The following is a 113,706-nucleotide window of genomic DNA, read 5'->3' on the forward strand; positions in this document are numbered from 1 at the left end:
TCCCCGGCCGGGCAGCGCGGCAACTTCGGCCAGACCAACTACGCCGCCGCCAAGGCCGGCATCGCCGCGATGACCCGCACCTGGGCCATGGAACTGGCCCGGTCCGGCATCACCGCCAACGCCCTGGTCCCGGTCGCCGCCACCGGCATGACCCGCACCATCCCCGCCTTCGCCCCGTACATCGAGGCGTGGGAGGAACGCGGCGAGCCGCTGCCGGAGTGGCTGCGCAAGGCCGAGGGCTTCGGCACCCCGGAGGACGTCGCCGGTCTCGTCGTCTACCTCGCCTCCGACGCCGCGGCCTCGGTGACCGGCCAGTGCGTCGGCATCGGCGGCGACAAGCTGGCCCTGTGGTCGCACCCGCAGGAGATCGCCACCGCCTACCGGGACGGCGGCTGGAACGCCGACGACATCGCCGCGGCCTGGCCCGTCTCGGTCGGCCGCGAGCCCCAGACGTACGGCATCCCCGCCCCCCAGGCCCCCGGCGCCTGAACCTCCCACCGACCCACGGAAGGGAGCCGACGATGACATCCCCGAACCCCGGCCGGCTCGTCGCCATCGACGTCCACACGCACGCCGAGATCTCCAAGGACGGCCACGGCGCGCTCAGCCCCGAGCTGTTCGGCGCCTCCGCGGAGTACTTCAAGGCCCACGGGCACCGCACGCCCACCATCGACGAGATGGCCGCGTACTACCGCGAACGCCGCATGGCCGCGGTCGTCTTCACCGTCGACGCCGAGCACGCCACCGGCCACCCGCGCATCTCCAACGAAGAGGTCGCCGAGAGCTGCGCCGCCCACGCCGACGTCCTCATCCCGTTCGCCTCCGTCGACCCCCACAAAGGCCGGGCGGGGGTCCGCGAGGCCCGCCGGCTGGTCGAGGAGTACGGCGTACGGGGCTTCAAGTTCCACCCGAGCATCCAGGCGTTCGCCCCCGACGACCGCCTCGCCTACCCGCTGTACGAGGCCATCGAGGAACTCGGTGTGCCCGCGCTGTTCCACACCGGTCAGACCGGCATCGGCGCGGGCGTCCCCGGCGGAGGCGGCATCCGGCTGAGGTACTCCGACCCCATGCTGGTGGACGACGTCGCCGTGGACTTCCCCGAGCTGCGGATCATCCTCGCCCACCCGTCCTTCCCCTGGCAGGACGAGGCGCTGGCGGTGGCCACCCACAAGCCGTACGTGTACATCGACCTGTCCGGCTGGTCCCCGAAGTACTTCCCGCCGCAACTGGTGCGCTACGCCAACACCCTGCTCAAGGACAAGGTCCTCTTCGGCTCCGACTACCCGGTCATCACCCCCGACCGGTGGCTCGCCGACTTCGCGAAGCTCGACATCAAACCCGAAGTCCGGCCCAAGATCCTGAAGGACAACGCCGCCCGCCTGCTCGGCCTGACCACAGACTGAAACGGAGGCCGCCGTGCGCAACCAAGGCATCGGCTCCTGGCCCGCACGCCGAGCCCGCAAGACCCCCGGCCGGATCGCCGTGGTCCACGAGGACCGCGAGATCACCTACCGGCACCTGCACGAGCGGGTGCTGAGCCTGGCCCACGCCCTGCGCGCCCTGGGCGTGGCCCGCGGCGACCGGGTCGCCTACCTGGGCCCCAACCACCCGGCCTTCCTCGAGACCCTGTTCGCCGCCGGCGCCCTCGGCGCGGTGTTCGTCCCGCTCAACACCCGCCTGACCGCACCCGAACTGGCCTACCACCTCGCCGACTCCGGCGCCGCCGTCCTCGTGAACGCCCCCGAACAGACGGAGGCCGCCGCCCGGGCCGCCGCCGACGCCGGCGTCCCCCACCGCATCGCCCTCGCGGGACCCGGCCCCGGTGCCCTCGGCTACGACGACCTGCTCGCCCTCGGCGGCACCGCGCCGCTGGACGAGCCGGTGGCCCCCGACGACCCGTGCATGATCATGTACACCTCGGGGACCACCGGCCACCCCAAGGGCGCCGTCCTCTCCCACGCCAACATCGTCTGGAACAGCGTCAACGTCCTGGTCGACCTCGACCTGGCCGCCGACGAGGTCACCCTGGTGACCGCCCCGCTGTTCCACACCGCCGCGCTGAACATGACCTGTCTGCCCACCCTGCTCAAGGGCGGCCGGGTCGTCCTGCTCGGCGCCTTCGACCCCGACCGCGTCCTGCACCTGATCGAGAGCCACCGGGTGACCTGCATGTTCGGCGTGCCGACCATGTACGACGCGCTCGCCGCCCGGCCGCGCTGGCCCGAGGCCGACCTGACCAGCCTGCGCAGCCTCAACTGCGGCGGCGCACCGGTCCCCGAACGCACCATCGCCACCTACCTCGCCCGCGGGCTGGCCTTCGCCCAGGGCTACGGCATGACCGAGGCGTCCCCCGGCGTCCTCTTCCTGGACCGGGAGCAGACCTCCGCCAAGGCGGGCTCGGCGGGGGTTCCGCATTTCTTCACCGACACCCGCGTGGTCCTGCCCGACGGCCGTGACGCCGCGCCGGGGGAGCGGGGGGAGATCCTGGTGTCCGGGCCCAACGTCATGGCGGGCTACTGGAACCGGCCCGCCGAGACCGCCGCCGCGGTCACCGACGACGGCTGGCTGCGCACCGGCGACGTCGCCCGCACCGACGAGGACGGCTACGCCTACATCGTCGACCGGGTCAAGGACATGTTCATCTCCGGCGGGGAGAACGTCTACCCGGCGGAGGTCGAGAACGCCGTCCTCGGCCACCCCGCCGTCGCGGAGTGCGCCGTCATCGGCGTCCCCGACGCGCGCTGGGGCGAGGTCGGCCGCGCCGTCGTCGTCCTCAGGCCCGGAGCCCGCGCGAACGAGGCGGACATCCTCGACCACCTGCGCGGCCGCCTGGCCAAGTACAAGATCCCCAAGTCCGTCGTCTTCACCGAGGCCCTGCCCCGCACCGCCTCCGGCAAGCTCGTCAAACCCGCGGTGCGCGCGGCCCACGCCCCGGCCACCGCCGGCACCGACGACGGCCGCCCGCCCGCACCCCGCTGACACACACATACACACCCGCGCACAGGCACACACCCGCGCCGCAAGGACCGGAAGGACCCCCATGCCCACCACCGCGCACGGTCTCGACGAGCTGAAGTCCCTGGCCGGCACCGACCTCGGCCGCACCGACTGGCGGGAGATCACCCAGGACAGGGTGAACACCTTCGCCGACGCCACCGACGACCACCAGTGGATCCACACCGACCCGGAGCGCGCCAAGGCCGGCCCCTTCGGCGGACCCATCGCGCACGGCTACCTCACCCTGTCCCTGATCATCCCGCTCTTCAACGAGCTGCTGGAGATCGACGGCGTCTCCATGAGCGTGAACTACGGCCTGGACAAGGTCCGTTTCCCCAGCCCGGTGCCCGTCGGCGCCAGGATCCGCCTGCACGGCGTCGTCGACTCCGTGGAGGACGTCAAGGGCGACGGCGTGCAGATGCGGCTCACCTTCACCGTCGAGACCGAGGGCGGCACCAAGCCCGCGTGCGTCGCCCAGGCCGTCTACCGGCACTACGCCTGAGCCCCGGACAAGCCCGCCCGCCGGCACCCCGTTCCGGGGGCCGGCGGGCGGGCTTCGCTCACCTGGGTCATCCGGTGGTCAGTGTGGTCCACTTCTGGTTGGAGCCGCCGGTGCAGTCCCACAGCTGGAGCTGCGTGCCGTCGGCCGTGGAGAAGCCCGGGTCGTCGAGGCAGCGGCCGGAGGCGGGGTTGCGGTAGCCGCCGTTGTAGGGCTGCCAGACCTGGTTGGCGCCGCCGTGGCAGGACCAGATCTGCACCTTCGTGCCGTTGGCCGTGCTCCCGCCGGCCGCGTCGAGGCACTTGCCCAGGGAGCGCAGCGTGCCGTCGGTGTAGGCGGACCAGATCTGGTTGGCGCCGTTGCCGCAGCTCCAGATCTGGACGGCGGTCCCGTCGGCGCTGTTGGCGCCGTTGACGTCCAGGCATTTGCCGGCGATGCCGGACTGCACGCGGGCCGGGGCGGGCGCCGGGTTCTTCAGCCACCCGGCGCTGTCCGCGGCCTGGATGCCGCGGTGGAAGGCGTCGGCCATCTTCTGGTAGCCGGCGTCGTTGGGGTGGAGGGGATCGGCCAGGTCGGCCGTGGTCAGGCCGCTCATGTCCACGTACCCGACGTGCTTGCCCGCCGCCCGCGCGTCACTGACGATGCGTGAGGCGGCCTGGTTGTACGCGCCCCGGAACCGTTCCTCCGAGGCGCTGGTGGACACGACCAGGGAGGCGACGAGGACGGTCGCGTCGGGGGCGTCGGCGGTGACCTGGCCGACGAGCGAGCGCAGCCGGGCGACGGCGGTGTCGACCTCGGAGGCCCCCTGGAGGTCGTTGGTTCCGATGTGCAGGGTCACGACGTTGGGCCGGTAGCGGGTCAGCGAGGCGTCGGCGAGTGCGGCGATCTGGTCGATGCGGTATCCGGAGTGGCCTTCGTTGTCGGGGTCGGACATCGGACCGTTGCGCACCGTGCCCACGAAGTCCAGCGGATGCCCGTCCGCCGCGAGCCTGTTCCACAACGGTCCCCGGTAGCCGTTGCCCGTGCTGCTCCCCACGCCCCAGGTTATGGAGTCGCCCAACGGCATGAGGCGTAAGGGGGTGTTGGAGGCGGCGGAGGCAGGGGCCGCACCGGCCGTCGTGACCCCGAGCGCGGCGGCGACCAGCGTGACCAGGGTGAGGATCCAGGACTTTCTCATGCACACGTCCTCTTCTGAGAGTGTTGGCCGAGGCGAGGGAACTGCTCGCCGTCCATGGATTGACGGGGTAAGTTCGTGATATCGAACATTGATTGGCCTATCGAGCAACCTGGATGATAGGCGGTCAGCGGGACGCGTCAATCCTCCTCGCATGATTCGTCATGTCCTTCGAAACGTTCGCAAGTGCGGATGGCGACGCTTCCCTAGGCGCATTGGTCAAACACCGCTGTTCCGCGCTCATGTGCTGCCCGTATCGGCCGGGTTGGCGGAGCTCGGAGGTCGGCGGTGTTGACATGTCCGGAGGTCTCTCTAGTATCCGGGGGGCCCAACTTTCCGAATGCTGTTCGAAATTGCGAACTGCTTGGAATTCAAGGAGCCCTTGGTGCTCAGACGATCCGGCGGACGACTGTTCCGCCTCCTCACGACCGCCGTGCTGACGGTCACCGCGTCCCTGACGGCCGCCTCTCACTCCACCGCCTCCGCCGCGCCGGGCAGCCCGGCGCTCACCCCGCCGCTGGGGTGGAACAGCTGGAACAGCTTCGGGTGCGGGATCACCGAGGCCCAGGTCCGCCAGGCCGCCGACGCGATGGTGTCCTCGGGCATGCGGGACGCCGGCTACCGGTACGTGGTGGTCGACGACTGCTGGTTCGACCCGCAGCGTGACGCGCAGGGCAACCTGCGGGCGAACCCCACCAAGTTCCCGAGCGGAATGAAGGCGCTCGGTGACTACATCCACGGCAAGGGCCTGAAGTTCGGCATCTACCAGGTGCCGAACGAGCGCACCTGCGCGCAGGCCACGGGCGGCTACCCGGGGTCGACCGGCAGCAAGGGCCACGAGGCCCAGGACGCCGCCGCGTTCGCCTCCTGGGGCGTCGACTACCTCAAGTACGACTGGTGCTCCTCCAGCGGTACCCGTGACGAGCAGGTCGCGCGGTTCACGCTCATGCGCGACGCGCTGCGCGCCACCGGCCGTCCGATCGTCTACAGCATCAACCCCAACAGCCTGCACGCCATCACCGGCTCCACGTACAACTGGGGCGAGGTCGCCGACCTGTGGCGGACGACCGAGGACCTGCTCGACATCTGGCAGAACGGCAACACCAACAGCTACCCGATGGGCGTCGGCAACGTGCTCGACGTCACCGCGCCGCTGGCCGCCCAGTCGGGCCCGGGACACTTCAACGACCCCGACATGCTGGTCGTCGGCCGCCCCGGCCTGACGCTCACCGAGTCCCGCTCCCACTTCGCCCTGTGGGCCCTGCTGGGCGCCCCGCTGATGGCCGGCAACGACATCCGCACCATGTCCGCCGACGTGAGCGCCATCCTGCGCAATCCGCGTCTGCTGGCGGTGAACCAGGATCCGCTGGGCGCGGGAGGGCGCAGGGTGCGCGACGACGGCGCCACCGAGGTGTTCGCCAAGCCGCTGTCGGACGGTTCGGTCGCGGTGGGCCTGTTCAACCGGGGATCGGGTGCCGCGACGGTCACCACTTCGCCCGCGCAAGTCGGCCTGTCCGGCGGGCCGTTCACCCTCACCGACCTGTGGACCGGCGGCACGTCGAGCACGTCCGGGCAGATCTCCGCGAACGTCCCCGCGCACGGCGTGGCCGTGTACCGGGTGAGCGGCGGCAGCCCGCTGGCCGCCACCACCTCCCGCCTGCGCGGCGGGGCGTCCGGCCGCTGCGCGGACGTGGACAACGCCTCCACCGCCGCCGGGGCCACGGTCCTGCTCTGGGACTGCCACACGGCCGCGAACCAGCTGTGGACCACGTGGGCGGGCGGCGAGATCCGGGTCTACGGCGACAAGTGCCTGGACGCCTACGACCAGGGCACCGCCAACGGCACCCGTGTCATCACCTGGTCCTGCAACGGCCAGGACAACCAGAAGTGGACCCTCGGCCCGGACGGGACGGTCCGCAACGTCCACGCCGGACTGTGCCTCGACACCGACCGCTCCGGCACCGCCAACGGAACCCCGCTGGTCCTGTGGACCTGTGACGGCCGGGCCGCCCAGAAGTGGTCCCGCGCATGAGGGACATCGCGCGGCAGCCGTCCGGCAACTCCCCGAGGAGGCCACGATGACGATGAGGATCCCGGTCCGGCGGCCGTCCGGCGGCGGTACGAGGCTCGGCCGGGCACTCGCCTGGACCCTGGGTCTGCTGCTGGCGTTCGCCGTCGTCCCCGCCGCGGTGGGGCCCACGCCGGCCAGGGCCGACAACCCGATCGTGCAGCACGTCTACACCGCGGATCCGGCCCCGCTGGTCCACAACGGACGGGTCTACCTCTACACCGGGCACGACGAGGACGGCTCCACGTACTTCACCATGAAGGACTGGCGGGTGTGGTCCTCCGCCGACATGGTCAACTGGACCGACCACGGCTCCCCGCTCGGCCTGGCCACCTTCAGCTGGGCGTCCGCCGACGCCTGGGCCGGCCAAGCCGTGCAGCGCGACGGCCGGTTCTACTGGTACGTGCCGGTGAAGAACCGGGCCACCGGCCGGATGGCCATCGGCGTGGCGGTGTCGGACAGCCCCACCGGCCCCTTCCGGGACGCCCTCGGCCATCCGCTGGTGGAGAACGGCGAGATCGACCCGACCGTCTTCATCGACGACGGCGGCCAGGCCTATCTGTACTGGGGCAACCCGAACCTCTGGTACGTCAAGCTGAACCCCGACATGACCTCCTACTCGGGCGCCCCCACCAAAATCCCGCTCACCACCGCGGGATTCGGCACCCGCACCGGCGACCCCAACCGTCCCACGCTGTACGAGGAAGGACCCTGGGTCTACAAGCGCAACGGCCTGTACTACCTGGTGTTCGCGGCCAAGTGCTGCTCGGAGTTCATCGCCTACTCCACGGCACCCGGTCCGACCGGACCCTGGACCTACCGCGGGACGGTCATGCCCACACAGGGCGGCAGCTTCACCAACCACCCCGGGATCGTGGACTTCAAGGGCAACTCGTACTTCTTCTACCACAACGGCGCGCTGCCGGGCGGCGGCGGCTTCACCCGCTCGGTCGCGGTGGAGAGGTTCTCCTACAACGCCGACGGCTCGATCCCGACGATCAACATGACGAACGCCGGCGCACCGCAGACCGGCACGCTCGACCCGTACGTGCGCCAGGAGGCCGAGACGATCGCCTGGGGATCCGGGATCGAGACCGAACCGGCCAGTGACGGCGGAATGGACGTCGGCTACATCGACAACGGCGACTACATCAAGGTCAAGGGCGTGGCCTTCGGGCCGGGCGCTTCCTCCTTCACCGCGCGCGTCTCCTCGGGCAGCGGCGGCGGCACCCTCGAACTGCGGCTCGGCTCCCCGAACGGGACCGTCGTGGGCCGGTGCGCGGTGCCCCCCACCGGTGGCTGGCAGACCTGGACCTCGGTGACCTGCCCGGTCAGCGGTGCCACGGGAACCCAGGACCTCTACCTGCGCTTCACCGGCGGCAGCGGCTACCTGTTCAACGTCGACTGGTGGCGATTCGCCCCTGCCGCGTCCTGACCCGGCACAAGGCGATGCCCGAACAGAACGGAAGGTGCGTGATGACAAGGACGAGATCCCTCTTATGGCCCGGCCTGCTCGCGGTGTCGCTGGTCCTCGGCATGGGCGGCACGGCACTGGACCGCGCCGCCGCCGCACCCGTCAAAACCGCCGCCGCATCCGTCGACGCGGCTGCCGCGAGTCCCGGATGCGGCAAGGCACCGACGCTGACGAGCGGAACGTACACGATCCAGAGCGGCGGCAAGAACCGGAGCTTCATCCTGCGGGTCCCCGACGGCTACGACCGTACCCGCCCGTACCGGCTGGTCTTCGGCTTCCACTGGCTGGGCGGCACCTCCACCGACGTCGCCACCGGCCGCACCGTGGACCCGGGCACCTGGGCGTACTACGGGCTCCAGCGACTGGCGGACAACAGCGCCGTCTTCGTCGCGCCCCAGGGCCTCGACAACGGCTGGGCCAACACCGGCGGGCAGGACGTCACCTTCGTCGACGACATGATCCAGCGGATCGAGGCGGACCTGTGTGTCGACCAGACACAGCGCTTCGCCCTGGGGTTCAGCTACGGCGCCGCCATGTCGTACTCGCTCGCGTGTTCCCGTGCGACGGTCTTCCGCGCGGTCGCGGTCCAGAGCGGCGGGGTGCTCAGCGGCTGCGCCGACGGCACCCGGCCCATCGCCTACCTCGGAGTGCACGGGCTCAGGGACAACGTCCTCGGCATCTCCGGCGGCCGGGCGATGCGGGACAGGTTCGTCAGGAACAACGGCTGCACCGCCCAGAACCCGCCCGAGCCGGCCCAGGGCAGCCTGACGCACCGGGTCACCGCCTACTCGGGCTGCTCGGCCGGCCATCCGGTCGTCTGGGCCGCGTTCGACGAAGGACACATCGCCGCTCCGCAGGACGGCGCCCCGGGTGACAGCGGCTCCAGGACCTGGCTGCCGCAGGAGATCTGGAAGTTCTTCACGCAGTTCCAGACCTCCACCCCGTCCCCGGGGACGGCGACCTGCCAGGTCACCAGCACCGTCAACGCGTGGAACACCGGCCTGACCGCGAACCTCACCCTCACCAACACCGGCACGACCGCGATCGACGGCTGGTCCCTCGCCTTCACCCTGCCCGAGGGCCAGACCATCACCTCCGGCTGGAACGCCGACTACTCGCCCGCCTCCGGCCGGGTGACGGCCAGGAACGTCTCCCACAACGCCACCCTCGCTCCCGGCGCGTCGGTCGGCATCGGCTTCCAGGCCACCCACGCCGGCAACACCGCGGCGCCGGGCTCCTACGCCCTCAACGGCACAGCCTGCGGCTGACCGAGAGGCCACCGAGCGCCGACCGGCGAACACCGGCCACCGCGACGCCGTCACCCCCGGCCCGCTCCCTTGGGGCCGCGGGTGACGACGTACGCGAGGGAGCACATCGACGGCGGCCGGGCCGGGTGGTCTCCGGTGAACCCCGCGTGATTGTGTGGATGCCGTGGTGACCGAATGGCGACCTGTCGCCGCGTGCCCGGCCTCTCTACCCTCCCGTATCCATGACAGCAGGACACCAGGGAACGACCCGCAGACGGTTCCTCGCGGGTGCCGGGGGCACGGCGGGCGCCCTCGCCTTGTCGCCGGTCGCCGCTCACGCCGCCCCCATCGGCAAGCACGTAGCCGTCCTCGGCGGCGGCGTCGCCGGACTCAGCGCCGCCCACGAACTCGCCGAACGCGGCTACACCGTCACCGTCTACGAGTACTACGACGTGCTCGGCGGCAAGGCGCGCTCGATGGACGTACCGGGAACCGGCACGGACGGCCGCAGACCCCTCCCCGGGGAACACGGCTTCCGCTTCTTCCCGGGCTTCTACCGGAACCTGCCGGACACCATGCGCCGCATCCCCTTCCCCGGCAACCCGGGCGGCGTCCACGACAACCTCCGCAACGGCACCGAGGCACTCTTCGCCCGCGCAGCCGGCCGCCCCGACCTCCACTTCCCGTTGCGGCGGGTCACCACCCCGCCCGCACCCGGTGACATCACCCCCTCGTGGATCCGCGACCAGATCCTCTCCGTCCTCGACCTGGGCAGCCGGCTGCCCGCGCACGAGGCCGCCTACTTCGCCGGCCGTGTCCTCGTCCACCTCACCAGCTGCGACGCGCGCCGCGAGGACCAGTGGGAGAAGACCCCCTGGTGGCACTTCATCCGCGCCGAGCGGATGAGCGAGGAGTACCGCACGCTGCTCGGCATCGGACAGACCCGCAACCTCGTCGCCACCCGCGCCGAGGTCGCCTCCACCCGCACCGTCGGCCGTGTCATCATCGAGGCGCTGCTGCTGTGGGGCCTGCTGGGCCGCGGCATGGACGGCGACGCGGACATCGACCGGGTGCTCAACGCCCCGACCAGCGAGGCGTGGATCGACCCCTGGACCGCTCACCTGCGCTCCCTGGGCGTCCGGTTCGTCCTCGGCACGGAGGTGCGGGAGGTCCTGTACGACGGCGGGCGCGTCACCGGCGTACGGGTCTCGGCCCGTGACGGGAGCGGCGAACGCACCGTCACCGCCGACCACTACGTCTGCGCCATGCCCGTCGAGCACGCCCGGCGGACCTGGGGTGCCGCGCTGCGCGCGGCCGACCCGCAGCTCGCCCGGTGCGACGCGCTGCAGACGGACTGGATGACCGGTGTGCAGTTCTATCTGCGCACGCCGGCACCCGTCGTCCACGGGCACGTCAACTGCCTCGACTCCCCGTGGTCGGTGACCGCGATCGGGCAGGCGCAGTTCTGGGACGTACGGGACTTCCCGGCGGACTACGGCGACGGACGCGCCCACGACTGCCTGTCGGCGATCGTCTCGGAGTGGGACAAACCCGGGATCCTGTACGGCAGGACGGCCCGCGAGTGCACGCGCGAGGAGATCGTCGAGGAGTGCTGGGCGCAACTGAAGGACGCCCTGAACGACTCCGGTAAGACGACCCTCAGGGACGCCGACCGGATCGCCTGGTTCATGGATCCGGCCGTCACGGGACTCGGCGGCCCCGATCCGCAGAACCGGGAACCGCTCCTGATCCATCCCGCGGGCACGCTGTACAACCGCCCGTCGGCGCGGACCGCCGTGCCGAACTTCTTCCTCGCCGGGGACTACGTCCGCACCGACGTGGACCTGGCGACGATGGAAGGCGCCAACGAGTCGGCGCGGCGGGCCGTCAACGCGCTGCTCGACCGGGACGGCTCGGACGCCGAACGCTGCCGGATCTGGGAGCTGTACCGCCCCCAGGAGCTGGAGCCCCTCAAACGCGTCGACGAGGTGCGCTACCGGCTCGGCCTGCCCAACACCTTCGACCTGGGCTGACGTGCGCGCAGCCACCCGGGCGGACAGGGCGGTCGCCGCGGCGGTCAGGGTTCGGCCATCTGTCACCCCATCAGGCCGACTATGCGCGACATCCGCCACGTCCGCCCCAAACGCTCGTAGAGTCGGGCCAGTTGACGGGAAGGATGCACGATGTCCCATGATCTGACCGAACTGGCGCGTGTCGGCCGTGCGCTGGAGGAGGCACATTCCCTGCTGGAGACCGAACGCGAACGCCTGGAACAACAGCACGGTCGGACACCCTACGACGCCGTCGCGGGCAGTCCCGCGCAGACACTGCACGGCATCACGGACCTCTCCCGGTCCATGTCCACGGCACTCGAACAACTCGCCCTGGCCGCCGGCTACCTCGCCCTCGGCATGGACGAGCGAGGTACCCGGGCGCTCGCCATGGCACGGAGGGAACCGCTGTCCTTCCCGTCCGGCGCGGACCGCATGGCACGCCCGCTCGGCGAAGCCACCGTGCAGGCGATGGAGCTGATCCGAGACCTCGGCTTCTTCCCCGAGGAGACCGCGATCGCGATCGACGTGGCCCTCGCCGCTCCCCAGGCGACCTACCCGCCGGCCGACTGGAGCACCTACCACCGCCAGGAACGCACCTGGTCCGAAGGAGACTGACCCGCCGCCCCGGGCGTCCGTGTGCGTTCGGGCCAGGTGGGACTTGACCGTGCCTTCGGTCAGGTGGAGACGGTCTCCGACGGCCTGGTCGGACAGGCCGTCGGAGACCAGGGCGAGGACCTCGGTCTCGCGCCGGGTCAGGGCGGTGCCGGGGGCGCGCAGCCGGTGCATCAGCCGGTCGGCGACGGTGGGCGCCAGGGTGGTGCGTCCGGCGGCCGCGGTACGTACGGCGGCGGCCAGGTCCTCGGGCGGGGCGTCCTTGAGGAGGTAGCCGGTGGCACCGGCCTCGATGGCGGGCAGGGTGTCGGCGTCGGAGTCGTAGGTGGTGACGATCAGGACCCGGGGGGCTCCGGGCCGGGCGGTGATCCGGGCGGTGGCTTCGGCGCCGCCCATGCCCTTGCCGAATCGCAGCTCCATCAGCACCACGTCGATGTCGCCTTCGGCGGCGCGGGTGACGGCGTCCTCGGCGGTGGCGGCCTCGGCCATGACCACGAGGCCGGGCTCGGTCTCCAGTACGGCACGCAGCCAGGCCCATACCACGGGGTGGTCGTCGGCCATGAGCACCCCGTACCGCCCGCGCCCGCGCGCTGGAACTCCTCGACGCCGTCGGCCTGGCGGACCGAGCCGCGCGGCGACCCCATCAGCTCTCCGGCGGCCAGCGCCAGCGCGTCGACATCGCCCGCGCGCTGATGAACGACCCCACCGTCCTCCTGGTCGACGAACCACCGGCCGGCCGCCGACCATTTGAACCACGCAGGGACACGCGGCACCAGGCATCCGCTGCTCGCCCAGCGTGGCCACACCACACAGGCTGAGCCAGAACCCGAGTTGCGACAGCGGTCGTACACGACTTTGAGCGGCGTCCTGTCGCGGCCGTGTTCGATGTTCATGAGGGACGACAGCGCCTCTGGGGCTCCGAGACGTTCTGCGGGGTGGTGGGCCTGGGGTGCTCGGCGTTGGGGCCGGGCCGGCGAGATCCGTCGCCTGGATGTTCAGCCCTCGTCCGCCGCCGATCCGGCTGCCCTGGGCAGGGTCTCGTTGATGAGGCCGGCCAGGCGGTGCAGCTGCGCGGCGAGTACGTGCTGTTCCTGCGGAGTGAACTGCGACAGGGCCGCGTACTGGCGTGCGCGCAACCGGGCCCGCATGACCGCGAGGTGTTCGGCGCCTTCCTGGGTGAGGCGGATGAGGACCTGGCGCTCGTCGTGCGGTGAGCGGCGTCGGGTGACCACGCTCTTGCCCTCCAGCTGTTTGAGCATGCGGGTGGCGGTGGGCACGCTCACCTCGGCGTGAGCGGCCAGGCGGCCGAGGGCAAACCCTCGCCGTCGGCGTCCTCGGCCAAGGGGGTGAGCAGGGCCAGCTGGGCCATGGACAGGCCGGCGGCGGACTGGCCGACGGTCGCGGACCGCGAGCGCCGCATCGCGTAGAAGAGCCGGTCGGCGGCCTGGGCCAGCTCTTCGACGCCTGGATCGAGTCAGGGGCGCTGCCGGTCTCGGGATTGCCTGCTTCTCGCATGACACTGTTAGCCCGCTGCCCGACGTCGACGCCGCCGTGGCGGAGGCCGTCCACGCGCTGGACACCCTGCACGCCGACGGCGTCGTACTGATGTCCAACGCCCGCGGCCGCTACCTCGGCGACCCCGACTTCGAACCGCTGTGGGCGGAGCTCGACTACCGCGGCGCAAACGTCTTCATCCACCCCGCCCAGCCCCCGATGGACCTGCTTCCGGGCACCCCCGCCCCGCTCGCCGACTATGTCTTCGACACCACTCGCAGCGCCTTGAACCTGGTCCTGAACGGCGTCATGCACCGCTACCCGAACGTACGGGTGATCCTCTCCCACGGCGGCGGCTTCCTCCCTTACGCCGCGTACCGCTTCACCGGCCTGACCTCCACCGTCGTCGACCGGGAGCGCACGGCCGAGGACATCCTGCGAGACCTGAAGCGGTTCTACTTCGACACCGCCCTGTCCGCCAGCCCCAGCGCCCTGCCCGCCCTGCTCGCCTTCGCCGAACCCGGCCACGTCCTCTACGGCAGCGACTGGCCCTTCGCCCCGCAGGAGACCGGCAGCTACTACAACCACTACCTGGAGACCTACCCCGACTACGCCCCGGGCCAGGCCGACGCCATCGATCGCAGGAACGCCGAGATCCTCTTCCCTCCCCGCGCCCGCTGACCCCGCGGACACACCGCGAAACCGCCTCGGGCCCAACTCCCTCACCGCCCACACCGGATCCCGCCCCGCCGTGGACTGCGAACTGCCGGTGATCCGCGGCGCCGCGGAAGCGGACGCTTCGGCTGGACGGCTCCGCAGGACCGGCTGGCCAAGGGCGGGCCGTGTCCTGGAGGGCGCGAGCGACTACTGCTCGGTCTACGCCCCTTTCCGTACCGGAGTCACCAGCCAGAAGCTGTTCTCCTGCCTCCACCGAGGCCGTCGGCGGGCGTCCGAGGGCTGTGGCGGGCCCGCTGAACCGCCCCCGTTTCCGGCCGCCCGCATTCCGCCTCCGGAGGAGCCCGGCTGTCGCTACTGTGGATTTCACGCCGCCCGGACCGGGCGGGCATAGGCGGGGGGATCGTATGTCACGTCCTGGGGAGATCGGCCTGGCGGACGCGGTGGCGGCGATACGCGAGGAACTGCTGGCGGCGGCCGAGAGCGGGAACGGCCAGGACCTGCAGTTCACCGTGGGGCCCGTGGACCTGGAGTTCACCGTGGTACTGCGTGCCGACGCCACCGTGAAAACCGGCTTCCGCGCCTGGGTGCTGTCCGCCGACGCCGAGGTGGGAGTGGGCGGGGAACGCACCCAGCGCATCGCCTTCACCCTCACTCCCCGCCATGCCGACGGCCGGGACTTCTCCGTGCGTGGCGGCTGGAGCCGGCCCGCGGGCCCCGGCACCCGCTGACCCCGCGTGGAAGGCTCTCGTCTGGTCGGAGTGGGCGGCCTCGACGGCCCCGGCACGGGCTGTCTCGTAGGACCGCGCTTGGTGCTCACCTCCGCTCACCTCGTCCGCGAAGTAGGCGCCGAGGTGGAGCTGTTCCGGCCCGGCCACGCCGGTGACCATGCCGGAGAGGTGGTGTGGTGCGGTACCCCCCACGGCCGCGACGACGCGGCCCTGGTCCGCATCACGGGCTCCGGATGGCCTGCACCGGCGGGCCGGCCCTTGCGCTGGGGCCGCTTCGTCACCCACCGCACGGGGCGGAAAGCCGCGATCTGGGGCCTGCCCAATGTGGTCCAGCGCCCCGGCCGGGACATCGACGCCTACCAGATGTCGTGCGAGATCAACCCGGGCAGCGGTTTTGTGCATGACCGCCACTACTGCACCCTGGACCAGCATCCGCCCACCTGGCCCGACCCCGAGAGTTCCCCATGGGGCGGCCTCTCCGGTGCACCCCTGTACTGCGGGGACCTGCTCGTCGGGGTCGTCGCCGTCGACCCCGCCCACTTCGCGCACGGCATGTTGACGGCGGTGCCCGTACCCGTCCTGGACTCCGACCCGGGCTTCCGCGCCGCGCTCGCGGCGGCCGGGGCGTACACCCCGCCGGAAGGCGTCGAGCTGAGCGCACTGGCCGACCTCGGCCGACGGCCGCCGACCACACCGCCGGCCTCTCCGGCGGGATTGCTGCGGGCCGAACGGAACGTCGTCCCGTTCTACGGCCGTACCGAGACGCTCGCCGACCTCGGAGACTGGTGCGCCGCGGACGGCTTCGGCGCGCTGTTGCTGCACGGCGTCGGCGGCCAGGGGAAGACCCGGCTCGCCGGCCACCTGGCCGCAGGTCTGACCGCTGCCCCGGCCGACCGGTCCGGGAACCGCCCGCCGTGGCAGGTGCTGTGGCCGGCCCCCGAGGCACGGCCCGACCACCTGGAGGTCGTCCGGGACGTCGCCGCCCCGCTGCTGGTCGTACTGGACTACGCCGAGACCCGCCCCGAACAGGCCGCGGCCCTGCTGCGCGCCGCCGCGGCGCACTCCGGCGAACACCCCCTGAAACTGCTGTTCCTGGCACGGTCCGACGGCGACTGGTGGACGGCACTGCGCACCCGGGAGGCGCACGCCAGGGACCTGCTCGCCGGGGCGCGCAAGCTGGCCCTCACCGGGCTCCAGCCCGACCCGGACGACCGGCGGACCGCCTACCGACGCGCCCTGACCGCGTTCGCCGCCGCCCTGCCCACCCTGCCTGTGCTGCTCGCGCCGGACGGTCCGGAGCGGCCGGACTGGGCTGCCCTCGCCGCCGCTCTGCCCCCGCCCGCACTGGACACGAGCGGCCACGGAAACGCCCTCACCCTGCACATGACGGCGCTCGTCGACCTGCTGGACGCGGCCGCCCCGAGCGGTCCGGGCGCATCGCGCGGACCCCTGCGCGATGACGCGGAACAGGTGGAGGACCGGCTGCTGGAACACGAGGGCGGTTACTGGCGGAACAGCGCCGAGGCACGGCCCGACCTGTACGGACACCTGAGCCAGGACACGCTCGAGGATGCCCTCGCCGCCGCGCTGCTGGTCGGGGGAGTGGACCGGGAGGAGGCCGACGCCGTGCTCCGGCGGCTGCCCTCCTTCGAAGGCATCACCCGCAGCCGCCGCAACAGCGTGCGCGCCTGGATCGCCGGGCTCTACCCGCCCACCGGGAACACCACCTGGGGCAGCCTCGAACCCGACCGGCTCGCGGAACGGTTCGTCGGCCGGCGACTGCGCGATGACCCCGCCCTCGCCCACCACCTCGCCCCGGGCGCCGCTCCCGCACAGGCCGCACACTTGCTGGACCTCTACACCCGAGCCGCCGCCCACCCCGTCTTCCACGGCGAGCTCGACGCCCCGCTGCGCTATCTGTGCCTCGCCCACCAAGAGGTTCTCGCCCCGCATGCCGTCGGCCTGGCCACCCGCACCACCGCACCCGAACCGCTGCTGGCGGCCCTGGACGCCATTCTCACGGATCCCGGCCTCACCCCGGACACGCTGGGCCGTCTCGCCGGCAGCCTGCCGCACTACAGCGAGCGCCTGGCCCCCTGGGCCGCCCGCCTCACCGAGCGCGTCGTCGCCCACCACCGCGCCCGCCCGCCGGACGACCCCGCCCGCAGCCCACGCCTGGCCACGAGCCTGGGCAACCTGGCCCAGCGGGTCGACGACCTCGGCGACCGGGAGCGGGCCCTGGCGGCCGCCACCGAAGCCGTCACACTCTGGGAGAGTCTGGCCGCCACCCAACCCGGCCGATGGCAGCCCGAGTTGGCCGCCGGACTCGCCACCCTCAGCGGTCGGCTCGCCGACTTCGGCCGGGGCGAGGAGTCCCTGGAGGCGATCCGCGCATCCCTTGTCATCCGGCGCCGGCTGGCGGACCACGACCGCGACGCGCACCTGGGCAAACTCGCCGGCGGACTGCTCAATCTCGCCATACGGCTGGACGAGCTCGGCCGACTGCCGGAGTCGCTGGTGGCGAGCCACGAAGCGGCCGCACTCTACGGCGAGTTGTACGACGAACGACCCACCCGGAACCGTGGCCCGTACGCCCACGCCCTGCACACCCACGCCATCGCGCTGCGCCGCACCGGGCACCTGACGAGGGCCTACGAACAGGTCCGTGAGGCGGTACGGCTGCGGCGTGAACTCGCCGCGCAACTGCCCGACGCCCACCTGCGGGACCTGGGCATGAGCCTGACCACCCTGGGCAATGTGCAGGAGCAACTCGGACACCTGGAAGCCGCGTTGACCACGGCGCGCGAGGCCGTCGAGGTCGCTCGGGCACTCATGCGCCAGCGGCCCGAAAGCCACCTCCGCCTCTTCGTGACCGCGCTGGTCGGTCTCGCCAACCGGCTGCACGGTCTCGGCCGCCACGACGAGGCATCGGCGGTGAGCGAAGAGGCCGTGACCGGTGCCCGCACCTGTGTGGCCGAGCGCCCCGAGACGGACCGGGTCCTGTTCGCCCTCACACTGAAGAACCTCAGCGCCGACCTGGCCACGGTGGGACGGCAGGACAGCGCACTGGGCGCCGCCCTGGAAGCCGTCAGCGCCGTACGCGAGGCGGCCCGCACCAATCCTGGGGAGGCGCGAGCCGAGCTGCCGGGCATGCTGCGGCAGTCGGCGAGTTGCCTGACGAGGCTCGGCCGCACCGCCGAGGCACTGGAACCCACCGCCGAGGCCATCACCCTGTTGACCGCCCTGGCCGACGAGGACCCGCCCCGCCACCGGCCCGAGCTGGCCGCCGCCCACCTGGCGCACAGCGAGCTGCTCCAACTGCTGGGGCGGGCCGAGGAGTCGCTGGACGCGATCGAGTCGGCGGTGCGGCTGCTGCGGCGCATGGACGGTCTGCCCGCCGGATGCGCCCCGCTCGCCACGGCACTCGTGATCGACCGGTACGCCATGCTGCGCCACGCCCAGCGGCGATGGGGCCCCGCGCTGCGGGGCGTGGACACGGCGCTGCGGATCCACCGGATGGAAGACCAGCCGGAGGCCGCCGCGGTCGCGATGTCCTTGCACCACCGAGCCGTCATCCTGCTCCAGTTGGAGCGGCACGACGAGGCCGACCGAGACCTCGCCGAGGCGATCGGTCTGCGGCGCGCCCTCGTCGCGACAGATCCTCCTGCGCACGTCCCGGACCTGCTGGACGCGCTGGGAACGAGGGTGTGGTGCCTGGGCGAAAGCGGCCGCCTCCCCGAGGCCGCGTCGGTCCTCGCCGAAGCCTTGGAGGTGGTGCGCACTGCGCTGCGCGCCCTGCCCGGCATTCCCCCTGCCTCCTGGGCGCTGCCGCTCTACCGCATCGCCGTGGCCGGCGCACGGCTGGGCTCCACCCGACAGGACCGCGAGCGGGCCGCCCAGGCCGCGACACTGCTGGAGCCGCGCCCCCGACAGCAGGTGCCGGCTCCCGGCATATTCCGCGCGATCCGCCTACTGGCCCGACTCCGACCACCCGGCGCACCCCACCACCCAGCGAACTGACACCGGACCACGGCACAGGCACTCCGGCTGGTCGGGGCCGAAGAGGGACTCGTTCCGGTCGGCCGGCCGGTTCCAGGGGAAACGGAGAGCGGATCGGCCGTCAAGTCACCGAGCGCAGCCGGTCCAGCTCGCCGCTGATCGCATTCCGTAGAACGTCATGCTGCGGACCGAGCCTGAACCGCTCGTCACTCCACCGTTCACGCGGATAGAGCCACACCGGCTTGCCGACCACATCGGCCGGCTCCCACTCGTACCGCGGCCAGACATGCGCTCGCAAGAACGGGTCCGTGTTCCCCAGGATCTCCAGATTGACCCGGCGGAAAGCGGGGTCCAGTCGCCGACAGGCACGTTCGACCGCTTCACCGAGCTGGTCCATGTCGGACAGGAACGACAGCCGCTTCGCCCTCGGCAGGTCCGACAGCCGTTGCGCATCCGGCTCGTCCACGAGGAGGACCGAGTAGCCAGGCAGGAACTGAACGTCCCCGATCACCGCGAACCCCGAGGTCAGCCGTCGCAGCACGGTCGGGTTCTCGCCGCGCAGCGCAGTCCCGATCCGGTCCCTCCGCCAGTCACCAGTCATGACCGGAACCTACATACTGATGATCAAGGACCGCCCTTCGAAAGCCCGTGGCGGTGGGGTGGTGGGTCCGGCATCATCCCCGTGTGATGGTGACGCACCCCGTTCCTCGGATCCACGCTCCCGACGGCTTCGCGCTCCGGTCGGTTGAGGAGCACGGGTCATTCGGCTGCCTCGTGCCGGACGGGGAGCCGACTTCGGCGGAGGTCGGCAGGGAGGCTGTGCGGAGTGCCGACTGTGTCATCTCCGAGCCGCAGGAGGAGCGGGGGCCGTGTCCGGCCGGCGGCGCGCTCGTCACCGGCACTCGGCAGGACGCGTGGAACTTCCTCAGCCCCGCCGGAAACCGGTCCGAAGGACACTTGCTCGCACCCGCCGACACCGTCACCGCAGCTCTGGCCCGGGCAGCGCACCTGGAGCTCGCACCATGCCCAGCTTCCTGACCCACCGGGCGCGCGTGCACGATACGCGGCTCTCCCTCCATCGGCGGCACAGCGCGCTGCGCACCTGCCTCACCCTCTTCGCGCCCTACGGCCTGCGGGCGACGTACCACCACCTCACGCTCAGCGCCGCGATCCCCCGGAGGCTGGAGGCGGATCCCGGCGCGCTGGTGCGGGCGGTGGAGGAAGTGCACGAGGCGCGGGTGCTGTGGCTGGCGCGGGCGGAGGAGTACGCCGTACAGCGCCGGGCCGAGAAGCGGACCGGGCGGCGGGCGGTACCCGAACCTCGGCCGTGGTGGCTGAGGAGTTGGTGGGAGGGATCGGACCGCGCCTGGTACGACGACCCGTCGCGCCATCCGTCGCTGCGGCTGTCCGACTACGTCCGGCGGCAGAACGCGCTTCTGGACGGCGCTGAACTGCCCGGCTGCCCCGCTTGCGGGGAGGAGGAGGGGCCGCTGGAGCGGCACTCGACCGGGCACGGACGGGTCGAGCTGTGCGGTGGGTGCGCGTGGGCGCGAACACCGTGTCCGTGCGGGCGGCGGCACCGGCTCGTGCCGCAGACCCCGTACCGGTGGGACGCGATCTGGCACCGCGCGCACATGAACGACGACGGCATGCCCAATCCGCACTGGCCTGGGCAACCCGCACTGGCCTGCGGACCAGTCTCCATGCCGTGACGTGGGTCATATGACCGTACGTACCTCCGCGCCGAAGTCGGGCTTCGGCAAAAGGGTGTCGGCGTTCCGGAAGGACGGCTCCCAAAGAAGTGCTTTGAGAGTCTCAAAGTACAAGTGTTAACGTGTTCGATGTGAAGACATCTGTGCGCCCCCGTGAAGCCACGAGCCCCCTACTCGTGGCGCGCCTGCATGTCGACCTGTGCCGCTGTATGTCCGCGGTCTGTTGCCGCGCGGTGTGACCGGCATCAAGCAGCGGCACCGCGCCCCGGCGCGGGTGCGCCGCACCCACCCCCTCCTTCCGTAGTCCCCGATACGCCCTACTGGAGTGTGTCCGTGTCCGCGTCCGCGAGCACCGAAACCCCCGTCAAGCCCGCCCGGCGCATACCCGCGGTCCCCTTCTGGGCCCAGATCGTCGCCGGTCTCGTCCTCGGCGTCGTCCTCGGCTGGATCACCCGCAGCTATGACGTGCAGTGGCTGCACACCACGCTCGACAAGATCGGCCACATCTTCGTCCAGCTGCTGAAGCTGGCCGTCGCCCCGCTGGTCTTCTTCGCGATCCTGGTGTCGATCACCAACCTGCGCAAGGTGAACAACGCCGCCCGGCTGGCCTCCCGCACCCTGCTCTGGTTCATGATCACGTCGCTGATCGCGGTGGCCATCGGCCTCGTGATCGGCCTGGTCACCAACCCGGGCGCGGGCACCGGCCTCACCCCGAAGGACGGCCAGAAGCCCGAGCACGCCGGTTCCTGGCTGGACTTCCTCACCGGCATCGTCCCGACGGACGTCATCACGCCCTTCACCGAGCTGAACGTCCTGCAGATCGTCTTCATGGCCGCCGTCGCCGGCATCGCCGCCCTGAAGCTCGGTGAGAAGGCGCAGCCGATCCTCACCCTCAGCGAGTCGGTCCTGGAACTGCTGCAGAAGGCCCTGTGGTGGGTCATCCGCCTCGCCCCGCTCGGCACCGTCGGCCTCATCGGCTACGCCATCGCCGACTACGGCTGGGACCTCATCGGCAAGTACGCCACCTTCACCGCCGACGTCTACATCGGCTGCGCCCTGGTCCTCTTCGGTGTCTACCCGCTGCTGCTGGCGACCGTCGCCAAGGTCAACCCGGTCCAGTTCTTCAAGGGCGCCTGGCCCGCCATCCAGCTGGCCTTCGTCTCCCGCTCGTCCGTCGGCACCATGCCGGTCACGGTCAAGGTCACCGAGCGCCTCGGCGTGCCGAAGGAGTACACCTCCTTCGCCGTCCCGTTCGGCGCCACGACGAAGATGGACGGCTGCGCCGCGATCTACCCGGCCCTCGCCGCGATCTTCATCGCCCAGATCTTCGACGTGCAGCTGAGCGTCGGCGACTACCTGCTGATCGCCTTCGTCTCGGTGGTCGGCTCCGCGGCGACCGCCGGCCTGACGGGTGCCACGGTCATGCTGACGCTGACCCTGTCCACGCTGGGCCTGCCGCTGGAGGGCGTCGGCCTGCTGATGGCGATCGACCCGGTGCTGGACATGATGCGTACGGCCACCAACGTCGCCGGTCAGGCACTGGTCCCGGTCGTCGTCGCCGCCCGCGAGAAGATCCTGGACGTCGACGCGTACAACTCCGCCTCGGCGTCTCCGGTGGACGACGAGTACGGCGTGCGTGACGCCGAGCAGAAGGTGACCCTGCCGGTCACCGCCTGACGCTCCTTCCCACGAAGCGCCCCCATCGGCCGGCAGGCCGGCGGGGGCGCTTCGCGCGTGCGGCCGGCAGGCCGCCGCTCCGGAGCGGTTGGTTGGGTTCACCAGCTCCCCGGGAATCCGCGGCCGGCCACACTGGCTCGACACGTTCAGGCAGGATGGCAGGGAAACGCGGGGGCGAGGAGGCGATGGTGTTCGGTAGACGCACGCGGATGTGGGCGGGCGCCTTGGTCGTGGCATGCGTGGTGCTCATGGGCCCCAGCGCACCGACCGGTGCCCTCTTCGCCAGACCACTGCCCGCCGGAGCCGTCAAGGGCGTCGTACCGGACCGGGTCATGACGTGGAACATCTGCAACCCGTGCGGCACGAGCAACCTCGACCGGGCACGGGAGATCGCCACGTACGCGCCCCAGGTCATCGGCCTGCAGGAAGCCTGCGTGCGCGATGTCGAGAAGATACGCATCCATCTGAGACGGTTCTACGGGCTGGTGTACCACGTCCGGTACGGGACGGTTCTCCAGGACTGGGGCCGCTGCGGGGGAGTGCCGTGGAATCCCGGGGGCTACGGCCAGGCGATCCTCTCGGCGGCCCCGTTGACGGATCCCGTCAGCGTGGAATACCCCGACGGCGGGTCCGAGGACCGCGGGTACATGGCCGTCACCGCCACGGTGGACGGCCAGTCCGTCCGCGTCTTCAACACGCACCTTGCACAACGACGCCAGGAAGCGGTCCGGGCAGCCCAGACCAAGGTGCTCGCCGCAGCCGTCGCCCGGTACGACCGCGTGATCGTCCTCGGCGACTTCAACGCCGTGCCGGACGCCCCCGAACTCGCCCCCATGTGGGAACTGGCCACGGACGCGGACCCCCGGTGCCGTCCCCTGTCCGCCGGCGGCTGCGCCCCGACCACCGACTGGCAGAGCAAGTTCGACTACGTGTTCCTACGAGGCATCGTCCCGCTCGGACACCGCGTGCACCCGACCTCGTACTCGGACCACGACCTGCTGCACACCGACCTGGACATCGACCAGGGAACCACGGCACTGAAGGCCGATCGCTGACCGAACGCCCCACGGCCCGTCGGACCCCGCCCCCTTCGTCGGCAGCCCCCGAGGGAAGCCGGTCGCCGGCCGCTGGGCGGGGCCGGGCGGTGTCTCGTACCGAAGGCCGCCGACGGCCCCTTCGGCAGCGCGACCACCGGTGCCGTCCCCTGTTCGGCACCGGAAGGCGTCCGCGCCGTGGGGCGTGTGGCTGTGGGACGCTCGTGTTCGCCCTGTTGCTACGAGTTGGTCACCGGCTGCCGGGACACCGCCCGGCAGCCGGTGGGTTACTCGCCCCGGGACACCTCGCGACTCACCGGCCCTCCCGTCGTCGGTGAGTGTGCCCGCTGCCCGAGTGCCACGCGCCTGGACAGCACGCGCGCGGCCGGCCCGAGGCCCCGGCCGGCCGGGTCAGGACCACTTCTCCGCGCGGACGAAAGAGCCCTGGCGGCCGTCGATACGTACCTTGAGCCAGTGGCGGGTGTTGCTGACGTTCCCCTTGGCGATCATGCCTCCGTTGGGGTTGCACCGCTTGTAGCCGCTGCTCGCGATCTGCTTCCAGTGGCCGCCCTTGTACTCGAAGAGGCGCACCCTCATGGAGGCGCGGGAGTTGTAGCACCGCAGCACGGCACGGGTCGGCTTGCTCGGCGAGCGGTACTTCCCCGACGTCCACCGGCCGCTGCGCTGCGCGGGGACCCAGGTGTTGCCCCAGATCGTGTGCCATCCGGCCCGGGCCGCGACCTCCTTGGCGGGGGCGGCCGGCGCGGTGTCCGCCACGGCCACGCCGGAGGCGAGCGCCAAGCCGGAGCCGAGCGTCAAGGTGGCCGTCGAGAGTGCGAGGGTCTTGCGGAATTCCATGGTCGTGGTTCCTTCCCCTATGGATGGGACGACGTGCGTCCGGTTCCGTGGATGTTTCTGTGGATCTCCGGACGGGCGGCGGCTCCGGGTGTTCCGCCCGGTCCGCCGTGCTTCCCTCCACAGGGTTGCCGCCCGGTCCGCACGGCCGCCACCGGCATCGGCCCTGATGGGACACCATGGGACGCCTGCCGCCGTGACCTGCTGGGACGCCGGACGGGACGGCGAATCGATGGGATGCCGCCCGCGTGGAACATGGCCGAAACCACCGGCGCCAGGGCCTGGCCCGTGCGAGCGCCGCTCGGTATATCAAGCGAGGGGCGGCCGGGCCGGGGGGCCTTGCGGGAGCCCGATGCCTTCGGGGGTGTCACATGGCGCGTTGGAAAGAACTGCCGGACATGCACGATCAGCGGGTCCGGCAGCTTTTCGTGCAGTTGCGCAGACTGAAAGACCGCAGCGGCATGAGCCTGACCTCGCTCGCGGCCAAGACCGGCTACAGCCGCTCGTCATGGGAGCGTTACCTCAACGGCAAGGCCCTGCCGCCCCGTCAGGCCGTGGAGGAGCTGGCGCGGGCCACCGGGGCCGACCCGGCCCGGCTGCTCGCCCTGCACGAAGTGGCCGAGGAGGTCTGGCAGCAACGCGTCCCGGCGCCGCCCGGCACCGGGCAGGACGGGCAGGAGGCGACGGCCGACGGCCGGGCCGGTGAGCCGGACCAGCGGCCGGACCCCGAGCAGGAAGCGACGGCGACGGCGGCCGAACGGCCTCCGGGCGTACGCAAACCGGTCGTCCTCGCCGCCGTCGTCCTCGCCGCGCTCCTCGGGACGGGCGCCGGCATCCTGATCGGCCTGCCCCTGGGCGGCGGCGGAGCCGACCGCCCGCCCGCGGCCCAGAGCACGCCCAGCGCCCGGCCGAGCGGCAGCACCACCGCGAGCACGGGGCCGGGCCGGTACGTCTTCAAGCCGGGGCGGACCTACCCGTGCAAGGTCCGCCGGGGCGGCGGGTCCGGCGGCGGACTGAGCGCCGGATACAGCACGACACGCACCGCCGTCCTCGCCGGTCCCGGCTGGGACGTGGTGGAGGCCCAGTGCCTGCTGCGCCACCGCAGGCTGGACCCCGGTGTCGTCGACGGTGTCTATGGGCAGCAGACGATCGCCGCCGTGATGCGTCTGCAGAAACAGGCCGGGCTGCCGGCGGACGGCGTGGTGGGCCCGCACACGTGGCAGGCGCTGCGCGGATGACCGGCCTGGTTCCGAAACGCCAGGCGCTGACCGAGGATTCCGCGACGTGAGAGCGCGCATGGGCTGAGCCCGGCGGTGCCGGCGCGCACCCCGTAGAGGAGGCCCGTGCGGCCGCCCGTACCGACGCGGCCGCCCTTGTGACGAGCATCTGCTGCAACAACAGCGCACCGGACGAGGGTTGAGCGAGAGCAGCGCATCCACACGACGGCCCTCCGGCGCTCAAGGCGGCCCGAACCGGTGACGCACGGGCCGCTCGACCAGCCGGATCTCTGCCTGCCGTTGAGCGGCTGACCCGATGCACCGTCTCCCACCACCGCGACGCAGCCCGGCTCTGCCCCGCTCCGACGAACCGCACGCCCCCGCCGCCGGCGAGTCCCCCGTGGAGCGCGGGCCGCGAGTCAGCGGTAGTCGGGAAGCGTGAGAGCGCTGTACTCGGCGTGCGCCCGGTCGGCGGGGAGGGCGGAGAGGGTGCGCAGGGCGGTGTTGCGCCGCTGGAGGGCTTGTTCGGTGGCGGGGAAAAGCTCCGTGTCGCCGTCGCCCGCGAGCGCCTGGTTGAGGGTGACGAACGGCCTCATCACCCTCTCGTAGGCGTCGAACGCTTCGGCGTGGTCGGCGCGGGCGGCCAGTTCGCCGGCCAGTACGTAGGCACCGACCAGGGCGAGGCTGGTGCCCTGTCCCGTCAGGAAGGACGGTGCGTAGGCGGCGTCGCCGACCAGCACCACCCGGCCCGCGGACCAGCGCGTCATCCGGATCTGGCTGACGACGTCGAAGAACAGGTCGTCCGTGGCGTGCATCTCGGCGACGATCCGCGGGATCTCCCAGCGGTCGTCCGGGAAGGTGGCGGCGAGCAGCTCACGCTGCGCGCCGGGGTTGCGGAAGGCGTCGAAAGGCGGGTCGGAGCGCCTGAAGGTGAGCAGCCCGAACACGTCCTGGCCGGAGCCGACGGCGTACAGGGCGGCGGACCGGCCGGGGACGTTCCACAGCACGCCCTCGGAGGTGAGGCCGAGGTGGTTGGGAAGGGTGAAACCGGCGAAACAGGCCCCGAGGTAGTGGTGGAAGCCCTCCTCGGGGCCCAGGGCCAGCCCACGGGTGTGGGAATGGAGCCCGTCGGCCCCGATGACGACGTCGAAGGTGCGCCGGGCGCCGCTGCGGAAGGTGACCTCGATGCCGTCGGGGCGGTCGTTGAGGGCGGCTATGGAGTCGTTGAACTCGAACGCGACGGAGTGCCGGACAGCGTCGTACAGGATCTGCGTGAGTTCGCCACGCCGTACTTCGAGGTCGCCGTCGGCGCCGATGGCCATGCTCTCAGGACGCAGAGCGGCGACGGTGCCGCCGTCGGCGTCCAGGAAGGTGATGCGGTGGGTGTTGACATGAACCTTCCGTAACTCGGGCAGGAGGCCCATGCGCCGCACCGCCTCGACGGCGGTGCCACGAATGTCGATGGGGTAACCGCCGCCGCGCACGGCGCCCGCCTTCTCCACGACAGTCACGTCGAAGCCGTAGCGGTGCAGCCAGTAGGCCACTGCGGGGCCGGCGATGCTCGCGCCGGAGACGAGCGCGGAGCGCTTGGAGTGGGTCCCGGTCATGATCAATCCTTCCTGGCCGCGCCGCGCCGATACGGCGACCGGCCGGATGGTGAACGTGCGGGTTTTCTCGGAAGTGCCCAACGGCAGGACCGGGGAGCCGTACAGCCGCCCTGAACCGGGTCCCTCGCCGTGCCCGGCTCCCACGCGTTCCGGCGAGCACTGCACCGGGACGACTCAACTGCGGCCCCGCCATGAATGCCGAGCCGACTGCGCCTGCATGCCGGCGGACCGGACCGCGCCAGAGGAGCCGGCCTATCGGATCACGCACCAGGGACTGCCGACCGACTTCCTCCAGGCGGTCGGTCAACCGGTCGGCCGGCAGCCCAGGCACAACAAGCCGCCAAGTCCACCGCCGCGATCGTCAGCTCCCGGCGGATCGGCACACGCCCTTCTTCTCTCCTTCTGCCGGTTCTCCTAGTCGGTGCTCACGGCTTCGACGACCGACAGCACGGTTGACGTCGGCACGATGCGTCGCAGGTGCAGTCCCGCTTCCTTGAGGAGTTGGACGAAGTCCTCTTCGGTGCGTTCCCGTCCCACCAGGGAGCTCATCATCATCAGGTCCAGGGTTTTGGACTGGTGGGGCTGGTTGCCGGGTGGTACGACGGCGTCGATGACGAGGATGCGGCCTCCGGGTGCCATGGCCTGCCGGCAGTTGCGCAGGATGGTGGCGGACTGCTCGTCGTTCCAGTCGTGGAGGATGCGCTTGATGAGGTAGATGTCCCCGGGCGGGACCGCGGAGAAGAAGTCTCCGTCGGCTGTGGACCATCGGCCGGTGATGTCGTCGTGGTCACCCAGCCGGTGCTCGGCGAGGACGTGCGTCTGGTCGTGAAGGATTCCGTGCAGGCCGGGCTGCCGGCGGAGGACTTCGAGGAGCAGGCCGCCGTGGCCGCCGCCGACGTCGACGACGGTGCCCGTGGACGGAAAGTCGTATGCCTCGGCGATCGGTTCGTTCTCGTGGTCCGACATGGCGGCCATGCCGTCGTGGAAGACGGCGGCCGTTTCCGCGTCGCGTGCGAAGTAGTCGAAGAACGTCGTGCCGAAGATGTCGGTGAAGGCGGAGCCGCCGTCGGTCAGACAGCGGTGCATCTCCCCGGCGGGGCGCCACATCGTGGCGTCGGTGAGCATCAGGACCGCGGCGCGGGCGGAATGAGGGGCGTCCGAGCGCAAGGCCTGACCGGTGGTGGTCAACCGGAAGCGTCCCGGGGTCGTTTCCTCGACCACGCCGCGCGTGGCGAGCAGCCGCAGGACCCGCCCGAGGTTGCGGGCGTCGGTCCCTGTCGCCTCGGCGAGCCGCTCGACGCTCTCGTCGTCGTCCGTCATGTGGTCGGCCACCCGCACGGCGGCGGCAGCGCGCAGCGCCGCGGGAAACAGGAAGCCCAGGCTCTCGTCGATCAGCCGGGCCGCGGATTGCCGTGCCGTGTTCATTGCTGCGTCACCTCTTTTGGGCGGGCCCCGGTTCGGGCGCGGCGGTGGGGCCGCGGGTCGGGGGCGGGAGGGCGGGGGTCCAGGATGGCGGGGGACGGCGGTTGCCGGCCGGGGTTCAACGGTCGGGGCGGCCGGTGTTGACGGTGGATGGGTCCGGTGAGGCTGCTGGTCCCAGTGCATCCCTTCGGGCACGGTGCGGACAGAGGGCTTCCGGCCGTCTTCACCCGGACGTGGGCAGGCTGTTGCGGTGCACCCGTCGGTACTCGTCCCCGATCCGCAGCGGCTCCGCCCCGGCCGCCGGCTCAGGCTCGGTGTCCGGGAGGAGCCGGGCACGGTGTACGGCAGGGCGGCAGGGTGATGGCGCCCGGTCCGGCCGCCCGTACCTCGTCGCGCATCGCGCAGGGCCGCCGCGCACAAGCGTTTCGAGGTCACGGCTGCCGCGCGCCCAGATCCTCCCGGGGCCGCCCGGCCGGGTGTGCGGGGGCGGGAAAAAAGAGAGGCGGATCGCCGTCGGGACGGTTACGATGCCCGCGATGATGAACTTCTCCTCGTACGGATTGGGGGAATCGTCCGCGCAAGGTGATGGCTGATGGCTCATCACTTCGCGAACGACCTCCCGTCCCGCCTGTCGATGTGGCAACGCGTGCGTGAGTACGCCGTGCCACCGTCCATGATCGAGACCGCGACCGCACGGCGTGCTGCCGGTGACTGGGCGGGGGCCTGTGCCGCTGCCCGGATCGACGTCGATCTCGATCTGCGCGCCGTGCGCGACCGCCACGGCACCGACCTCGTCCACCGCCTCCGTGCGGATCTGCGGCGGCTGTCGCCGGATCTGCTCCGCTGGCACATGCCCCGGATCGCCCCCGACGGGCGGCTCAGACCCGGCCTCACCCTGTCGCTGGCCCGTTACGGGGCGCCCGGCGCCCCGCCGCTGGAGCTGGTGGTGCGCACCCCGCCGGCCTGGGCGGACGCCGGACAGCGGATGTCCCTGGCCCTGTGGGACGGGTCCGCGCACGGCACACCACGGCACCACCCGCATCCGCACCCCGACCGGCGTTTCCGGCTCGACCTGCACCGGCACCTCTGGGACGCCGGACGGAGCGGGGAACTGGCGCGGCGGTGCGGGGCGTACGGAACACCCTCCACGGCGCCCCCGGGCCTGCCCGACCCGCTCGGCGTGCGCGGCCGGTCCGCGCCGCCCGGCTCGCCCCCTGTGCCCGACGCCCCCTGGGCGGTGGGCCGTTGGGCCGCCGAGGCGGAACTGCTGCTGCGGGCCGAGGGGCGTCCTCGCGGGGCGTTCACCGTACGACTCGACGCCCGCAGCCGTGCCGTCCTCGAGCTCGTCGCCCCGGACGACAGCCACGCCCCGGTGTGCCGACCGCTGCGGGAGACGCTGCCGCCACGGGAGGCCGCGGCGCTTCCGCTGCTGCCCGAGGCGGCGGCCAGGGTCCTGCCGGACCTGGAACTGCTCCGGGCCGGGCTGATCACACCCGAGCGGCTGCATCCGCTCGTCGCCGCGGCACTGCCGGTGTCCGGTCGCGCGGCGGTGACCGGCCCCGCCGCCGAGCCCGGTGATCCGCACCGGGTGGCATGCCGGGGCGAGATCCACCGGATCGCGCTGCGGGACGGGGTGCTGACGGCGGTCGATCACGACCCGGCCGAACTGCGCCGGGAGGAGCTGCTGGTGGCGCTCGGCGGCCCGGCACTGCCCTGCCTGCGGGCGATCGACGCGGTCCACCGCACCCCGGAAGCGCTGCCCGCGGTCCGGGAGCGGCTGCGCCACGGTGATGTCGCCGGGGCGCTGGCCGTGGTCGAGGGCCTGCTCGGCCCCGCCGCGGTCCTGCGCGACGGGCCGCTCCGGCAGGAACTGGAGTCGGCCGCGGAACGCCGTGTCGAGCACGGGCTCTTCCGCTCGGGACTGATCGCCGTCCACCCCGCCGCCGCGGCGGCGGACGGCGGGACCGCCGAGGGTGGCGGCCACGCGCAGGCGGACCACCGTCCCCGGCTCGACCGCCGCACGCCTTACGACATGCGCCGCAAGCGCACCGGCCGGAGCCGTCCCCGCACCGGCCTGACCCGCTGACCACCGGCACACCGGCAGAAGTCCCTGATCCGCACCGCCCGTTCGGTGCCGTACGCCTCCCATGACCTGCGGAACGGGCTTTCCCGTTCCCCCCATCCCACCCAGGTGATGCACATGACCCGCAGCATCCCGCTGCCCGCGTCCGCCCCCACTGCCGCCGACGCGTCCGCGACCGGCGCCCGACTCGCCCTCGCCGACGACCTCCTCGCCCTCCTGCGGACGACCACCACCGAGCCGCGCCCCGACGAACAACTCGACGCGCTCGCCCTGGCCGTCGCCGCCGACCTGCCCGTGCTGCTCTGGGGCGAGCCGGGCATCGGCAAGACCGCGGCCCTGACCCAGCTCGCCGCCTCCCTCGACCTGCCGCTGACGACCGTGATCGCCAGTGTCCACGAGCCGTCCGACTTCTCCGGGCTGCCCGTCATAGGCGACGACCCGGGGGTGCGGGGGGTGCCGATGGCACCGCCGCGGTGGGCGGTGGAACTGGTGCGGGCCGGGCGGGGGCTGCTCTTCCTGGACGAGTTGTCCACCGCCACCCCGGCCGTCCAGGCCGCCCTGCTCCGGGTGGTCCTGGAACGGAGGGTCGGGGAATTGCGACTGCCGCCCGGCGTACGGATCGTGGCCGCCGCCAATCCGCGGGCGTCGGCGGCGGACGGATGGGAACTGAGCCCGCCGCTGGCCAACCGGTTCGTCCACCTCCACTGGGTGCACGACCGGGACGTGGTGGTGCGCGGGCTGGGCGGAGTCTGGCCCCGCGCGGAGCTGCCACGGCTGGTGCCCGAGCGGCTGCCCGACGCGGTGGCCTTCGCCCGGCGCGCGGTCTGCGGCTTCCTCCGGGTCAGGCCGACGCTGATCCACCGGCTGCCGAGCACCGAGACACGGCGCGGCGGCGCCTGGCCCTCGCCCCGCAGCTGGGAGGCCGCGCTGACCCTGCTGGCCTTCGGCACGGCGGCCGCCGCCTCCCGCGAGGTGATGGCGCTGCTGGTGCGGGGTGCGGTGGGAGACGGCCCCGGGCTGGAACTCCTCGCCCACCTGGACCGTATGGACCTGCCGGACCCGGAGACACTGCTCGCCGAACCGTCCTCCGCCACACTCCCCGAACGGGGTGATCTGCGCCAGGCGGCGCTGGAGGCAGTGGTCGCCGCCGTCGGGGCACGCCCGGAGCGGCAGCGGTGGGAGGCGGCCTGGGCGGTGCTCGTCCGGGCCATGGAGACCGGCGCCCCGGACCTGCTCGTCGCCCCGGCCAGGGCGCTGGCCGCCCTGCGCCGCGACGACTGGGAGGTGCCGCGGGCAGTGGAGCGGCTGGCCGCGGTCGTCGGACTCGCCCGGCGCGCGGACCGGTCGGTGGCGAAGGCCACGGCGGCCGAGACCGGAGACACGACGGGGGCGCGCCGATGACGCGCCCCACGGGACCCACAGGCCCCACGTCTACAGGGCCCATGGGACCCACGGGCCACTCCGTGCCCGCGCGCCCGGTGTCCCGCCCGGTGCCGCGCCCCATGGCCCCGCCCCCGGCGCCGCGCCCGGTGCGGGCCACTGTGGGGGAGACGCCGGGCGTACCCGGCGGACCGCCGGGCTCCGCAGGGCCGGACGGCCGGCCCGGGCTCCCGCTGGACATGGAGAAACTGCTGGCCGCGAGGCTGCACGCGGTGAAGGTCCGCCCCTACCTGGCCGACGCGCTCTTCGCGCTGCACATCGTGGCGGACCGGTCGGTCCCGACGATGGCGGTGGACGCACACTGGCGCTGCTATGTCTCGCCCGGCTTCGTGGCGCGCACCCCGGTGGAGGAACTGGCGGGCGTCTGGGTGCACGAGGTGTCCCATCTGCTGCGCGACCACCACGAGCGGGGCGAGCGGTACGCACGCGAGCACGAGCGGCACGGGCCGGGCGAGCGGCTGCGGCGGAACATCGCCGCGGACTTCGAGATCAACGACGACATCTACGGCGACGGCCTGCCCCTGCCCACCGGAGTGGTGCTGCCGTCGCTGCTGCGGCTGCCCACCGGGCTGCTGATGGAGGAGTACCTGCGGACGGCGTCGATGTCCTCCCTCGCCGCGGAATCGGCCTGGCTGGACTGCGGCAGCGGTGCCGACGGGCAGCGGCGGCCATGGGAGCTGGGGCCCGACGGGGCCCACGGGCTGACCAGACAGCAGCGCGACGCGGTCCGCTTCCGGGTGGCCGAGGGAATCAAGGGCGCACCGGGCAACGCGCCGGACGGCTGGCGCCGGTGGGCCGACGAGGCGTTCCATCCGCCGCAGCCGTGGCGGCAGTTGCTCGGAGCGGCGGTCCGCTCGGCAGCGAGCGCGCCGGGGACGGGCGAGAACCACACCTACCGGCGTCCGTCCCGGCGCTCGGCATCCGTCCCCGGGGTGGTGCTGCCGAGCCTGCGCCGTACGCCGCCCCGGGTCTGCGTGGTCATCGACACCTCAGGGTCGGTGAGCGACGCCGAACTGGGCAGCGCGCTCCTGGAAGTCGCGGCGATCTCGCGGGCCGTGGGAGGGCGGCGCGACCTGGTTTCGGTGATCTCCTGTGACGCGGCGGCCGGGATCGCCGTACCGCTCTGCCGTGCCGAGAACATGGAACTGGTCGGCGGCGGGGGCACCGACCTGCGCTCCGGCTTCACCCGGGCGCTCCGTTCCCGGCCGCGCCCGGACGTCATCGTCGCCCTGACGGACGGTCAGACACCGTGGCCCTCCGAGCAGCCGGCCTGCCGGACCGTCGTCGGACTGTTCCCCCGTCCCGCCCGCGCCGTCGACGAGACGGACCCCGACCACGTTCCGGACACCCCACCGCCCTGGGCCCGGGTCGTCACCATCGGCTGATGCCCGCCCCCGCCCGGTCCGCGTCCGCACGGCCGGGCGGAGAAACGGCGGGCGGATCCCGGCGGGGAGGCGCTGCGTGACCTGACGCCGACGGGCCTGAAGGCGGCTCGCTACGAGCTGGGGCGGCCGGTCCCGGCCGTCGCGCCCGGCGAGCCACCGTTCGCGGCCCGGCTCACCGCCGCCGGCGCGCCGACCTCTCCGCGCTCCTCACCCGTGCCGCAGGACCGGCCGACCCTGCGGGGAGTCCTGCGTAAGCGACGATCAAGAGCCGGCAGCCGTCGCCGTCCGGCACACCGACAACACCGCCGGCCGGCACGACCACGCTGACCGGCTGTCGCGGCCGGCCGAGCCCCGGCGCCCGCCGGAGCCGTGCGGTGCCCAGGTCAGGAGGTCAGCGCGCGGGCACGGGCGCGGTCTTCTTCCGGGCGCGGTAGGCGGCGGCCTTGATCTTGTTGCCGCAGGACTCCATGCCGCACCACTGGCGCCGCATGCCCCGGGAGCGGTCGATGTAGACCCGCGTGCACTCGGGGTTGCCGCACTCCTTCATCAGCGGGACGTCCGGGCCGCTGAGCAGCTCGACGGCCTGCCGCGCGACGGTCGCCAGGGCCTGCGCCGGGGTCGCCTCGCTGTGCCGGCCCGCCATGGTGAGCTGCGGCGTCACCGGCGTCTTGCGCGCCGCGCCGTTGACCACGGCGAGTGCCTCGCGGTCGAAGTCCTCACCGAGCCGGCGGTTGGTGACGAGGCGGTAGACGGCCTCGCGCACGGTGATCGCCTCCCGGACGTCCGACTCGTCGGCGGGCGTGATCGTGTCCACGAGTCCGGACTCCAGGTACCAGGCGTTGAGCCGGTCCGGCGTCACGAACATCTCGAACCGGGTCGAGCGCCGGGCACGCAGGGTGGCCGCGAAGTCGAGAGCCGGGTGTCCGCATACGAAAACGTGGTCAAGGTTCACATCACCATCTTGACAGGTGACTGATGGGCAGCGCAAGAACCCGTCACCGCTCTGGGTGGTACCGCGCAAGGGGGCCGCCACCCGCGGCGCTTGCCGGCTCAGGCCCCCGACCGGACCGTGGCCGGGTTCTCTCGCCGTCGGCCTCCCGCGTCCGGCCGGCCTCCCGGCTCCAGCCGGAGTTCCCGGCCCTGCCACCGCCGCCGCAGCCAGCGGTCGTGACTGGCGACGGCGATGGCGCCGGGGCCCGGGCCCAGGGCCTCCTCCAGTTCGTCGCACAGCCGCGGGGAGAGATGGTTGGTCGGCTCGTCGAGCAGCAGCAGCTGGGGCGGACGGGCCACCAGCAGCGCCAGCGCCAGCCGCCGCCGCTGCCCGACGGACAGCAGCCCGACGGGCTTGTCCAGGTCCGCCTCGTGCAGCAGCCCGAGCGAGAGCAGCGGCACCCGCTCGGCGCGTGCCGGGCCCAGCGACAGCTCGTAGGTGTCGCGGACCGTGCGTCCGGGCCGGTCGAACACGGTGTCCTGGGTGAGCAGCCCCACCGTCAGCCGGGGCCGCCTGCGCACCTCGCCCTCGGCGGCCAGCCGTCCGGCGAGTACGGCGAGCAGCGTGGACTTGCCGGCCCCGTTGCCGCCGGTGATCAGCAGCCGGTCGGTCGCCGAGATCTCCTGCGTGACCTGCGCCAGCCGGCCGGGCACCCGGACGTTCCGCAGGGCCACCAGCGGCTGCGGGTCCTCCTCGGCCCGTGCGGCCAGGTCACCGGCCGCGAACCGCAGCGGGCGCGGCGGCTCGGCGACCTGGGCGCGCTCCAGTTCCTCCAGCCGCCGGGTGGCGTTGCGCACCCGGCGGGAGATCTGGTTCTGCACCCGGCCGGCCCGGTGGCCGTATCCCATTTTCTCGTTGTCGGTGCGCCCCCGGTCCGGGGCGACCCGGTGCGCGGTCACCCCGGCCGCCTGCCGCAGCTCCGCCAGTTCCCGCTGCTCCTCGGCGTACCGCCGCTCCCAGCGCTCCCGTTCGGCGCGCTTCTCGCCGAGGTAGGCGGTGTAGTCGCCGCCGTAGCGGACCGGCCCGTCCACCGCCGGGTCGAGATCGACGAGGTCCGTGCAGACGGCGTCGAGGAACGCCCGGTCGTGGCTGGCGGCCACGACCGTTCCGGGAAGGGTGCGGAGCTGCTCCTCCAGGAAGGCGGCGGCGCCGTCGTCGAGGTGGTTGGTCGGCTCGTCGAGCAGCAGCGCGGAGGGGCGTCGTACGAGCAGCGCGGCCAGGGCCAGCCGGCCGCGCTGCCCGCCGGACAGCGAGCCCAGCGTGCGGTCGTGGCCGACCGTGCCGAGGCCCAGGCCGTCCAGTACCAGGGCCGCGCGGCGGTCGGCGTCCCAGGACTCCCGGTCCTGCGCCTGCTCCAGCCGCCTGCCGTAGGCGTCGAGGAGTTCCTGGTGGCCGGGGTCGTCCTGCGGGACGCGGGCGAGTGCCTCGCCGAGCCGTTCCAGTTCGGCGAGGTCCTCGCGGGCCTCGCACAGCGCCTCGTCCAGCACCGCGGCGACGGTGGCGTCGGCGTCGTAGGGCATCTCCTGGTGGAGGAAGCCCAGTCCGGCGGGGCGTGTGACGCTTCCGGAGTCGGGTTCGTCGACGCCGGCGAGCACCCGCAGCAGGGTCGACTTGCCGGCACCGTTCTCCCCGATCAGGCCGATGCGGTGGCCGGGGGAGGCGGTCAGGGAGATGCCGTCGAGGACGCGCCGGCCGCCCAGGGTGCGGACGACGTCGCGGGCGAGCAGAGCGGGCTGGGACATGGGGAACCTTCCTACGTGTTCGGTGGTCGGCCCGCCGGGCGCGGAGCCTCGGACGCGGGCCACGTCACACGCCGGGGTTCACCCCACGGGGGCTCCCGTCTCCCTCAGCGCGCCGTCGGCCAGCCGCAGCCAGCGGTTCACGCCGATCTCCGCGAGGAACCGCTCGTCGTGGCTGACCACCAGGAAGGCACCCTGGTAGGAGTTGAGCGCGCTCTCCAGCTGGCCGACGCTGACCAGGTCCAGGTTGTTGGTCGGCTCGTCGAGCAGGAGCAGCTGGGGGGCCGGGTCGGCGCACAGGACGCAGGCCAGGGTGGCGCGCAGCCGTTCGCCACCGGAGAGGACGCCGACGGGCAGGTGGGCGCGGGCCCCGCGGAAGAGGAAGCGGGCGAGCAGGTTCATCCGCTCCGCCTCGGGCCGCTCGGGGGCGAACGCGGCGAAGTTCTCCGCCACGGTGCGGTCCGGGTCGAGCAGGTCCAGGCGCTGCGAGAGATAGGCGATCCGGCCGTCGTTGCGCCTGATCTCCCCGCTGTCCGGGGCGAGGTCCCCGGTGATCAGCCGCAGCAGGGTGGTCTTGCCGGAGCCGTTGGGCCCGGTGAGCGCGATGCGCTCGGGACCCCGGACGGTCAGGTCGACGCCGCCGTCGGCGAAGACGGCGCGGCCGGCGTGGTGGACCTGCAAGTCCTCGCCGAGGAAGAGGTTGCGGCCGGCGGGCACGTTGGTGTCGGGCAGTTCCAGGGTGAGCCGCTGTTCGTCGCGCAGCGCGCGTCCGGCCTCGTCGAGGCGGGCCCTGGCCTCGCTGACGCGGGAGGCGTGCAACTGGCCGGACCTGCCGGCTGCCTCCTGCGCGCCGCGCTTCATGGTGCCGGCGAAGATCTTGGGCAGGCCGGCGTTCTTGAGGTTCTTGGAGGCGTTGCTCATCCGGCGCTCGGCGCGTTCGCGGGCCTGCTGCATCTCCCGCTTCTCGCGCTTGAGTTCCTGCTCGGCATTGCGGACGTTCTTCTCGGCGACCTCCTGCTCGGCGCGGACGGCCTCTTCGTACTCGGTGAAGTTGCCGCCGTAGAAGCGGAGTTCGCCGCTGCCGAGTTCGGCGATGCGTTCCATGCGGTCGAGCAGGGCGCGGTCGTGGCTGACCAGCAGCAGGCAGCCGGTGAAGTCGGAGAGGACGTCGTAGAGCTTGTGGCGGGCCTCGGTGTCGAGGTTGTTGGTCGGCTCGTCGAGCAGGAGGACGTCCGGGCGCTTGAGGAGCTGGGCGGCCAGGCCGAGGGAGACGACCTGTCCGCCGCTGAGGGTGCTCAGGCTGCGGTCCAGGTCGAGGCCGGCGAGGCCCAGCCGGTCCAGCTGGGCGCGGGTGCGCTCCTCGATGTCCCAGTCGTCGCCGATGGTGGTGAAGTGCTCCTCGCTGACGTCGCCGGACTCGACGGCGTCCAGGGCGCGGATCACCGCGGCGACGCCGAGCACCTCGGCGACGGTGAGGTCGCCGGTCAGAGGGAGGCTCTGCGGGAGGTAGCCCAGCGTGCCGCCGACGGACACCGAGCCGGTGGCCGGCCGGAGTTCACCGGCGATCAGCTTGAGCAGGGTGCTCTTGCCGGAGCCGTTGGGGGCGACCAGTCCGGTACGGCCGGTGGTCACGGTGAAGGACAGGTCACGGAAGACGGGGGTGTCGTCAGGCCAGGCGAAGGAGAGGCCGGAGCAGACGATGGCGGCGTGAGACATGAAAGGACCTCGAAGGCACGGAGGGCAGAAAAGAGACCTCTGCCCTGGGCAGACATGGGGAAAGGGGTACGACGAGACGGGCCACGTCGGCGACGGCGCTCCTGTGCGCCGGCCGGTGGCCGTCAGATCCGGATCTCACCCGGAGATGTCGTCTTCACCCACCACGTCTGCGACTCCTCGATCACACGGTCCAGGTCACCGGCAGCGTAGCAGGTCCCGCTCCCGCGTTCGACCGGCCGGTGTCCGCCGCTCACACGTGCACGGGCGTTCGGTGTCCTGTTCGTCAGGTTGTTGACACGTCGAGCAACCCATGCCATCGTCGTCACCGATTCAACAGGTGACGGCGCTCGATCCGGGCACTGTTCACACGTGTGAGCGAAGGAGCGCACTGACGATGGCAGGAAAGCCGAACCGGAGGGCCGAGGGCGCGCCGGTCGGGCGGCGGGCGATGCTCGGCATGCTCGGCGCGGGCGCCGCGGGGCTCGCCGCCGCGCCGTATCTCCAGCGCGGCTGGGAGGGATTCCTGGCCTCCGCCTCCCAGGCGGACGTCACGGGTCTGACCGGCCTGCTGCCCAACCCGGGCGGCTTCCGGTACTACAGCGTCGTCGGCTCGGTGCCGCACAAGGACGCGACGAACTACGAACTGCGGGTCGACGGCCTGGTGGACCGGCCGAAGGCCTACACCCTCGGCGATCTTCGCGCGATGCCGCAGACCCGGATCGTCCACGACGTGTTGTGCACGGACGGCTGGCGGGTGGACCGGACGCCCTTCGCGGGGGTCAGGCTCGCGGACCTCCTCGACGCCGCGGGCGTTCGCTCCCCGGGCGCCGCGGTCCGCTTCACCTGCTTCGACGGCGCCTATACCGAGAGCCTCACCTTGGAGCAGGCCCGCCGTCCGGACGTCCTGGTCGCGCTGGACATGCAGGACAAGCCCATCACCCACGCCCACGGCGGACCGGTGCGCCTCTACGTGGCACCCATGTACTTCTACAAGTCGGCCAAGTGGCTGTCCGGCGTCTCGGTCACCGACAAGGTCGTTCCCGGCTACTGGGAGGAGCGCGGCTATGCCGTCGACGGCTGGCTCGACGGCGAGGACCGGCACGCCGACGCGGCCTGACGCCGCGGGCCGGGTCCGCCGGTTCGGGGCCGCGCAGCGCCTCGTCCACCGGGCCACCGGCTACCTGATGCTGCTGTGCCTGGTCTCCGCCGCCTGCCTGTACATCGGCCCGCTGGCCCTGCTCGTCGGCCGCCGCCCACTGATGGTCACCGTCCACGAATGGTCCGGCATCTTCCTGCCGCTGCCCTTCCTGCTCGGACTGCTGTCCGCCGAGTTCCGCGCGGACCTGCGCAGGCTGAACCGCTTCGCGGTCTACGACCGTCAGTGGCTGCGGGCCGTCCGCAGGCGCCGCACGGCACCCGGGGCGCGCCCGGCCGGGAAGTTCAACGCGGGCCAGAAGCTCTACGCGGGCTGGCTCGCCGGCGCCGTGCTGACGATGACGTCCACCGGCCTGCTGATGTGGTGCACCGGACTGCTCCCCCTGATCTCGCGCACCAGCGCCATCTTCGTCCACGACCTCCTGGCCTGGGCGATCACGTTCGTCCTGATCGGGCACGCGCGCCGGGCCCTCGGGGATCCCGAGGCGAGGCTCGGCATGCGCACCGGCTACGTCAGCCGCTCCTGGGCGGAGACCCACCACCCCCGGTGGCTGGAGGAGGACGGCATGGATGTCGTGACCGACGAGTCGGACACCCGTCCGTCACCGCCTTGACCGGTGATAGCGTCGCGCTCGAACCTCCCGCTCATGTGCCGCGCACATGTGTGTGCCGCCACCGCCTGGCGCACACCTCTTTCTCGGATGGGAAACCCATGAGACGACTTCTGACCGTTCTCGCGGCCGGTGTGCCGCTGGCCGCGGCGGTGTATCTGCCGACCGCGTCCGCCGAGCCCCGGACCCCCGCGTCCGCTCCGCTCGACTGCGTGACGACCTCGGTGACGGCCCCGCCCGGCACCCGCGTCGAGTCCGTGACCGCGGTGCGCCAGGAGGGCGGCACCGTCCACGGCGGCGGCATTCTGGGCGGCACCGTCACCGGCGTGCCCGCGTACTGCGAGGTGACGGTCACCCTCACCCACCCGGGCGACGGCGACCACGCCGGAATCCGGACCTGGCTGCCCGTCACCGGCTGGAACGGCCGTCTCCAAGCGCTCGGCGGGACCGCCTTCGCGGCCGGGGACAACGGCACCGGCCTGGCCACCGCCGTCAAGAACGGCTACGCCGCGACCACCACCGACGCGGGCGTCGGCGATGTCCTCGACGTCGGCTGGGCCCTGAACGGCCAGGGCCGGGTCAACACCGCGCTGCTGAAGAACTTCGCCTCCCGCTCCCAGCACGAGGCGGCGGTCGTCGGCAAGGAGGTCGTCGACGCCGTCTATGGCAGGGCCGCCGCGTACTCCTACTTCACCGGCTGCTCCACCGGCGGACGCCAGGGCTACATGGAGGCCCAGCGCCACCCCGACGACTACGACGGCATTCTCGCCGACGCGCCCGCCGTCAACTGGGACCGCTACATACTCGCCACCCTGTGGCCGCAGGTCGTCATGAACAACGAGAAGACCTATGTGTCCGGCTGCGAGCTGAATGCCTTCACCGCGGCCGCCGTCAAGGCATGTGACACGCTCGACGGCGCGAGGGACGGCCTCGTCAACGACGCCTCCCGCTGTGACTTCGACCCGCGCCGGCTGATCGGCACGAAGGTGCTGTGCGAAGGCAGGGAGCTGACCGTCACCGCCGCCGACGCGGCCGTCGTCCGCAAGATCTGGGACGGCCCGCGGACCGCCTCCGGCAGGAAACTGTGGTCCGGCGTCCCGGTCGGGGCCGACCTGAAGGGTCTCGCGGGCACCGCGCCCGACGCCGACGGCAACCTCAAGGGCGTACCGTTCCAGGTGCCCGCCCACTGGACGGCGAGCTGGGTGGAGAAGGATCCGTCCTTCGACGTCTCGACCCTCACCTACAGCCGGTTCACCGAGCTGTTCCACCGGGCCGTGGCCGAGTACGGCCCCGTCATGGACACCGACGACCCGGACCTCTCCGCCTTCCGCGAGTCCGGCGGCAAGCTCCTGACCTGGCAGGGCCAGGCCGACCAGTACATCCCGCCGCAGGGCACCGTGGACTACCTCCGGCGCGTGGTGCGGGACATGGGCAGCGCCAAGAAGGTCGACGACTTCTACCGTCTCTTCCTCGCCCCGAACACCGACCACTGCGGCCTCGACGGCCAGGACGGCTCGGCCGACGGCCTCGCCGCCCTGACCGCCTGGGTCGAGCACGGCAAGGCACCCAGGACCCTGCCCGCCACGCTCGTCAACGCCGAGGGCAAGCGGCTCGAACGCGACCTGTGCGCCTACCCCGCGGTGTCCCGCTACCAGGGCCACGGCGACCCGGACCTGGCCACCAGCTTCCGCTGCGTCCTCCCCTCCCGGCACTGACGGCTCGGCGACCTGACGCCGTACCGCCCGGCACCGTCCCGGTCCGCGCCCCTCGACGCGGACCGGGACGTCGTCGTACGGCGGCCACCGTCAGGCCACGCGGTAGCGCACCGGGAGGGACAGCACGCCGCGGACGATCCCGGAGCCGATCCACCGCAACGAGTCCGCCGGGACGGCGAGTTCCAGTTCCGGGATCCGGGTGAGCAGGGTGCGCAGGGCGATCGTCGCCTCCAGGCGGGCGAGCGGGGCACCGAGGCAGTGGTGGATGCCGTGCCCGAAGGCCAGATGGCGGGCGCCCGGCCGGGTCACGTCCAGCACGGCCGGGTCGCCGCCGCCCGGCTGCGGGGCGTCGTGCCCGGCGGAGCCGAGAGCCACGGCGACCATGGAGCCCCGGGGGATCGCCACTCCGCCCAGTAGGAGGTCGCGCGCGGCGTAGCGGCTCGTGGAGCGTTCGACGGAGGGGTCGTAGCGCAGGAACTCCTCCACCGCGTCCGGCATCAGCTCGGGCCGCGCGCGCAACAGCTCCGGCTGGCCGGGGTGTCGCAGCAGGGCGAGCACCGCGTTGCCCAGCAGGTTCACCGTGGTCTCGTGACCCGCGACGACCAGCATCAGGGCCGTGCCCACCAGTTCCTCCTCGGAGAGCCGGCCGTCCTCCTCGTCGCGCACGGCGACCAGGGCGGACAGCAGGTCGTCCTGGGGGCGGCGGCGTTTGTCCGCGATCAGTTCGGTCAGCAGCGCGTGCAGCGCGGCCAGGGCCGGGCGGTGCTCGGGTGAGGCCACCTGGAGTGCCTGTCCCGCCCAGCGGCGGAAGTCGTGGTGGTGGCGGTGCGGGATGCCGAGGAGTCCGGCGATGACCGTGGCGGGCAGCGGAGCGTTGAAGGCCTCGACGAGGTCGAGTTCGCCCGACGGCGGCATCGCGTCGATCAGGCTGTGGGCGGTCTGCTCGACGCGCGGCGCCATTTCCGCCGTACGACGCGGGGTGAAGACGGCGGAGACGAGCCGGCGCAGCCGGGTGTGCTCGGGCGGATCCGCCTCCATCATCTGCGCGCCGAGGCCGACCGAGGGCCGGTGGAGGACGTACCCGGCGGCGGCCAGGGCCTCGGCGGCGGGGGTGGCGTCCTTGAGCAGGGCGGGGTGGGTCAGCGCCTCGCGGGCCAGGTCGTAGCCGACGATCACCCAGCCCTTCAGACCCAGGTGGAACTCGGCCGGGTGGATGGGGCCGAGCTCCCGCAGCCGGGAGAAGCGGGCGGGGGAGTCCGCCTTGAAGGCGTGGTCGATGACCACCCTGCCGTCCTGGTACGGACACCGCTCGTCGGAACTCATGGGGCCTCCCGTTCTCCGTTCTGACGGTCCGGCGGGTCAGGTCGTCATGGGGAGAACGAGCCGGAGCGCGCGCGGGTTCGGCGCGGGCCCGCGCACGGACATGCCGCAGGGGCACGCGCGGCCCGGCGCGTGCCCCTCGGGCGCGGTGGGACTCAGTTGTCGCTGTTGAAAAGGGTCAGTACCTGGAGCACTTCCAGGTAGATCCACACCAGGGTGGTGGTCAGCCCGAAGGCGGCCAGCCACGCCTCCTCACGAGGGGCGCCGTAGGCGACGGCGTCCTCGACCCGCCGGAAGTCGAGAGCGAGGAAGGCCGCGCCGAGCAGGACGCCGCCCACACCGAAGAGGATCCCGAGTCCGCCGCTGTGGAAGCCCAGGCCGTTGCCCGCACCGAAGGCGGAGAACAGCAGATCGGCGGCCAGCAGCAGGAGGAAACCGGTCGCGGCCGCGGCGACGAACCCGGCGAACCGCCGCGTGACGCGGATCCAGCGCATCCGGTAGGCGATCAGGACGCCCGCGGACACCGCGAAGGTGCCGAGCACGCCCTGCACGACCACACCCGGCGCGATGTACGTCGAGGTCGCGCTGGAGATGACGCCGAGGAAGACCCCCTCGAACGCCGCGTAGCCGAGGATCAGCGCCGGGGACGGCGTACGCCGCAGGCTCTGGACCAGCGACAGGACGAAGGCGACGACCGCGGCCCCCACGGCGAGACCGTAGGAGCGGCCGATGTCCGCCGCGTCGACGGGCAGCAGGATCCACGACAGCACCGCGGTGAGCACCACGGTGCCGAGCGTCGTCGCGGTGCGGACGACGACGTCGTCCATCGTGAGCGCGGTCGGGGCCGCGGCCGTCCGCGCGTCCGCGTCGGCCGCGGGGGCATAGGGGTTGGCCGGGTGGTCGTCGGCCGGCGGGCCGCCGACGGTGGCGCCCACCGGATGACGCGGGTGCGCGCCGGCGGGGGTGTCGTCACGGCCCGCGCCCCAGCGGGAGAAGACCGGGTTGCTGCTCTTCACGTCGTTCCTCCTCGTGTGCCGCGGACGCGGCCTGGGCAGAGCGTCGCCATCGGGTGCCCAGGGCACACGTGTGCCGGAGACCCCCCACCGGGCGGGCGAGGCAACCCTCTCGCGTCACCACTTTGACAGGTGACGCGAGTGGGGGCAAGCCATCCTCGGCCCGGATACGGTCGCGTTCATTCGCCCGGCACCCCCGGGCCGCCCGTCAGCCCCAGCAGGAACCCGTCCCAGTCCAGACCGTCCATCTCCGTCTCGGCCGAGGTGATCTGGTAGGTGGCGTCGAGCCACTCCGTCAGCTCCGCGGTGGGCAGCTCGAACAGTGCCTCCACCTCCCGCGATTCCAGCAGCAGCCAGGACGACGGCCGCTCACCGGGCAGGGTCGGCCACATCCGCACGTCGCCGCAGCCGCTCATCTCCGTCAGCCCGCGGTGCAAGAGCTCGCGGCCGATCCGCCAGCTCACACTGGGTCCGCGCTCCGCCAGGAACTCGACGGTGATCACCGCGGGCATGTCCGGGTCGAACCGGAACTCCGCCTGAACGGACTCACGGGAGAACTCGTCCAGCATCTGGTCGACGCCCAGCAGCAGCGACGGAACGTGCCGGGGCGCCGACCGGGCCCGCGGCGGTGACTGATCACGGTGCATGACAGGATTTCCCCTCAGTGGTACGAAGTCCGCGCCTCCCACTGTCCGCCGCGCGGCCGGGCCGCACATCGGTCACTTGACGGTCGAGCGGCGCGACTTCGCGCGGCAGTCGACGGGCCCTCCTCGGACGTGCCCCGGGGCCTGACGTAAGTCAACGCCGTACCAGGCGAATGGGACGACAGCTGTCAGGTCACGGGCGGCAGGTCGGGGCCCGTGGTGCCCAGTTGCTCGGCCGCCACCACGGGGGGCACCGGCCAGGTCACGCCCTTCGGCGGCCAGCTCTGCCCGGTCGCCCTGAGGAACTCGGCCGGCGGCTCGTACAGCGGCGGCTGGCTCCCGTCGGGGATCATCGAGGCCCAGCCGACGCCTTCGGTACGCTCGGCGAACTCCTGCTTCATCGCCTCCAGCCGCTCCGGCTGTTCGATCAGGTCGATGGCGCCGGCCGCGAGATAGCGGGCGGCGGACAGCAGCGCCTGGTGCCCGATGTTGGTGGCCGCCGTCGCGGTGGCGCCCCAGTTGTGGTTCGGGATGCCGGGCGGGTAGGCCGCGGACAGCAGTACGGCGGTCGGCGCCTGCCAGCTGACGTCGGCGGTGTCGGTGGCCAGTCCGCCGGTGTAGGCGGCGGCCGGGGGAGCGAGCGGCGTCAGCGAGGTCGGCATACCGGTCTCCGGCCGGCCCAGTGACTTCTGGATGCTCCTGGCCAGGGCGTGGTCGGCGTCGGTGAACCGAGGCGCGCCGATCTGCCGCATGTTGTCGTTGAGCAGCTCCGCTCCGGCCTTGCTGGCCAGCAGGTTCCACGTCGCCGAGTGGAACTTGTGCACCAGGCGGGTCTGGCTGGCCTGCGCGGCCGCCTTGGCGCACTCCACGATCTTGTCGTACAGCACCCTGGCGCGTGCCGGGCTGCCCTCGCGGACGAAGAACCAGATGGAGCACATGTCCGGAGTCACATTCGGGGCACCGCCGCCGTTGATGACGGCGTAGTGGAACCGTCCGGACGGGGCGACGTTCTTCTCCCGCAGGTACTCCGACATCGTCGCCATCAGCAGGGCGCCGTCCAGGCCGCTCTTGTTGCCGAGCGGGGTGCCGCCGTGACCGGAGGCGCCGAGAAAGGTGAACGTGGCCGAAATCAGCGCGCTGGTGGTGTTCCAGAACGGCACCGTGATGTTGAACGGGTGCCAGTCCAGGAAGGCGTCGAGACCGTCGTAGACGCCCTCCTTGACCGCGTAGGCCTTGCCGACGAGCTGTTCCTCGCCGGCGCTGCCGAACAGCTTGACCGTGGCCTTCAGGCCGTGGGCGCGGATCGCCCGCGCCACGGCTATGGCGGCCGCGGTGCCGCCCGCGCCGAGGCAGTTGTGGGCGTCGCCGTGGCCGGCGCCGTACGTGGGGCCGTAGGCGTCGTAGTGGTGCACCAGCGGGTCGTGGGTGCCCACGCCCTTCTTCTGCGACAGGCCGGGCAGGGCGTCGTACTCGGCGTTGAAACCGAGGACGGGCCCCTCGGTGCCGTACGTGGCGACGAAGGCGGTCGGGAAGCCGGCCGGGCCCCAGGTGACGGTGAAGCCGTTGTCCTGGAGCAGCCTGGCGTGGGCGAGGGAGGACTTCCACTCGCGCAGCGACAGCTCCGCGTACTGCCACACGCGGTCGCTCAGCCCGGTGACGGCGCCCTCGTTGGCGGTGATCCACTCGAGCGCGGTCTGCTTGGCCGCGGTGTTCTTCGCCAGCCCCGTGGGGGCGCGGTAGGTGGCGGGGTCGACCCCGGTCCGCTCGTCGTGGCCGAGGGTCGCGGCGAGCACCGGGTCGGCTTGGAGGACGGCCGCGGTGGTCGCGGTGGCGCTCAGTCCGAACATCTTCAGCAGGCGTCGACGGCCGGGGTGGAAGTCGTTCACGTCGGTTCGTCCTCGAGGTCGTGAGGGAAGGGCCGGACGGCCGGCTCCATGACATGTGTTCCTGGTGTGTCACCGAGGAGCATAGGTGTCTCCGCGGGAAGCCGGCGTCCTGTGGCCGGAAATGCTTCGCTCTCTCCCGGGTGACTCGCCTCGAAACGTACGGGCAGACGGTCACATGTGTTTTCGATCGCCCGTCCGGACCGTCCTCGGACCGGACGCGGCGCACAGGCTGCCGGTGCCTGTGCAGGTGTGCGGGAGCACCGTCCCGACCACCTGATTACAGCGATCTCTACGCGTCGGCGGAGCGGTGAGTCGGCCCCTCCGCCGGTCCGGCCGCGGTGCCCAGGGCGGTGGTGAAGAAGTCGGTGAGCTTCTCGACGGCGGGGTCGATGTACTCCCTCTTGTCGTAGAGGTCGACGTGGCCGGCGCCCGGGATCCGGTACAACTCCTTCGGGCCGGTGGCGCGTTGGTGTGCCTCCACGGCCATCCAGGCGGTGACGGCGCGCTCGCCGACGATCTGGAGCATCGGGCGGGGGCCGATCAGCGGGACCGCGAAGAAGGCGTCGTAGAAGGCCAGCCTGTCGATGCTCTCCCAGGCCAGGAACTTCGCGGACCTCTCGTGCCCGCCGCGCGCGGTGCAGTAGTACTCGAAGCCCTCGGCGCCGTGCTCACCGCCGAGCGCGCGCGCCTGCTCCGCCGTCTCCGGGAACATCGTCATCACGCCGGGGTCCTCGCCGCGGGCGGCGGCGGTACGGGCCCGGGCGGCGGCGTCCAGCAGGGACTGGAAGACGGCCGGGTCCTGGTCGCCCCCGGCGCCGAGGCGGAACTGGCGGGAGGGGTCGGCGGTGCACACGGTCGCCACGGCCGCGACCCGGTGGTCGCCGCCGGTCGCGGCCAGCGAGTAGCCGCCGGAGGCGCAGATGCCGAGCAGACCGATCCGCTCCGCGTCGACCTCCTCACGGGTGATCAGGTAGGACACCGCGGCCTTGAAGTCCTCCACGCGCTGCGCCGGGTCCTCCAGCCCGCGCGGCAGACCGCCCGACTCGCCCTGGTGGGCGGCGTCGAAGGCCAGGGTGACGAAGCCGCGTTCGGCCATCAGCCGCGCGTACGTGCCGGACGTCTGCTCCTTCACGCCCGTACCGGGGTGGCCGACGACCAGCGCCGGGCGCGGGCCCGCCGCCGGGGTGTCGGGGGTGTAGAGGTGGGCGGCTATGCGGATGCCGGCGCTGTCGTAGGCGACGGTGGTCCTGGCCATGGGAGCACTCCTGCGAAGAGGTGGACGGGGTGGTCGTGACAGTGCCGGGCGGCGCGCTCTCAGGGGGCGGCTGTCCGCCGGGCACGCATCCACCGTCCGTCAGCTCCCGCACGGGCGGAAGAGACAGGTTTCTGCCTGGGAAAGAACCTTCCCCCTTCAGGGCCGGGTGTGGCGCTCGTCATGCCGGGGCTCCACGACTCGACAAGAGGCCAGTGGACTCTTACGGTCGACCACATAAAGGTCCACTGGCCTCTTAGGCGCTGGTGCGGCAGACGCCCTCGACAGAAACCGAGGCACACCATGAGCAAGACCTGGCTGATCACCGGAAGCTCCCGCGGACTGGGCCGTACCCTCGCCGAGTCCGTCCTGGAGGCCGGCCACAACGTGGTCGCCACCGCCCGGCGCACCGAATCCCTCCACGTCCTCGCCGAGACGTACGGCGAGCGCGTGCGCCTGGTCACCCTGGACGTGACCGACGCCGCGGCGGCCCGGGACGCGGTGCGGGTCGCCGTCGAGGCGTTCGGCCGCCTGGACGTGGTCGTGAACAACGCGGGCTACGCCGACATGGCCGCCATCGAGGACATGTCCGAGCAGGCGTTCCGCGACCAGATCGAGGCCAACCTCTTCGGCGTCGTCAACGTCACCCGCGCCGCCCTGCCGGTCCTGCGCGAGCAGGGCTCGGGGCACGTCATCCAGATCTCCTCCGTCGGCGGACGCGTCGGCGTCCCGGGCCTGGGCGCCTACCAGGCGGCCAAGTGGGCGGTCGGCGGCTTCTCCGAGGTCCTCGCCCAGGAAGTCGCCCCGCTCGGCATCAAGGTCACCGTCGCCGAACCCGGCGGCATGCGCACCGACTGGGCAGGCTCCTCCATGAAGACCCCGCCGGTCAGCGCTCCCTACGAGGCTGTCGTCGGCGGAGCCATGGCCGCCATCCGCGGCGCCCACGGCAAGCAGCCCGGCGACCCCGAGCGCATCTCCCGGATCCTGCTGGACATCGCCGAGGCCGAGGAGCCGCCGCTGCGCCTGCTGCTGGGCAAGGACGCCGTCGCCGTCGCCCAGGCCATGGCCGAGCGGCTCGCCACCCAGGACGCCCGGTGGCGCGAGGTCAGCGAATCCGCCGCCGCCTGACCCGCCCTCCGGGGTCGTGCCGGTGCCCGCACCGGCGGGGCTTAGGGTTGCCGCGGGCGGCGCCGGGCGCGGGCCGCCGGCACGTTCCCCGAGGAAGCGACGATGACAGACCACCGGCCTACGGAATTCCAGCGCGCGCGCAGTGCCGAGCAGCGCGAGGTCCGCAAGCGGGCCATCCTGGACGCCGCCACCCAGCTCCTGGCGGAGATGCCCGTCAGCGACATCAGCCTGCGGGAGCTCAGCCGGCGGGTCGGCCTGTCGAAGACCAACGTGGTGCGCTACTTCGAGACGAGGGAAGCGGTCTTCTTCGAACTGCTCAACCGCAACCTCGCGCAGTGGATCGAGGAACTGCCCGCCGAACTGGCGCCCGCCGTGGCGTCCGGCGCGTCGGGGGGACCGGTGCCGTCCCAGGCGCTGATGGACGCCCTGGCCCGCTCCCTGACCCGGCGGACCCTGTTGTGCGAGCTGTTCAGCTCGCTGGGCCCCGAACTGGAGCGGAACATCTCCGCCGAGTCGGTGCGCGACTTCAAACTCGCCCACATCCGGCTGCTGGGCGACCTGGCGGACCTGCTACGGCATCACCTCCCCGAGCTGACCCCCGCGGGCGCCGTCGAACTGGTCTCGCTGACGGTGGTCTGCACGGCGGGGCTGTGGCCCTTCGCCCACCCGTCACCGGCCGTCGCCGAGGCCCAGCGGGACCCCGGACTCGCCCACACCCGGGTCGACTTCGCCGAGCGACTGGGCCGTACTCTGCATGTCGCCGTCACCGGCCTGCTGACCCTCGGGTGACGCGCACCGCACACCGCACCAGGTGACGGTCGCGACGCGCGGCGGCGCGGGACACTTGGTGTGCACGTGTTTGCGCCCTGCACTTCACACGTGTTTTTTCGGTGCCGGATGAACCTTTCCCGCCCCCGGTCTCGTTCCCTCCATGAGACGTGCCCGCACCATGGAGGCGAAGGTGAAGAAGGAAGACCTGTTCTCCCCGCAGGGGCATACGGCCCGTCACGAACCGCCGGAGCGTCCGCGACGCGGCCCCGTGCGGGACGCGGGCTCCCTGTTACGTTCCCCGCTCGGGCCCTATGTGCTGAACCGGCTGCCGGCCGGCCTGGCCGCCGTCGCCCAGGGCCGCAGCACGTATGAACAGCTCGCGGCGGAGCAGTGCCGCGTGCTGCGCGCGGCCGGCGCGGAGGACGGACCGCTCGCCACCGATCCGCCCTCCGCGCGCCTGGTCCAGCTCGACCTGCTGTTCATGCTCAACGGATACCTCCCGGCGGGCCCGACGGCCTTCCCGCGTCCGCTGCTGGCAGCCCTGGCGGCGCAGTGCGACCGGTATCCCTCGCTCGACCCGCACATGAGCTATGAACTCCTCATCGACGTCAACTGCGCCGAGTGGGAGAGCACCGGGCACATCAGGGTCTTCTCCGACGGCGACCTCGGCCTCCTGGAACGCGACTTCTACCTCGGGCACCATCTGGCGGAACCGGCGGCGCGCGGCGCCTTCGACCGCCTGGCCTCACTGGTGCTGGAGCCGGACGCCGTGGATCAGGCCGCCGCGCTGGAGGAGGCGCTGCGGGGCCTCGACGACTTCCGGCGGTACATGGCGCAGTACGGCAGGCTGCCCAGGGAGGCGTTCCAGGCGTTCCGCCGCTATCACATGAGCCATCCCAGCGGTGCCCGCGGCGCGAGCGGCGCGTTCATGCCGAGCGTGCAGCTGCTGGAACTGGCACTGCTGGCACCGACCCCGCTGTACGAGCTGTACCTCGACCAGTCCCTGGCGTACTTCCCGGCGTGGTCGCGGCCCGTCGTCTCCGAGTGGCGCGAGCGGTCCCGCGCCGGCGACAACGTCGTACAGGCGGTGCTCGACGGCCGTCTGAAACCCGACCGCCGCGCCGCCGTCGCGCTGCTCGGCGTGATCGACACGTTCGTGGACTTCCGCATGGTGCACCTGGGCGTCACCAGGAAGGCGATACCGGAGGCGTTCGAACCCTCCGCGAGGCCCACCCGGCGCGGCATCCTCGCCCAGGACGGCGAACGGGACTTCCTCGGGGGCGCCGGGCCGGGTGACGGCCGGGGCGACGAGCTGGGCACATCCGGCTTCAGCGTGCACAACGTCCTGACGAACGCCGTGCACCGGCTGCTGCGGGCACGCCGCCGCGTCGCCGAGACCCTCGGCCCCGTCACGGACTGACCGGCGAAAGGAACGAACACCGTATGCCCGACTTCCAGGTGGCCGTCGTGGACGCCTTCGGCACATCGCACCGCTATGTGGACGCCTTCGCCGCGGTCGGCGGCGCGGTGATCCACGTCCGCAGTACGCCGGACCTTCTGCCGGGAGCAGCTCCCGTGGACCCGGCAAGGTTCAGCCACACGCTGTTCGACGTGGGGGACCTCGACGACCTGACCGGGAGGCTGGAGAGGCTGCGGCCGCTCGCCGTGCTGCCCGGCCGGGAGTCGGGCGTGGAACTGGCCGACGCCCTGGCGGAGCGGCTGGGGCTGCCGTCCAACGGCACGGCGCTCAGTGCCACCCGGCGCGACAAGTACCTCCAGATCGAGCGCGTCCGGGCGGCGGGCGTGCCCGCGATGCGGCAGCTGCGCACCGGCGACGAGGCGGAGCTGCGCGCCTGGCACGCGGACCTGGGCCGGACCGCCGTGGTGAAGCCGCTGCGCGGCGCCTTGGGCCACGGCGTGCGGTTCTGCGACTCGCCCGACGAGTCGGCCGCCGCGCTCGCGGCTCTCCGTGACGAGACCTCGGCGCTCGGCGAGCGGATCACCGAGGTGGTCGCCCAGGAGTACCTCGTCGGCGCCGAGTACATCGTCAACACGGTGAGCTGCGAGGGCGTGCACACCGTCACCGACGTCTGGAGCACGGACCGCGTCACGGCCAACGGCGTCCGGGACCTGGTCGTCGCGCAGATCCTGCTCGACGGCGACGACCCGTGCACCGGCGAACTGGTGCCCTACGCCTTCCGGGTGCTGGACGCCCTCGGCATCCGCCACGGCCCCGCCCACCTGGAGATCAAGCTGACGCCGGCCGGGCCCCGGCTGGTGGAGGCCGGTGCGCGGCCGTCCGGGTTGCCGTACCACGTCGCGGACGCCATCGGCGAGGGCCAGTTGGAGTGGGCCGTCGACGCCTACGTCAGGCCGCGCAGATTCCTCGCCCGGGCCGGCACCCCGTACCGGCGCAGGACCGCCGCCGCATGGGCGGCCCTGGTGTCACCCGCGTCCGGCCGTCTGATGCGCTACCGCGCCCTCGACGAGGTACGGAAGCTGGAGAGCGTACGCGAACTGACGCTGCTGGTCCGGCCGGGCGAGGAGATCACGGCCACCACGTGGGACCTCGCGTATCCCGTCGTCCTGAGCCTGCGGCACCCCGTGGAGGCGGTACTGCGACGCGACCTGAACACCGTGCGGTACCTGGACGGTGCCGCCATGTACGAGATCGACACCCCCTAGCGGGCGGCATACGTCCGCCCTACACGAGTGAGGACACACATATGATGTTCGACCGACGCCATCTGCTCCGTGCGAGCGGCGCCGCCGCGGCCGGGGCCCTCGGCGCCGCGGCCCTGTCGACCCCCGCCACCGCGGCCGGGCCGGCCCGTCTCCCCGCGGACTCCGATCCGACCGCGGGTGTGACCCGCACCCTGCTCCAGGAGCACCCCTCGCCCGCCGACGGCTGGGAAGCCGTGCAGACGCTCGTGCGGATCCCCCGGCACAAGGAGTCGGGCCGGCACAGCCACCCGGGCATCGAGGTGGGCTACATCATCCGGGGCGACGTCCTGATGGAGTTCGACGACCGGCCGCCGCTGCGGCTGCGCACCGGCGACCCGTTCTTCATCCCCGACGGCGCGATCCACAACGCCCGCAACGTCGGCACGGTCACGACGATGATGCTCTCCACATACGTCGTCGACGCGACCAAGCCCCTCGTGACGACGTACTAGAGCGGTCCGGAAGGGCCCCGCCGAAGCGAAAATGCCCCATGGCACACACGTCCGCGCCGAGCCGCCCACCAGCGGCTCGGCGCGGACGCACGCGGTGAAAGCCGTCAGCAGGAGCCGGGCCGCACGGAACTGATCTTGTCGTTCCAGTAGGGGTTCGGGACCCTCATGTCGACGATCGAGGTGTGCGCGTCCACCGTGAACCGGTCGCCCGAGTAGTTGTTGTCGACGTACAGGCAGAAGGCCGAGTCGGTGAAGTTCTGCACCGACGAGGTCTTGTCCTGCATGCTCCCGCTGGGAAGCGCCGAGACCTTGCCGAGGTCGCTCTCCGATTCCCAGGAGCCGAAGCAGATGTGGGTGCCGTTGTAGTTGATGTTGTCCCAGAGCACGAGGGCGCCGTCGCAGCTCGCGGCCGGCGCCGCGGAGGCGGGGGAGACGCCGAGAGCCAGGGTCGCGACGGCGCCGCAGGCGAGAGCCGCGAGGGAACGAACGAGCATGGTTGTCCTTCCGGTCGGAGGTGTGACACGACGGCCCGCCGGAACGAGGAGGGCCTTACGTGCCACCGGGTCAGTCAGTACACGGCTGAGGCGGGGCCCCGGGTTCACGTGGATATGTCACACGGGCCGGCCACGGCCGACACGGCATCCCTCAGGCCGCCTCGGGCCGTACGACGGCACGCAGCTTGCGCAGGGCGTTGTGCTGACGGCTCTTGACGGTGCCGACCGGTACTCCGAGGATGCCGGCGGTCTCCTGGAGGGTGCGGTCGCACAGGTAGATGTGCACCAGCACCGCACGGTGTTCGGCCGACAGCTTGCGCAGCAGCGGCCGGACCACGAGACGGTCGTGCACCGCCCCGGTGCCGTCGGCACCCGGCATCGGGTCGTTGCAGGCGTCCCCGACGACCTCTCTCCGGGCGTGGGGCTTGCGCACCCAGTCGATGACCAGGTGCCGGGTCACGGTGAAGAGCCAGCCCCGCACGGATCCCTCCATCCCGAGCAGGCGGTCCATGCTCCGCCAGGCGCGGATGACGGCCTCCTGCGCGATGTCCTCGGCGAGTCCGCGGTCACCCAGCATCTTCTCGGCGTACGTAACGAGGCCCTCGCGGTGCTCCCTCATGATGACGCCGAGCAGTTCGGACCGGGACACATCGGTGCGGGGGGTAGCCATGGCGTGATGAACCATCCTGATCCAGTGGAGTGACACGTGTGCGTAAATGGCCTGCGATCCGAGGGAGCGACATGTCGACGTGAGTGGGTACCATGCGCAACGTCGTCCATATCGAGGGAGTGAACGGTTGTGACGAGCCAGTCAGCCGCCACGCTCCGGTCGCGGTACGTGGCACAGGCCGCATCGGACCTGGAGGAGAACCGCCGCCTGCAGCAGGAGCTGACAGAGCGGATCAAGGTGTTGCAACAGCAGGAGGCCCTCCTGAAGGACATCCTGAGCCTCGCCGAGCGGTACGAAGGGTTCGCGGACGCGTCCCGTCTGCCCGAGCAGATGCAGGACGAGCCCGCCGTCGCGAAGTCGAGGCCCGCCTCGCGGCGCCCGGCGCCGGCGCGGACCGCTCGCGCGGGCAGGGCGGCGAAGGCCGGCGCGAAGGGGAAGTCGCGTCAGCCTCTGCTCGGTGACCTGCTCGCCGAGCTGCTCGGCCAGTACAAGGAGCCGCGCCGGGCAAAGGATTTGCGGGACGAGCTCATGGAGAAGTACCCCGACCGCCACCCGACGCCTCAAGTCGTGCGGAACACCCTCGAGTCCCTCGTCGCCAAGGGCCGCATCCGGCGTCACAAGCAGCAGCGTTCCGTCATGTACACCCTGGTGCGGCCGGGGGAGGCCGCGACGGGCGACGCCCACTGACACTCATCCGTTCGTCCCGTCGGCGTGCCGTGCGGACGGGTGTCGTGGCCGGACGGGGAGGGGCCCCTCGTCGCGGTGCGTCGCAGGGGCGGTGCTCCCCGGGCCCGGTATCACAGGAAGTCCGAGGCCGTCGGTCCGTACCCCGACAGGGCCACGCCCGCCGACCAGCTCCACACCTGTATGGCGTCCGGCCCTGCGGGTACCTGTGGGACTCCGGCAGTAACAGGCGCAGCTCCGCGATCGATGCTCTCAGTCACCCCTTCAGGGAGTGATGGCGATGGTGCGGGGACGGAACGGCGATGTCCGGTCTTCCGGGCGAATGAGTGCGTCATGGAAGCCATGTCCTGCCCTCGCTCTTCGGTGGGCGGTGCGGGAGGAGAGGGGGCGGGTCCCGTGCCGGGGGAAGTGGCACGGGACCCGCCGTCAGGGGGTCAGGCGGCAGCCGTGGCGTCGAGAACGACGGGGATGTTGTCGCGCGTGGCCTTGGAGTAGGGGCATATCTCGTGGGCGGCCCGCGTCAGTTCCTCGGCCGTGGTCTGGTCGACGCCGCCGAGTACCGGGCTGAGGACCGCGGAGAGCGTGAATTCACCGTCGTCGCCGTGGGTGAGAGTGATTTCGGCCGTGATGCTGGTGCTGGTCAGCCGTATCCCGCGGGTCGTGGCGGCCCGGCGCAGGGCGCCGAGGAAGCAGCCGGCCCAGCCGGCGGCCAGGAGTTGCTCGGGGTTGGTGGCGGTGCCGGCGCCACCCAGTTCCTTGGGGAGGGCGAGGCCCGTCTCCAAAAGACCGTCGGAGGAGTGAACGCGACCGCCGTTGCGGCCTTCTCCGTCGACGTCGACGACGGCGGTGTAGCTGACTGCCATGACCGGGCTCCCCATCTGATGCGAACAGGTCTTCACCCACCTCCCGATCCAGGACACTTTGTTGTGTCACCGGTTGAGGTGGTGACGTCATCATGGCAACTCCATGCGTCACCAGTCAAGATGGTGACGCATGGAGTGGGTCGCGGATCTCCGCCGTGGTCATTCCGGGGTTGCCGGACCGTGCAGCAGGTCCGCGGTGGTGACGTCCCAGTCGACTCCGGCGAGCTCCTGGCCCGCGGGCACGAGGGAGTACGTGTGCTCCAGCCATGCCGCCAGCGGCGGTATGGGCAGTTCGAACAGCGCCGCCATGTCCCCGGAGGCCAGTTGAAGCCGTGCCGTGGCCCCCTCCTCCAGGCTCGACGGCCACATCTGGACGTCACCGAGGCCACTCATCGCGTACAGCCCCTGTTGCAGGAGGTCCCGCCCGATCCGCCACAGCACCCGCGGGCCGCCCTCGGCGAGGAGTTCCACCGAGACGGTCAGGGGCAGTGCCGGGTCGTACCGGAACTCGGCCCTGATCGCCTGCCGGGCCGAGACGTCCAGCACGCGCTCGATGTCCAAGGACAGCCGCCGACAACCGTGCGGTGCTGTCCGGCGGTTCTGTACACCTGGCTGGTCGCCGCTCATGACGGGTGGGTCCTTCCCTGCTGCGGAAGCTGGCCCGGCCCACTCTCGTCCGCGTGGAAGCGCCGTACATAAGTAACTTGACCGTCGGACACGACCTGCCGTGTCGGTTCCCGCGCCGACCGGCGCCCGCCGGCCGGACCGCCGTCCGCCTCGGCACGTCCCTTCCGGGACACCCCTTGGGGTCGACTCGGCCTGCGCGCGCCGAGGGCCGCCGACATTAAGTCATTCGACTGTCGTCCCCGGCCCCTGTCTGAACGATGCTGAGACAGCCGCCGGTGCCCCGGTGCCCATGGTCGTCGTGCTCGGAGGTGCCAGCCGTGAAACGTACTCCCGTCGTCTTCATCCATGGCGTGTGGCTGCACGCGCTCTGCTGGGAGTCGTGGGTCGAGCTCTTCACCGGCAGCGGCTTCCTCGCCCTCGCACCCGGCTGGCCGGGGGAGGCCGGGACCGCCCCGGACGTGCGCACGTCACCGGAGCCGCTCGGCCGGGTCGGTCTGGACGCGCTGACCGAGCACTACGCCGCGATCGTGCGGTCGTTCGACGTCGCGCCGGTGATCGTCGGACACTCTGTCGGCGGGCTCATCGCACAGCACCTCGTCACCGCCGACGTAGGCCAAGCCGCCGTCGCCATCGCCCCGGCCCCGGTCAACGACATACCGCTGCCCGCGTCGCCCGGCCGACTGCCGCCGCCCGGCCGGTGCGACCCCGCCGGCGAACTGGTGACCCTGTCGCCGGAACAGTTCCACCACCTCTTCGCCAGCACACTCGGAGCGGAGGAGTCCGACCGGCTCCATGACCGCTACGCCGTCCCGGCACCGCGCCGCCTGCTCGCCGACCTCGGGTGCGCGGGTGCTCCCCGCAGCCCGCGCGCCGTGGCGGACGTCGGGAACGCGGGACGCGGCCCGCTCCTGCTGATCTCCGGACAGGAGGACCGACTCGTACCGGACGAGGCCACCCGCGCGGTGTACAAGCAGTACGGCGACACCACGGCCGTCACCGACCTGAAGCAGTTCGCGGACCGGGGGCACTGCTTGGTCATCGACAGCGGATGGCGCTTCGTCGCCGACTACGTGCTCGGCTGGCTGGACGAGCACGGCATCCGGGCCCACCCCCCGCAGGGCTGACGCGCGGCCGGCGAAGGGAACCCCGGGCCGCCGCCGGGCACCGCCACCACCCGCAGCTCTCAGGCGTCCTGGCCGTCGGGCAGCTTGGCCAGGGCGTCGCGCAGCGCGGCGCGGGAGGTGATGCCCAGCTTGGGGAACACCCGGTACAGGTGTGAGCTGACCGTGCGGGGTGACAGGTGCATACGAGCGCCGATCTCCTTGTTGGTCAGACCACTGGCGGCCAGGTCCGCTATCCGGCGTTCCTGCCAGGTCAGGGTCGCCAGGTGTGCCGAGGAGGCGAGCGGGGACGCGCCGGCGGCCCGTAGTTCGGCACGGCTGCGTTCGGCCCAGGCGGGCGCGCCGAGGCGTTCGAAGGTTTCGGTGGCGAGGGTCAGGGTGAGGCGGGCGGCTTTGCGGCCTTGGGTGTGGCGCAGGTGGATGCCGTGGGCGAGGCGGATGCGGGCGAGTTCGTAGGGGAAGGTGGCGGCGGGGTGGGTTTCGGCTTGGTGGTAGTGGTGGCCGGCTTCGGCGGGGTCGGTGGCGGTCATGGCGAGCGCGCCGTGGGTGACGACGGCGAGGCGGGGGGAGATCTCGGGGAGCCGGGCCTGCCGGGCGGCGAGCGCGTGGGCGCGGGCTTGTTCGTGGCGACCGGTGTGGAGGGCTGCTTCGACGAGGTCGAGGAGGGTACGGGGGGCTTGGTGGGCGTAGGGGGTGAAGGTGCCGGGGGGTGTGATGCCGATGGCGTGGAGGTAGGCGGCTTCGTAGTCGCCCTCGGTGAGGGCGGCGGTGGTGCCGGTGGCGTCCGCGATCTGGGTGAGGAAGCCGACGCCGCGCGGCCGGGCCCAGGCGTCGACGGCCGCCTGGTGCCGGCGGGCGACGTCGCTTCGGCCGCGCATCGCCGCCAGCAGACCCAGATACCCCCGGGCATGATGCGCGAACAGCATGTGGCTATGAGAGGTCGCCAGGTCCAGGCACTGCTGCCCGGTCCGCTCGGCCTCGTCCCACTCGCCGACCGCCATCTGGTCCAGCATGATCTGGTGCAGCATCGTCATGCTGGTCGCCATGGCGCCCGACCCGGACTCACGGTCCAGGGCGCGCTGGAGCAGGGGCCGGTACTGGCCGAGGACGTCCACGTGATAGGCGGCGACGCCCAGCCGCGTGATATCCCACGGCTCCGGATCGCGCAGGGCGGCGAAGGCGTTCTCCACCCGCTCGCGCACACCGGCGCCGCGCCGCACCACATCCCCCCAGGCGTCCTGGTAGATGCGGGAATGGGCGGGCACCAGCTCGCCCAGGGTGTCGAGCAGCGCGTGCGTCCGCTCCCACGCGGCCTCGTCGCTCGCGTACTGGTTGATGGCCAGCAGCAGGTTGATCAGCCGCGTGAGCACCTCGTGCGAGTCCTTGACGCCGTTGTCCCGCAGGTCCTCGATCGCCGCGACGACATGGCGCCGCGAGGACCGTACGTCCCCGTCCTCGTACAGCGCCGCGTAGGCGGCCGCGACCACCGAGGCGGGGGAGTGGCCGCCGCCGGGCACGGGCCCCGGGACCAGGTGCCGGGCCCGGCCGAGCAGACCGGCGTGACCGGCGACGAACGCCGCGTCCCCCAGCCGCCTGGACCGCTCCTCCGGCCGCTCGCTCAGCTCCGCCGCGCGGGTCAGCCAGGACACGGCGACCATCGCCCCGCCGCGCCGGATCACCGACTCGGCCGCCGCCTCCAGCGCCGCCGCGACCTCCTCGTCCGGGTCGACCGTCGCGGCCGCCAGATGCGTGGCACGCCGCTCCACGTCCTCACGGTGCACCCGGGCGAGGGCCGCGTGCGCCGCGCGCCGCTCGTTGGGGGTCGCCAGCTGGACGACGGTCGAGCGCACCAAGGGGTGCCGGAAGACGAAGTCGCCGCTGAGCGGATCGATGTCCAGCAGACCGCAGGCCGCGGCCTCGTCCGCGTCCAGCATGCGGTAGCGCGTGCCACGCGGGTGCCGGGCCGCCGTTCCCGCTCCGACGCCGTCCAGGGCGCCGCGCAGCAGCTCCGTGCGGACGCCGTCGCCCAGCGCCCTGATGCGGTCGCCGTACACCTGCTGGAGGCGCTGGGGCAGGGGAACGCCCGGGTAGCCGGACAGGGCCTCCCGGTTGGCCGCCGGGCGGCCGCCGCGCGGTACATGGGGCGGCAGTTCCAGCAGGGCCAGCGCGTTGCCCTGGGCCTCGTCGAGCACCAGACGCCGGATCACCGGGTCCAGCCCCGGATGGCGCAGGTCCAGGAGCTGCTCGGACGCCTTCTCCGACAATGTGGGTACCGCGAGCCGGGGCAGCGCGGCCGTGTCGAAACCGGAGGTCACGTCGGACCGCAGGCCGACGAGGAGCTTCACCGAGCTGCCGGTGAGCCGTCGCCCCACGAATCCGCACACCTCGATGCTGGAGGTGTCGAGCCACTGGCCGTCGTCCAGCACCAGGAGGAGGGGTTGCTGGGAAGCGGCGAGCGAGAGCACGTCGAGGACGGCGATGCCGAGGGTCATGACCGAGGGAGGTGAGCCCTCGCCGCGGCCGAAGACGACGTCGAACACCTCCCGGTGGACGTCGTCCAGCCGGTCGATGTGCGGCAGCAGCGGGTGGAGGAACTGGTGCAGGCCCGCGAACGGCAGCTGCGACTCGGCCTCCACACCGGCCGCCCGGACGACTCGGTGCCGCTCGCCCTCGGCGAGCGCGGCGGCGTGCTCCAGCAGGGCGCTCTTGCCCACGCCCGTGTCGCCGTGCAGGACGAGGGCCCGGCCCCCGGCGGCCGTCACGAACTCGGACAGCGCCTCCTGTTCGCGCTCGCGGCCGACTGTCGTTCCGGCGATCGACTCCATCGTCCCCCACTTCCTTCCCCGCTGGACGGGCCCGGCTCACACGTTATGGTCGTCGCCCACTCCCGCCATGTGCCGGCCTCACACGAAAGGCTAGAGGTCCCACGGGAATTTCGATACCGGGTATGGCCGGACACGTTTGTCCCGCTCATGGCCGGATGTTGCCGGTGGGTCGCACCGGTCCGGCACGGCCACTTCGACACGTGTGAGTCGGTGCCATGTGTGTCTCAGCGCCACACCGGGACCGCGAGGGCCCGTCGCCCGGTCAGGAGGCGCCGAGGCCGTGCAGCAGCGTGTCGACGACGACGTCCGCGGCCTGGCCGGGGCTCAGTTCGGGACGCTGCCGGGACACCAGGTGCATGAGGTCCGGCAGGAGCGCGCTCGCCCATCCCTCCGGGAGGCCGGGCCGCAGCAGCCCCTCGTCGGTGGCCCGTTCGAGGAAGGCGTCCACCTCGCGGACGGCCGCGTCACGTCGTGCGCGCACGCTCTCGTCGGCGAGCATGCGGGCGAGGTCCACGGGCCAGGCGCGGTTGACGGCGATGATGTTCTCGACGTAGCGGTGCAGGGCCACGGCCACGGGTGCCTCCCGCAGCCGGGCGTCCTCGATGGCCTTCTCGATGGCCGTCAGCCGGGCTTCGTAGATGGCGGCGAGGAGATCCTCGCGGGAGGCGAACCGGCGGTAGACGGTGCGCCGGTCCACGCCGGCCTCGGCGGCGATGCTCGCGATGCTCGCGCCCGGGTCGGCGGCGAGCATGCGCGCGCCGGTGGTCAGGACGGTTTCGAGGTTGCGTGCTGCGTCGGCTCTCACAGCACCGAGTCTAACCAGCGAATGTGGAGCCTGAGGGGATAATCGCATCAATGCTGTGCCTAATACCCTAGGAACGGCCACATCGGAGTGACGGTTGTCTGACGGTGTGATCACTGCGTACGCGCCGCCCCGCCCGGTGCGCTCTCGGAAAGTCTCTTGAGCTGTGCCAGCCAGAGGGTGTTCAGGTGCTGCTCCCACGCGGGGGACGGCGCGGCGAGGGACTTCGCGGCAGGGCCGCGGACCACGCTCGCGACCACCGCGTGAGTGCCGTCCGCGACGGCGGTGAGCAGCCAGGCCTGGTACACCTGAACCCCTGCGCCGACCCCCGACCAGCCGAGCCGGCGGGGCGCCACCCGCTCCCCCATGAAGACCTCGAACCGCTGCCCGTGGAACAGCACTTCGTACGTCCTGGCGAGCGGACCGGCCCGCGCCTCGGTGATGCCCGGAACCCACTCCGGCCACCCCGGCACATCGGCCAGCAGGGCGAAGGCCGTGTCGGGCGGCGCGTGCACGACGGCCTGGGCCTGGCAGAAACCGTGGGCCTGCTCGGGCGAGAAACCCGACGGCCAGTGGATGTCCGGATGGCTGTCCGAGGTGTCGGGCATCCGGTCTTCCTTTCGCGTCGCCGTCGGCGGCTCCCGGGACGGCCGCGCGGGAGAAGGCTCCAGAGCCGCTCCGGCGTCCACTGTGCGCGGGGCCCATGAGCCCGGCATACGTCAAATGACTGAGCGAACGCCCGTGCCGTCAGAGCTCCCCGCCCCTCGTCACTCCTCCCGGTCGAGGTCCAGTCCGGAGAGCGCGTCCCGCAACGCGGCACGGGAACTGATGCCCAGTTTGGGATAGATCTGGTAGAGGTGCGTGCCGATGGTCCGATGGGACAGGAACAGCCGCTCCGCGATCTGCTTGTTCGTCAGCCCCGTCGCCGCGAGCGTGGCGATCTGGAGTTCCTGGGCGGTCAGGGTCACGGGCCCCGGCCGCGCGGAGGCCGGCGCGGACATGCCGCTCGCCCGCAGCTCGGCCGCCGCACGCGTCACCCAGGGCTTGGCGCCCAGCCGCTGGAAGGCATCCATGGCGAGGCTCAGCTGCTCCCTGGCCTCCGTGGTGGCACGCAGCCGCCGCAGCCGTTCGCCGTGGAAGAGGCGGACCCGGGCGGCGTCGAAGGGCCAGCGCTCCGGCCCCGGCAGGGCCAGTGCCCGCTCGAACAGGGCGACGGACTCCTCGCCGGGGGTCGTCAGCGCCTCGCAGGCCACGACCAGCAGTTCCAGGCGGGGCGACAACTCGGCCATCGCGGACGCGCGCATCGCCGCCGCGTGGGCGGCCGCCTCCTGCTCCCGTCCGGTCCGCAGAGCCGCCTCGACCAGGTCCATCGTGCCCCACATGGCGATCGGCACGTAGGGGGCCACGGTCCCGGGCGGGCTGAGCGCGCGGGCGTGCCGGTAGGCGGTCTCGAAGTCACCGCTGCCGACAGCGGCCAGCGCCCTGGCGTGGCAGGCGAAGAACCGCGCGCCATGAACCCCGCGGGGTGTGGCCCACCGGACGATCTCCTCGGTCAGCGCGGCGGCGGTCTCCGCGTCGCCCCGCGCCGCGGCCACGGCCGCCCGCACGTACTGGAAGTACCACGCGAAGAACCGGTAGTCGTGGTCCGTGCACAGGGCGAGCCCCTCGGCGGCCAGCTCCGCGGCGTCGTCCCAGCGGCCCAGGTGGAAGTAGTCCAGGCCCAGGTGCATCAGCGCGCCCAGATGCCGGCGCACCGGCGAGGTGCCGGCGCGGCCCTGCTCCACCAGCCGGCGGGTGGCGAACCGGAAGTCCCCGAGCCGGTCGGCGAAGACCGAGGCGGTGCCGACGCGGATCACCCGGGTGGGATCGTCCCCGACGGTGGCGATCAGCTCCTTCAGCCGGGGCAGCGCGGAGGGACCTGTGCGCGCCGGGTCGGCGAAGGTCCGCACGATGACCCACAACAGCTCCGGCGGTTCGGGGGTGAGGCGGTCCACGAACGTCAGCAGTGGCTGCCACAGCGCGGGCTCACCGCCGTACCAGCACAGCAGCACCATCAGGTGCAGGGCCTCGACGAGGGCCTCGTCGGAGGCGTCGTAGCCGTGGTCACCGGACTCGATCGCCCCGACCAGCAGCCGGTAGGCGGTGTCGATGTCGCCGTCCCGGTTGATCAGCAGGAACGCGGAGGCGGCCGCCGCGTGCAGCGACTGCCGCCCGGTACCGGGATGGGCCAGCCGGGCTCCCGCCAGCAGACGCGAGGCGTCCTCCAGTTCACCGCTGGAGTCCACGCCCACGTACGCCGCCTCGGCCAGCCGCCGGCTCGCGTCGGCCGCGGTGGGGCTGAGCCCGGCGGCCCGGGTCAGCGCCGTCACCGCCCCGAGCGCGTCCCCGCGGCGAAGCCGGCGCCGCGCCGCCTCCTCCAGCAGGGCCGCGACCGTCGCGTCCGGACCCAGGGCAGCCTCTCCCAGATGCCAGGCCCGCCGCTCCAACTGGCCACCGAGCACAGCGGCGAGCGCCTGGTGAGTCCTTCTGCGTTCGGAGGCGGTGGCCAGCTCGACCACCGCGGAGCCGATCAGCGGGTGCCGGAAGGACAGCCGCCGGTTGTCCGCCGACACCGTCACCAGCCGGCTGCGTTCGGCGGGGGCCAGATCGTCGATGGCGGCCCGGCCGGCCGCGGCCGCCTCGATCGTGGCCAGCTCACCGGTGCCGTCGAGGGCGGCGATCAGCAACAGCTCCCGGCTGCGTTCGGGCAGTCCGGCCACGCGCGAGGCGAACATGGCCTGCAGGCGCTCGGTCAGGGGCAGCACGGTGGGCACCGCGGCGAGGGTCGCCCGCTGCTCGGCGGAGAGCGCCACGGGCAGCTCCACCAGCGCCAGCGGGTTGCCGCGTGCCTCGGCGGCGATACGGCGCCTGACCGCGGGGGAGACATCGGGGTGGGCCAGGGCGAGCAGCTCGGCCGACGCCGCGTCGTCGAGCGGCGCCAGCCGGTGCTCGGTCAGTCCACCGGCCTCGAAGAAGCTGTCGGAGCCCGCACGGGAGGCCGCGAGGAAGCCGATACGGCTGCCGACGAGCCGCCGTGCCACGAAACCGAGCACGGCGTTGGTCGCCCGGTCCAGCCACGGCAGGTCGTCCACGACGAGCAGCAGCGGCGTCTCGGCGGCTGTCAGCCGCAGCAGCAGGAGGACCGCGGTGGAGGTCAGCAGGCGGTCGGGAGCGGGCCCGCCGCCGATGCCGACGGCGACCCGCAGGGCGTCGCGGTGCGGGTTGTCCAGGACGTCCAGTTCGTCGAAGAGCGGTACGAGGAGCTGGTTGAGACCCGCGTAGCTGATGTCCGCCTCGAACTGCACACCGGCCGCGCGCAGTACCCGGACGCCGTTGCGCACGGCGCCTGCCGCCACCGCGTCGAGGACCGCGCTCTTGCCCACCCCGGCCTCGCCCGACAGCAGCAGGGCCGCACCGTGGACCTCGGTGTTGCCGAAGAAGGAGTGGATGAACGCCAGGTCCGCGTCGCGTCCGACCAGCCGTGGCGTGGCCGGGCAGACGGTCGAGTCCGGGTCAGTCATCGGGCTGCCTCCAACGGCCGACGTACGGAGGCCCGGTGCCCTGCGCCGGCCTGGCTGTTCCCGCCCCCAGGATCCGTGCACCCCCATGCGATCACCGCAGTCTAGAGGACGCCAGGAGCAGCACCTCGGCCGCTCGCCGACCTGGTCGCGTACGGCGGCCCGGGCTCGTACGCGGATGGGGGCAGCCCGTCCGGCGCCGCGGTGACCGGGCTACCGAGGAGCCCCGCCCTCCGCCGTGTTCCGGGCGGGCTGCCGCGCGGTCCAGGAGCTGAGGATGCGCAGGGCGTCGTGGGAGGGGCTGCCCGGCTCGGCGGTCAGGACCATCAGACGCTGTCCCGAGCCGTCGGGGCTGGCCCAGGTGTCGCAGTCGAGGGTGAGATCGCCGACGAGGGGGTGACGGTATCGCTTGGTGCCGTAGGCGGTCGTGACGACGCGGTGTTCCGCCCACCACGGGCCGAAGTCGGGATCCTGGACGGCCAGTTCGCCGACGAGGCGGGCCAGGTGGGGATCGTCCGGGTCGGCCGCGGCTTCCCTGCGCAGGGCGGCGAGGGCGTCGCGGGCGTCGTGCTCCCAGTCCCGGTGCATGCCGCGGACGGCCGGGTCGGAGAACAGCAGGTACACGTAGTTGCGGCGGTCGGGAGGGACGGCCGAGAAGTCCGTGTAGAGCGCGACCGCCGCCTGGTTCCAGGCCAGGACGTCCAGGCGCTTGCCGAGCACCAGGGCAGGGGTATGGGTGAGCTGGTCGAGCAGACGGCGCATGGCGGGCCGTAGCCGTTGGGCGGGCGGCCGGCGGCGTGGGCGGTCGTCGCTCCGGCCGGCCAGCTCGTACAGGTAACTCTGCTGGTCCTCGTCGAGGCGGAGGGCGCGGGTGAGGGTGGCCAGGACGGGGGCGGACGCGCGGACGCGGCCCTGTTCGAGGCGGGTGTAGTAGTCCACGCTGATCGCGGCGAGCCGGGCGACCTCCTCACGGCGCAACCCGGCGACCCTACGGCCGGATCCCGCGTCCGGCAGTCCGCACTCCCGCGGTGTCAACTGCGCCCGGCGGGCTTTGAGGAACCCACCGAGGTACGTATGGGAGTTCATGTCATTCACCATCACATGTCAGCCGTCGGGACACGACGACGCCGGGGCGGATCAACGCGCGGTGGCGCGGGCGGCTCGCTCGACGACGTCCGCGACGAGGTGGGGGTGGGAGACGGCCACGGAGTGCGAGGCGGCCACCTCGATGGTGTGGGCGTGGGCGCGCGCGGCCATGAAACGCTGGGCGGCGGCCGGTATGTTCAGGTCCTCGGTGGTGACGACGTCCCAGCTGGGCTTGGTCTGCCAGGCGGCGACGGTGGCCTTCTCCTCCAAGGCGGCCTGGGCGATCGGGCGCTGCCCGGCGGCCATGAGAGCGGCCTGCCCCGCGGGCACGTCGGCGGCGAACTGGTGGCGGAACTCGTCCTGCCGGATGTACAGGTCGGTGACGGTGGTGCCGTCGGCCTGCCGGTAGGCGACCGGGTCCAGGGCGTCGGGGAGCGTGGAGCCCGGGAACTTCTCGGTGAGTTCCAGCGCGGTCTCCCCGGGGGCCGGGAGGAAGGCGGCGACGTAGACCAGCGCCTTGACGTCGGGGTCGCCTGCGGCGGCCTCGCTGATGACGTTGCCGCCGTAGGAGTGGCCGACGAGGATCTTGGGGCCCTTGATGTGGTCGAGGACCGTACGCAGGGCGGCGGCGTCGGAGGCCGGGCCGCGCAGCGGGTTGGCGGCGGCGACGACGGGGTAGCCGTCGGCGCGCAGGTCGGCGATGACACCGTTCCAGCCGGAGCCGTCGGCGAAGGCCCCGTGTTCCAGGACGACGGTCGGCTGGACGCGCGGTCCGCCGGCGGCGGCCTCGGCGCCGGTCGCCCCGTCGGCGGTCCCGCTCAGGGCGAACGCGCAGAGCGCGAGTCCCGCCGTGAGTGTGGAGACCGCCCTCGTCACCACTCGATTGCGCCCACCCTTGATGCTCACCACGACAGACCTCTTTTCGGATGTTCCGGAAGCGGGCGGACCGGCTGCGCCGGATTCATCACCGCCCTGACTTTGTGACGCGATGCAGACTCGTCCGTCACCAGTCCTGATGGTGACGACAGGTCTGGGATTCGCTACAGGTGGGCGGCGTCGACGACCGCCTGCGCGAAGACGGTGGGTGCCTCCTGCGGCAGGTTGTGGCCGATGTCCGCGATGGTCCGGTGCTCGTAGGGGCCGGTGAAGTGGCTGCGGTAGGCGGAGCCGCCCCCGGGCGGGGTGAAGGGGTCCAGGGCCGGGTCCAGCGTGATGGTGGGGACGCCGATGGAGGGCTGGGCGGAGAGCCGCTGCTCGTAACGGTCGTAGCGGGGCTCGCCGTCGACGAGGCCGATGCGCCAGCGGTAGTTGAAGAGGACGATGGCGGCGTAGTCCGGGTTGAGGAAGGCCTGGGCGGTGCGCTGGTAGGTGGCGTCGTCGAAGTCCCAGTTCGGGGAGACGAGGGTCCACACATAGCGGCACAGGGCGAGACGCTCGTCGGGATTCTCCATCGCCTTCTTGCCGCGCTCGGTGGCGAAGTACCACTGGTACCACCAGTTGTGCTCGACGGCGGGAGCGGCCGGCTCCAGCTGCGCCTTGCGGTCGGTGATGACGTAACCGCTGGTGGAGACCAGCGCCTTGACGCGGTCGGGCCACAGGGCGGCGATGATGTCGGCGGTGCGCGAGCCCCAGTCGAAGCCGGCCAGAACCGCTTCGCGGATTTTCAGCGCGTCCATCAGGGCGATGATGTCGAGGGCGATCGCGGACTGCTCGGCGGTGCGGGGCGTGCGGCCGGACAGGAACCGTGTGGTGCCGTGGCCGCGCAGGTAGGGGACGATGACGCGGTAGCCCAGGGCGGCGAGGAGCGGGGCGACGTCGACGTAGCTGTGGATGTCGTAGGGCCAGCCGTGCAGGCAGATGACGACCGGGCCGTGGTGGGGCCCGAGTTCGGCGTAACCGACGTCCAGCACGCCCGCCTTGACGTGCTTCAGCGTGGGGAAGGCGGTGTGGGTGCCGGGGGTGATGGTGGGCACGGTGGGAGCCGCCCCGCCTCCCGGCTGCCGCGCGGCGGTCGTGGCGGACGCCTGGCTCTGCACTCCGGTCAGTGCCATGGCGGCCGCGCCGGTGCCCAGGCCGACGGCCTTGCTGAAAGTACGCCTGTTGATCATTCGAAACCCTTCGTCGTGCGTGGCCGGTGACCCTTCCGTGCCGGGAGCCTCGTCGCCCACCCCGGCGGCGCGGGGTCACTGCTCCTTGCGGCGTGATGACCCTTGCACGCGATGCGTCACCAGTCAAGCAGGTGACGCGCTTCTCGTCGGTGGTGGAACTGGAGGCGGCCGTGTACGGGCTGGAGGCTCGGAAGCCTTCGCCCCGCGGCCCGGACCGGCCGCCCACACTCTCGTCCGCGACGGATCCGGGCGCATCAGCCGTATGACGGTGTGACGGGACCGGGTGACACGTGTGCCCGCGCGGCGATTGGGTCGTGCGTCACGCCCGCCGGGGAGGGATGCAGTCGTCCGACTGAAGCAACTTCACCGCGGCGAGGAGGAATGCAAGCCTGCCACCACGCTGATGAGTCGATTAACAAACTAAGTGCTACATTCAAGTGGCAGTTGGGTGGGAGTCCCGGCCACCCCTGAACCCGCGCCAGACGGAAGAGGGAAGTGCATGATCACCTACGACCGGCTCTACATCGGAGGTCGCTGGGTCGAGCCGAGCGACCCGCGGTTGCTCGACATCGTGTCGCCGCACGACCAGTCGGTGATCGCCCGCGCCGCCCAGGCGCGGCCCGCGGACATCGACCGCGCGGTCGCCGCCGCCCGGAAGTCCTTCGACGAGGGCGGGTGGCGGCTGACCCCGCCGGCCGAGCGGATCGCCGTCCTGCGCCGGTTCAACGCCCTGCGCGAGGAGAACGCGGAGAAGATCGCGGAGCTGATCTCTATGGAGAACGGCTCGGCGGGCTGGTTCACCCGCGCCGGGCAGCCCGGCCTGACCCGCCAGGCCAACGCCTACCTGAAGGCGGCGGAGGAGTTCGCCTGGGAAGAGACACTGGCCCCCTCCGACCCGGCCTCCCCGGTGCGCAGCGTGGTACGCCGGGAGGCGATCGGCGTCGTGGCCGCGGTCATCCCGTGGAACTCGCCCTTCTCGTCGGCCACCTCGAAGATCATCCCGGCCCTGGTCACCGGGAACTCCGTGATCCTCAAGGTGTCTCCGGAGAACTCGCCGAGCATGGGCTTCCTGGCCGAGCTGCTGGAGCAGGTGGGCCTGCCCGAGGGGGTGCTCAGCGTGCTGCCCGCGGACCGGGAGACCAGCGAGTACCTCGTGTCCCACAAAGATGTCGACAAGATCGCCTTCACCGGCTCGACACGCGCCGGCCGTCGCATCGCCTCGATCGCGGGCGAGCAGCTGAAGCGGGTGAGCCTGGAGCTGGGCGGCAAGTCCGCGGCCGTCATCCTGCCGGACGCGGACCTCGGCAAGGCGGTCGCGGGCCTGAAGTTCGGCTCCCTCCTCAACAACGGCGAGTCGTGCATCGCGCAGACCCGCATCCTGGCTCCCCGCAGCCGGTACGAAGAGGTCGTGACCGCGCTGAAGGAGCTGGTGGAATCGCTGAAGGTCGGTGATCCCGGCGACCCCGAGACCTTCATCGGCCCGATGATCCGCCCGGACCAGCAGGAGCGCGTGCGCGACTACATCCGGCTCGGCATCGAGGAAGGCGCCCGCCTGGTCACCGGCGGGCCGCAGATCCCCGAGGGTCTGGAGAAGGGCAACTACGTCACGCCCACCGTCTTCGCCGACGTCGACAACTCCATGCGGATCGCGCGGGAGGAGATCTTCGGCCCGGTCCTGGTCGTCATCGCCTACGACGACGAGGACGACGCGGTGCGCATCGCCAACGACTCCGAGTACGGCCTCTCCGGCGGTGTCTGGTCCGCCGACGAGGAGCGCGCCCTGGCCGTGGCCCGCCGCGTCCGCACCGGCACCGTCACCGTCAACGGTGCCTCCGTCGCCTTCGACGGGCCGTTCGGCGGCTTCAAGGCCAGCGGAATCGGCCGCGAGTACGGCGCGGTCGGCATCGGAACCTACACCGAGTACAAGACCATCACCGTCTGACCCCCGGGAACCGAACCGCCGACGGCGGCAGATGGCCTGCCCACCTGCCGCCGTCGGGTGTGAACGGAACACACGTGTCTGTTACGCCGGGACCACCCGGTAGCTGAGCGCCGCCCATGGAAGGTTCGACTGCGCCAGCGAGCCGCTGCCCCAGGCGTAACCGGTGCAGCCGGTCCCGGAGTAGACCACCACGGAGCTGGAGCCGGAGACGACCTGGATGGACAGGGACGGCTCCGACGGAGTGTGACACGTGCCGAAGTCGTCGAGGTCGACCGTCGTCACCGTGCCGGTTCCGTTGCCGCCCGCGTACAGGTAACCGCCCTCCTGAAGGGGAGGCCAGCCGGCGGCCCCGGCCTCGCCGGCACCGAGGCCGATCAGGGTCGCGGCCAAGGTGGCGGCAACGGCTGCGCTACGGATTTTCGTCCTGGGGAGAAACATGTGACCCACCCTTCGTCTGCGTGCCGCCGCGAATGCGCGTCGGCACGAGGGGATCGGCATATGACCGCCACAGATCATTGCACATTGAAGCATGTGTCGAGCAGGGCCGATCCGGCCACACCGTGGAACGTGTCATCAGGGTTGTGTGTCACGAGGAAGCGTCACCGGCTTGACAGGTGACGCGCAAGGGTTCAGGCTGGAGTCGTCCCCGGGCTGACAGGGGACGCCATCCACGAGCGAGGAAGTGGACCATGGCCGTCAACCAGGAACCCACCGTCGACGCGGCCGCAGCGGCGGCCCGGCACGCGCGCTACGGCAGACTGCCCGAGCGCATCCGCTTCGAGGAGATGACCGAGGGGGTGGAGGTAGGTCCGAGCGACGGCACGCGCGCCTCCTACGACCCGGCCGGCACCTGGAAGTACTACTCGTGCCTGGCCCTCGACCTGGGCCTGTAACCCGAGAAGCCTGGGCCTGTGACCCGGAAAACGCCACGCGCGCCATCGCAGGGCCCTCACCGGCCGGACAGCGAAGGGACGGGCGACCGGATCCTTGGCCGATGTCATGGTTCTCTCCTGGTCGGCGTCACCCCGGCCAAGGGCGCCTCCTCGGGCCGTCGGCTCCGGTCCCGGTGGTCCAGCAGGGCCAGCAGCGGGGCCGTCATCACCGTGGTCACCAGGGCGACGATCACGAGGACGCCGAAGAGCGCGGGGGACGCGATGCCCGCGGACAGGCCCACGTTGATGGCGATGAGCTGCATCAGACCCCGTGCGTTCATCAGCGTGCCGACGCGGACGGCGACGGCCTGCGGCTCACCCAGCAGCCGCGCCGTGGCCCAGCAGGCACCGAACTTGCTGATGATCGCCACCGCGACACAGACCCCCGTGAACAACAGCAGCTTGCCGTCGGACAGCAGGGTGAAGTCCGTGTTGAGCCCGGAGTAGGCGAAGAACAGGGGCAGGAACACGATCCGGCTCACCGGCGCGACGGCCTCCACCGCGCGGGTCACCACCGGGTCACGGGGGAAGACGACACCGAGGCTGAAGGCGCCGAACACGGCGTACAGGCCGATGCGGTCGGTGTACCACGCGGCGAGGAACAGCAGCAGAACGGTGACCAGCAGCATCTGTTCCCCGCTCAGGCGCCGGGCCCGTTCGAGAGCGCTGGGCCGTACGCGGAGGAAGATCCCGAGGAACACGGCGAGCCCGGCCGTGCCGATGATCGCGCGCAGGAAGGTCCCCGCACCACTGCCCGCCATGCTGAGCACCCCGGCCAGCAGGACCCACGCGACGGCGTCGTCCAGCGCGCCGGCGGCCAGGGAGACCGCACCGAAGCGGGTCTTCGTCAGGCCCCGCTCGGTGATGATCCGGGCCATCATCGGGAAGGCGGTGATGGCCACGGTGACACCGACGAACAGCGCGCCCACCGAGGGGGAGATCCCGTCCGGGTAGAGGTCCACCGCGTCGTGCGCCGCCCAGGCCAGTGCGGTGCCCAGGAGGAGCGGCACGACGATGCCGGCCGCCGAGACGGGAACCGCCGTACGGCCCACCGACCGCAGCCGGTCGGTGCGGAACTCGTAACCGGACAGGAACATGAAGACGACGAGGCCGACCTGCCCCGCCACGTACAGCACGGGACGGATCTCGTCCGGGAACACGGCCTCCTCCAGACCGGGCGAGAGGAGGCCGAGCACGGAGGGACCGAGGGCCACGCCGGCGACCATCTCGCCGACGACGGGTGGCTGGCCGAGCGGGCGCAGCAGCCGGCTGACGAGGCGGCACGCGGTGAGGATGACGGCCACGGCGAGGAAGAACGCCGGGCCCAACTCGGTGGTCGACAACGGTGACTCCTTGACGAGGAGACGTATGGGGGGTGTTGCCGCCGTCAGGCACCGCGGCCGGTGAACGGGCAGGCGGCAGTGGCCTGTTCGGGCCCCGCCGTGTGGCCGGGCGGGGCGTGGGGGCCGTCCAGCGGACGCCCCTCGGTGTCGTACCGGGCGAAGTACGTCGCGGCGGGCCTGGTGCGGCGGGCGTCGAGCACCATCCAGGTGCCGAAGAGCAGTTGCAGCAGGCTGCGTCCGACGTCCTCGGCGCGGTCGCGGACGGTCAGCGCCGTGCGCAGGACGTGGCGCAGACGGTCGGGCACCGGCCGGTCCCGGGGAAGGAGCAGGCACGGAGCGCGGTGCGGGATGGAGCGGGTGTGGCCGACGGGGGAGTCGAGCACGTACCGGGCCAGCACCTCGCGGGTCGCGGCACGCATGACGACCGGTGCGAGACGCCAGGCGGGGCAGGGCCGGTTGGCGGCGACACCGAAGGGGATGTGGTGGGCGTTCCTCGCGGAGAGCGTCGACCAGCGTTCGGGATCGAAGCGTTCGGGGTCGGCGTAGCCGGTGGCGTGGTAGTCGGGGTAGCTGAAGGTCAGGACGGAGCCCGCCGGGATCGTGGGCAGGCCGTCGAGGGTGATGTCCGCGGTGGTGATCCGGTGGGCCACTCCGAACAGCGGGTAGAGACGGAAGGTCTCGTTCATGACCTGGGTCAGGTAGCGGTCGTCGTCGGGGGCGGCCGCCACCCGCTCCTGTACGTCCGGGTGCTGGGCCAGGGCCAGCAGGAGGTGGGCCATCGCCTCGGACATCTGCACGACGGCGGTGTTGAAGAAGGTGCCCTGGAGGTAGTGGGCCTGCTGCCGGCGGGTCAGTCCGGCGGGCAGCGCGTGCGGTACGTCCCCGGCCGCCAGGCGCCGCAGCAGGTAGCGGGTGAGCCGGTTCCTGCGGCGCATGCGGCGTGGACGGGTGCATTTGAGGGCGTTGACGACGTCCTCGGCGTGGGCGACGATCAGCCGCCGGGCCTCGGCCGGGCAGGGCTCTTCGAAGACCAGCCCGTAGAAGAACTCGGCCCACACCGGCATCATCAGATCGCGCAGCCGTACGGCGCGCACGCGGCCCGTGTCCGCCGCGTCCAGGACCTGCCGGGTGTGCCGTGCGGCGGCTTCGTACAGCTCCGCCGACGGTCCGGAGAGGAGCGCGAGCGTCCGGCGGGCGACCTCGTCGTAGCGGGGTCCGGCCTCCAGGTGTTCCTGGTGGACGTCGGCGCCGGGCGCCAGCCAGTACCAGAACAAGTCGGACAGTGCCGCGCCCTTGCTGCGGCCCCCGGCGGACGGGTGGCCGTAGACCTCCTGGAAACGGTCGGGGCCGAACGTGTCGTTGGGGAGGAGCATGCCTTCGTCGCCGTTGACGCGGGCGAAGACCTTCGTGCGGAGGGCGACGACCTTGCCGGGCAGCCAGGACGGGGACGACAGCAGCAGTGCCCCGCCCGCCGCCAGCGCCACCGCGGTTCTCCTGCTCACCATGGACGCCCTCCCCTCCGGGGCCGGTACGGAAGGCCGCGCGGGGTTCCCTGCCCGGCCGTGGGACCGTACGGCGGGTACGGCAGCCCGCGCGGGACGACCTGGTCGGCCGTCAGGTCCTGCGGCCGGTGCCCGCCGCACAGGGCGAGCACCTGCTCGAAGTCATCGCGCAACGCCGTCAGCGCCTGCCGTACGCCGTCCTCGCCGCCCGTGGCCAGGGCCCACAGCACGGGCCGGCCCACACCGACGGCTCGGGCTCCGAGGGTGAGGGCCAGGGCGATGTCGGTGCCCCGGCGCACTCCCCCGTCCAGCAGGACGGGCACCCGTCCGGCGACGGCCTCGGCCACGGCCGGGAGCGCCTCGACCGATGCCGGAGCGGCATCGAGCTGCCGCCCCCCGTGATTGGACACGACCAACGCGTCCACGCCCCGGTCGACGGCCACACGCGCGTCCTCGGGGTGCAGCACGCCCTTGAGGACGAGGGGCAGGTCGGTCAGCTCGCGCAGCCGTGCCAGGTCGTCCCAGCCGGCCGGCCACATGGCGATGTCGCGGGTGGCGCCGGGTGGCACACCGGGCAGGTCCCGCATGTTCTCGGCCGCGAGACCGGGCGGCAGGTCGTGGAAACCGTTGCGCAGGTCCCGGGTGCGCCTGCCGAAGACGGGTGAGTCGACGGTGACGACCAGGGCGGAGCAGCCTGCCCGTTCGGCCCGGAGCACCAGCTCGGCGGTGACCTCGGGCTCCGGCTGCAGATACAGCTGGAACCAGACCACCGCCCCCGGGTCCGCCTCGCGGGCCGCGGCGACGACATCCGCGACGGCGGTGGTGGCCGCCATGCCGGTGACCAGCGGAACGCCGGCCGCGGCGGCGGCGCGTGCGGTGGCCGGTTCGCCGTCGGAGTGGGCGAGGCGGTGGAAGGCGGTGGGCGAGACGAAGAGCGGCGCCGGCCAGTCCCGGCCCAGCACGCTCACCCGGGTGTCCCGGTCGCCACCGCCGCGCAGCACCCGGGGGAGCAGGGCCAGCCGGCCGAAGGCGTCCTCGTTCTCCCTGAGCGCCGTCTCCTCGCCCGCGCCGCCGGCGAAGTAGTCGTAGTGCTCGGGACGGAGTTTCGCGCGCGCCGACCCGGCCGGATCGTGCGGCGGGCCGGCCTGCGAGCCGGTCATGCCCGGGGCGCGGCGATGTCCTCGCCGGCCGGGAGGTCGTCCCCGGCGGACAGCCGGGACGCGAGGAAGGAGCGCAGCGGGCCGACATGGACGTCGGGGTTGTCCCACTCGTTCTCCAGGTTCTCCGTGATGTGGTGCTCGGCGACCGGCTTGCCGGTGCCGTCGGGCAGGAACTGCCGCACCACGGGGTGCAGGTAGCGTGCGTCGAGGCCGCTGGTGTCCTGCTGGGGTGTCCTGCTGACGGTGATGTCGAAGGGATCGACCTGGTCGTGGTCGGCGCCGTACTCCAGCGTGACGGTGAAGTAGGAGGCCGGCTCGCCGAACTCGCCGCGGGCGGCTGCATGGTGCAGGTGTGCCACCGGGATCTCCTCGCAGTGGCGGACCGTCCCGTCGGTGCCGACCAGCAGCGCGTCACCGAGGAAGCCGAACAGTTGCCACAGGGCCGAGGTCCGGTTGACCCGCTCGATGACCGCGTCGGCCACGGGGCCCGCGGCGGCGGGCAGGACGGTGTGCGGCCAGTCCCGGTCGTGGTAGCGGCGTTCGAGGATGCGGTGCAGAGCCTTCACGCCGTACCGGAACCCGTGGATGAATCCGCTGGTCGACTTCTTGAAGTCCAGGGACTGGGTGATGGTGCCGGCGAAATACAGATCGGGCACGTTCACGGATTCCCAGGCGTCGGTGAGCTGCGGGAAGCGGTCCTTGATGACGAGGTCGGGACGGCAGTCGTCGTCGAAGATCGAGGCGTCGAAGCGGAATCCGGTGGCCAGGATGACCCGGTCGTACGGGATGTCCTTCACCACTTCCGCGACGCGTGAGAATTTAACACTCACGACATAGGTGCCGTCGGGATTCCGTGCTATACGGAGAATGTCGCCGTCCAGTACGGCGTTCTGGGACTTGAGCTGATAGGTGTCCAGGAAGTTGTTGTTCACGGCCCGCAGATGCCCGACGAAATGCGTCCGCCAGGCGAGCTTGAGCGATCCGGGTCCGGCTACGTGGATGACGGCCGCGGTCTCGATGAGATGGTCTGCGGTCTCGAAGGCGGAATTGCCCCGCCCGATGATCAGTACCCGCTTGTCGGTGAATTCGGCGGGATCGACGGACACCTGGTCGTAGTGCTCCGCTTCCGCGGCGCCCTCGATGGGCGGCACGTACGGCCGCGAGACACCGGTGGCGACGATGACGCGCCGGGCCCGGACAACGTTGCCATTCTCGTCGGTCGCCTCGAAGAGGCCGCCGTCGGGCCGGGAGACGCGGGCGATACGGGTGTTGTGGCGGATGCGCAACTCGTGTGTCCGGGCGAAGTCCCCGAGGTAGCGGACCATGTCGTCGGCCGGGGGGAAATAGCGTGGGGAGTAAGCGGTGAACAGCGGACCCTCGTCCGAGAGCAAGGAGTTCCAGTCGACGCGCAGACGCATCTCGGGATCGCTCCAACCGGTGTGCACCTTATTGGAGGAAATAAGGGTCCGGTGTCTGGGGAAGCGGGTGAAGAAAGCGCCAGGAGCGTCGCTCTCTTCCACGATGAGATAGTCTCTGCCGCTCTTTTGGAGGAAGTACCCGGCCTGGAGTCCTGCGGGGCCGGCGCCGATGACGAGATAGTCAACCTGTCCTGAATCAGACACGGCCTTCTCCTGCCTTCCGTGGGGGCGGGAAAGACGGTACTTGACGGTTAAAGCATGGAGCCACCCCCCGTGACATGTGATCTAGGTCACATGATACTGGGGGTGGCGCATTTCCTTCTTCGGCTAACGTGAAGGTGATGGGCGGTCCGAAGTGTCGAACGCGCCGCCCGTGGTCGTTTTCCAGTCATTCACACTGCCTTTTCGTCGGTTACCGGCCCAGAGTGGAGACGAAGTGGACGAAAAGCCCGGGGGAGTCTTTCCGCAAGCGCTCGTCGACGCCTTCCGCGACGCTCCCGGCCTGCCCGCTTTCGAGTACCGGGGGCGCGCGGTCACCCGGGGGCAGGTGCTCGTGCTGATCGCCGGGTTCGTGAGAGGCCTGCGCGGTGCGGGCCTGACCGCCGGATCCCGGGTGGTTCTCGACACCGGCGTCACGCCCGAGGCGTTCGCCGTCCGCGTCGCCGCCCATGTCGTCGGCTGCCAGGTGGTGGCGCTGCGCCCCGGGCTGACCCGCGAGCACCTGCGCGACATCCTCGCCCGCGGAATCAGCGCCGTGGTGACGGACGACGCCGCGAGCCGGCCGGCGCTGGCCGCCGAAGCGGGCGGGATACCGCTGCTGGACACCGGCGGGCTGGTACGGCCCTCGGCACCCGTCACGCCCGGCCCCGAGGACCTCACCGCCCGGGGCGACCGCGACGGCATCGGCGTCATCCACCTCACCAGCGGCAGCACCGGCCGGCCCAAGGGCACGATGGTGACCTACGGCGCCCTGTCGGAGGACTGGTCCCTGCAACCCGGCCGCTGGACCGACCGCACCCGGCGCCTCGCGGCACGGTACGCGCGCTTCCTGCTCTTCGGCACGCTCAGCAGCGCCGTCATGTTCGAGCACATGTGTCTGTCGCTGCTGGGCGGAGGCACCGCCGTCATCCCGGACCAGCCCCCGCGGTTCCCCGAGGTCTTCGCCGAGCACCGCATCAGCGCCTGCATGACGACGGTGCCGCGCCTGTACGGCATCCTCGATGCCGTCCGTGACAGGGCCGTCGACACCAGCAGCCTGCGCGCCCTCGTCGTGGCGGGCTCCCCGCTCGCCCCGCACCGGCTGACCGAGGCGGCCGCGCTGCTCGGACCGGTGGTCCACCACGCCTACGGCCAGACGGAGACGGGCATGCTGACCGTCCTCGAACCCGAGGAACTCGCAGCCGATCCCGGCCTCGCCGACAGCGTCGGGCGCCCACTGGACACCGTCGAGATGACCGTGCGGGATCCCGGTGGACGAGACCTCCCCGCCGGCCGGACGGGCGAGGTGTGGGTCCGGCTGTCGGACGCGTTCTGCGGCTACTGGGAGGACCCCCGGGAGACCGCGGAGGTCCTGCGGGACGGCTGGGTCCGCACCCGGGATCTCGGCCGGCTCGACGCGCGGGGGTACCTGCGGTTGTCCGGGCGCACGCGCGACATCGTCATCGTCAACGCCGTCGTCCACTACGCGGGCCCCATAGAGCGGGTCCTGGCCTCCCACCCGGACATCGACCAGGCGTACGTCGTCGGAGTCCCGGACGACCGCACCGGCGAGGCGATCCACGCCTTCGTGATCCCGCACCCCGGGGCCGTACCGGCCCCGGACGACCTGCGCGAACTGGTGGCCCGGGAACTGGGGGAGGCCGCCGCCCCGGCCCGTGTCGTCACCATCACCGAGGTGCCCGTGGCCCCGAGCGGCAAACCGGACAAGGCGGCACTGCGTACCTTGCCGGAGCCTCGCTGACCGGACGCGGTTCACCTGGACGTGTCCCGGCGGCCGTCCCTCACACCCGGTGCCCGATGTGTGCGGGGGCAGGGAACGGAAACTCCGATGCGTCGGTTACCGTGGCTCTGCGAACATCCGTGCATGACGCACGGTCTCGCAGCACTGGTCATCCGGCACACGCACCGCGTTCCCTTCCCCAGGGGATCTGCCGGTGAAGGCGCCGCCGCCGCACGGCAGTTCGACGCGGCGTTGATGTCCGTCGGCTTCAAACTCTCGGCGCAACTGCTGGAGCGGCTCTCCGGAATGTCCGAGCCCGCCGTCGTGCACACCGCCAAGCGGGTGCTGCGCACCGTGAGCGAGATGGCGGGAGACCACGTCAGGCACAACGCGTACTTCATCGACTTCCCGGCGAACGTGCCGGACACCGAGGAATTCTGGACGCGGTGCCTGGTGGCGGCCCTCGGCGACGAAGGGGCGCGCGAGAACGTACGGAGCCAACTGGCGGACGGGGCACTGGACTTGCTCAGTCTGCCCGCTTACGGCCGCTACCAGCACACCTACGAGGAAATGCTCGCGGCACAGGACGAACTGGTCGCCTCGGCGGGCGACCGGGTGACCGTGCTGCACCTCGGACGGGACCTGGACGACGAACTCACCGACCTGTACCTGGCCTTGGCGGGCAGCCCGACGCCACTGGCCGAGGAGCACCTGAGCGACCTCGAGACCCTCGCCGAGCGGTGCGCTCACGGCCCCCAGCCGGAGTCGATCCCGGTCCGGGAGAACCGGGCGGTCGTCAACGCGGCCCGTCTCACCGCCGGCACCGACCTCCTGCTGGACACCGTCGTCGACGTGCTGCGACTTGCCTGCGCCCTCTCGGGCGGCGACGTGACGCTGCGGGAACCGACCCGGTTCCGCGCGCTGCCGCGGGCGGTCCGCCGTGCGCTGCTCGCGGGCCTTGACGCCGTGGTCGCGGCGAACCCCGCCAAGCTGGCCGACGTACCCGCCTACCGCGAGCAGTTCAAACGGCTGGGCGAGCGTCTGCACCCGCACGAGTACCCGCGCTGGCCGCACGCGGCCGAGGTGTTCGCCGTGGCACGGGGCGACAAGGAGGCGCGCTCCTTCGACAGCCGTGCCGGGCAACTGCTCGCCGCGTCCGATGTCATGGGTGCCGTGCGTCTGCTGTCGTCCGCGCCCGGCAAGCTGTTCCGGGCGCTGGACGTCCTGCTGCGGGTCGCCGACGGCCAGGACGAGCGTGACGCCGTGGTGGACGCCGCGGTGCGGGCCGCTCCCGAGGTCTCCGGCCGGGTCGTGCTCGCGGTCCGTGAGCACTTCCTCAACCGGGAGCGGGAGAGCGGCAGGCCCCGCATCTTCGTCGACCGCCGGGGCCGCGGGTGGGTCACTCCCGACACGCGGCCCCCGGTTCCGGCCGCCGACCGAGACCGTCTGATCGCCGCTCTCGACACCGAGATACGCCGCAGACTCCCCGCGCCCGGCCGGCTGCTGCTGGACCCCGACATCCTCGACGTGGCGCTCCCGCTCAGCGGCAGGGCGGCCCCGGCCGGGCTCGGCGTGCTGCCGCGCGGTACGGTCGCGGCGGTCGACGGCGAGCGGCTGCGCTTCTTCGTGTACTGGAAACAGACCGAGAGGCGAACCGACTACGACCTCTCGGCCCTGCTGCTCAACCCCGACTACAGCACCGACTCCTGGCTCTCGTACACCTCCCTCGGCGCGGTCGGAGGCCGGCACTCGGGCGATGTCACCGAGGCACCCGACGGGGCCTCGGAGTTCATCGACCTGACCCTGGACCAGGTGCGGGCGACCTTCATCGCCCCACAGGTCAACATCTTCGCCGGCGAAGGTTTCGAGGAGGTCGCGGAGTCCTTCTTCGGCTTCATGCTGCGTGAGGGGGAGCAGAAGGGCCGGCCGTTCGAGCCGCGAACGGTGCGGATGAAGTCGGAGCTGCGTGGGGCGGGCCGGGTGGCGCTGCCCCTGGTGTTCCGGCGCGAGGACGACGGCCGGTGGCAGGCGAAGTGGCTGCACCTGTACCTGCGGGGCATCTCGTCGGCCAACCGGGTCGAGGAGAACCAGGCGTCGGTGTCCACGGTGGTGCGCGCCGTCGTGGAGCGCGAGTACCTGACGGTGCGCCACCTCGTCGGCCTGATGTCCGACGGCGTCACGGCAGTCGACCTGTGGGACGGGGGACCGGTCCCGGACGAGCCCGTCACCTACATCGGTCTCGAACGTCCCGAGCATCTGCACCCGGACTCCCGCGTCATCACCGTCGAAAATCTACGCGACCTGATCCCCGGCTGAGTGCTAGCGTTGCCCGTGGCGAGGCCATGAAAGGGCTTCCTTCTCCCTTCTTCACCTGAACAAGTCTTTTCGCTTTCCTCGCCTTCACGTCGCTCCGGGCGGCGCCCGCGCTCACCGCGCGTGCGCCGCCCGGAGTCGTTGCCCCACCGGCACGCAACGCGTGCGCTGCCGCACCGGCCGGGCCGGGACATGCGGTTCGGCCCTGAGGACCTTGATTCTCCCGTCGCGACACACATGCCGCGAAGGTGACGGCGAAGTACCATCCCTGCTCTCGGCAGCAGAATCCGACAGAAGGCGCACAATATGCCCAGAGCAAGCCGACCCGACATCAAGGAATGGGCCGAGCAGGCACACCGGACCACCGTCGGTGTAGCGGACATGCTGGGAGTACCCACCGAGGCTTATGCCCGTGACCCCATGAGTCTCGTCCCGGCCCTTCAGGGCTGGGTCTCGCGGGCGCCGCTCGATGAATTCGGGCACCCCGACTGGCTGGCGCTGCACGAGGACCTGCTGTGTTGCCTCTCCGACTTCCTGATTCAGCGGCACGGCGCACATTGGCAGGTGGAACGCGACTCCGCCACATCCACCGGATACCGTTACGTCATCGAGGCGACGGGGGCCGATGGGCGGACACGCCGGCTCGACCCGGCCGGGATCGTCAGGAGGGAAATCGCCGCCCTCCCGATCGAAATCACACGCATGCTGGCTACCGCGGAACTCGAACTACGCCTCACCCCCCAGCCGGTTGAGGACACATAGGGTCCTCCATCACGGGTGGCCCGCTGACAATCGGCAGCTGTGCGGCAGCGCCCCCGCAGCACGGCCGCGGCCCGGAACGCCCGGCGAACCGTGCGGCGAGGAGTCGTCGAGGCCGACTCGGTGTCCGAGTCGCACACCGCGCAACTAAGCTGGCTAGTCTGTGGTGTTGGCAAGCCACACTCTGCAACCTGCACAGTGCGGGCTGCAGTCTGCGTGTCATGGGAGTGCCGTGGCACACGTCAGCACGCTGCTGCCAGGCAGAAGGGGAGAGGTAACCGGCGTGAGTGAACGGAAGTCCGCCCCGGCCCTGCCGGCCGTTCGTCCCGGGCGTGCGCCCGAGTCCCTCCTCTCCCGAGCCCCGCGTCAGCCGCAACCCAGAAGTCACGATTCCACTTACGAAGGACACACGGAATAGCGATGACATCAAAGCCCATTGACACCAGTCGGCCCCACCCGGCGCGCATGTATGACTACTACCTTGGCGGCAAGGACAGTTACCCGGTCGACGAGGAGGCAGCGGAGAGGGTCATATCGTTCCTGCCGGCCATCAGGGCCGCCGCCCGCACCAACAGGAGCTTCATGAACCGGGCTGCGCGACTGTTGGCCGAACGAGGTGTGACCCAGTTCCTGGACATCGGAACCGGCATCCCGACCGAGCCCAACCTTCACCAGGTCGTACAAGCGGTCAATCCGCAAGCACGTGTGGTTTACGTCGACAATGACCCCATCGTTCTCCGCCATGCGGAGGCGCTCCTCCGGAGCACGCCCGAGGGGGCGACGAAGTACATCGAGGCGGACGTCCGCGAGCCCGAGAAGATCATCGAAAGTGCCAAGGAGATCCTCGACTTCGAGGAACCTGTCGCTCTCTCGCTCGTGGCCCTCCTGCATTTCGTCTCCGACGAGTACCGACCCTACGAACTCGTCGACAACCTCCTTGCCCCGCTCTCCTCCGGCAGCTTCCTCATGCTGTCGCATGTGACGGGAGACTTCGATCCTGCCGGGTGGGCCAAGGCCGTCGACATCTACCGGAAGAGCGGAGTGCCCGCGCAAGTACGCTCACGAGACGAAGTCGCCCGGTTCTTCACGGGCCTTGACCTGATCGAACCGGGGGTACAGGTCGTCACCAACTGGCACCCGGAGCCTGACCAGGAGTTCGCCGACGAACAGGTGCCCCTCTACGTCGGCGTGGCGCAGAAACCGTAGGCGCCCGGTGGTGTGGTGGCGCTGTTCGTCCGCGGCTTGACCAAGCACCGTCAGGTGTCGATACGGCCGGCACATGACCGGCTGCTGGACGGTGAGGGCGTTCGTGAACGCCGAGGGCATGCACGGCAACCCCGCCCTGGTGGTGGCCGAACCGGAAGGAGCTTCGGTCACCGCCGCCACCCCCTGTCGGCCACCGTCGGGGCGCTGCACAGCATCGGCCGCGTTCCGCGCGAGCTGATCCCCGACGCCGGGCCGGTGCCGTGCCGCAGGGACGCCGACGGCACGGTCTGGCTGACCGCGCCCGAAGCGTGGTCGAAGCCCTGGCGCCACTACCAGATGGCCGACGCGACCGAGATCGACGCGCTGACCGGCCTGCCGGACGGCGAGGACTTCACCCAGGTGTGGGCCTGGGAGGACGAGGCCGCCGGTCGTGTACGCGCCCGATTGTGGGCACCCGGGATCGGCAGGGCGAGGACGAGGCGTGCGGCAGCGCCTCCATGCTGCCGACCCGGAAACTGGGCTGCGGCCTGGAAGTGCTGCACGGCCGCCACCGCGCCGTCATTCGCACCCGGCCCGTGAACGAGACCCACGTGGAGCTGGGTGGCCGCTGCGCGATCGACCAGCCCGCGGCACACGTTCGCGACGCGGTGGCCGCGCTCTACGCCGACAGATGAGGCACGAGGAGGTCGGGCGTGAGACCGGCGAGACCCGCGACTCCGGTCAAGGCCATGGCCAACTCTGTCTCCCTGCGCAGCGCCCGCACCCCCTCCCGCCCGCCGACGGCCAGACCCCACACGTACGGGCGGCCGACCGCGACGGCCGTGGCACCGAGGGCGATCGCCTTGACCACATCCGTGCCCCGGCGTCCCCCCCGTCCAGGACAACGGAAACCCGGCCGTCCACCCGCGCGACGACCGACGGCAGCACGTCGAGGGCCGGCCGGGCGGTGCCCAGGTTGCACCCGCCGTGGTTGGAGATCCACACGCCGAGGCCACGCTCGGCGGCCTGCCCGGCGTCGTCCGCCCGCTGGATGCGAAAGCCCGTTGCCCGGGAACAGGGCGATGAACGCTGTCCGGCTGCCGGCGGCGAACATGGCGGCGAACACCCCGCTGGCGAGCAGGATCCCCACGGTGAACCCGATCCCCTTGTCGCCTGAGCAGATCATCGTGGCCGTGCCCGCCGTCCACCGGCGGGTGGGCCGGTGAAGGCGGGTGGCCAAGCTGGTCAGCGGTCGTCGGCCGTCGGTGGCCTCCCCCCCCGTGCGTTGGAGGCCACCGACAGCGTCACGTTCTCAGCGGTTGGTCCACAGGTTCCACTTCCAGGGCCACATGTTGCCCTCGGCGCACTGGTAGCGGTCCCAGTGCCCACGGTCGATGCCCTGCTGGCCGGCCGTCTGGCAGCCGCTCAAGGTCATGTACTTGCCGCGGTGGATGTCGAGGCTGTCGGCCGCCTGGACAGCGGCCACCCGGTGGGACGCCGTGCCGGGGACCGCGACGGCGGGAGCCGCGGACGCCAGACCGAGACCGGTCACCGCGATGGCCGCGAAGGCGGACAGTGTGGTGCGCACACGCATGATGAACATCCTTTCGGTTGGGGTGTGAAGTCGGTCCGTGCGGCATCCGCCGGCACGGCCCCGACCACCGGCACGCTCACCCTCGGGGGTGATCCGCCGAGCCGGTATGCCGAGTTTGCGCAGGAAGCTGCACCTTCACAACCAGATCCCGTTTGCTTCACCGATGTCGGGATAAATAAAGTCCTGACCTGCTGGGACATGCCTGTCCCGGGACAAGGGTCAGTCGGCGGGACGCTGTTGCCCCGCCCTTCAGGAAGGCCCCGATCGATGACCGGCCAACAATCAGACCGGGGTGCGGCAGCACGGAGGCTGGGGGACGCGCTGCGGAGCCTGCAGCAGCAGTCGGGGCGTACGCTCCGCAGCCTGGAGGCGCAGGTCCGTATCAGCGACTCGTCGCTCTCCCGTTACTTCCGCGGCGAAACCGTGCCGGCCTGGAGCGTGGTGAGGGACCTGTGCCGGGCATTGGGCGCGGACCCGGCCGAGTACCGCGCGCTGTGGGAGTCAGCCGACCGGAACCGGCCCGACGTGCCGGCCGGCACCTACACCGCCGACGCTGCCGGCGCTGCCGGTCCGTCTTCCCCTTCCCGTCCTGCCTGGTGGCGTCGGCTGCGTGGAGCCCTGTCCAGTCGTGGCGGCATCGCCGTGGCCGCTGCCGCCGGGGGTGCGCTCGCAGCGGCACTGCTGTTCGCGCTGCCCCTGCGCGGTGCCTCCGATGCGGCGCACAGCGCCGAGGGGAGCCCGGGTGAAAGCGGCAACGCCGGTGTTCTCGTCCACAACGTCGAGAAGAAATGCCAGGAACCCCGTACGCACGAATGCGCGCTGTCCCTCGCCTACAACCCCTACCGCCCCTACGTGACCTCCAACTCCGCCGACCGTGTCTGGCACCACGACCTGCTCCAGGCACGCTGCACCATCGCCAACGGCGTCACCGTCACCGACGAGAACCACAAACACACCAGCATCTGGATCCAGGTCACGCGGCACGGAAAGCACCTGTGGCTTCCCGGGATCCGCGTCCGCCCGAACGACCTGAACCAGCTCACCACCATCCTGCCCACCTGCTCTCCCTGAAGGCTGACCCGTGAGTGGACTCGGGTCTGCGGACTGACTTGCTTGACCGCTGGTCGGCCGACGAGGGTGAGGTCACGCACGCGGGCGATGCCGAGCATGGCGTGGTGGACGCCATCGGCTGTCAGGCGGCAGTCGCGGAGGAACGCCAAGGTCTTCATACGGACGAAGGTGTGCTCGACACGTGCCCGGACCCTGCGAGGGAATGCCGGAGCGGGCTGGCGCAGCGTCAGGTCGGTCCGCCGGCACGCGGCCACCGGCAGCACCCGGTCCTCCAGCGGCAGGTTCCTCGGCGCGCGACAGGCCCGTCCCGGCCGTCAGGGCCCCGGGATGAAGGCAGTGTTGATACCCATCGCGGCAACACCCTCGCGCACAGAGCGGTCGAACTGTCTGATCGCCGCTACCAAGACCTCCCAGGTGACGGGAGCGGTCCAGACGTCCGGCGTGAGGATGGAGCCGACCCGCCAGCCCTCGACGGAGTTCACGATGCGGATCAGTCCCTCCTCCGCCTGCATCGAATCGAGCTGGAAGTCCTCTTGAGCGGCAGTCGGCCTCCGCAGCCAGAGTGCCAAGTCGTACGCCAGCTCGGCCACGGGGAACGCCTCTTGGGACCACACCGCCCGCCCCTGTTCCCAGATGGAGAGCTCCGCCTCGACGTCGAGGAGAAGCACTTCCAGGGGAGCCTCTTGCGGGGTGAGCCCACGCCGTGGCAGATCCGACAGTCCGAAGTCCCGGCAGACGAACCGCACCGCACGGCCTCCACGTGATCCGAGGCCCTCGGCTCGTCCAGGACCACCCAAATGCAAAGAACCCTACTCGAGGGAGAAGCCGTCCAGCAGAGCGGGGTTCATCGCGGGTTCTCGGCTTTCGTACAGCTGTTCCCGGACGGGGCCGAAGGCTTGACGCCGTGAGCCGGAGCCGGTGGGCAGGGCATTCGCCGCCGGTCGCGTGCCGGGTTATGGACCTGTGCGCCGAACCTTGTTTGGCCCTGGTGGCCGGGCCAACGGCGGGACAGAGTGGGGTCCGACGATCATCCGAGGAGGTCCCGTTGAGTGTTCCGTCCGATCCCGGCGTGCGAGCGGTGGTGGCGTGACCGTGCGATTCCGGCATGCCGACGCGGTCCGGGCCGCGTATCCCGAACTGTCCGCCGGCGCGCTGTATGCCGCCGGCGTCGGTGCCCCGGCCGACACCGGTCCGGCCGCCGCCGTGTACAGCGCGCGGGCCGTGGCGCGGCTGGCCGGGGCCGCGGAGGGTGAGTTTCCCGAGGTGCTGGGCTGGCGGCGGGCCTTCAGCCGGATGGGGGTGAAGCCGACGCAGGTGCGGTCGGCCTCGGAGTCGTTGCTGCGCCGGCTGCGCAAGGAGGGCGGGCTGCCGCGCATCCATCCGCTGGTGGACCTGTGCAACGCGGTCTCGGTGGCGTACGCGGTGCCGGTCGCGGTGCTCGACGTCGACCGGATCAGCGGGCCGCTGCTGGAGGTCCGGCCGGCGCGGGGCGACGAGACGTACACGCGTTTCGGCGGCGGGGACGAGTGTCCCGCGCCCGGCGAGGTGACCTTCGTCGACTCGGCGGGCCGGGCCCACGCCCGCCGCTGGACCCACCGGCAGAGCGGGCACTCGGCGGTCGGCGCGGGCACCGGGCGGGTGCTGGTGGTGACGGAGGCGATGCACGACGGCGGCGCGGACACCGTGGCGGAGGTGCTGAAGACGCTCAAGGAGGAGGTGGCGGCACACTGGACGGCCACCACGACGACGGCCCTGCTCACGCCGGAAGCCCCGGAGTTCGTCTTCGGGGCCTGACCGGTCGCCGTCGGGGCGGGCCGGGGCGCGTGGCAGCATGAGCGGCGTGGACGAGGGGCGGGACACGGTGAACGGGGCGGCGCGCGGATCCGATTTCCTCCAGTTGGCCGTCGCCGACGTGCCCGCCGGCGGCAAGGCGGAGTGGCTGGCCGGGCGGCTGCGGGCGGCGATAGCGGACGGCCGGCTGCCGGTGGGCGGTCGGCTGCCGCCGACCCGGGTGCTCGCGGCCGAACTGCGGGTGTCCCGTGGCGTGGTCACGGAGGCGTACCGGCGCCTCGCCGAGGACGGCCAGGTGACGGGCCGCCGCCGCGCCGGCACGGTCGTCGTCGCCGCCCCGTTCACCAACACCGCACCGCCGGGCCCGGGGGCCGGGTCCGGGGTGGGGGACACCGGTGGGCATGCCGACGGGCCGGGGGCAAGGGGTGCCGACGGGCCGGGAGAGGATGACGCCGGTCGGCACGCCGACGGCCTCGACGTGGGCAGCGCCGGAGGGCACGCCCACCCGCCGGGCACGGGAGGCGCCGACGGGCCGCAGGCGCAAAACGCCGAAGGGCACGTCGAAGGGGCGGGCGCAGGCGATACCGACGGGCCGGCGGTGGATGCCGTCGGAGGGCACCCCGGCCCGCTGGGTACGAGTGGCGCCGACAGGCTTGGGCACGACGTCACGCGCGGCGACCGGCCCGGCAGGGCCCCGGACCGATGCCCTGCCGGGCCGATCCACGGCGCGCCCGTGCACCGAGGCCCGGTGCCCATCGACGGTGTACCCGCGCGCCCAGGACCGCCCGGACCGTTCCACGGCGCACCCGAGCACCGAGGCCCCGCCGGGCCGAACCGTGGCACCCCCGCGTACCGGAGCCCGGCCAGGCCCATCAACGGTGCACCCGAGTACGGGAACCCCGCCGAGCCGATCCACGGCGCACCCGCACACCGAAGCCCCGCCGGAGCACCCGACGACACCCCCGCCGCCCCCGACCCGGCCGGGCTGTTCGGCGGGGTGCCCGGGAGCGGTGTTTTCGACGCGTTGCGGGCCGCCCCGGCCGTCGTCGACTTCACGCCCGGGCGGCCCGATCTCACCGTCTTTCCGCGGGCGGCCTGGCTGCGGGCCGAGCGCGCGGTGCTCGCCGAGTCGGCCGCCGACCACCTGGGCTACGGCGATCCGCGCGGCGCGCCCCGGCTGCGGCGGGCCGTCGCCGACTGGCTGGCGCGGATGCGCGGCGTACGGGTGGACCCGGAGTCCGTGCTGATCGTCGCGGGCACCGCGCAGGCGCTCACCCTGCTCCACCCGGTGCTGCGGGCGGACGGTGTCGACGCGGTCGCGGTGGAGGACCCCGGCTCGCTGGGGGCCCGCCAGCACCTGGCGAACGGGGGCCTGGCGACCCCGCCGGTGCCGGTCGACGAGGACGGCGTACGGGTCGACGCGCTGTGGGCGACCGGTGCCCGGGCCGTCCTGCTCACACCCGCCCACCAGTTCCCCACCGGCGTGGTCACCAGCGGTGAACGCCGGCGCGAGCTGCTGGAGTGGGCGCGGGCGGGCGGGCTGATCCTGGAGGACGACTACGACGCCGAGCACCGCTACGACCGGCCCCCGGTCCCCGCCCTGCGCGCCCTCCTCGCCGACCGGGTCTGCTATCTGGGCAGCGCCTCGAAGCTGCTCGCGCCGGCGCTGAGGATCGGCTGGCTGGTGGCACCGGCCCGGTACCGCTCCGCGCTGGTAGACGCCAAGCGCTTCAACGACCTGGGCAACGCGGTGCTGCCGCAGCTGGTGCTCGCCCGGCTGATGGAGTCCGGGGAACTGGAGCGACACCTCCGGCTGGTGCGCGGGCGCCACCGCAGACGGCGCGACGCGATGATCACCGCGCTGGCCGGGCAGTTGCCGGGCGCGGTGGTGCACGGTGCGGCGGCGGGGCTGCACCTGACGGTCACGTACCCCGGGACCGTACCGGACACCGAGTTCGCGGCGGCGGCGCTGGCGCACGGTGTGAAGTGCCACCCGCTGTCCTGGCACCGTCAGTCCTCCGGGCCGCCCGGTCTGGTGCTGGGCTACGCGTCCGGCTCGCCGGGCGTCATCGCCGACGGCGTGGCACGGCTCGGCAGGGCCCTGCGGTCACTGAGCCGACCAGTCCGTACGTAATCGGTGCCTCGCGGGTTGCGGACCGGATGACTCCCGCGTTCGGTGCCCTGGAGGCCGATGCGGCAACGCCTGGCAGGTACCCCAAGGGGTAACCGTCACGCGTCCTCGGCCACGGCGGACGCGGCGGCGTTGTAGCGGGTCAGCAGGGTGCGCAGGGTCCTGACCTCCTCGGGGGACCAGCCGGCGGTGCGGGCGTCGACCTCGCGGTACATCCGGGCGTCGGCGCGGGCGAGCAGTTCCCGGCCCCGGTCGCTGGGGCGCAGCAGCTGGACGCGGCGGTTGCCGGGGACGGGCTCGCGTACCAGTAGGCCGGCCCGTTCCAGGGCGGTGACCTGGCGGCTGATCGTGGACTTGTTGAGCCCGTAGAGCCCGACCAGGTCCCCGGCCCGGGCCCCGTCGCGTTCGGACAGCTCGGACAGCAGTGAATAGTCGACGAAGCTCAGGTCCGGGTGGAGCCGTTCGGCGTTGGCCCGGAAGCGCCGGGAGAGGGTGACCAGCTCCCGGACGAGCCCCGGGACCTCCGTGTCGTCGTCGGTCACGTGTGTTCGTCCTTCCCCATGGTTCCGGTACGCATGATCACACAGACGCATCGAGGTTGCGTTTTGGAACACCCTCGACCCGGCGGTACAGTGGATTCAGTTGCTATTTACAACTCACCGATCGTGCGGCCCCGTCCGAACCTCTCCTGGGGCAGTCGGACGAGATGTTCGCCGCACTTGGTCCCCTTATGCTCCGGATAGTCCGGAAGGGGCCAGGAGAGGCAGGCGAGAGTCATGCGAGCCGAGGACGTCGTCCGTGCACCGTCGACACCGCTGGATGCCCCGGCCTTCCCCGCGGGCCCGTACCGGTTCACCGACCGCGAGTACCTGAACATCACCTACCGCACGGACCCCGAGGCCCTGCGCCGGGTGGTGCCGGAGCCGCTGCGGGTGGCCGAACCGCTGGTCCGCTTCGAGGTCATGCGGATGCCCGACGTCACCGGACTGGGCGACTACACCGAGGCCGGCCAGCTCGCCGTCGTCGAGTACGAGGGCGAGGCGGGCGAGTACAGCATCTCGATGCACGTGGACAACTTCCCCGCCATCGCCAGCGGCCGGGAGATCGGTGCCTTCCCGAAGAAGGCCGGCCGCCCCCGGCTGTACGTCGACCAGGACACCCTGGTCGGCATCCTCGACCACGGCACGCTGCCGGTGGCCCGCGCCACGATGGGCTACAAGCACCGGCCGCTGAACACCGAGCAGGCCCGCGAGGAGCTGACCCGGCCGACGTTCATGCTCAAGAAGCTGCCCCACTACGACGGTTCGCCGCGCATCTGCGAACTCGTCCGGACACAGATCGCCGACATCGTGGTCAAGGGCGCCTGGAGCGGACCCGCTCGGCTCCAGCTCTTCGCCCACGCGCTGGCCCCGCTCGCGGACCTGCCGGTCCTGGAGGTCGTCTCCGCCGCCCACGTCCTGACCGACCTGACCCTGGGCCGCGCCCGGGTCGTCCACGACTACCTCGCCCGCTGACCGCTCCCGCGGGCCGGAGCCGGAGAAGCCGGCCCCGAGCAAGAGAAACCGAGAGGAGAAGGGCGCGCATGTCAGATCACGACAGCATCGCCGGAATCCGCACCGCCACCGTCGTCGGGGGAGGGGTGATCGGCGCCTCCTGGGCGGCGTTGTTCCTGGCCCGCGGGCTGTCCGTCACGGTCAGCGATCCCCAGCCCGGTATCGAGGAGGCCGTGCGCGGGCACATCGCGCAGGCCGCGCCCGCGCTCGGCGCGCTGGGACTGGACACCTCGGACCTCACCGCACGGCTCGCCTTCGTACCGGACCTGGCGGACGCGGTCCGCGCGGCGGACCTGGTGCAGGAGAACGGCCCTGAGCGGCTGGAGGTCAAGCACCGGATGTGGCGTGTCATCGAGGAGAACGCCCCCGCCGGCGCGCTGTTCGCCACCTCCACGTCCGGCATCCCCGCCACCGAGATCGCCACCGCCCTGAAGGACCCGGGACGACTGGTCGTGGGACACCCGTTCAACCCGCCGCACCTGGTGCCGCTGGTGGAGGTCGTGCCCGGCGAGCGGACCTCGCCCGAGACCACCGAACGCGCCCGCGCCTTCTACGAGGCCCTGGGCAAGCGTCCGCAGGTGCTGCGCAAGGAGGTGCCGGGGTTCGTCGCGAACCGGCTCCAGTCGGCGATCTTCCGGGAGTGCGTGTACCTGGTGAGCGAGGGGGTGGTCACCATGCGGGAGCTGGACGACATCGTCACCTCCTCCCTCGGGCAGCGCTGGGCGGTCGCCGGCCCCTTCCGCTCGTTCCACCTCGGCGGCGGCGAGGGCGGGCTGCCCCACTTCATGAGCCACCTCGGGGCCGGCATGGAGCGCCGCTGGGCCGACATGGCCGAGGAGCAGGTCGCGTTCGACGAGCGCACCCGGCGGCTGCTGACCGAGCAGGTGGAGGAGTTCGGCGGCTCCGTCGCCGACCTCGCCGCCGAACGCGACCGCCGGCAGATCGCCGTCATGCGCGCCCTCGGCGAGGGCTACGACGGCTGACCCGACCCACACCCGCACAGAGGCTGAACATGAGCACCGAAGACATCACCGCACGCATCCGGAAGGCCCTCGCCCACCCCCTCACCCACGAGGACGACGACTTCGACATCCACGAGGCCCTGCGCGAGGTGCTGGCCCCGGCCGGTCTGCGCCCCGAGGACAGCGGCGGAAAGATCACGTTCATCGGCAGCGACCCGGTCGTGCCGAGCATCATGCGCCTGGGCGCCGTCCCCGCCCTGGGGATGACGGCCAAGTCGGTCGCGCTGGCCGCCCTGTGGCGCCGGCGCGGCGGCGAGGGCCAGGACATCACCATGGACCTGCGCAAGGCCCCGCATCGGCTGTGCCCCTTCTACGACAAGAAGTGGGAGCTGCTCAACGGCTACCCCGGCGGCACCCCCTCGGATCCCGTCAACCCCCTCGGGTTCGACTTCTACCGGACCCGCGACGGGCGCTGGGTGATGCCGCTCAACCCCTACCCGAAGATCAAGAACGCCGTCTACAAGCTGCTGCGCACCTGGCCCGAGAAGCAGGCCGTCGCCGACGCCATCGCCCAGTGGGACGCCGCCGACCTGGAACGGGCCGGTGACGAGATCGGCGTGGTGATGCCGATGCTGCGCACCACGGAGGAGTTCCTGCGGGAACCGGCGTACGAGTACATCGCCCGTGAACCGCTCATCAGGATCGAGAAGATCGGCGACAGCGAGCCCGAGCCCCTGAGCGCCGGCGCCGACCAGCCGCTGTCCGGCGTGCGCGCCCTCGGCATGGGCCACATCATCGCCGGTGCCGGCGTCGGCCGGGACCTGGCCCAGCACGGCGCCGACGTGCTGAACATCTGGCGGCCCGACGAACTGGAGCACGACTCGACGTACAACAGCGCCAACGTCGGCGTACGTTCGGCCACCATCGATCCCTACGGCGCCGACGGCCGGGCGAGGATCCGTCACCTGCTGCGCGACGCCGACGTGTTCTACGCCAACCGCCGTCCCGGCTACCTGGAGAAGATCGGCCTGAGCGCGGAGGAGGCCGCGGCCGTCCGCCCCGGCATCATCCACTGCAGCTTCACCCTCGCCGGCGAGACCGGACCGTGGGCCCACCGGGTGGGCTTCGACCAGACCGCCGGCGCGCTCAGCGGCATCATGCTGATGGAGGGCGAGGACGGCGTCACGGCCGGCCCGACCAGCACCCCGGCCCTGCCGTACATCAGCGTCGTCAACGACTACGTCCTGTCCTGGCTGGCCACCACCGGCGCGCTCGCCGCGCTGATGCGGCGCGCCGAGGAGGGCGGCAGCTACCGCGTCACCCTCAACCTCACGCGGATCGCCACCTGGATCCTCAGCCTCGGTGTCTTCGACCGGAGTTACGCCCGGGAGACCGCACTCGCCCCGGACCCGGACTCTCCGCACGCCTACCTCGACCCGGACACCTTCACCGCCGACACCCCGTGCGGCCGCTACCAGGGCGTCACCGACCAGGTGATCATGTCCGGGACCCCGGGACGCTTCCGCACCGTCCTCGTGCCGCGCGGCAGCAGCGCCCCGGTCTGGCTGCCCCGGCCCAGCTGACCGGGCGGTCAGCGCGGAGGGGGCCCGGGCGTGGTCGGCCGGGGGCAGGCGCCGGTGAGCGTGCCGCCCAGTTCCCGGGCCGTGCGCACGAACACCTCGTGCAGGTTCCGGGCCGCCTGCGGCTCCGACTCCGCCTTGCGGCGTTGCAGCATCAGCAGCACCCGGGGCGCGTCCGCGGCGACCGGCCGGTGTGTGATCAGCCCCTGCCGCTCCAGGGGATCCCCGCACACGCTGAAGTCCGGCAGGACCGTCACCCCCAGCCCTTCGGCGACCATCAGCTTGCCCATCTCCGCCCCGTCGGTCGAGTACGAGAAGGACGCCGTACGACCGTCCAGCAGCCGGTGCACATAACGGTGCATCACATACCCGGTGCGCATCGCGATCAACGGCTCGCCGAGCAGGTCCTCCACCGTTACCACCGGGCGGGAGGCGAGCGGGCTGTCCGGCCGGACACACACCACCGGCCGGCCCCACAGCAACTCGGTGGACTCGAAGTCGGCGGGTATGTCGTCCCCCTCCAGATGATTGACCAGACCGAGGTCGAAACCGCCCTCCGACAGGGCCCGGTGGATGTCCGACTGCTGCGCGCCGACCACCTCGACCTGGGTGACGGGGTGGACGGCGCGAAAGGCACGCACGGCCGGAATGAGCAGCGGTACCGTCGCCGCGTTGACCGTGCCGACGCGCACCATCCGGCTGATGCGGTGCTGCTCGCCCGCCGCGGCCCTGAGCCGGTCGACCGCCTCCAGCACACCGAGGACGTGGGGGAGCAGTTCCCTGCCCGCGGTACTCATGGTGGCCCCGGTCCGCTTGCGCTCCAGCAGATCGACTCCGAGCTCCCGTTCCAGATTGCGCACGGTCTCGCTCAGAGCCGGCTGGGACAGGCGCAGTTCCTCGGCGGCCCGGCGCAGCGAACCGAGCCGGACGACGGCCGCTATGTACTCCAGCTGTTCCGTTCGCACACCAGCAGAGTGCGGCGTGTTCCGGGACTCGTTCAAGGGTTTTCCTGTCACACCTTCGTGAATTCCAGTGGTCCGCGATGCGAAACCGGTCGGGTTTACCTTGACGGCTTCGCCCGGCTGCTGCCAGCATCGTCGGCATGAAGATGCGACTGGACCTCACGCGGCGACGCCATGTCGACCTCGCCCGCGTTTCCAGTGCCTCCTGTTGCACCGCGGCCTGATTCGCCGATCGGCCGCCCTTCTCCCACGCCACGCCCGCCGAAGCACGGCCGCGTGCCGCGTATTCACCGCACCGCCTGAATTCGGAGTTCCCGCACGCCCCGTCAATTCGGCGTACGAAAAACGTGTCGACGTACGGACAACGCGTCGGCGTGCGAAAAACACCGCACATCCGCAACAGGAGTTCTGCATGCCCGCACAACCCGTCAAGTTCGCCTATTGGGTTCCCAATGTCAGCGGGGGACTGGTCACCAGCACGATCGAGCAACGCACCGACTGGGGGTACGACTACAATCGCGAACTCGCCGTACTCGCCGAGAACAACGGCTTCGAGTACGCCCTCACCCAGGTCCGCTACATGGCGAGCTACGGTGCCGAGTACCAGCACGAGTCCACCAGTTTCAGCCTGGCCCTGCTGCTGGCCACCCAGCGCCTGAAGGTCATCGCCGCCGTCCACCCCGGACTGTGGCACCCCGGCGTCCTGGCCAAGCTCGGCGCCACCGCGGACCACCTGTCCCACGGCCGCTTCGCCGTCAACGTGGTCAGCGGCTGGTTCAAGGACGAGTTCACCGCCCTCGGCGAACCCTGGCTGGAGCACGACGAACGGTACCGGCGTGCCGAGGAGTTCATCACCGCGCTGCGCCGCCTCTGGACCGAGGACCACGCCGAACTGGCCGGCGACTTCTACCGGTTGCGCGACTTCTCCCTCAAACCCAAGCCGCTGCGTACCACCGGCCGGCCGCACCCGGAGATCTTCCAGGGCGGCAACTCCACCGCCGCCCGGCGCATGGCGGGCCGGGTGTCCGACTGGTACTTCTCCAACGGCAAGGACTTCGACGGAGTGGCCGAGCAGATCCACGACATCCGTACGTCCGCGGCCGAGGCGGGACGCCCCGCGCCGAGATTCGGGCTCAACGGCTTCCTCATCGCCCGCGACACCGAACACGAGGCCCGCGAGACCCTGCGCGAGATCGTCGCCCGGGCCGACACCGAGGCCGTCGAGGGCTTCGGCACCGCGGTCCGGCAGGCCGGCCGGTCCACCGCCGACGGCAAGGGCATGTGGCAGGACTCCTCCTTCGAGGACCTCGTGCAGTACAACGACGGTTTCCGTACGGGCCTGATCGGCACTCCCGAGCAGATCGCCGAGCGCATCGTCGCCTACAAGAAACTCGGCGTCGACCTCTTCCTGCTCGGCTTCCTGCACTACCACGAGGAGGTCGAGTACTTCGGCACGCGCGTACTGCCCCTCGTCCGGGAACTGGAAGCCCGGCTCTCCGGCGCCGAGGACGAGTCCGTCCCCGCTCACGCCTGACCCCCCACCCTCCGCACCGCACCGCACCGTGAAAGAGGTCACCCCCGCATGAGCACTGCCACGCCCACCGACTGGACCACCCGCCCCGCCCCGCGCACGGCCGCGGACTGGATCGCCCGCGCCGCCGAAGTGGCCGCCGTACTCGCCACCGACGCCGCCGAGCGCGACCGGGCCGGCGCCACCCCGTACGCCGAGGTGCGACTGCTGAAGGACTCCGGCCTGGTCACCCTGCTCGGCCCCGTGGAGCACGGCGGCGCGGGGCAGGACTGGCGCACGGCCTACCGGGTCGTCCGCGAGGTGGCCAAGGCCGACGGCTCCATCGGCCAGCTCCTCGGCTACCACTACCTCTGGAACTGGGCCGCCCGCCTGGTCGGCACTCGCGAACAGTGGCAGCACGTCGAGGCCGAGGCCGCCCGCAACCGCTGGTTCTTCGGCGGCGCGGTGAACCCGCGCGACAAGGACGTCGTCGTCACCGAGGACGGCGACGAACTGGTCTTCACCGGCCGCAAGTCCTTCTCCACCGGCAGCAGGGTCTCCGACGTCACCGTTCTGGAAGGCGTTTTCGAGGGCACCGACCGCCACGTCTTCGCCATCGTGCCCTCCGACAGCGCGGGCCTGACCTTCCACGACGACTGGGACAACATCGGCCAGCGGCTCACCGAGAGCGGCAGCGTCACGCTCGACGGCGTCCGCACCCCGTGGTCCTCGGCGGCCGGCTACGTGGACAAGCGGTTCCAGCCGCGCGTCTACAACACCCTCAACGTGCCCACCATCCAGCTCGTCTTCGTCAACCTCTACCTCGGGATCGCGGGCGGCGCCCTGGAGACGGCCGCCGCGTACACCCGTACCAAGTCCCGCTCGTGGCTGCACGGCGGCCACGAGCGCGCGGTCGACGAGCCGTACGTCATCGACACCTACGGCGACCTCACCTCGAAACTCTGGGCGGTCGAGGCGCTCGCCGACGCGGTCGCCGCCGAGGGGCAGCGGCTGCACGACGACCCCGACGCGGTGACCGAGCAGGCCCGAGGCGACTTCGAGGTGCGGGTGGCCGCCGCCAAGGCGCGCGCCACCGACGTCGCCCTGGAGATCACCCACCGCATCTTCGAGGTCACCGGCGCCCGTTCCACGGCGAGCGCCGAGGGACTGGACCGCTTCTGGCGCAACGTCCGCACCCACACCCTGCACGACCCGGTCGCCTACAAGCGGCGTGAGGTCGGCCGCTGGGTCCTGGAGGGCGAGCTGCCCGAACCCACCTGGTACTCCTGACTGCCGCACCGACGGGGCGCCCCCGAGCGGGGCGTCCCTCCGCCCGAAAGAGAAACCCCATGGCCACCGTTCTGTCCGTCTCCGGCAGCCCCTCCGTCTCCTCCCGCACCAACGGTCTGCTGCGCCACCTGGACCAGCGGCTCCTCGCCCACGGCCACCACGTGGTCCCCCTCGACGTCCGTACGATCCCGCCCGAGGCCCTGCTCGGCGCCGACTTCCGGCACCCGGCCATCCTCGAGGTGACGGAACTCTTCGCCCGCGCCGACGGCGTCGTCGTCGGCTCACCGGTCTACAAGGCCGCGTACTCCGGGGTGCTCAAGGCGCTCCTCGACCTGCTGCCGCAGTACGCCCTGAGGGGCAAGACGGTGCTGCCGCTGGCCACCGGCGGCAGCACGGCGCACGTCCTGGCCATCGACTACGCGCTGCGTCCGGTCCTTAACTCCATGGGCGCCACGCACATCGTCCAGGGATGGTTCACCCTCGACCAGGACATCACGGTGCACGAGGACGGCTCCCTCGGCGTCGCCCCGGCCGCCGACGAGGCACTGACCCGCGTGATCGACCACTTCTCGGCCGCACTCGGCCGGACCCCGCTCCTGGCCGCGGCGGGCTGATCACCATGACCGCCCATGTGATCGCCGACGACGCCGAAGCCCTCGCGGTCGCCGCGGAGCTGGCCGAGGAGTTCCGGGCGGGTGCCTCCCCGCGCGACGCGGAGCGCAGGCTGCCCCGACAGGAACTGGACCGGCTGTCCGCCTCCGGGCTCCTGGCCGTCACCGTGCCCGCCGCCCACGGGGGAGCGGACGTCCGCACCGGGACGCTCGCGGAGATCTTCCGCCTGCTCGCGTCGGCGGACGGCAGCATCGCCCAGATCCCGCAGAGCCACTTCGTGTACGTCAACGTCATCCGCCGCCAGGGCACGCCCGAGCAGCAGAAGTTCTTCTTCGCCGAACTGCTCGCCGGGCGTCGCCTCGGCAACGCACAGTCGGAGGCCGGCACCAAGCACGTCCAGGACATCCGCACCCGGCTGCGGCGCCGTCCCGACGGCTCGTACCTGCTCAGCGGCGTCAAGCACTACTGCACCGGCGCCCTGTTCGCCCACTGGATCCCCGTGCTGGCCCGGGCCGAGGACGACACCCTGCACGCGGCGTACGTCCCACGGGACGCTCCCGGTCTCACGGTCGTCGACGACTGGGACGGGATGGGCCAGCGGACCACCGCCAGCGGCACGGTCCACCTCGCGGACGTCGCCGTGCCCGCCGACCGGGTCCTGCCCCACCACCTGACCTTCCAGGGCCCGCAACTGCACGGCGCTTTCGCCCAGTTGCTGCACGCGGCCATCGATGCGGGCATCGCTGCGGGCGCCCTTGCCGAGGCGGCCGCGTTCGTACGGACGAAGAGCAGGCCCTGGTTCGAGAGCGGGGTCGAGTCCGCCGCCGACGACCCGCTGCTCATCCAGCGGTTCGGTGAACTCGGCCTGCGGGTCAGAGCAGCCGAGGCGCTGCTGCGGGAGGCCGCCCGCACCGTCGACGCGGCCCGCGACGACCTCACCGACGACTCCGCGGCCGCGGCGTCCATCGCGGTCGCCGCCGCCAAGGTGGTGGCGGCACAGGCCGCGGTCGAGGTCTCGGGCGCCCTGTTCGAAGTGGCGGGCACCCGCGCGGCCCTCCAGTCACTGAACCTGCACCGGCACTGGCGCGACGCCCGCACCCACACCCTGCACGACCCGATCCGCTGGAAGGTCCAGCACATCGGTCGGTACGTGATCGACGGCACCAGACCACCGCGCCACGGCCTGCTGTAGGAGACGAGTGCGCCGGCGCCGACGACACCCTCGAAGCCCCTGACGTCCTCGGGCCCGCAGGGCCACCGGGCCCTCGGCCCTCGCCCGCCTCCCCGCACGGCACCACACCGGCCTGCCCGGCAGCCGTTCTCGTACCCGCTTCGGAGTTCTCATGTCTGCCCTCACCTTCCATTGGTTCCTGCCCACGACCGGTGACAGCCGGCACGTCGTCGGCGGCGGCCACGGGTCCACGCCCGGCACCGCCGCCGGGGACCGCCCGGCCTCCATCGAATACCTCGGCCAGATCGCCCGCACCGCCGAGCAGCTCGGCTTCGTCGGGGCCCTCACCCCGACGGGCGGGTGGTGCGAGGACGCGTGGCTGACCACGGCCATGCTGACGCAGGTGACCGACCGGCTGAAGTTCCTGGTGGCCTTCCGGCCCGGGCAGATCGGCCCGACGCTGTCGGCGCAGATGGCCGCGACCTACCAGCGGCAGTCGCACGGACGGCTGCTGCTGAACGTGGTCACGGGCGGTGAATCCGCCGAACAGCGGGCGTACGGCGACTTCCTCGACAAGGACCAGCGGTACGCCCGCACCGGGGAGTTCCTCGACATCGTGCGGCGGCTGTGGGCGGGCGAGACGGTCGACCACCACGGCGAGCATCTGCGGGTCGAGGGCGCCAGGTTGAGCCGGCTGCCCGAGCCCGCACCGCGGATCTACTTCGGCGGCTCCTCACCCGCGGCCGGCGAGGTGGCGGCGCGGTACACGGATGTGTACCTGACCTGGGGCGAACCGCCGCAGCAGGTGAAGGAGAAGATCGACTGGGTACGTTCGCTGGCCGCCGCGCACGGCCGGCGGGTGCGCTTCGGCATCCGCCTGCACACCATCAGCCGGGACACCTCGGCGCAGGCGTGGGCCGAGGCGGAGCGGCTGCTCAAAGCCATGGATCCCGCACGCATCAGGGAGGTGCAGCGGGGCCTGGCGACCAGCGAGTCCGAGGGACAGCGCCGGATGCGCGAGCTGCACGACAGCGGCCGTACCGACAACCTGGAGATCTACCCGAACCTGTGGGCGGGCATCGGCCTCGTCCGCGGCGGCGCGGGCACGGCACTGGTCGGCAGCCACACGGAGGTCGCCGACCTGATCGAGACGTACCACCGCCTCGGCATCGAGGAGTTCGTGCTGTCCGGGGTGCCGCACCTGGAGGAGGCGTACTGGTTCGGTGAAGGCGTTCTGCCGGTACTGGAGAAGCGCGGTCTGTGGCGGCACCCGGCGGGTCCGCGCACCGTCGAGGCGGGCATCGTCCCGTTCGCCGCCCGATGAGCCCGGCGTCCGCGTCCCCGCGGGCCCAGGCCCGTGCGCACGAGCCGGATCCCACCGATGCGCGGGGACTGAGGACGGTCGTGCTCGCCAGCCTGCTGGGCACCACCGTCGAGTGGTACGACTTCTTCCTGTACAGCACAGCCGCGGGACTGGTCTTCGGCAAACTGTTCTTCCCCACGGCCGACGGCACCGTGGGCACGATGCTGTCGTTCGCGACGTTCGCCGTGGGCTTCGTCGCCCGTCCCGTGGGCGGCCTGCTCTTCGGCCACGTCGGCGACCGGATCGGCCGCAAGCACACCCTGGCCCTCACCATGGGCCTGATGGGTGTCTCCACCGCCCTCATCGGCCTGCTGCCCACCTACGAGCAGGCCGGCGTGCTCGCTCCGGCGTCGCTCCTGGTGCTGCGTGTCGCCCAGGGCGTGGCACTCGGCGGGGAATGGGCCGGAGCGGTCCTGCTGGCCGTGGAGTACGGGCCAACGGGCCGCAAGGGCCGGTTCGGCAGCTACCCGCAGATCGGGCTGGCCCTCGGACTGGCGCTGGGCACCGGAGTGTTCGCGCTGCTGAACGACGTGCTCGGCGAAGCGGCGTTCCTCGACCACGGCTGGCGGATCGCCTTCCTGGTCAGCCTCGTCCTCGTCGCCGTCGGACTGACCGTACGGCTGAGGATCGAGGAGACACCGGCCTTCCGTGCCGTACGGCGCCTGCGGGAACCGTCCCGGCCGGCCCCGCTGGTCGAACTGCTGCGCGCGCCCGCCGCGCGCCGGCATCTCCTGCTCGGGATGCTGGCACGCTGGGGAGAGGGAGCCGCCTTCAACACCTGGGGCGTCTTCGCCCTCACCTACGCGACCGGGACGCTGAACCTGGACCGCACACCGGTGCTGCTCGCGGTCACGGCCGCGGCGCTCGTGATGGCCGCCCTGATACCGGTGACCGGGACCGCCGTCGACCGTCATGGAGCCCGCAGTGTCTACCGCGCGGGCATGGCTGCCTTCGCCGTCTCGGTCTTCCCGGCGTTCTGGTTGTTCGGCACCGGAGGAACCCGGGCCTTCGCCGCGACGCTCATCGTGACCCTGGGGATCGTGCACGCCTGGTTCTACGGCGCTCAAGGCACGCTGTTCGCCGCGCTGTTCGCCACACCCGTCCGGTACACGGGCATGTCCTTCGTCTACCAGGTGTCCGGCGTCTTCGCGTCCGGCATCACTCCACTGATCATGACCGCCCTGCTGGCCTTCGGCTCGGGGAGCCCCTGGTGGGCCTGCGGCTACCTCGCGCTGACGGGACTGGTGAGCGTGTGGGCGGCCGGCCGACTGCGGGACGAGGACCTGCACGTGGCCACCGGACAGCCGCCCGTGACCTCCCGCGCGTCCACGGCCGCCGCCCGCGGGTGAGTCGACGGTCCCCGAACCGGCCTACGCTCCGGCCCCCGCACCGCGCTCCGCGCGGCGGGCGGCAGGCGCGGTGGCGGGGCATCAGGGTGTTGGCGGGCCAAGCGATCGGGGGCTTCGGAGTCCTGGATGAACCGTTCACGGTGATGGTCGGCTCGTACATCGGCGCAGCAGGCGCGGAGACCGCCGGGTGAACCAGGCCGCACCCAGGCCGATGACCGCGCCGGCAGCGACGTCGCTGGGGTAGTGGGCGCCGCTCTGCACCCGCTCCACGGCGACCACCGCGGCAGGGACCGCGCACAGGGCGCCGACCAGGGGCCACGCCGGTGCGGCGGCCGCCGCGAACGCCACGGCGGCAGCCGTGTGCCCGGAGGGGAACGACGACGAGTCGGGCCGGTCCTCGACCTCGTCGTGGGGAATCCAGCCCTTGGGCGGCCGGGGGCGGTCGGCCAAGGGCTTGCACATACCGTTGGACACCAGCTGCGCCACCGCGACGGCTGCCAGGCCCGCGGTCCCCGCTCTGCGGCCGCGCCGGCCGCCCAGGCAGGCCAGCGCGGCGGTGACACCGCACCACAGCTTCGTGCCTTGCGCCGCCTCTTCGACCACCGACAGCGCTTGGGCCAGCGGACGTGGCACGCGGGAAGCGGCCTGTCTCGTGAGCTTTTGGTCCACGTCACGCACTGTTTCGAGCAACCTCATGCGCTCTCAGTACCCAAGATCGGACTGTACCGTCACCACACGATCAAGAAGAGTGCTCGGATGACGACGACGCACGAGATCAAGCGTAGGCGTGGTCGGCGAGCGTGCGTAGAGTCCGCCGGCCTGGCTGCGTCAGTCCCCGGCGAGGGCATTCAGGAACGGAGGAGCCCCGTCGGGGCAGGGTGACCGAATGGGTTCCCTGTCCCGACGGAGTTCGGTCGGCCGGGCGGCGGGCCACCGGCCGCCCGGCCGGGGTCGGTGCCACGTGCGGCGCTGCCCGGCTCAGCCGAAGTTGACGTCGCTGCACCACATGTAGGCCTGGTCGAGGTGCGAGGCCTGCCAGATCACGAACAGGATGTGATGTCCGCTGTAGCCGGAGGTCTGGACGGGGAACGTGATGTCCTGCGCCGGGGCGAAGCGGCCGGTCTGCGTGATGAAGTCGAGGTTGCCCCAGCCCAGGGTCTGGGTCTTGGGGTCGAAGCCCTGCTTGCTCACGTAGACCTTGAAGTAGTCGGCGCCGTGGGACGCCTGGTCGTACAGGTGGACCGAGAAGTTGTTGCCGACGGTGGTGGTCTTCCACGGCCCGGGCTTGTCCAGGCTGGAGTTCCTCGAGAGGTTGTTGCTGCAGAGCGTCCCGTCGGGGGTCCGCGCCTGGAACTGGCCGCCGAGGCCGTCGCGGAGCGCGCTCATCCAGTTCCACATGGTGTCGGGGTTGGCCTGGAACGCCTGCCAGCACATGGGGTCCTGGGTCTGCATGGCCGGGTTCGTGTGGTTGCTGCCCCACGTCTTCCAGCACTGGTAGGCGCGGGAGGCGGGGTCGACGATCGTGCCGTGGGCCTGGGCGGGTGACGACCAGGCCAGCGCGCCGACAACCACGGCGAACAGCATGGCGAGTGCCTGGAGAGGCCGGCGGAGGGATGACCGCGACCGCCCGGTTAACGGACTGTTTGTACGCATGTGGGGGGACTCCTTCCAGTTGCAAGCTGTCATGGGAGCGCTCCCAACGGTAGGACTTCTGAGTGAAATGTCAATGAAACGAACGGAGTTGATCACAGGCCGGTTGGTGGAGCTGACCGAGGTGGGGCCGCACCGCTGGCATCCGAGGTTCACTTGTCGAGGGCGGGTGAGCGAAGGCCGGCGTCCAGCATGCGGATCAACTCACCAACCCGCCCGCCACCGGCCGGCGCTGTCGGAAAGCGTTCGAGGACGTCAACGACGACCGGCGTCGCATGATGCCGTGTCCGTTCAAGATGCGCGGCACCAACGCTCCGGTCGTCGTCGGCGAGGAGTTCGACCGCTCTGGCCGCATGAGCGCCGGCTCCGAGGATGTGCTTGACCTGGGTGGCCTTGGCCAGCGGGTGCAGGTAGGCGGCGCCGGCCGCGGACATGGCTGCCCGAGCCGCCTCGCGGGCGGCCGGGGTGCCCGTGCTCTTGGCTGCCTGGAGTGCCGCCCACGCTCTGTCACGCAGAGCCTTCCCTCGCCGGCCGCCTCGAGCGAACTCCCACGCGGCGCCGATGGCGTCTCGGGGCCGGAAGTCGTCTGGTTGATCGCCCTCGAATACCTGGAGCACCGCTTCCGCGCACGTTGCGGCGAACGCGGTGACCTCACGCAGATCTCGCATGCTCAGAGCGATCTCGCTCGCTTCCCCTGTCATGACTCCATCGTCGACCATCGCGGTGGACGGCCACCCCCGCCCGGAACACGAGGCAACACCCCGCGCACACCACAGGAGCCAGGCAGGGAGCCTCCGCCAACTTGAGCCGCAGGCCGAGGGGCCGGTGTGACAGTGCTCCGGGACGCTCACGCCGGTCGACGGCGAAAGTCTGCGCATCAGGCCATCCGGCAGAGCGGTCGGCTCACCGGTTCCAGCCTGCTGTGGCGGGTGTCCGTCAGCCTGTAGGGGTGCCGATCTGGTTGCGTTCGAGTGCGGCGCGCAGCTGTGAGAGGGCATGGGCGGTGGCCGCGACGCTGGGGCCGTCGAGGGTGTCTCCCATCAGCGTGGCGAGTCCGTCGGTGAAGGTTCTCTCCGCCGCGTCGACGAGTCGCGAGCCGTCGTCGGTCAGGGCCAGCAGGGAGGACCGGCGATCGGATGGATTCGGCTGCCGGACGATCCATCCCTGCTTCTCCAGGCGGTCGGCGCTCTTGCTGGTCGCCCCGACGCCGATGGCGAACTCGGCGGCGATGTCCGCCACGCGCGCCCCGGGATGGTCGCGCAGGAAGCGCAGGAACTCGAACTGCGAGGTCACGATCCCGTGCCGCGCGCGGAGACGGTCGTTGAGGGCGTTGTACAGACGCGTCTCGCAGCGGACCAGATCGGAGAAGAGGCCCGGGAGGTCGACTTCGTCACCGCTCAATCTATATGCCATGGCATATAGTGTAGTGGAATCTACTTTCGCTGGGGCGGGAGCACACCCATGAGCAAGGAACAACGCGCCCGGATCGACGCGATGTTGCGGCAGCCGAGGCCCGAGAGTCCCCGGTCGGTCGAGGAACTGCGTGCCGGATTCAAGGCGTTGATGGCCCAGATGATCGTGCCCGACGGAATCCGCACCACGCGGACGACACTCGGCAACCGATCCGCCCTGCAGGTCGAGCCGGACAACGGGCCCCGCGCCGGGACGATCCTGTACTTCCACGGCGGCGGCTTCGTGTTCGGCTCTCCCGAGACAGCCCTGTCGCTGACGGGACACCTCGTGGCCAAGACCGGCTTCAGCGCGTACTCGCCGGACTACCGGCTTGCCCCCGAGCACCCGTTCCCGGCCGCGATCGAAGACACCCTGAGCGCCTACCGCGACCTACTCGACAGCGGCATGGACCCCTCGGCCATCGCGTTCGCCGGCGACTCCGCCGGCGGCGGCCTCACCGTCACCACCTGCCTCGCCGCCCGCGACGCGGGCCTCCCACTGCCCGCCGCCATCGTGGCGTTCTCCCCTGGCCTCGACGCCACCCGCACGGGCGAGAGCATGGACACCAAGGAGGGCATCGACCCGGTCTTCACCCGTGAGGCCGTAGAACACACCGGGGCCATGTACCTGGCCGGAGCCGACCCCCACCAGCCCCTGCTCAGCCCGGCCGTCCTCGCCGACCTGTCCGGCTTCCCTCCCATGCTGATCCAGGTGGGCACGAACGAGATCCTGCTGGACGACTCCACGCGCCTTGCCGCGCGTGCGAGGGCGGCCGGGGTGGACGTCATTCTGGACGTCACCGCCGACGTGCCGCACGTTTTCCAGTCGTTCGCCGGCGTTCTGGACGAGGCGGACGAGGCACTGGACCGCGCGGCTCACTTCCTCGGCCGACGACTTGGCGCTGGGCGCGCGGCAAACGCATCAGAGAAGTAGGTTCAGCCCCAGTCCGTACTCGGGCTGGGGTCTGCACGGGCTCGACGACGCCGGTCCGACGCCGGCCCGGCACAGGCCACAAGGCCGCCCGGAACCGGCGCCTGTCCCGCGGTCGGAAGCTGTCGGACACCACACCGGCAGCACCCCCCGGGTGGCGGTGCGTACGGCTTCTGACGCCTGCTCGGCAAGGTCCGCGCCGACCCGGCGTGGGCGACCACCCGGGTCAGGTCACCCGGCGGCAGACGTCCGACGCGTCAGGCAAGAGCCGCCAGGGCCGCTTCGGAGGGGCTCCCGGCCGTCGCCTGGTACACGATGATCACCTGGTGCTCGGCGCCGCCGACGGTGAGCGCCTGCCTGCGCAGGGCCAGGCTGCCGACGACCGGGTGCGTGAAGCGCTTGAGCTCGTCCCGAGCGGGCCGCGCCTCGTGCCGCGTCCACAGACGACGGAACTCCTCGTCCGTCTCCAACTCGGCGACCAGACGGACGGTTCTGGGGTCGCGTGGGTCGGCTTCGGCGCGTAGGGCCGCTGCGGTCTGCGAGGCTGCTTCCGCCCAGTCGGGAAAGAGGCGGCGGGACGCCGGGTCGAGGAACACCGCTCGGACCAGGTTGCTCCCGGGCTCGTACATCGGGGCGAGCGCACGAACCTTTTTGTTCGCCGCCAGTACGTCGAAGCACCGGTCACGGACGTACGCGGGGCGGTCCGCCCAGGCGTCGAGCAGCCTGTGCACGTCCGCGGAGACCTCGGTCCGTGACGGCGGCGCGGGGGCGGGACCGGCGAGGGCGTGCAGGTGGGCACAGGCGTCGGCGTCCAGCTTCAGCGCCCGCGCGAGGGAGCGCAGCACCTGGGGTGAGGGGTGCCGGTCGATGCCCTGTTCGAGCCGGACCAGGTACGGCTCACTGATTCCGGCGAGCTGGGCCAGTTCCTCCCGGCGCAGTCCTGCCACGCGGCGGCGTCCGCCGGCGGGTATCGCCGCGTCAGCCGGAGCGACCCGTCCGCGCCGGGCCTTGAGGAAGTCTCCCAGAAGATTGTCGGCCGCCATGCTGCGAGGGTAACCCTGCAAGGGTGCTGGCTGGCCGGGCGGGAGCGGCGCAGGCTCGATGTCATGAAGACCTGGTTCATCACCGGCGCGTCCCGCGGCTTCGGCCGTATCTGGGCCGAAGCCGCCCTCGACCGCGGCGACCGCGTCGCCGCCACCGCACGTGACCCCGAGACCCTGCGACCCCTGCTTGACGCTTATGGGGACGACGTCCTCCCGCTCCGCCTCGACGTGACCGACCGCACCGCCGCGACCGCCGCGGTGCGGCGGGCCGCCAAGACCTTCGGCCGCCTGGACGTCGTCGTCAACAACGCGGGTTACGGCCTGTTCGGCATGGTCGAGGAAGCAACCGAGGAGCAGGCCCGCGCGCAGTTCGACACCAATCTGCTCGGCCCGCTGTGGGTGACGCAGGCGGCCCTGCCGTACCTGCGGGCCCAGGGCAGCGGCCACATCCTGCAGGTCTCCAGCCTCGGCGGACTCGCCGCCTTCCCCACGCTGGGGCTGTACAACGCCTCCAAGTGGGCCCTGGAGGGGATGAGCGAGGCCCTGGCCCAGGAGGTCGCTCCGTTCGGGATCAACGTCACCCTCGTTGAGCCCGGCCCCTACGGCACCGACTGGTCGGGCGACTCCGCGGTGCACACCGAGCCGCTGCCCGCCTACGAACCCGTCCGCGCCGCGCGCCGGGCAGGTGCGTCCGCCCGCACGCCCCAGGACGCGCGAGGCACCGCCGCCGTTGTCCTCGAACTCGTCGACACCGACGCACCACCCCTGCGGCTCTTCCTCGGCACCTACCCCTATCCGGTGGTCGAGGCGGCCTACCGGAAGCGGCTCGACATGTGGAACGAGTGGCGGCACCTCGCCTCCCGCGCGTGACCGGTACGGAGCACCCCGCGGCGTCCAGGGCCCCCGCGCGTCACCTCGGCGACTCAGCCTTCCTGAGCCGCGTATGCGATGGTGTCAGCGCCCTCTACGACGTGCTGGATCGACGACTCCCGGCACCGTGGGGCCGCCGCGACCGCGGGCGGATCGGCCGCCGTGGTGTCGGGGAGCGCTGCCGACAGGGTGAAGGCCATCGACTTCGCCACCGGCGGCAGGACCGCGTCGGTGGAGGTCGGACAGCATCCGCAGCGCGTCCGGCTCGGTCACACGGGTGCCGAGCGGTCGACACCGGCCGGTGGCTGACGCCCTCCGCGCCGGACCGTGGCCGCCCCGACGGAGTGCCTTCGCCGGTTGCGCACACGGACCCGGCCGCGGGGAGGACGCCGGTCACAGCGGGTCCGGCGCACGCCTCCGAGAGATGAGCAGGTCCCCGCCCGGGGACTCCTGCTGGGTCCGCCTCCTTCAGGACGGTTGCCACCGCGAGGTCGTCACGTTCGCACGGCTCCCCAACACCGCCCCGGCCCCCTGCCGGAAGGCCCTCAAGAAGGCCGCCGGCCTCGGCCGGGCCGTGGGGCGCGGCGCCGGTTCGGGGCCGGCCCGGCGAGGAGGTCGTCGGCGCCGCGCCACCTGTGCCGGCATGCCCGGGGTCTGCACAACGCAGGCGTTCACCTCGCGCGTCTGGGAGCGGCGTGTCGTCGCTGCCGGATGTGCGGCGGGCAAGCAGCGAGGCCGAGCACGGAGTGCCGGGCGGGCTTGCCGGCCGGAGGCGGGCACAGGCCACCGGAGCCGGTCCGCCCAGGACCGGGCGGTACCCGGCCGACGGGCCCGGCGGGCACGGTGTGTGAGACTCGGGGCATGATCCGTACCGCGACCCCCGCCGACATTCCCGTCATCCATACGCTGATTCGCGAGCTCGCCGAGTACGAAAAGGCACTCGACGAGGTCAGGGCGACGAAGGAACAGCTGACCGAGGCACTGTTCGGCGAGCGCCCGGCCGCCTACGCACATGTGGCCGAGGACGCCGACGGCGAGGTCGTGGGCTTCGCGCTGTGGTTCCTCAACTTCTCCACCTGGCGGGGCGTGCACGGCATCTACCTGGAGGACCTGTACGTCCGCCCCGAGGCCCGCGGCGGCGGCCACGGCAAGGCCCTGCTGACGGAGCTCGCCCGCATCTGTGTCGCACGCGGCTACGAGCGCCTGGAATGGTCGGTGTTGAACTGGAACCGGCCCGCGATCGACTTCTACGAGGCACTGGGCGCCCGCCCCCAGGACGAGTGGGCGGTGTACCGGCTCACGGACGAAGCGCTGAACGCCCTGGGAGCCCGGGGCGGCCGGCCCTGACCATGACCAGTGATCTCCGGAAGGACTTCGTCGAGCGCTTCGCCCGGACCGCCGCCGTCGCCGGTCCTGCTCATGCCCGCCACCGCCCACGCCGCCCCGGCCGCTGATATCACCGGGCGCGCCGCGGGCCAGGCCGTCACCCTGACGGCGCTTTTCCGGTTTTTCTCCCCCGCGCGCGGCCGGGGCGCGGTTGGATGTCCTCATGACTTCCGCCGAGCACGCGCGGCTGATGCGCGCCAACCAGGCGAACTGGGACGCCCGCACTCCGGTCCACGTCACCAGCCGGTTCTACGGCCTGGACGAGGACCTGGACCCGGAGCGCTGGTTCGCCGCGTTCGAGTGGGAGGACCTCGGCGAGTTGTCCGGCCGGGACGTGCTGCACCTCCAGTGCCACCTCGGTACGGAGACGCTCGCCCTCGCCCGGCGTGGAGCCCGGGCGGTCGGCCTGGACTTCTCGGCGGCGTCCGTGACGGCCGCGCGGGACCTCGCCGCGAAGTCGGGCCTCGACGTCACCTACGTCCAGGCCAACGTGTACGACGCCGTGACGGCGCTCGAGGGCCGGCGGTTCGACGTCGTCTACACCGGCAAGGGCGCCCTGTGCTATCTGCCCGACCTCGACCGTTGGGCGGATGTCGTGGCCAGGCTTCTGCGGCCGGGCGGGCGGTTGTACGTCGTGGAGTTCCACCCGCTGCTCAACGCGCTCGGCCCGAAACCGGGTCCTGATGAGGGACCGGAGCTGCTGCTGCGCCACGACTACCTGGGGGGCTCCGGCCCGGTGCACCGGGATGCCACCTACACCTACACCGACGGCCCGGCCGTCGAGGGCGCCACGGACAGTTACGAGTGGATGCACGGACTGGGAGAGGTCGTGAACGCGTTGACGGATGCGGGAATGGGCGTCCGGAGACTGCGGGAGAGCGACGAGCTTCCCTGGCCGCGCTGGTCGCGGATGATCCGTACGGACTCTGGCTGGTGGCGGTTGCCCGAGCCGCGGATCCCCCTCTTGTACAGCCTGCTGGCCGTTCGTTGAGCCTCCTCCCTCCGACGCCGGTACAGTGCGAGCACCACGCGTGCTTTGCCCCCGTCCGGGGCGCACGCGCCGGCTCCGTCGGCTGATCGGTCCGCCACTTTCCGACCCGCGCGTCAGCTCTCCCGTACCACCTCATGAGCAGGGTTTCCCTTGTCATACCCGCGGTGCTGTTCCGTCGCCCGGAAGGTGCGCCCCAGCCAAAGGAGCCAAAACCTGAAGGGAGTTGCACAAGCCCCTGATCAGGGCATCGCCTCTATAGGTGGGTATTGAGGGCTGAGCGGGTGTGGGTTGAGACATTCACCGGGCTGCGGGTCCGGAGGAGAAAGAGCGGTCGGGTGAGGGGCTTGCGGGCCGGGCACGGGCGCGGGCCCCTCGTCTGCGTACGCGTCCATGGGGAGGATGACGTCCAGTACGCGTGCCCTGCGCAACGCTCGCTCGCGAAGAAAGGTCACGCCAACCCCGGGGGGGGGGTGGTTGTCAGTCGTCCACCTTCGCGTTGCCCGGCTTGTCGCGGCAGGATTGGCTCGCGATCTCATCGCCGGTGGGCCTGGCCTCGTCGCGGTCCTCCTTGGGGACGAGGGGCAGATTGATCTGGAAGTCCCGGTCCCAGTCGTTGCTTTGTGCGTAGTCCATGAGGGCCTGCTGGAGCTTCTCGCAGTCGTCGCGGTGGCCCTTGGCCATGGCGATGCCGTAGTCGTTGAACGGGCCGAACGTCAGGGCGTGTGCGACGGTGAGACTGCGGTCATCTTTCATGAACCCGTAGAGAATCAGCTGGTCGGTGGAGACGGCATCGACCTTCTTCTCCTTCAGTGCTTTGACGCAGTCCCGCGCGTCTGTCATCTCGACGGTGCGGATCTGGCTGTACGCCGATCTCTTCAGCTCCGCTGCGGAGGTGGTGTCTTCCCAGACGCAGACGAGCCGTCCGTTGAGGTCGCTGTGGCTCTTGTAGCGTCCGGCGTCCGCGGTCCGTACGAGGATGCCCTGTCGGGTGGATGCGTAGGGGCCCACGAAGTCGAGCCCGTCACCACCTTCCCCCTTCGGTTTCATCCTGCGCTCCGTGATCGAGTAGGTGGCTGCGATGAGCTGGACGTCCCCTTCATGCAGGGCGCGGGCCCGGTTCTTGGACAGGACGCCTTCGAAATCCGAGGACGTGACCTTGACCCCCACCCTGTCGAGCACCTCCCGGGCGACCGTGATGTCGAACCCGTTGAACTCGCCGTCGTGGGGTGAGTAGCTCGTGCCCGGCTGATCGCCCTTGCTGCCGATCTCGATCTTCCCTTGGGCGAGCAGCGACGAGGGTTCCGAGGAGCAGCCGGCCAGGGAAGCTCCCGCAAGGGCCACCACGGCGGCCCCGGTGCGGATCGTGCGGGAATGGCGCCCTGTTTTGCCCATGAACGGTCCTCACAGTCGTTTCGGTTCAGTCGTTGTGCAGCGTTCCGCGGGCCTGCGTAAGGCGCATGGAGCAGCCTGTCTCCGGCCGCACGGCGACCTCGAACCGGACCGCTCCCTCGCGCCCGCCGAGGTCGAAGTCGACGGTCGACTGCGCGGGCACCTCCGAATTGTGCGGGGTGATGCCCGGGGTGACGGCGGTGATCGTCGCTGTGGTCCGGCCGACGCAGGTGGGCGCGTTCGGATCGTTGTCCTTGATGGTCAGCGTCAGGCGCAGCTTGTCCCGTACCTCGCCGGAGGCCGACGGCGTCATCTCCACCGTGAGTGTGCCTCCGGTGTCATCCACGGGCTGCGTGCCCCGGATGGTCATCTCCACGCCGACCTCGCCGGTGCGGTCGACGTCCACCCAGGCGAGCGCGCCGCCTCCGCTGCAGAGCGCGGCGGCGCCGACGAGGACGGCGCGGACCATCCTGCGCCGCCGTGTGTCGGCGGCCTGCTGCGCGGCATCGCGGATCTGCCCGGTCCGGCCGGCCGGGTACAGGGCAGCGGCGCCGGCGACCAGCAGGGCGAGGGCCGCAAGGACGTAGAACCACACGTACTGGATCTGCGGGCCGCCGGGCCACTGGGCGACGGCGAAGACGGCGAAGACGATGGTCGCGGCGATGACGAGCCAGGCGGACACGGGGAGCCATGCGACGTGCCTCAACGGCCGCTTGAGTTCCCATTTGAACGTGGCGTTGTCACCGACCGAGCCGAACGAGGACGCGCCGACGCCACTGGAGCTGACGTTGCCGGCCTCGGGGCCCTTGCCCGCGCCGGGGCCGGCGGGGCTCATGCTCCGTCCCCGTGACGACTGCCGCCGCCGAAGTGGAAGGTGGCGCCGTCCCCCACCGAGCCGATGGCGGCGGAGTTCGGGCCGTGGGCCGTGACGTGGTACGTGCGGGTGGGCGCCGGGCCGGCTGCCATGAGTTCCGCCAGGCGGGCCTCGTCCGGACGGCGGTCTCGCTGTTCGCCGAGCCACGCCGTCAGGGCCGCGGCCAGCCGCTGCCTGTCCTCGGGGGAGAGCGCGCCAAGCAGCTGGTCGGCGCGCTGTTCGCTGCGGCCCTCGGGCAGGGCGATCGGAGTGTCCTCGCCGCTGCCGCGGCGGAAGATCCTGCGAAAGTAGCCCTGGCCCGCGTCGATCGACCCGTCCGTGATGCGCTGTGCGGCACTCGCCACCATGGCGGCGCCCAAGGCCTCGGTCGCCAGCGAGAAGTAGGTGGCGAGTTCAGCGGAGATTTCAGGAAGACTGGTCATGAGCGCCCCCGTCACTGACCTTTAGTGTGCTGCTTCGGCACTGTCAACGCGCTTATGGTAAAGGGTAGTTGATGTGCCTGGCAGGTGTGCCAGGTATGTTCTGTGTGGGCGTGCGTGAGGCCTGATCGGGTACGTTCGACCGGGCAGTGGCAAGACTTCAAGCGGCGTTCCCCACGGCCGTCGCCCGACAGCACTCGCCGCGCAACGTCTCGTCCCCAGTCGGCCGGAACAGGCGCTCCTGTACGTGCCTGCCCTCGCACTCCCGCATCAGGGACACGCGGGGTGCGATCCCGGGCTCGCACCAGACCACGCCGGCCACAAAGAGCAGGGCGGCATAATCCGTCGCCGCATCCTCTGGCGAAACCGTCACGCTGACGATCAACGGCTACGAGCCGTGGTCGACGGGGCGAACGTTTCCTGATGCGGCACCGGTTCCAGTTCCGCGAGGCCCGCCGACCGTGCGGAGCTGAGCACGTCGACCGTCGCAGGGGTGGGCAGCGGGTTCCAGGGCGGTAGGAGCATGTCGATCCTTCCACGCGGTGCGTGTGGCGGCGGAGTTCCAGGTCCCGGCGTCGCGGCTACGGCCGCATCAGCACGGTGAATAGTTGTTGCAGGGTTTGTGTCAGTACGGCCTCGTCGGCTTCATCGAGGGCGGAGTTGCCGATGACTGTGCGCATCAGCCAGAAACCCGCGATGACGGCGAGAGTCATGGCTGCCCGGTCGGTGCCGCGCAGGTGTGGGGCGATATCGACCAAGTGGGCCTCGACGTGCGTTTCGATACCCGCGCGCAGTATCTCGGCGGCCCGGGGGTTGGGCGCCGAGCGCAGCATCAGCAGGAACGGGGAAAGGTGATCGGCGTCAGGCGCGGTACGGCGGACGAGCGCGGCCGCGATGTCGCCGGCGAGAGTGGCGGGATCGCTGGTGAGGACGGTGCGCTCCGCCATGGAGGCTTCGACCACAGCGGCGAAGAGCCCCTCCTTCGATCCGAAGTACCGGTTGACGAGCATGGCCGTGACGCCGGCTGCTTGTGCGATGTCGCGGACTCCGGCGCCGTCGTAACCGTGCTGGGTGAAGGCGTCGATGCCCGCGCGCAGGATCGCTTCTTTGGTGGCGGCAGCGTCTCGGCGTCGCGGAGGCGTCATGTCTACCAGTGTAGACTAAGGGTTTGTCTACGACTGTAGACACGGAGGGGTTGGAGGGATGGACATGGATCTGAGGCTGGTGGGCCGCCGGGCTCTGGTGACCGGGTCGAGTTCGGGCCTGGGGGTCGCGATCGCCCGACTGCTGGCAGCGGAGGGCGCCGATGTGGTCGTACACGGGCGTGACGCGGCGCGTACACGCGAGGTGGCAGACGCTGTCGGCGCGGTGGCCGCGGCGGTCGGTGACCTCTCCACCGACGAGGGCGCCGACGCGGTGGCCACCATCGCCGGTGCTGTCGACATCCTGGTCAACAACGCCGGTGCCTATGATCATCTCGGCTGGGAGGATGCCTCTCCCGAAGTGTGGTCGCGCACGTACGAGATCAACGTCGTCTCGGGCGTGCGCATGATCCAGCGCTTGGTGCCGGGAATGCGTGAGCGCGGCTGGGGCCGGGTGATCCAGATCGGCGGTGGCCTCGGGTCACAGCCGTTGGCGACGCAGCCCCACTACAACGCCTCTCTCGCCGCTCGGCACAACCTGGCCGTGTCCCTGGCCCGGGAGCTGAAGGACACCGGCGTGACGTCGAACGTGGTCGCTCCCGGGGCCATCCTTGTCGACTCGGTGCGGAAGCTGCTGACCACGATCGCGCCCGAGCGCGGCTGGGGGGATTCGTGGGAGGAGATCGAACGCGATGCGGCCCGGGACCTCGTCCCCAAT

99 protein-coding genes and 5 pseudogenes (2 of these 104 cut by a window edge) are annotated in these 113,706 nt (G+C 71.8%); 57 read left to right on the plus strand and 47 right to left on the minus strand.

Annotation, left to right across the window (positions count from 1 at the left end):
* The 4 genes from HB370_RS39705 to HB370_RS39720 form a co-directional block, all read left to right on the plus strand.
* On the plus strand, window positions 1-489 hold the 3' portion of the coding sequence (locus tag HB370_RS39705; protein ID WP_167513132.1) for an SDR family oxidoreductase. Its footprint begins 423 nt before the window's first position; 489 of the gene's 912 nt are visible here — the last part of the coding sequence; its start codon lies off the left edge, out of view; it ends in the stop codon at window positions 487-489.
* Window positions 490-521: 32 nt separating this feature from the next.
* Window positions 522-1,403 carry an amidohydrolase family protein gene (locus tag HB370_RS39710; RefSeq protein WP_167513133.1) on the plus strand — a complete coding sequence of 294 codons (882 nt, stop codon included), beginning with the start codon at window positions 522-524 and terminating at the stop codon, window positions 1,401-1,403.
* A 13-nt stretch (window positions 1,404-1,416) separates the two neighbouring features.
* A complete protein-coding gene (locus HB370_RS39715; protein ID WP_167513134.1) occupies window positions 1,417-2,979 on the plus strand; it encodes a long-chain fatty acid--CoA ligase in 1,563 nt (520 codons plus the stop codon).
* Window positions 2,980-3,040: 61 nt separating this feature from the next.
* Window positions 3,041-3,499 carry a MaoC family dehydratase gene (locus HB370_RS39720; protein ID WP_167513135.1) on the plus strand — a complete coding sequence of 153 codons (459 nt, stop codon included), beginning with the start codon at window positions 3,041-3,043 and terminating at the stop codon, window positions 3,497-3,499.
* Between the two features lie 67 nt (window positions 3,500-3,566).
* On the opposite strand, the gene HB370_RS39725 is transcribed toward HB370_RS39720, so the two are convergent.
* The gene (locus HB370_RS39725) at window positions 3,567-4,673 is read right to left on the minus strand and encodes a ricin-type beta-trefoil lectin domain protein (protein ID WP_167513136.1); all 1,107 of its coding nucleotides are present in this window, start codon (window positions 4,671-4,673) and stop codon (window positions 3,567-3,569) included.
* Between the two features lie 382 nt (window positions 4,674-5,055).
* On the opposite strand from HB370_RS39725, the gene HB370_RS39730 reads away from it, so the two are divergent.
* The 5 genes from HB370_RS39730 (at window position 5,056) to HB370_RS39750 (ending at window position 12,128) form a co-directional block, all read left to right on the plus strand.
* Window positions 5,056-6,702 carry an RICIN domain-containing protein gene (locus HB370_RS39730; protein WP_167513137.1) on the plus strand — a complete coding sequence of 549 codons (1,647 nt, stop codon included), beginning with the start codon at window positions 5,056-5,058 and terminating at the stop codon, window positions 6,700-6,702.
* A 46-nt stretch (window positions 6,703-6,748) separates the two neighbouring features.
* Complete coding sequence (locus tag HB370_RS39735) at window positions 6,749-8,173, plus strand: glycoside hydrolase family 43 protein (protein ID WP_244405889.1); 1,425 nt, start codon at window positions 6,749-6,751, stop codon at window positions 8,171-8,173.
* Window positions 8,174-8,214: 41 nt separating this feature from the next.
* Complete coding sequence (locus HB370_RS39740) at window positions 8,215-9,480, plus strand: cellulose binding domain-containing protein (RefSeq protein WP_167513138.1); 1,266 nt, start codon at window positions 8,215-8,217, stop codon at window positions 9,478-9,480.
* Window positions 9,481-9,701: 221 nt separating this feature from the next.
* Entirely contained in the window at window positions 9,702-11,492 is a 1,791-nt protein-coding gene (locus HB370_RS39745) for an FAD-dependent oxidoreductase (RefSeq protein ID WP_167513139.1), read from the plus strand.
* A gap of 150 nt (window positions 11,493-11,642) precedes the next feature.
* On the plus strand, window positions 11,643-12,128 hold the full coding sequence (locus tag HB370_RS39750; protein WP_167513140.1) for a hypothetical protein: 486 nt from the start codon (window positions 11,643-11,645) through the stop codon (window positions 12,126-12,128).
* A gap of 33 nt (window positions 12,129-12,161) precedes the next feature.
* Here HB370_RS39750 and HB370_RS39755 read toward each other — a convergent pair.
* Window positions 12,162-12,686, minus strand: a pseudogene (locus HB370_RS39755) (response regulator transcription factor); the annotation flags it as partial.
* Window positions 12,687-12,694: 8 nt separating this feature from the next.
* Between HB370_RS39755 and HB370_RS39760 the strand changes: the two are divergent.
* Window positions 12,695-12,853, plus strand: a pseudogene (locus tag HB370_RS39760) (ATP-binding cassette domain-containing protein); the annotation flags it as partial.
* Between the two features lie 267 nt (window positions 12,854-13,120).
* On the opposite strand, the gene HB370_RS39765 reads toward HB370_RS39760, so the two are convergent.
* Window positions 13,121-13,402, minus strand: coding sequence for a MarR family transcriptional regulator (locus tag HB370_RS39765; RefSeq protein WP_244405892.1), 282 nt, complete (start codon window positions 13,400-13,402; stop codon window positions 13,121-13,123).
* A 2-nt stretch (window positions 13,403-13,404) separates the two neighbouring features.
* Window positions 13,405-13,545, minus strand: a complete 141-nt coding sequence (locus HB370_RS42320; RefSeq protein ID WP_244405894.1) for a hypothetical protein — start codon at window positions 13,543-13,545, stop codon at window positions 13,405-13,407.
* A gap of 110 nt (window positions 13,546-13,655) precedes the next feature.
* Here HB370_RS42320 and HB370_RS39770 point away from each other — a divergent pair, with 110 nt between their 5' ends.
* The 3 genes from HB370_RS39770 to HB370_RS39780 all read left to right on the plus strand — a co-directional run bounded on the left by HB370_RS39770 (window position 13,656) and on the right by HB370_RS39780 (window position 19,045).
* A complete protein-coding gene (locus tag HB370_RS39770) occupies window positions 13,656-14,300 on the plus strand; it encodes an amidohydrolase family protein (protein ID WP_280117799.1) in 645 nt (214 codons plus the stop codon).
* A 401-nt stretch (window positions 14,301-14,701) separates the two neighbouring features.
* Window positions 14,702-15,025, plus strand: coding sequence for a trypco2 family protein (locus tag HB370_RS39775; protein ID WP_167513141.1), 324 nt, complete (start codon window positions 14,702-14,704; stop codon window positions 15,023-15,025).
* Between the two features lie 81 nt (window positions 15,026-15,106).
* The gene (locus HB370_RS39780) at window positions 15,107-19,045 is read left to right on the plus strand and encodes a tetratricopeptide repeat protein (protein WP_167513142.1); all 3,939 of its coding nucleotides are present in this window, start codon (window positions 15,107-15,109) and stop codon (window positions 19,043-19,045) included.
* A 100-nt stretch (window positions 19,046-19,145) separates the two neighbouring features.
* Here the strand turns inward: HB370_RS39780 and HB370_RS39785 are convergent, their stop codons facing one another.
* Window positions 19,146-19,625, minus strand: a complete 480-nt coding sequence (locus HB370_RS39785) for a diadenosine tetraphosphate hydrolase (RefSeq protein ID WP_167513143.1) — start codon at window positions 19,623-19,625, stop codon at window positions 19,146-19,148.
* A gap of 421 nt (window positions 19,626-20,046) precedes the next feature.
* Between HB370_RS39785 and HB370_RS39790 the strand changes: the two genes are divergently transcribed.
* The 3 genes from HB370_RS39790 to HB370_RS39800 all read left to right on the plus strand — a co-directional run bounded on the left by HB370_RS39790 (window position 20,047) and on the right by HB370_RS39800 (window position 23,468).
* Complete coding sequence (locus HB370_RS39790) at window positions 20,047-20,736, plus strand: hypothetical protein (protein ID WP_167513144.1); 690 nt, start codon at window positions 20,047-20,049, stop codon at window positions 20,734-20,736.
* A 327-nt stretch (window positions 20,737-21,063) separates the two neighbouring features.
* Entirely contained in the window at window positions 21,064-22,413 is a 1,350-nt protein-coding gene (locus tag HB370_RS39795) for a dicarboxylate/amino acid:cation symporter (RefSeq protein ID WP_167513145.1), read from the plus strand.
* Window positions 22,414-22,598: 185 nt separating this feature from the next.
* Window positions 22,599-23,468, plus strand: coding sequence for an endonuclease/exonuclease/phosphatase family protein (locus HB370_RS39800; RefSeq protein ID WP_167513146.1), 870 nt, complete (start codon window positions 22,599-22,601; stop codon window positions 23,466-23,468).
* Window positions 23,469-23,858: 390 nt separating this feature from the next.
* Here HB370_RS39800 and HB370_RS39805 read toward each other — a convergent pair whose 3' ends face one another.
* Window positions 23,859-24,305 (minus strand): hypothetical protein, encoded by a 447-nt coding sequence (locus tag HB370_RS39805; RefSeq protein ID WP_167513147.1) that lies wholly within the window; start codon window positions 24,303-24,305, stop codon window positions 23,859-23,861.
* A 368-nt stretch (window positions 24,306-24,673) separates the two neighbouring features.
* On the opposite strand from HB370_RS39805, the gene HB370_RS39810 reads away from it, so the two are divergent.
* Window positions 24,674-25,540, plus strand: a complete 867-nt coding sequence (locus HB370_RS39810) for a helix-turn-helix domain-containing protein (protein ID WP_167513148.1) — start codon at window positions 24,674-24,676, stop codon at window positions 25,538-25,540.
* Window positions 25,541-25,938: 398 nt separating this feature from the next.
* On the opposite strand, the gene HB370_RS39815 is transcribed toward HB370_RS39810, so the two are convergent.
* Window positions 25,939-27,126, minus strand: coding sequence for an FAD-dependent monooxygenase (locus tag HB370_RS39815; protein WP_167513149.1), 1,188 nt, complete (start codon window positions 27,124-27,126; stop codon window positions 25,939-25,941).
* A gap of 414 nt (window positions 27,127-27,540) precedes the next feature.
* Window positions 27,541-28,551 carry a methyltransferase gene (locus HB370_RS39820; RefSeq protein WP_167513150.1) on the minus strand — a complete coding sequence of 337 codons (1,011 nt, stop codon included), beginning with the start codon at window positions 28,549-28,551 and terminating at the stop codon, window positions 27,541-27,543.
* Between the two features lie 589 nt (window positions 28,552-29,140).
* Between HB370_RS39820 and HB370_RS39825 the strand changes: the two genes are divergently transcribed.
* The 3 genes from HB370_RS39825 (at window position 29,141) to HB370_RS39835 (ending at window position 33,456) form a co-directional block, all read left to right on the plus strand.
* Window positions 29,141-30,634 (plus strand): hypothetical protein, encoded by a 1,494-nt coding sequence (locus tag HB370_RS39825; protein ID WP_167513151.1) that lies wholly within the window; start codon window positions 29,141-29,143, stop codon window positions 30,632-30,634.
* Between the two features lie 114 nt (window positions 30,635-30,748).
* Complete coding sequence (locus tag HB370_RS39830) at window positions 30,749-32,032, plus strand: MoxR family ATPase (protein WP_244405896.1); 1,284 nt, start codon at window positions 30,749-30,751, stop codon at window positions 32,030-32,032.
* 218 nt (window positions 32,033-32,250) lie between these two features.
* Window positions 32,251-33,456: a VWA-like domain-containing protein gene (locus HB370_RS39835; RefSeq protein WP_167513393.1), complete on the plus strand. Its 1,206-nt coding sequence runs from the start codon at window positions 32,251-32,253 to the stop codon at window positions 33,454-33,456.
* A gap of 391 nt (window positions 33,457-33,847) precedes the next feature.
* Here the strand turns inward: HB370_RS39835 and HB370_RS39840 are convergent, their stop codons facing one another.
* The 3 genes from HB370_RS39840 to abc-f form a co-directional block, all read right to left on the minus strand.
* Window positions 33,848-34,408, minus strand: coding sequence for a CGNR zinc finger domain-containing protein (locus tag HB370_RS39840; protein ID WP_167513152.1), 561 nt, complete (start codon window positions 34,406-34,408; stop codon window positions 33,848-33,850).
* A gap of 98 nt (window positions 34,409-34,506) precedes the next feature.
* The gene (locus HB370_RS39845) at window positions 34,507-36,189 is read right to left on the minus strand and encodes an ABC-F family ATP-binding cassette domain-containing protein (protein ID WP_167513153.1); all 1,683 of its coding nucleotides are present in this window, start codon (window positions 36,187-36,189) and stop codon (window positions 34,507-34,509) included.
* A 78-nt stretch (window positions 36,190-36,267) separates the two neighbouring features.
* Complete coding sequence (gene abc-f / locus HB370_RS39850) at window positions 36,268-37,902, minus strand: ribosomal protection-like ABC-F family protein (RefSeq protein WP_167513154.1); 1,635 nt, start codon at window positions 37,900-37,902, stop codon at window positions 36,268-36,270.
* Window positions 37,903-38,296: 394 nt separating this feature from the next.
* On the opposite strand from abc-f, the gene HB370_RS39855 reads away from it, so the two are divergent.
* From HB370_RS39855 to HB370_RS39865, 3 genes are all read left to right on the plus strand, one after another.
* Window positions 38,297-39,019: a molybdopterin-dependent oxidoreductase gene (locus HB370_RS39855; protein WP_244405900.1), complete on the plus strand. Its 723-nt coding sequence runs from the start codon at window positions 38,297-38,299 to the stop codon at window positions 39,017-39,019.
* The gene (locus HB370_RS39860; protein WP_167513155.1) at window positions 38,967-39,671 is read left to right on the plus strand and encodes a cytochrome b/b6 domain-containing protein; all 705 of its coding nucleotides are present in this window, start codon (window positions 38,967-38,969) and stop codon (window positions 39,669-39,671) included. Before HB370_RS39855 ends, HB370_RS39860 begins: the two co-directional genes overlap by 53 nt.
* 98 nt (window positions 39,672-39,769) lie before the next feature.
* Window positions 39,770-41,383, plus strand: a complete 1,614-nt coding sequence (locus tag HB370_RS39865) for a tannase/feruloyl esterase family alpha/beta hydrolase (protein ID WP_167513156.1) — start codon at window positions 39,770-39,772, stop codon at window positions 41,381-41,383.
* A gap of 90 nt (window positions 41,384-41,473) precedes the next feature.
* Here HB370_RS39865 and HB370_RS39870 read toward each other — a convergent pair whose 3' ends face one another.
* From HB370_RS39870 to HB370_RS39890, 5 genes are all read right to left on the minus strand, one after another.
* Window positions 41,474-42,706 carry a cytochrome P450 gene (locus HB370_RS39870; RefSeq protein ID WP_167513157.1) on the minus strand — a complete coding sequence of 411 codons (1,233 nt, stop codon included), beginning with the start codon at window positions 42,704-42,706 and terminating at the stop codon, window positions 41,474-41,476.
* 152 nt (window positions 42,707-42,858) lie between these two features.
* Window positions 42,859-43,719: a Bax inhibitor-1/YccA family protein gene (locus HB370_RS39875; RefSeq protein ID WP_167513158.1), complete on the minus strand. Its 861-nt coding sequence runs from the start codon at window positions 43,717-43,719 to the stop codon at window positions 42,859-42,861.
* Window positions 43,720-43,895: 176 nt separating this feature from the next.
* On the minus strand, window positions 43,896-44,363 hold the full coding sequence (locus tag HB370_RS39880; protein WP_167513159.1) for an SsgA family sporulation/cell division regulator: 468 nt from the start codon (window positions 44,361-44,363) through the stop codon (window positions 43,896-43,898).
* 185 nt (window positions 44,364-44,548) lie between these two features.
* Window positions 44,549-46,246 carry a peptidase dimerization domain-containing protein gene (locus tag HB370_RS39885; RefSeq protein ID WP_167513160.1) on the minus strand — a complete coding sequence of 566 codons (1,698 nt, stop codon included), beginning with the start codon at window positions 46,244-46,246 and terminating at the stop codon, window positions 44,549-44,551.
* A 289-nt stretch (window positions 46,247-46,535) separates the two neighbouring features.
* Window positions 46,536-47,501: an alpha/beta hydrolase gene (locus HB370_RS39890; protein WP_167513161.1), complete on the minus strand. Its 966-nt coding sequence runs from the start codon at window positions 47,499-47,501 to the stop codon at window positions 46,536-46,538.
* A 300-nt stretch (window positions 47,502-47,801) separates the two neighbouring features.
* Between HB370_RS39890 and HB370_RS39895 the strand changes: the two genes are divergently transcribed.
* The 5 genes from HB370_RS39895 (at window position 47,802) to HB370_RS39915 (ending at window position 52,573) form a co-directional block, all read left to right on the plus strand.
* Window positions 47,802-48,626, plus strand: coding sequence for an oxidoreductase (locus HB370_RS39895; protein WP_167513162.1), 825 nt, complete (start codon window positions 47,802-47,804; stop codon window positions 48,624-48,626).
* A 102-nt stretch (window positions 48,627-48,728) separates the two neighbouring features.
* On the plus strand, window positions 48,729-49,415 hold the full coding sequence (locus HB370_RS39900) for a TetR family transcriptional regulator (RefSeq protein WP_167513163.1): 687 nt from the start codon (window positions 48,729-48,731) through the stop codon (window positions 49,413-49,415).
* A gap of 142 nt (window positions 49,416-49,557) precedes the next feature.
* On the plus strand, window positions 49,558-50,817 hold the full coding sequence (locus tag HB370_RS39905; RefSeq protein WP_167513164.1) for a hypothetical protein: 1,260 nt from the start codon (window positions 49,558-49,560) through the stop codon (window positions 50,815-50,817).
* 23 nt (window positions 50,818-50,840) lie between these two features.
* Window positions 50,841-52,082 (plus strand): ATP-grasp domain-containing protein, encoded by a 1,242-nt coding sequence (locus HB370_RS39910; protein ID WP_167513165.1) that lies wholly within the window; start codon window positions 50,841-50,843, stop codon window positions 52,080-52,082.
* Between the two features lie 41 nt (window positions 52,083-52,123).
* A complete protein-coding gene (locus tag HB370_RS39915) occupies window positions 52,124-52,573 on the plus strand; it encodes a cupin domain-containing protein (RefSeq protein WP_244405902.1) in 450 nt (149 codons plus the stop codon).
* Between the two features lie 104 nt (window positions 52,574-52,677).
* On the opposite strand, the gene HB370_RS39920 is transcribed toward HB370_RS39915, so the two are convergent.
* A complete protein-coding gene (locus HB370_RS39920) occupies window positions 52,678-53,067 on the minus strand; it encodes a peptidase inhibitor family I36 protein (protein ID WP_167513166.1) in 390 nt (129 codons plus the stop codon).
* A 151-nt stretch (window positions 53,068-53,218) separates the two neighbouring features.
* Window positions 53,219-53,737 (minus strand): sigma-70 family RNA polymerase sigma factor, encoded by a 519-nt coding sequence (locus HB370_RS39925; protein ID WP_244405904.1) that lies wholly within the window; start codon window positions 53,735-53,737, stop codon window positions 53,219-53,221.
* Between the two features lie 129 nt (window positions 53,738-53,866).
* On the opposite strand from HB370_RS39925, the gene HB370_RS39930 reads away from it, so the two are divergent.
* Window positions 53,867-54,424 (plus strand): hypothetical protein, encoded by a 558-nt coding sequence (locus HB370_RS39930; RefSeq protein WP_208974483.1) that lies wholly within the window; start codon window positions 53,867-53,869, stop codon window positions 54,422-54,424.
* Between the two features lie 431 nt (window positions 54,425-54,855).
* Here HB370_RS39930 and HB370_RS39935 read toward each other — a convergent pair whose 3' ends face one another.
* A complete protein-coding gene (locus HB370_RS39935) occupies window positions 54,856-55,284 on the minus strand; it encodes an Ohr family peroxiredoxin (protein ID WP_167513169.1) in 429 nt (142 codons plus the stop codon).
* Window positions 55,285-55,443: 159 nt separating this feature from the next.
* The gene (locus HB370_RS39940) at window positions 55,444-55,911 is read right to left on the minus strand and encodes an SsgA family sporulation/cell division regulator (protein WP_167513170.1); all 468 of its coding nucleotides are present in this window, start codon (window positions 55,909-55,911) and stop codon (window positions 55,444-55,446) included.
* 317 nt (window positions 55,912-56,228) lie between these two features.
* Here HB370_RS39940 and HB370_RS39945 point away from each other — a divergent pair, with 317 nt between their 5' ends.
* Window positions 56,229-57,035, plus strand: a complete 807-nt coding sequence (locus HB370_RS39945) for an alpha/beta hydrolase (RefSeq protein ID WP_167513171.1) — start codon at window positions 56,229-56,231, stop codon at window positions 57,033-57,035.
* A gap of 59 nt (window positions 57,036-57,094) precedes the next feature.
* Here HB370_RS39945 and HB370_RS39950 read toward each other — a convergent pair whose 3' ends face one another.
* The 7 genes from HB370_RS39950 to HB370_RS39980 form a co-directional block, all read right to left on the minus strand.
* Complete coding sequence (locus tag HB370_RS39950; protein ID WP_167513172.1) at window positions 57,095-59,857, minus strand: AAA family ATPase; 2,763 nt, start codon at window positions 59,855-59,857, stop codon at window positions 57,095-57,097.
* Between the two features lie 262 nt (window positions 59,858-60,119).
* Window positions 60,120-60,608: a TetR/AcrR family transcriptional regulator gene (locus HB370_RS39955; protein ID WP_167513396.1), complete on the minus strand. Its 489-nt coding sequence runs from the start codon at window positions 60,606-60,608 to the stop codon at window positions 60,120-60,122.
* A 164-nt stretch (window positions 60,609-60,772) separates the two neighbouring features.
* Window positions 60,773-61,267 (minus strand): SRPBCC family protein, encoded by a 495-nt coding sequence (locus HB370_RS39960; protein ID WP_167513173.1) that lies wholly within the window; start codon window positions 61,265-61,267, stop codon window positions 60,773-60,775.
* Between the two features lie 159 nt (window positions 61,268-61,426).
* Window positions 61,427-64,219 (minus strand): LuxR family transcriptional regulator, encoded by a 2,793-nt coding sequence (locus tag HB370_RS39965; protein ID WP_167513174.1) that lies wholly within the window; start codon window positions 64,217-64,219, stop codon window positions 61,427-61,429.
* A gap of 210 nt (window positions 64,220-64,429) precedes the next feature.
* Window positions 64,430-65,302: a helix-turn-helix domain-containing protein gene (locus HB370_RS39970; protein ID WP_167513175.1), complete on the minus strand. Its 873-nt coding sequence runs from the start codon at window positions 65,300-65,302 to the stop codon at window positions 64,430-64,432.
* Window positions 65,303-65,353: 51 nt separating this feature from the next.
* Entirely contained in the window at window positions 65,354-66,211 is an 858-nt protein-coding gene (locus HB370_RS39975) for an alpha/beta hydrolase (RefSeq protein ID WP_167513176.1), read from the minus strand.
* Between the two features lie 131 nt (window positions 66,212-66,342).
* Window positions 66,343-67,410, minus strand: a complete 1,068-nt coding sequence (locus HB370_RS39980) for an alpha/beta hydrolase (RefSeq protein ID WP_167513177.1) — start codon at window positions 67,408-67,410, stop codon at window positions 66,343-66,345.
* A gap of 499 nt (window positions 67,411-67,909) precedes the next feature.
* Between HB370_RS39980 and HB370_RS39985 the strand changes: the two genes are divergently transcribed.
* The gene (locus tag HB370_RS39985; RefSeq protein ID WP_167513178.1) at window positions 67,910-69,352 is read left to right on the plus strand and encodes an aldehyde dehydrogenase; all 1,443 of its coding nucleotides are present in this window, start codon (window positions 67,910-67,912) and stop codon (window positions 69,350-69,352) included.
* Between the two features lie 81 nt (window positions 69,353-69,433).
* Here HB370_RS39985 and HB370_RS39990 read toward each other — a convergent pair whose 3' ends face one another.
* Entirely contained in the window at window positions 69,434-69,742 is a 309-nt protein-coding gene (locus HB370_RS39990; protein WP_244405906.1) for a hypothetical protein, read from the minus strand.
* Window positions 69,743-70,041: 299 nt separating this feature from the next.
* On the opposite strand from HB370_RS39990, the gene HB370_RS39995 reads away from it, so the two are divergent.
* Window positions 70,042-70,245, plus strand: a complete 204-nt coding sequence (locus HB370_RS39995; RefSeq protein WP_167513180.1) for a hypothetical protein — start codon at window positions 70,042-70,044, stop codon at window positions 70,243-70,245.
* A 104-nt stretch (window positions 70,246-70,349) separates the two neighbouring features.
* Here HB370_RS39995 and HB370_RS40000 read toward each other — a convergent pair whose 3' ends face one another.
* From HB370_RS40000 to HB370_RS40015, 4 genes are read right to left on the minus strand one after another with little or no spacing between them, the layout of a single operon-like run.
* Complete coding sequence (locus HB370_RS40000) at window positions 70,350-71,627, minus strand: cation:proton antiporter (protein ID WP_167513181.1); 1,278 nt, start codon at window positions 71,625-71,627, stop codon at window positions 70,350-70,352.
* 44 nt (window positions 71,628-71,671) lie between these two features.
* Entirely contained in the window at window positions 71,672-73,132 is a 1,461-nt protein-coding gene (locus HB370_RS40005) for a cytochrome P450 (protein ID WP_167513182.1), read from the minus strand.
* Entirely contained in the window at window positions 73,126-74,289 is a 1,164-nt protein-coding gene (locus tag HB370_RS40010) for an alpha-hydroxy acid oxidase (protein WP_167513183.1), read from the minus strand. Before HB370_RS40010 ends, HB370_RS40005 begins: the two co-directional genes overlap by 7 nt.
* A complete protein-coding gene (locus tag HB370_RS40015; protein ID WP_167513184.1) occupies window positions 74,286-75,911 on the minus strand; it encodes an NAD(P)-binding domain-containing protein in 1,626 nt (541 codons plus the stop codon). The genes HB370_RS40010 and HB370_RS40015 overlap by 4 nt, the downstream gene beginning before the upstream one ends.
* Before the next feature lie 232 nt (window positions 75,912-76,143).
* Here HB370_RS40015 and HB370_RS40020 point away from each other — a divergent pair, with 232 nt between their 5' ends.
* The 5 genes from HB370_RS40020 to HB370_RS40040 all read left to right on the plus strand — a co-directional run bounded on the left by HB370_RS40020 (window position 76,144) and on the right by HB370_RS40040 (window position 82,598).
* Window positions 76,144-77,667, plus strand: coding sequence for a fatty acid--CoA ligase family protein (locus HB370_RS40020; protein ID WP_244405908.1), 1,524 nt, complete (start codon window positions 76,144-76,146; stop codon window positions 77,665-77,667).
* A gap of 123 nt (window positions 77,668-77,790) precedes the next feature.
* On the plus strand, window positions 77,791-79,962 hold the full coding sequence (locus HB370_RS40025; RefSeq protein WP_167513185.1) for a TerD family protein: 2,172 nt from the start codon (window positions 77,791-77,793) through the stop codon (window positions 79,960-79,962).
* Window positions 79,963-80,265: 303 nt separating this feature from the next.
* Complete coding sequence (locus tag HB370_RS40030; protein WP_167513186.1) at window positions 80,266-80,721, plus strand: hypothetical protein; 456 nt, start codon at window positions 80,266-80,268, stop codon at window positions 80,719-80,721.
* A 417-nt stretch (window positions 80,722-81,138) separates the two neighbouring features.
* Window positions 81,139-81,924: an SAM-dependent methyltransferase gene (locus HB370_RS40035; protein ID WP_167513187.1), complete on the plus strand. Its 786-nt coding sequence runs from the start codon at window positions 81,139-81,141 to the stop codon at window positions 81,922-81,924.
* 446 nt (window positions 81,925-82,370) lie between these two features.
* Window positions 82,371-82,598: a hypothetical protein gene (locus HB370_RS40040; RefSeq protein ID WP_167513188.1), complete on the plus strand. Its 228-nt coding sequence runs from the start codon at window positions 82,371-82,373 to the stop codon at window positions 82,596-82,598.
* Here the strand turns inward: HB370_RS40040 and HB370_RS42580 are convergent.
* Window positions 82,583-82,774: an alpha-hydroxy-acid oxidizing protein gene (locus tag HB370_RS42580; RefSeq protein ID WP_280117784.1), complete on the minus strand. Its 192-nt coding sequence runs from the start codon at window positions 82,772-82,774 to the stop codon at window positions 82,583-82,585. The two genes, HB370_RS40040 and HB370_RS42580, sit on opposite strands and share 16 nt — an antisense overlap.
* A 211-nt stretch (window positions 82,775-82,985) precedes the next feature.
* On the opposite strand from HB370_RS42580, the gene HB370_RS40050 reads away from it, so the two are divergent.
* Entirely contained in the window at window positions 82,986-83,129 is a 144-nt protein-coding gene (locus HB370_RS40050; protein ID WP_167513189.1) for a hypothetical protein, read from the plus strand.
* Between the two features lie 86 nt (window positions 83,130-83,215).
* On the opposite strand, the gene HB370_RS40055 is transcribed toward HB370_RS40050, so the two are convergent.
* Window positions 83,216-83,497, minus strand: a complete 282-nt coding sequence (locus HB370_RS40055) for a hypothetical protein (RefSeq protein WP_167513190.1) — start codon at window positions 83,495-83,497, stop codon at window positions 83,216-83,218.
* 267 nt (window positions 83,498-83,764) lie between these two features.
* On the opposite strand from HB370_RS40055, the gene HB370_RS40060 reads away from it, so the two are divergent.
* On the plus strand, window positions 83,765-84,568 hold the full coding sequence (locus HB370_RS40060; RefSeq protein ID WP_167513191.1) for a helix-turn-helix transcriptional regulator: 804 nt from the start codon (window positions 83,765-83,767) through the stop codon (window positions 84,566-84,568).
* A 56-nt stretch (window positions 84,569-84,624) separates the two neighbouring features.
* Here HB370_RS40060 and HB370_RS40065 read toward each other — a convergent pair.
* Together HB370_RS40065 and HB370_RS40070 are read right to left on the minus strand one after the other, a co-directional pair.
* Window positions 84,625-84,765: pseudogene (locus tag HB370_RS40065) on the minus strand (IS5/IS1182 family transposase); the annotation flags it as partial.
* A 117-nt stretch (window positions 84,766-84,882) separates the two neighbouring features.
* On the minus strand, window positions 84,883-85,314 hold the full coding sequence (locus HB370_RS40070; protein WP_244405910.1) for a hypothetical protein: 432 nt from the start codon (window positions 85,312-85,314) through the stop codon (window positions 84,883-84,885).
* Between the two features lie 340 nt (window positions 85,315-85,654).
* On the opposite strand from HB370_RS40070, the gene HB370_RS40075 reads away from it, so the two are divergent.
* Together HB370_RS40075 and HB370_RS42325 are read left to right on the plus strand one after the other, a co-directional pair.
* Complete coding sequence (locus HB370_RS40075) at window positions 85,655-86,362, plus strand: phenylalanine--tRNA ligase beta subunit-related protein (RefSeq protein WP_244405912.1); 708 nt, start codon at window positions 85,655-85,657, stop codon at window positions 86,360-86,362.
* A gap of 37 nt (window positions 86,363-86,399) precedes the next feature.
* Entirely contained in the window at window positions 86,400-88,493 is a 2,094-nt protein-coding gene (locus HB370_RS42325) for an aminotransferase class I/II-fold pyridoxal phosphate-dependent enzyme (protein ID WP_244405914.1), read from the plus strand.
* A gap of 95 nt (window positions 88,494-88,588) precedes the next feature.
* Here HB370_RS42325 and HB370_RS40090 read toward each other — a convergent pair whose 3' ends face one another.
* Entirely contained in the window at window positions 88,589-89,032 is a 444-nt protein-coding gene (locus HB370_RS40090; RefSeq protein ID WP_244405916.1) for a MarR family transcriptional regulator, read from the minus strand.
* A gap of 234 nt (window positions 89,033-89,266) precedes the next feature.
* Here HB370_RS40090 and HB370_RS40095 point away from each other — a divergent pair, with 234 nt between their 5' ends.
* The 3 genes from HB370_RS40095 to HB370_RS40105 all read left to right on the plus strand — a co-directional run bounded on the left by HB370_RS40095 (window position 89,267) and on the right by HB370_RS40105 (window position 92,588).
* Window positions 89,267-90,004 carry an acetoacetate decarboxylase gene (locus HB370_RS40095; RefSeq protein WP_167513193.1) on the plus strand — a complete coding sequence of 246 codons (738 nt, stop codon included), beginning with the start codon at window positions 89,267-89,269 and terminating at the stop codon, window positions 90,002-90,004.
* Window positions 90,005-90,072: 68 nt separating this feature from the next.
* A complete protein-coding gene (locus tag HB370_RS40100) occupies window positions 90,073-91,026 on the plus strand; it encodes a 3-hydroxyacyl-CoA dehydrogenase NAD-binding domain-containing protein (protein ID WP_167513194.1) in 954 nt (317 codons plus the stop codon).
* A gap of 29 nt (window positions 91,027-91,055) precedes the next feature.
* On the plus strand, window positions 91,056-92,588 hold the full coding sequence (locus tag HB370_RS40105) for a CoA transferase (protein ID WP_167513195.1): 1,533 nt from the start codon (window positions 91,056-91,058) through the stop codon (window positions 92,586-92,588).
* 8 nt (window positions 92,589-92,596) lie between these two features.
* On the opposite strand, the gene HB370_RS40110 is transcribed toward HB370_RS40105, so the two are convergent.
* Window positions 92,597-93,550 (minus strand): LysR family transcriptional regulator, encoded by a 954-nt coding sequence (locus HB370_RS40110; RefSeq protein WP_167513196.1) that lies wholly within the window; start codon window positions 93,548-93,550, stop codon window positions 92,597-92,599.
* A gap of 409 nt (window positions 93,551-93,959) precedes the next feature.
* On the opposite strand from HB370_RS40110, the gene sfnG reads away from it, so the two are divergent.
* The 6 genes from sfnG (at window position 93,960) to HB370_RS40140 (ending at window position 100,842) form a co-directional block, all read left to right on the plus strand.
* On the plus strand, window positions 93,960-95,081 hold the full coding sequence (gene sfnG, locus HB370_RS40115) for a dimethylsulfone monooxygenase SfnG (RefSeq protein ID WP_167513197.1): 1,122 nt from the start codon (window positions 93,960-93,962) through the stop codon (window positions 95,079-95,081).
* Between the two features lie 48 nt (window positions 95,082-95,129).
* On the plus strand, window positions 95,130-96,347 hold the full coding sequence (locus HB370_RS40120) for an acyl-CoA dehydrogenase family protein (protein WP_167513198.1): 1,218 nt from the start codon (window positions 95,130-95,132) through the stop codon (window positions 96,345-96,347).
* A 59-nt stretch (window positions 96,348-96,406) separates the two neighbouring features.
* A complete protein-coding gene (gene ssuE / locus HB370_RS40125; RefSeq protein WP_167513199.1) occupies window positions 96,407-96,961 on the plus strand; it encodes an NADPH-dependent FMN reductase in 555 nt (184 codons plus the stop codon).
* A 5-nt stretch (window positions 96,962-96,966) separates the two neighbouring features.
* Window positions 96,967-98,151 (plus strand): SfnB family sulfur acquisition oxidoreductase, encoded by a 1,185-nt coding sequence (locus HB370_RS40130; protein WP_167513200.1) that lies wholly within the window; start codon window positions 96,967-96,969, stop codon window positions 98,149-98,151.
* Window positions 98,152-98,302: 151 nt separating this feature from the next.
* A complete protein-coding gene (locus HB370_RS40135) occupies window positions 98,303-99,454 on the plus strand; it encodes an LLM class flavin-dependent oxidoreductase (RefSeq protein ID WP_167513201.1) in 1,152 nt (383 codons plus the stop codon).
* Between the two features lie 80 nt (window positions 99,455-99,534).
* Entirely contained in the window at window positions 99,535-100,842 is a 1,308-nt protein-coding gene (locus tag HB370_RS40140; protein ID WP_244405918.1) for an MFS transporter, read from the plus strand.
* A 135-nt stretch (window positions 100,843-100,977) separates the two neighbouring features.
* Here HB370_RS40140 and HB370_RS40145 read toward each other — a convergent pair whose 3' ends face one another.
* From HB370_RS40145 to HB370_RS40160, 4 genes are all read right to left on the minus strand, one after another.
* On the minus strand, window positions 100,978-101,475 hold the full coding sequence (locus tag HB370_RS40145) for a phosphatase PAP2 family protein (RefSeq protein ID WP_348273517.1): 498 nt from the start codon (window positions 101,473-101,475) through the stop codon (window positions 100,978-100,980).
* 345 nt (window positions 101,476-101,820) lie between these two features.
* Window positions 101,821-102,426, minus strand: coding sequence for a lytic polysaccharide monooxygenase (locus HB370_RS40150; protein WP_167513204.1), 606 nt, complete (start codon window positions 102,424-102,426; stop codon window positions 101,821-101,823).
* Window positions 102,427-102,644: 218 nt separating this feature from the next.
* Window positions 102,645-103,193, minus strand: coding sequence for a putative immunity protein (locus tag HB370_RS40155; RefSeq protein WP_167513205.1), 549 nt, complete (start codon window positions 103,191-103,193; stop codon window positions 102,645-102,647).
* A 235-nt stretch (window positions 103,194-103,428) separates the two neighbouring features.
* Complete coding sequence (locus HB370_RS40160; RefSeq protein WP_167513206.1) at window positions 103,429-103,905, minus strand: MarR family transcriptional regulator; 477 nt, start codon at window positions 103,903-103,905, stop codon at window positions 103,429-103,431.
* Between the two features lie 48 nt (window positions 103,906-103,953).
* Here HB370_RS40160 and HB370_RS40165 point away from each other — a divergent pair, with 48 nt between their 5' ends.
* A complete protein-coding gene (locus HB370_RS40165; RefSeq protein WP_167513207.1) occupies window positions 103,954-104,877 on the plus strand; it encodes an alpha/beta hydrolase in 924 nt (307 codons plus the stop codon).
* 254 nt (window positions 104,878-105,131) lie between these two features.
* Here HB370_RS40165 and HB370_RS40170 read toward each other — a convergent pair whose 3' ends face one another.
* The gene (locus tag HB370_RS40170) at window positions 105,132-105,917 is read right to left on the minus strand and encodes a helix-turn-helix transcriptional regulator (RefSeq protein ID WP_167513208.1); all 786 of its coding nucleotides are present in this window, start codon (window positions 105,915-105,917) and stop codon (window positions 105,132-105,134) included.
* Between the two features lie 63 nt (window positions 105,918-105,980).
* Between HB370_RS40170 and HB370_RS40175 the strand changes: the two genes are divergently transcribed.
* The 4 genes and pseudogenes from HB370_RS40175 (at window position 105,981) to HB370_RS40190 (ending at window position 109,164) form a co-directional block, all read left to right on the plus strand.
* Entirely contained in the window at window positions 105,981-106,787 is an 807-nt protein-coding gene (locus tag HB370_RS40175) for an SDR family NAD(P)-dependent oxidoreductase (protein WP_167513209.1), read from the plus strand.
* 150 nt (window positions 106,788-106,937) lie between these two features.
* Window positions 106,938-107,096, plus strand: a pseudogene (locus tag HB370_RS40180) (YncE family protein); the annotation flags it as partial.
* A gap of 552 nt (window positions 107,097-107,648) precedes the next feature.
* Window positions 107,649-108,134 carry a GNAT family N-acetyltransferase gene (locus HB370_RS40185; protein ID WP_167513210.1) on the plus strand — a complete coding sequence of 162 codons (486 nt, stop codon included), beginning with the start codon at window positions 107,649-107,651 and terminating at the stop codon, window positions 108,132-108,134.
* 202 nt (window positions 108,135-108,336) lie between these two features.
* A complete protein-coding gene (locus tag HB370_RS40190; protein WP_167513211.1) occupies window positions 108,337-109,164 on the plus strand; it encodes a class I SAM-dependent methyltransferase in 828 nt (275 codons plus the stop codon).
* 477 nt (window positions 109,165-109,641) lie between these two features.
* Here HB370_RS40190 and HB370_RS40195 read toward each other — a convergent pair whose 3' ends face one another.
* From HB370_RS40195 to HB370_RS40205, 3 genes are read right to left on the minus strand one after another with little or no spacing between them, the layout of a single operon-like run.
* Window positions 109,642-110,556: a glutamate ABC transporter substrate-binding protein gene (locus HB370_RS40195; RefSeq protein WP_167513212.1), complete on the minus strand. Its 915-nt coding sequence runs from the start codon at window positions 110,554-110,556 to the stop codon at window positions 109,642-109,644.
* Window positions 110,557-110,581: 25 nt separating this feature from the next.
* Window positions 110,582-111,388 carry a hypothetical protein gene (locus HB370_RS40200; RefSeq protein ID WP_167513213.1) on the minus strand — a complete coding sequence of 269 codons (807 nt, stop codon included), beginning with the start codon at window positions 111,386-111,388 and terminating at the stop codon, window positions 110,582-110,584.
* The gene (locus HB370_RS40205) at window positions 111,385-111,849 is read right to left on the minus strand and encodes a hypothetical protein (protein WP_167513214.1); all 465 of its coding nucleotides are present in this window, start codon (window positions 111,847-111,849) and stop codon (window positions 111,385-111,387) included. Before HB370_RS40205 ends, HB370_RS40200 begins: the two co-directional genes overlap by 4 nt.
* Window positions 111,850-112,153: 304 nt before the next feature.
* Between HB370_RS40205 and HB370_RS42790 the strand changes: the two are divergent.
* Window positions 112,154-112,270, plus strand: a pseudogene (locus tag HB370_RS42790) (IS630 family transposase); the annotation flags it as partial.
* Between the two features lie 157 nt (window positions 112,271-112,427).
* Here the strand turns inward: HB370_RS42790 and HB370_RS40215 are convergent.
* Window positions 112,428-112,991: a TetR/AcrR family transcriptional regulator gene (locus HB370_RS40215; protein WP_244405920.1), complete on the minus strand. Its 564-nt coding sequence runs from the start codon at window positions 112,989-112,991 to the stop codon at window positions 112,428-112,430.
* Window positions 112,992-113,049: 58 nt separating this feature from the next.
* On the opposite strand from HB370_RS40215, the gene HB370_RS40220 reads away from it, so the two are divergent.
* On the plus strand, window positions 113,050-113,706 hold the 5' portion of the coding sequence (locus HB370_RS40220) for an SDR family NAD(P)-dependent oxidoreductase (RefSeq protein ID WP_244405922.1). It continues 129 nt past the right edge of the window; the window shows 657 of its 786 coding nt (coding positions 1-657); its start codon is at window positions 113,050-113,052; the stop codon falls past the right edge of the window.

Source organism: Streptomyces sp. DSM 40868, assembly GCF_011820545.1.
In the GTDB taxonomy this organism is placed as follows: Bacteria; Actinomycetota; Actinomycetes; order Streptomycetales; family Streptomycetaceae; genus Streptomyces; species Streptomyces eurythermus.

What these genes read in the sequence shown, in the direction of transcription:
- HB370_RS39825 (WP_167513151.1), top strand. Translation starts at nt 29,141, where the DNA reads ATGGCTCATCACTTCGCGAACGACCTCCCGTCCCGCCTGTCGATGTGG.
- HB370_RS39995 (WP_167513180.1), top strand. Translation starts at nt 70,042, where the DNA reads ATGGCCGTCAACCAGGAACCCACCGTCGACGCGGCCGCAGCGGCGGCC.
- HB370_RS40200 (WP_167513213.1), bottom strand. Translation starts at nt 111,388, where the DNA reads ATGAGCCCCGCCGGCCCCGGCGCGGGCAAGGGCCCCGAGGCCGGCAAC.
- HB370_RS39720 (WP_167513135.1), top strand. Translation starts at nt 3,041, where the DNA reads ATGCCCACCACCGCGCACGGTCTCGACGAGCTGAAGTCCCTGGCCGGC.
- HB370_RS40155 (WP_167513205.1), bottom strand. Translation starts at nt 103,193, where the DNA reads ATGACAGGGGAAGCGAGCGAGATCGCTCTGAGCATGCGAGATCTGCGT.
- HB370_RS39865 (WP_167513156.1), top strand. Translation starts at nt 39,770, where the DNA reads ATGAGACGACTTCTGACCGTTCTCGCGGCCGGTGTGCCGCTGGCCGCG.
- HB370_RS39835 (WP_167513393.1), top strand. Translation starts at nt 32,251, where the DNA reads ATGGAGAAACTGCTGGCCGCGAGGCTGCACGCGGTGAAGGTCCGCCCC.
- HB370_RS40100 (WP_167513194.1), top strand. Translation starts at nt 90,073, where the DNA reads ATGTCAGATCACGACAGCATCGCCGGAATCCGCACCGCCACCGTCGTC.
- HB370_RS39900 (WP_167513163.1), top strand. Translation starts at nt 48,729, where the DNA reads ATGACAGACCACCGGCCTACGGAATTCCAGCGCGCGCGCAGTGCCGAG.
- HB370_RS40165 (WP_167513207.1), top strand. Translation starts at nt 103,954, where the DNA reads ATGAGCAAGGAACAACGCGCCCGGATCGACGCGATGTTGCGGCAGCCG.
- HB370_RS40005 (WP_167513182.1), bottom strand. Translation starts at nt 73,132, where the DNA reads ATGGTGAGCAGGAGAACCGCGGTGGCGCTGGCGGCGGGCGGGGCACTG.
- HB370_RS40055 (WP_167513190.1), bottom strand. Translation starts at nt 83,497, where the DNA reads ATGCGTGTGCGCACCACACTGTCCGCCTTCGCGGCCATCGCGGTGACC.
- HB370_RS39725 (WP_167513136.1), bottom strand. Translation starts at nt 4,673, where the DNA reads ATGAGAAAGTCCTGGATCCTCACCCTGGTCACGCTGGTCGCCGCCGCG.
- HB370_RS39775 (WP_167513141.1), top strand. Translation starts at nt 14,702, where the DNA reads ATGTCACGTCCTGGGGAGATCGGCCTGGCGGACGCGGTGGCGGCGATA.
- HB370_RS39940 (WP_167513170.1), bottom strand. Translation starts at nt 55,911, where the DNA reads ATGAGCGGCGACCAGCCAGGTGTACAGAACCGCCGGACAGCACCGCAC.
- HB370_RS39710 (WP_167513133.1), top strand. Translation starts at nt 522, where the DNA reads ATGACATCCCCGAACCCCGGCCGGCTCGTCGCCATCGACGTCCACACG.
- HB370_RS39935 (WP_167513169.1), bottom strand. Translation starts at nt 55,284, where the DNA reads ATGGCAGTCAGCTACACCGCCGTCGTCGACGTCGACGGAGAAGGCCGC.
- HB370_RS39870 (WP_167513157.1), bottom strand. Translation starts at nt 42,706, where the DNA reads ATGAGTTCCGACGAGCGGTGTCCGTACCAGGACGGCAGGGTGGTCATC.
- HB370_RS40025 (WP_167513185.1), top strand. Translation starts at nt 77,791, where the DNA reads ATGACGCACGGTCTCGCAGCACTGGTCATCCGGCACACGCACCGCGTT.
- HB370_RS40175 (WP_167513209.1), top strand. Translation starts at nt 105,981, where the DNA reads ATGAAGACCTGGTTCATCACCGGCGCGTCCCGCGGCTTCGGCCGTATC.
- abc-f (WP_167513154.1), bottom strand. Translation starts at nt 37,902, where the DNA reads ATGTCTCACGCCGCCATCGTCTGCTCCGGCCTCTCCTTCGCCTGGCCT.
- HB370_RS39855 (WP_244405900.1), top strand. Translation starts at nt 38,297, where the DNA reads ATGGCAGGAAAGCCGAACCGGAGGGCCGAGGGCGCGCCGGTCGGGCGG.
- HB370_RS39910 (WP_167513165.1), top strand. Translation starts at nt 50,841, where the DNA reads ATGCCCGACTTCCAGGTGGCCGTCGTGGACGCCTTCGGCACATCGCAC.
- HB370_RS40050 (WP_167513189.1), top strand. Translation starts at nt 82,986, where the DNA reads ATGAACGCTGTCCGGCTGCCGGCGGCGAACATGGCGGCGAACACCCCG.
- HB370_RS40030 (WP_167513186.1), top strand. Translation starts at nt 80,266, where the DNA reads ATGCCCAGAGCAAGCCGACCCGACATCAAGGAATGGGCCGAGCAGGCA.
- HB370_RS39985 (WP_167513178.1), top strand. Translation starts at nt 67,910, where the DNA reads ATGATCACCTACGACCGGCTCTACATCGGAGGTCGCTGGGTCGAGCCG.
- HB370_RS39810 (WP_167513148.1), top strand. Translation starts at nt 24,674, where the DNA reads ATGGCGCGTTGGAAAGAACTGCCGGACATGCACGATCAGCGGGTCCGG.
- HB370_RS39965 (WP_167513174.1), bottom strand. Translation starts at nt 64,219, where the DNA reads ATGACTGACCCGGACTCGACCGTCTGCCCGGCCACGCCACGGCTGGTC.
- HB370_RS39750 (WP_167513140.1), top strand. Translation starts at nt 11,643, where the DNA reads ATGTCCCATGATCTGACCGAACTGGCGCGTGTCGGCCGTGCGCTGGAG.
- HB370_RS39895 (WP_167513162.1), top strand. Translation starts at nt 47,802, where the DNA reads ATGAGCAAGACCTGGCTGATCACCGGAAGCTCCCGCGGACTGGGCCGT.
- HB370_RS39845 (WP_167513153.1), bottom strand. Translation starts at nt 36,189, where the DNA reads ATGTCCCAGCCCGCTCTGCTCGCCCGCGACGTCGTCCGCACCCTGGGC.
- HB370_RS40060 (WP_167513191.1), top strand. Translation starts at nt 83,765, where the DNA reads ATGACCGGCCAACAATCAGACCGGGGTGCGGCAGCACGGAGGCTGGGG.
- HB370_RS39890 (WP_167513161.1), bottom strand. Translation starts at nt 47,501, where the DNA reads ATGGCCAGGACCACCGTCGCCTACGACAGCGCCGGCATCCGCATAGCC.
- HB370_RS39745 (WP_167513139.1), top strand. Translation starts at nt 9,702, where the DNA reads ATGACAGCAGGACACCAGGGAACGACCCGCAGACGGTTCCTCGCGGGT.
- HB370_RS39970 (WP_167513175.1), bottom strand. Translation starts at nt 65,302, where the DNA reads ATGAACTCCCATACGTACCTCGGTGGGTTCCTCAAAGCCCGCCGGGCG.
- HB370_RS39790 (WP_167513144.1), top strand. Translation starts at nt 20,047, where the DNA reads ATGCCCAGCTTCCTGACCCACCGGGCGCGCGTGCACGATACGCGGCTC.
- HB370_RS39925 (WP_244405904.1), bottom strand. Translation starts at nt 53,737, where the DNA reads ATGGCTACCCCCCGCACCGATGTGTCCCGGTCCGAACTGCTCGGCGTC.
- ssuE (WP_167513199.1), top strand. Translation starts at nt 96,407, where the DNA reads ATGGCCACCGTTCTGTCCGTCTCCGGCAGCCCCTCCGTCTCCTCCCGC.
- HB370_RS40035 (WP_167513187.1), top strand. Translation starts at nt 81,139, where the DNA reads ATGACATCAAAGCCCATTGACACCAGTCGGCCCCACCCGGCGCGCATG.
- HB370_RS39800 (WP_167513146.1), top strand. Translation starts at nt 22,599, where the DNA reads ATGGTGTTCGGTAGACGCACGCGGATGTGGGCGGGCGCCTTGGTCGTG.
- HB370_RS40190 (WP_167513211.1), top strand. Translation starts at nt 108,337, where the DNA reads ATGACTTCCGCCGAGCACGCGCGGCTGATGCGCGCCAACCAGGCGAAC.
- HB370_RS39915 (WP_244405902.1), top strand. Translation starts at nt 52,124, where the DNA reads ATGATGTTCGACCGACGCCATCTGCTCCGTGCGAGCGGCGCCGCCGCG.
- HB370_RS40205 (WP_167513214.1), bottom strand. Translation starts at nt 111,849, where the DNA reads ATGACCAGTCTTCCTGAAATCTCCGCTGAACTCGCCACCTACTTCTCG.
- HB370_RS40170 (WP_167513208.1), bottom strand. Translation starts at nt 105,917, where the DNA reads ATGGCGGCCGACAATCTTCTGGGAGACTTCCTCAAGGCCCGGCGCGGA.
- HB370_RS39860 (WP_167513155.1), top strand. Translation starts at nt 38,967, where the DNA reads ATGCCGTCGACGGCTGGCTCGACGGCGAGGACCGGCACGCCGACGCGG.
- HB370_RS40010 (WP_167513183.1), bottom strand. Translation starts at nt 74,289, where the DNA reads ATGACCGGCTCGCAGGCCGGCCCGCCGCACGATCCGGCCGGGTCGGCG.
- HB370_RS39960 (WP_167513173.1), bottom strand. Translation starts at nt 61,267, where the DNA reads ATGCCCGACACCTCGGACAGCCATCCGGACATCCACTGGCCGTCGGGT.
- HB370_RS42320 (WP_244405894.1), bottom strand. Translation starts at nt 13,545, where the DNA reads ATGCGGCGCTCGCGGTCCGCGACCGTCGGCCAGTCCGCCGCCGGCCTG.
- HB370_RS39735 (WP_244405889.1), top strand. Translation starts at nt 6,749, where the DNA reads ATGACGATGAGGATCCCGGTCCGGCGGCCGTCCGGCGGCGGTACGAGG.
- HB370_RS40135 (WP_167513201.1), top strand. Translation starts at nt 98,303, where the DNA reads ATGTCTGCCCTCACCTTCCATTGGTTCCTGCCCACGACCGGTGACAGC.
- HB370_RS40160 (WP_167513206.1), bottom strand. Translation starts at nt 103,905, where the DNA reads ATGGCATATAGATTGAGCGGTGACGAAGTCGACCTCCCGGGCCTCTTC.
- HB370_RS40195 (WP_167513212.1), bottom strand. Translation starts at nt 110,556, where the DNA reads ATGGGCAAAACAGGGCGCCATTCCCGCACGATCCGCACCGGGGCCGCC.
- HB370_RS39820 (WP_167513150.1), bottom strand. Translation starts at nt 28,551, where the DNA reads ATGAACACGGCACGGCAATCCGCGGCCCGGCTGATCGACGAGAGCCTG.
- HB370_RS40130 (WP_167513200.1), top strand. Translation starts at nt 96,967, where the DNA reads ATGACCGCCCATGTGATCGCCGACGACGCCGAAGCCCTCGCGGTCGCC.
- HB370_RS40120 (WP_167513198.1), top strand. Translation starts at nt 95,130, where the DNA reads ATGAGCACTGCCACGCCCACCGACTGGACCACCCGCCCCGCCCCGCGC.
- HB370_RS40185 (WP_167513210.1), top strand. Translation starts at nt 107,649, where the DNA reads ATGATCCGTACCGCGACCCCCGCCGACATTCCCGTCATCCATACGCTG.
- HB370_RS39920 (WP_167513166.1), bottom strand. Translation starts at nt 53,067, where the DNA reads ATGCTCGTTCGTTCCCTCGCGGCTCTCGCCTGCGGCGCCGTCGCGACC.
- HB370_RS42325 (WP_244405914.1), top strand. Translation starts at nt 86,400, where the DNA reads ATGAGCGGCGTGGACGAGGGGCGGGACACGGTGAACGGGGCGGCGCGC.
- HB370_RS39785 (WP_167513143.1), bottom strand. Translation starts at nt 19,625, where the DNA reads ATGACTGGTGACTGGCGGAGGGACCGGATCGGGACTGCGCTGCGCGGC.
- sfnG (WP_167513197.1), top strand. Translation starts at nt 93,960, where the DNA reads ATGCCCGCACAACCCGTCAAGTTCGCCTATTGGGTTCCCAATGTCAGC.
- HB370_RS39950 (WP_167513172.1), bottom strand. Translation starts at nt 59,857, where the DNA reads ATGGAGTCGATCGCCGGAACGACAGTCGGCCGCGAGCGCGAACAGGAG.
- HB370_RS39805 (WP_167513147.1), bottom strand. Translation starts at nt 24,305, where the DNA reads ATGGAATTCCGCAAGACCCTCGCACTCTCGACGGCCACCTTGACGCTC.
- HB370_RS39830 (WP_244405896.1), top strand. Translation starts at nt 30,749, where the DNA reads ATGACCCGCAGCATCCCGCTGCCCGCGTCCGCCCCCACTGCCGCCGAC.
- HB370_RS39955 (WP_167513396.1), bottom strand. Translation starts at nt 60,608, where the DNA reads ATGCTCGCCGCCGACCCGGGCGCGAGCATCGCGAGCATCGCCGCCGAG.
- HB370_RS40095 (WP_167513193.1), top strand. Translation starts at nt 89,267, where the DNA reads ATGCGAGCCGAGGACGTCGTCCGTGCACCGTCGACACCGCTGGATGCC.
- HB370_RS39980 (WP_167513177.1), bottom strand. Translation starts at nt 67,410, where the DNA reads ATGATCAACAGGCGTACTTTCAGCAAGGCCGTCGGCCTGGGCACCGGC.
- HB370_RS40105 (WP_167513195.1), top strand. Translation starts at nt 91,056, where the DNA reads ATGAGCACCGAAGACATCACCGCACGCATCCGGAAGGCCCTCGCCCAC.
- HB370_RS39815 (WP_167513149.1), bottom strand. Translation starts at nt 27,126, where the DNA reads ATGACCGGGACCCACTCCAAGCGCTCCGCGCTCGTCTCCGGCGCGAGC.
- HB370_RS40215 (WP_244405920.1), bottom strand. Translation starts at nt 112,991, where the DNA reads ATGACGCCTCCGCGACGCCGAGACGCTGCCGCCACCAAAGAAGCGATC.
- HB370_RS39880 (WP_167513159.1), bottom strand. Translation starts at nt 44,363, where the DNA reads ATGCACCGTGATCAGTCACCGCCGCGGGCCCGGTCGGCGCCCCGGCAC.
- HB370_RS39905 (WP_167513164.1), top strand. Translation starts at nt 49,558, where the DNA reads ATGAGACGTGCCCGCACCATGGAGGCGAAGGTGAAGAAGGAAGACCTG.
- HB370_RS39740 (WP_167513138.1), top strand. Translation starts at nt 8,215, where the DNA reads ATGACAAGGACGAGATCCCTCTTATGGCCCGGCCTGCTCGCGGTGTCG.
- HB370_RS40150 (WP_167513204.1), bottom strand. Translation starts at nt 102,426, where the DNA reads ATGCTGTTCGCCGTGGTTGTCGGCGCGCTGGCCTGGTCGTCACCCGCC.